This is a genomic window from Enterobacter ludwigii, from assembly GCF_001750725.1.
Lineage (GTDB): Bacteria > Pseudomonadota > Gammaproteobacteria > Enterobacterales > Enterobacteriaceae > Enterobacter > Enterobacter ludwigii.
The window spans coordinates 1,312,770-1,428,112 of the sequence record NZ_CP017279.1 but is presented as its reverse complement, the minus strand read 5'-3'; the positions used below and the strand labels follow the sequence as shown (position 1 = coordinate 1,428,112).

The window sequence follows — 115,343 nt, the reverse complement described above, 5'->3', positions numbered from 1 at the left end:
TAAGGTTGACGGCCACGTCGTGCGTCGCACTGTTGCTGTTACCCGCTTTATCGGTCAGGGTCGCGGTGATGGTGTGATCCCCGGCGGCCAGAGCATTGACGTCGGCCGCAGGCACTCCCACGCTCCAGTTGCCCGCAGCATCCAGCGTGGCGGTGTAAGATTTATTATTGATGGTGACGGTGACCACATCACCCGCTGCCGCGCCGGTGACAGACCCGGTGACAATCAGCGCCTGCGCGTGCTCAACGCTGTTGATGACGTCGTCATCCGAAACGGTGTGAATGGTCAACTGCGGCACCGTGGTATCCACCAGCACGTCACGATCCACCGAGGCCGGGTTACCCGCTTTGTCGGATACCGCCGCGGTGATGGTGTAGTTTCCGTCGGTAATGCCGCTCAGGTCGGTTGACGGTACGCTCAGGCTCCAGCTGCCATCCGCCTGCACGGCGGTGGTGTAATCCTTGCCGTTCAGCGTAACGGTCACGGTCTGACCCGCTTCCGCGTTTGTGATGCCGTTAACCACCAAATCCTGCTGCGCTTCAGACGCATTAATGATGTTGTTGTCGCTGACAATGTCGATAGTGACCGTCGGCGCGGTCGTATCCACGCTGTATTCACGGCCCGCTGACGCGCTGTTGCCGTTCACGTTGGTGACGCTAACCTGCACGCTGGCATCGCCCTCCTTCAGGCTGCCTAAATCAGCAGAAGGCACGGTAGCGGTCCAGTTACCGCTGGCATCCACGGTCGCGGTGTAAGACTTGCCGCCAAAGGTGATATACACGGTCTGGTTGGCTTCGACGTGGGTGGTGGTACCCGACAGGACCAGGTCCGTGCCTTTTTCCGCCGCGTTGATCACGTCGTCGGTGGCAATCGCGTTGACGCTGATCGCCACCGCGGCCAGATCGACCGTGACGTCATGCGCGATCGTCACCGGGTTTCCTGCGGTGCTCTGACCCTCAACGGTTACCGTCACCTTGCCTGCGCTCAGCGCGCTGACGTCGGCGGCCGGGATCGCTGCCGCCCAGGTTCCGTCGGCCAGAACCGTCGCCGCATAGGTTTTACCATTGACGGTCACCGTCAACGCAGAGCCGGTTTTCAGCCCATCACTGGAGCCGCTAATAATCAGGTTTTGACCATGCTCGATGCTGTTAATCACATCGTCGCCCGCCACGGTATCGACCCGCAGACCCGGCAGGTTGGCATCAATGGTGATGTCGCGGCTGCCGGAGCCGGTATTGCCGTGACCGTTAGTGACGCTTGCCGTCACGGTCAAATCGCCGTTGCCAATGGCCTTTAAGACTTCAGGCGGCACATTGACCGACCAGCTCAGATCATCCTGAACGGTGGCGGTCCAGGTGATGCCTCCCATTGAAATCGTGACAGTGTCACCGCTTGCGGCACCGCTGACGTTCCCGCTCAGGGTCTGTCCCGTAGTCACTTCCGCCGCATTGATGACATCATCAATGGCGACAGCGTTAATGGTCACCACCGGTAGCGCACTGTCGACAAGTGCCTGATGGCTGGTGCTCGCGCTGTTGCCTGCGGTATCGGTCACGCTCGCGGTAACGGTGTAGTTCGCTTCGCCCAGCGCCGAGACGTTTGCTGCCGGTACCGTCACGCTCCAGCTGCCGCTGGCGTCAGTCGTGGCCGTGTAGTTAATGCCATTCAGGGTCACGACGATCGTGGTGCCGTCCGGCTGGTTGCTGGTGCCGGAGAGTTGCAGATCTTCGCCTTTCTCGATGGCATTGATCACATCATCGCCCGCAACGGTATTGATAGCGATAACCGGTGCGGTCAGGGAAACCGCAATCTCATGCGTCTGCGTGGTGCTGTTGCCCGCTTTGTCGGTGAGGGTCGCAGACATCGTATGGTCGCCATTGCCCAGCGCGCCCGCGTCAGCCGCCGGAATACCCATACTCCAGTTGCCGGACGCGTCCAGCATTGCGCTGTAATTTTTACCGTTCAGCGTCACGGTGATCACGTCGCCTGCCTGTGCCCCGGTGACTGTGCCAGAAACGATCAGCGCCTGACCGTGTTCAGCAATATTCAGAATGTCATCACCGGCAACGGTGTTGAAGGTGATCTGCGGCACGGTAGTGTCCACCAGCACAGACGCATCCGTGCTGGCCGGGTTACCGGCTTTATCCGACACGGTCGCCGTAACGACGGCAGTGCCGTCGGTGATACCGGCCAGATCGGCTGCCGGCACGTCAAGCGTCCAGCTGCCGTCAGCCTGTACCTGTGCGGTGTATTGATTGCCATTAAAGGTCACCGTGACCGTCTGCCCCGCTTCGGCAGTCGAGGTGCCGCTCAGGGTGAGATCCTGTGCCGCCTCTGCCGCATTGAGCATGTTGTCGTGACTGACCGTATCGATGGTGACCGCCGGCGCAGTGGTATCGACGCTGAATTCGTGTGACGAAGAGGCCGGGTTGCCATTCACGTTGCTCACGCTCACCTGAACGCGGGCATCGCCCTCTTTCAGGCCGCTTACATCCGCAGCCGGAACGGTGTAAGCCCAGTTGCCATTCGCATCCACGGTGGTGGTGTAGCTTTTGCCGCCAAAGGTGACCGTCACCGTCTGACCGGCTTCGACCCCAGACGTGGTGCCGGAGAGCGCCAGATCGTGTCCCTTCTCCGCCGCATTCAGCACGTTATCAGGGGTCACGCTGTTAACGCTTATCGCGACCGGGGCGAGATCGACATCCACCACGGTCCCGATATTCACCGGGTTGGCGGAAGCATCCTGTGCGCGGGCTGTAATGTCGAGAGGACCGTCCGCCCACTGGCTGACATCCGCCGCAGGCACAGCCGCTTTCCAGGTTCCGTCGGCCAGGACCGTGGCGACGTACTCAATGTTGTTAATGGTCACGGTAACGGTGCTGCCCGCGGCCAGATCGGTGCTGGTACCGGAAACAATCAGATTCTGACCGTGCTCGATGATATTGATAACATCGTCGCCCGCCACGGTATCAATACGCAGACCAGGCAACTGGGCGTCGATGGTGAAGTCCAGCGCGGCAGAACCGGTGTTTCCGTGCGCATTCGTCACGCTGGCCGTAACCGTCAGCTCACCGTTACCGAGCGCGGTTAACTGGCTCTGGGTTAACGGCAGGCTCCAGGTAAGATCGTCCTGCACCGCAACGGTATACGTCTGGCCGCCCAGGGTAAGGGTGACAATGTCGCCTGCCGCCGCGTTGGCGACTTTCCCCGTCAGGGTCTGGCCTGCCGCCAGTTCCGCCGCGTTGATGATGTTATCGCCCGCCAGCGTGTTGAGCGTGACCACCGGCAGCGAGCTGTCTACCAGCACATCGTGCGTGGCCGACGCGCTGTTACCCACACTGTCCGTGACGCTCGCCGTCACCGTATAGTGCGCCTCGCCCAGCGCGCTTACTGCGGAGGCCGGTACGGTAACACTCCAGTTACCGCTGGCATCCGTAATGGCGGTGTAGTGAATGCCATTCAGGGCCACGGTGATCGGGGTGCCTTCTGGCTGGTTGCTGGTCCCGGAAAGCAGCAGGTTTTCGCCTTTTTCCGTGGCGTTAATCACGTCGTCCGCCGCCAGAGTGTGAATACCTATCTCCGGCGTCACGGTATTAACCACCACCTCCAGCGTGCTGCTGCCGGTGTTGCCAGATTGGTCGGTCACAGAGACCGTAATCGTCCAGGTTCCGTCCGCCAGGCCCTGTACCACAGACGCAGGCAGGCCGAGGCTCCAGTTGCCCGCCGCATCCACCACGGTGGTGTAATCCACGTTATTGATGGTCACCGTGACCCAATCACCCGCTGCCGCTCCGGTCACGGAGCCGCTGAGGACCTGCGCCTGGGTATGGGCAAGCTGGTTTATGGTATTGGTATCGGTGACAAAATCGTTAATGGTCACCTGCGGTACGGTGGCATCCACCAGCCCGACGCGATCCGTGCTGCTGCTGTTACCTGCCACATCGCTCACGGTTGCCGTTACCGTGACGGTGCCATCGGCCAGTGCGCCGACGTCCGCGGCAGGTACTGTCAGTTGCCAGCTACCGTCATGTTGAACGGTGGTCTGGTAGGTTTTACCGTTCAGCGCGACGGTAACCGTCTGGCCCGCTTCCGCCGTGCTGCTTCCGCTTAACACGATATCCTGCTGCGCTTCGGCGGCACTGATAATGTTGTCATCGGTCAGATTATTGATCGTGATGTCCGGAGGCAGCGTATCGACCGTCACCACGCGCGACGCATCGGCGCTGTTGCCGTTAACGTTCGTCACGCTGACGCTCACCTGCGCGCGGCCGTCAATCAACATTTCCATGGCGCTGGCCGGTACGGTCAGGCTCCAGGAGCCGTCCTGCTGCACCTGCGCGGTATAGGTCCGATCGGCGAATTTCACCACCACAGTCTGCCCGGCTTCCACGCCCTGCGTCTGGCCAGAGAGCGTGAGATCGCTGCCTTTTTCCGCCGCGTTCAGCCGGTCATCACCGGAGATGACATCAACAGTAACCGCCACGGCGTTCAGGTCGAGTTCGATCGGATGTTCAGCGGCAACGGCATTGCCCCACGCATCTTCTGCACTGACGTGCACCGCGATATGGCCCGGCGTCCAGGACTGGAGGTCGCTCGCCGGGACACCAATCTGCCAGCCACCGGTGGCGTTGACCACGGTGACATAGTCGACGTTATTGATGGTGACGGTGATCTGCGTGCCTGCGGCCAGATGGCTGCTGGAGCCGGTCACGGTAAGATCCTGATGCTGCTCAATGGCATTGATCACGTCATCACCGGAAAGGGTGTTAACGCGCAGACCCGGCAGCGCCGCGTTGATATTGATATCGCGCTCGCCGCTGCCCGTATTGCCGTGGCTGTTGGTGACTGACGCGGTAATGGTCAGGTCGCCGTCGCCGAATGCCTTGAGATCCGCAGACGGGATAGTGAGGTTCCAGGTCAGATCGCTACCCACGGTGGCGCTGTAATGCTTGCCGCCAACGGAAACAGACACCGTATCCCCTGCCGCTGCACCCGTGACACGACCGCTGATCGTTTGATCGGCGGCCACTTCGGCGTTATTTACCCGGTTGTCGCCGGCAAAGGTATTGATGACCACCTGTGGCAACACGGTATCAACCAGCAGTGTGGCCTCCGCTGAGCCGCTGTTGCCCACGCTGTCGGTACCGCTGACGCTGACGGTGTACAGCGTGTTCGCCAGTTGCAGGACGTCGGAAACCGGTACCTGAACTGACCAGCTCCCGTTCTCGACAACGGTTTGATAATTGACGTTGTTCAGCGTCACGGTGATGGCGCTGCCGTCTGGCAGCGTGCTGGTGCCGGTCAGGCTCAGCGGCTGCATAGCCTCCTGAGCATTGAGAACGTTATCCTGGCTGATGGCATGAACGGTAAATTCCGGTGGGTTACCGCTCAGCGTAATGCCGTGTGTGGCGCTGCCGGTATTGCCCGCGGCATCGGTAACGGAAACCGTAATGTTGTGGTTGCCTTCTCCCAGCAAGCCCACCACGGACGCAGGCACCCCCACGCTCCAGCTGCCGTCCGCCTGCACCACACCGGTGAAGGTCTGACCGCCAACGGTTACGCTCACGACATCCCCTGCTGCGGCGCCGCTCGCCGTACCGGAAATAATCTGCGCCTGGCCCTGCTCGCTGGTATTGAGGATATTGTCGTCAGCAACGGTGTTAATCGTCACGACCGGGGCGGCGGTATCCACGGTGAAATCGGCGGTCGTGGAAGATCCGTTCCCCGCTTTATCGCTGACGTTCACCGTTAGCGTATGGTCGCCATTCGCCAGCGATTGCACCTCGCTGGCGGGAAGCGTAACGGACCACGTGCCGTCGCTCCCTACCGTGGCGGTATGATTTTTCCCGTTGAGCGTTACCGTCACAATCTGGCCGGCTTCCGCATCGGTTTTACCGGTGAGCGTCAGCGCCTGGTTGTGCTCAGCCGCGTTGATGACGTTGTCCTGCGCAATCGTATCAACAGAAAGCGCTGGCGCGTTGGTATCCACACCTATCGTCTGGCTGCCGCTCACGGTATTGCCCGCGGCGTCTTTACCGCTGACGTTCACCGTCCAGGTGCCGTCACCCAGCGCCTGCGCATCCGCGGCAGGCACGTTCACGCTCCATGCGCCGCCGGCCCCCACTTCCGCCGTGTAGGTTTTGCCGTTCAGCGTGACGGTAAGCCCGATTCCCTGCGCCAGATTTTTGCTGGTGCCGGACAGCGTAAAGCCAGCGGAGTGTTCGCTGGCATTGATCACGTTGTCACCGGCCGTTGTCCCCAGCGTGATGCTGGCGTCAGCGGTAGAGATTGTGACGGTAATGCTGCCCGCCTGCGTCGTTTTGCTCCCGTCGATTTGCACGACAGACCAGGTATGTTCACCGTCAGCCTGAGTCGGGAGTTTTACGGTCCAGGTACCCTCTTTCCCGACCATGGTGCTGGCAATGGTGCTTCCGCTGCTGTCTTTAACCTGAATGGTCGCGCCCGGCTGCCCGGTACCGCTAAAGGTTGGGGTGTTGTCGTCCGTGATCGCTTTTCCACTCAGCACACCCTGCTTATCACCCGCGTTGTCCGTCAGCAAAAAGGTCGGCGTCGCGCTTTCAACATCTTTGGTGTTGTCGATGACTTTGGTTTTGGTTTCGCCGTCACCCCCGTGCGCCAGCAGTGCGCCAATGGCACCGCCGCCCAACGCAGCGCCTGCAATCCATCCCCATGGCGCGTCATTGAGAACGCTTCCCTGCTCGAGAAAAGGCTCAATGCTGGCAACCGGCGTAGCCTGCGCGGTTAACTCGGTAACAGCAACGCCAGACGCTTCCCCGGCATCGGCAAAAGAAATATGCGTCAGTTCCTGCTGATCGTTGAAGACCAGTTCTGATTGATTATGGGTCTGTGGATCTTCAACAAAATAGTTATTGCAGCGAATAACGCTGCCGTCTTTCATATAAATAAGCAGGTCTTTACCCTGGCGAACATAACGCACAACATCCTGAGCAGAACCCTGAATTTCAATCACACTTGGCGAAGAAATAGAAACCGACAAATTACCCTCACCGGTTAATTTCGTTTTCTCGGCCGTTTTGCGAATGATGACATCAACAATTTTTACGTTACTCATTTTCCTCTCCTTGCAGGTGTCCGGATTCCTGTGGATATGTCCACCAAATGGATGTAGCTATCCCTGGGAAAAAGCACCCATTATTTTCTTACTTATTTCGCACAAAAAGACGCGTGTTTTTTAACTCAAATCAGGTAATTTTGCGGCAGCGTTTTTCTCTATTCCGATCAGCGGCATCAAATTATCAACGGCAGATGCGTAATTAATCGCCGAACTCCAGCCATCATATTCAGCCATTATTTTGGCTGAGGTGGCTTGCCAGACATCCTGTTCAACGCTGAGCAAATCGTTAATGCTCCGCTTGCTCAGGGTATATTCATTTCTGTAAACATCCCGGGCGCGTAACGCGCTTTCCAGCTGCAGCTTCCCCGCCTGCATTCTCCCCTGCGCGCCGGTCCAGTCAGCCTGCGCGACAGAGGCTTTTTGCAGGACATCGAACCGCGCCTGGTCAACCTGAGACGATGCCATGGCCCTTGCCCCTTCGGCCTGGCGAACACGGGCTGAAACGGCACCCCCCTGGTATAGCGGTGCGTCAATATTGAGCTGAATCTGGTCATCCCAGTAAGAACGGTTATCGGACTCGTAGCGGGTGCGGCCTCCTTTCAGGCTTAACGTCGGCCAGTGCTGAGACTTTGCCGTTGCCACGCCATACTGAGCTGAACGCTCCATATTCTGCGCGGCCATGACCGCGGGAATGGACGAGTAATCAATGCGATTAAGCGAGTCTTGCTCAACGGCAAGCTTCGCCGGTACAGGTGAATAGCGCTCGGCCTCCATGCCAGTCAACACCGCAAGCCGTGCGCGGGCGCTGTTTAACGCCGCGTTATACTGCTCGACCGTGGCCTGCATACCGGCAATGCGCGTGCGCGTCTGAAGCTCGTCAGAGGTTGAGCTGACGCCTGCGTCGGCGCGGAGTTTGGCCAGTTGCTCAACGTTTTTGAGCGCCTGAACGTTCTCTTTGGCGGCCTGCAACAGGTCGGAATAGCGTTTGACTTCTACGTAGCTGAGCGCCGTTTTTTCCGCCACCGCAGATAAAGTGCTCATCAACTGGTAACGATAGCTATCGCGCTGCGCCGTGGACTGGTCGATGCTGTTGTTGGTCTTGCCAAAATCGTATACCAGCTGCGTCAGACTCAATCCCCAGGCCGCAGAATTGCGCAGCGAGCCGCTGGAATCGGTGGTCTGGCTATGGCCGGTGCTACCGTTTAACGATATTTGTGGCATCCAGCCGCTGCGTGCTTCATCTATTTGTGCCTGACCTATTCCCAGTTGCGCGGCCTGCTGGCTAATCGACGGATCGCGATCGATGGCAAAAAGAATACTCTCTTTTAATGTTGTCGCGGCAATCGGAGCAATCCCCACCTGGCGGCTATTCGCAGAGGCCGTATTAAAGGCCAACGAAATTAATGCCAGGGCGACTGGAAATCTCAGCAACATATTATTTCGCATGATAGTCATTTTTATCTCCCTGACTCTGAATGACGCTTAAATATTTACCCCTAAAGGGGTATAAATAATTCGACAAATATCTTACCTGGGTCCGAATAAATATTGGACAAACGCTCCCCAACCCCATTTCCATTGGAGATGAGAGCCGACCATATTCTTATGACAATAAGAATTTACTTATTTCTTTAACTGGTTTGCAGCATAACAAAATGCGCTATAGGCAACTACACCCACAATGTTAATGTGGTGTTACAGATAAGAAAAAAGATGGGGTTTCTGGACAAAACCTTAAAAAGGGGCTTTCAAATGAAACAAATAAAGTCTTTGTTATTTAAGTAAAATTTTAGAATCGCCGGATGCACATTTTTGCGTTAATTTCAGCATGCGTCAGACACAAAGATTTTCAAAGAAATGTCAGTTTAAGTAACCATAATGCCATATACAACATTAATATCTATGCATATAAATAAACACAGAATTTATTTCTATTTATTAATTTCATTAAAGCATTAATGGTTGCATATTGGTATCACAATGGTTATATCCGCCAGTGTGTTTAATAAAACACAACAATAACATTACTGTTAACATTTGGAATGAATCACTCACACTGTATTAATAACATTTTAATAATAACCAATGTGAACAATACCGGACATTGATACTCACTGTCGATCAACACCCTTCCCTCTGCGGCAAAATGCTGTAATATGCAACTTATTGCGATATTTTGCGGGATTCATCCATGCACAAAACGGCCAGACAAAAATATGTGCTTGATATCATTAGTGAGCACGGGCAGGCCAGCATTACGGAACTGGCGGACAAACTGCAGGTCTCAGCGGACACCATCCGCCGGGATCTGACCGATCTCGAGAAACAGGGGCTGGCGCAAAAGAACCACGGCGGGGCAATTGCCCTGAATCTGTCGGCCATGAATCGTCAGGGGCGCAATACACTGCTGCCGGAAACCAAACAACGTCTTGGTAAACAGGTGGCGCAGGCTGTTCCGCCAGGTTCGACGCTGTTTCTGGATGCGGGGAGCACGGTAATGGCTGTCGCCTCGTTCCTGAAGGGACCGCTGACAATCATCACCACCTCGCTGGATATCGCGTGGCACTTCAGCGACCGTGACGATATCGAACTGATCCTGCTCGGCGGAAAATGGGATCACAAGCAGCGACTGTTTGCCGGCAGCGCCACCCTCTCCCTGCTGTCACGCTACCGCGCGGATATCGCCATTCTGGGAGCCTGTGCTATCCATGCTGAACTCGGTCTGAGCGCCGGAAAAGAGGCCGATGCCGAGGTCAAACGGGCGATGCTCGCGGCCAGTCATGAGCGCTGGATTGTCGCCGACCATCTGAAACTAAACCGCTGTGAACCGTATCTGGTCAGCGGATTATCCAACATCCAGCACCTCTTTTTAGATCGTCCCTGGCCTGAGCTTGGGGACCCTGGCGCAATGCACATTACGGTTTGCGCGAAATAACGTGGAGAAGGTCATGAGTAAAGTGAAGACAATCAACATTGCGCTGATCGGGTATGGATTTGTAGGCAAGACCTTCCATGCCCCGCTGATCCAGTCCGTGGACGGCCTTAAGCTGGCGGTGGTTTCGTCTCGTGATGAAGAGAAGGTTAAACGCGATCTTCCTGATGTTCAGGTGGTGGCAACCCCGGAAGAGGCAATTCAGCATCCCGATGTCGATCTGGTGGTGATTGCCTCCCCTAACGCCACCCACGCGCCGCTGGCAACGCTTGCCCTGAATTCAGGCAAACATGTGGTCGTGGATAAACCGTTCACGCTCGACATGCAGGAAGCCCGCGACCTGATTGCCCTGGCGCAAGAGAAGCAACGGCTGCTCTCCGTCTTCCATAACCGCCGCTGGGACAGCGACTTCCTCGGCATTAAGCAGGTTATTGAGCAAGGAACCCTTGGCAAGGTCAAACACCTTGAGTCGCACATTGACCGTTTCCGCCCGGAAGTGCGCGTGCGCTGGAGAGAGCAAAACGTGCCCGGTAGCGGTCTGTGGTTTGATCTGGGGCCGCACCTGATTGACCAGACGCTGCAGCTCTTTGGACTGCCACAGTCGGTACAGGGCAATATCGCCACGCTGCGTGACGGCGCGGAAATTAACGACTGGGCACACGTGGTCTTAGATTATCCGCAACATAAAGTGATTTTGCACTGCAGCATGCTGGTGGCTGGCGGAACGGCACGTTTTACCGTTCACGGCGATAAAGGCAGCGTGGTGAAAGCCCGAATCGACCAACAGGAAGCGCAGCTGCTGGCGGGCGTGATCCCCGGCAGTGAGGCCTGGGGCGAGGACAGTGACAGCATGGTGTTCTTTGGTGCAAACGGTGAGCCGCAGACCGTTACCACGCCGAAAGGCGATCAGCGTCAGTACTACATCAACGTGCGTGATGCGCTACTCGGAAAAATCACCAATCCGGTTCATCCGGTCGAGGCGCTGGCGGTGATGGCGGTACTGGAAGCGGCCGTGAAATCCTCAGAGACGGGCACCACTCAGGCGCTGGAGTTAACCCCGGAAGAGCGCGCTCAACTGCAATAAAACGCTAAAAAAAAGCCCTGCAGACTGCTGCAGGGCTCGTTGTTATGGGTTACTGGCGTTTTTTTGGCATCATGCGCAGGAGGGTGTTGTCTTTCCAGAAATAGTGATGCATCAGCGCCGCCATCGCATGCAGACCAATCACAACGTACCCCACGTTGGCCAGCGTCTCGTGCCACTCTTTCAGAACGTCGACCAGATCAAAATTCGATTCTGCCGCGTGCGGCATCACCAGACCAAAGGCTAACCAGTCAGTGCCGCGGTTATACATCATGACAATACCAATCAGCGGCAACGCGATGAACAGCAGATACACCACCAGATGGCCAAGATGGGACAGTCCGGTCACCATCGGTTTTGGTTTCGGTTCAATCGGCGGTGCGCGGAATTTAAGGCGAACCACTAAACGCGTCACCATCAACACCAGTACAGAGATGCCGCACGAAACGTGGATCATGTTGATTACCGGCCGGGCGGTGCGTGGGAAGAAGCCTTTGAACTCCATCGCGCAGTAGGCGACGATGATTAACAAAAACACCAGCCAGTGGATAGCAATTTGCAGGCTTGTATATTTAGTACGCATGAGATTTCCTGATAAATAACCGATATCGCGCCAACATAATCCCCTTTCCTTAAAAATTCATTAATTTTTCTGTATGGTTTTTCAAATACTTCCCCTCGCATGAAGCTTCTTCAATTGCCGCCCTGTCCGTGATGGTCTAAGCCTGGATGAGTTCAAACTGTCGCAAAGACGCGTTCACAGGAGTACACCATGAGTAAAATTGGCATTAACGGATTTGGACGCATAGGACGCCTTGTCCTGCGTCGCCTTCTTGAAACCCAGGACAGCAACACCGTCGTCGCCATCAACGATCTTACTTCTCCCAAAGTACTGGCTTATCTGCTCAGGCATGATTCCAACTACGGTGGCTTCCCGTGGAGCGTAGATTTCACCGAAGACGCCCTGATTGTTGACGGAAAAACTATCGCCGTATACGCCGAAAAAGAGGCAAAACATATCCCGTGGAAAGCCGCGGGCGTCGATATCGTCGTGGAATGCACAGGCTTCTACACGTCGGCAGAAAAATCACAGGCACACCTCGAGGCCGGTGCCAAAAAAGTGCTGATCTCTGCCCCTGCCGGTGAGATGAAAACCATCGTGTATAACGTGAATGACGATACCATTGACGCCAGTGATACGATTATCTCCGTTGCTTCCTGTACCACCAACTGCCTCGCCCCACTGGCAAAAGCCCTGCACGATGCGTTTGAAATAAAAGTGGGCACCATGACAACCATTCACGCCTATACCGGCACGCAGGCGCTGGTGGATGGCCCGCGCGGGAAAGATCTTCGCGCCTCACGCGCCGCGGCGGAGAATATCATTCCGCACACCACCGGGGCGGCCAAAGCCATCGGTCTGGTGATTCCGGCCCTCAGCGGCAAGCTGAAAGGCCACGCCCAGCGCGTACCGGTGAAAACCGGTTCAGTGACCGAGCTGGTCTCGATTCTGGGTAAAAAGGTCACCGTTGAGGAGATCAACGCCGCGCTGAAAAAAGCGACACAGGGGAATAAATCTTTTGGTTATACCGATGAAGAGATTGTTTCGTCTGATGTGATCGGCTCCCACTTTGGATCTGTCTTTGACGCCACACAGACCGAAGTTTCAGAGGCTGGCGATCTGCAACTGGTGAAAACCGTCGCCTGGTATGACAACGAATACGGTTTCGTCACCCAGCTGGTGCGCACGCTGGACAAATTCGCCTCGCTGTAATGCCTGTCCCCTCTCCGCGGAGAGGGGAAAACCGCAAACGGCCTCTGCTCAGAGAAGCGACCGGTGATTCAGGGCATCCGTAAGCACAGGATCCTGCTTTAACCGTGCCCACGCTGCAGTCACCTCGTCGGGGAATTCAACGTGTGCAATAAAATCACGCCCGGCCGGGCCATAGCCGTTCATGTCATCACAGAGTCGCGGAAGCTCGCCTAAAATGAGCGAGAGATAACGCTCTACCGGCCAGAGGCCAGCGCTCTCCCCGCTGAACACCAGCCCGTTTTCGCCATTTTTCAGCACCGGTGTATAGCCCGGGTGGCTGACCCACTGCGGCGAAGCAGACTCGTCACGGCACACGCGGGCAAAGGTTGCCATCGTGCGGCGCTGCATGGTCGGATCCTGCACGACCAGCACGCGCCCGGACGTCTGATGATGCTGTTTGAGCATGTTCCAGCTAAAACGCGCGTTTTCTCCGCAGTTGGTTGATTGATCGTCAACCCACACGTGCGCATCAGGGATCTGCCAGAACTGGCGGGCAATATCGGCCAGAATGCTTGCTTCCGCTCGCTCCGTTACCGGGACAGTGTGATAACGCGGATGCTGAGCGATGGCCGCATACAAAAACGCGGTCGAATGGCCAATCCCTCCGCTAATCAGTAACGGAACGTCGTGTTCAGCGGCAATACGGCAGGCAGCGTCGATGGTCGGCATCACCGCGTTTCCGGCCAGAATAACCCTGTCAACCGCCGCCACGTCGCGGGTATCGCCCAAATCATCCTGTGCCAGCCACTGGCCGACCGTGTTGATTGCCGCCAGGGTTGACTCCGGCAGAAGGGGAAAATGCGTCTGAACCATGGTGATGTCCTCAGTTGCTCAGGTTCAGATTAACGACTTCAGATCGACAAAACAACGGCCTTCCGGGCCGCTCTTTTTCCTTAACCTGTTCTTCAACATTTGATTAACCTGCGAAAATCATATTCACTTGAATTATCATTTGCGGCAAACGTAGAATCGTTAGCCCACTCATTATTCAATTTTTTCTAAGGTAAAAGACGTTATGCGCCTGCCCGAACGCGACCCTTATGCTCCTCGCGAGTGGCAGCCTCATGAGAAACCCGCCCTCTTGGGTTCGCCCTCCACGCCAGAACACAGCACGCCAAAACGGATTGCCTACGGGGTTGTCGGTCTGCTGGTGTGCCTGACGGGGGCGCTGGGTAATGCGGTGGTCACCGCCAATCTGCAAAATCTGCAGGGGACCTTCGGGGCCTGGTCGACAGAAATCGCCTGGCTCCCGGCGGTGTATGTAATGACCAACATCTCCATCAACCTGCTGCTGGTGAAATTCCGCCAGCAGTATGGTTTGCGCGCCTTCACGGAAGGTTTTCTGGTGCTGTATGTGCTGGTCACCTTTTTCCACCTGTTTGTAAACGATCTCAGCTCCGCGCTGATGGTGCGTGCCGCACACGGGATGGTGGCCGCCGCGCTCAGCTCCCTCGGTATTTACTACCAGATACAGGCCTGGCCCGCGAAACACCGTCTGAAGGCACTGACCATCGGGATTACCGGGTCATCGCTCGCCATCCCCCTCGCCCGCCTCTTTTCGACCGAGCTGCTGCAGCTTGACGAGTGGCGCGGGCTTTACTTCTTTGAGCTCGGGCTGGCGCTCATTTCACTGGCCTGCGTGATAGCGTTGAAATTGCCTCCTGGCGACCGGCGCAAGGTCTTCGAGAAAAAAGACTTCATCACCTTCTTTTTACTGGCCCCGGGGATGGCGCTGCTCTGCGCTGTGCTCTCCTTAGGCCGTCTTTACTGGTGGTTTGAAGCGCCGTGGATCGGCTGGTCGCTGGCATTAGCGCTGGTATTAATCGTGTCTGCGATCGTGTTTGAACATAACCGTTCTAACCCGTTGCTGAATACCCGCTGGCTGTCGAGCGGCAGCATCGTGCGTCTCGGGCTCATTATGCTGCTGATCCGCATCGTGCTGGCGGAGCAAAACACCGGCGTTATCGGCTGGCTGCAGTATGTCGGCCTGCAGAATGAGCAGATGACCCACCTGGCGTGGTCTATTTTTGCCGGTATTGTCTGCGGGATTGTGACCAGCTGTTTGACCATCAAGCCCACAAAACTGGCGTGGCCGATCATTACCTCGCTGGCGCTCATGATTGTTGCCTCCCTGCTGGACAGCCAGTCGAACAACCTGACCCGCCCGGACCAGCTGATGCTCAGCCAGTTCCTGCTGGGCTTCGGCAGCGCCTTCTTCCTCGCGCCCGCCATGCTGGCTGCGATTGGCGGGGTTATCGCCGATCCGCGCAACCTGGTGAGCTTCTCGGTGATGTTTGGCATGAGCCAGAACCTCGGCGGCCTGCTCGGCTCTGCCATCCTGGGGACCTTCCAGACCTGGCGCGAGAAATACCACTCCAGCATGCTGGCCGATCAGCTCACAACCCTGAACCCGCTGGTGAATGACCGTATTCAGGCTTACACCGGGCTGTACCGGAGCCTGATTGGCGACAGCTCGCTGCTGGGCACCCAGGCCATCACCCAGCTGCAAACGGTTTCATCGCTTGAGGCAAATATTCTGGCTTATAACGATACTTATTTACTGACGGCGAGCATTGCCGCCGCCACCCTGGTCTGGATTTTATGGCGCTTGCTGCGCCTGCGCCTGACTGCCCGTATGGCCCTGAAGAAGGCAACAGGCAACAAGTAATGAATATGAAGATGATTTCTCTGGAGATGTTATGAGTCAGCAGGATGCCGCTAAAGAGCAGGCCAACACCCGTAAAAATGTTCGTATCGTTTCGGTTTTCACCGCGGCGGCAATCGGTATTGTCGGCGTACTGGTGATCCTCTACGCCTGGCAGCTACCCCCGTTCACCCGCCACTCGCAGTTTACTGATAATGCCTACGTGCGCGGACAGACGACCTTTATCAGCCCGCAGGTTAACGGCTATATCACTGAGGTGAAGGTGCAGGATTTCGACCGGGTCAAAAAGGGCGAGCTGCTGCTGCAGATTGATGACCGTATCTACCGCCAGCGGGTGCATCAGGCCGAAGCGCAGCTGGCGATGAAGATTGCCGCCCTGAACAACAACCTGCAACAGCGCAAAAGCGCCGAAGCGGTGATCGCCAAAAACGAAGCGGCTCTGAAAAATGCCCGCGCCCAGAGTCTGAAATCCCAGGCAGATTTGAAGCGCGTAAAGGACCTGACGGCGGATGGTTCACTGTCTATCCGTGAGCGCGACGCCGCGCTGGCAAGCGCAGCCCAGGGCAGCGCCGACATTGACCAGGCGAAAGCCACGCTGGAAATGTCGCGCCAGGATCTGCAAACGGTGATCGTCAATCGCGGCGCGCTGGAGGCGGATGTGGAAAACGCCAAAGCGGCGCTGGAGCTGGCGCAAATTGACCTGCAAAACACGCGCATTGTGGCGCCTCGCGACGGCCAGCTTGGTCAGATCGCCGTTCGTCTGGGCGCTTACGTTACCGCCGGAACCCACCTCACCACCCTCGTGCCGCCTCAGCACTGGGTGATCGCCAATATTAAAGAGACGCAGCTGGCGGAGCTTCGGGTGGGTCAGCCGGTGAAATTCACCGTCGATGCATTAAATGATAAGGCCTATCAGGGCTGCGTGGAGAGCATCTCTCCGGCAACCGGCGTTGAGTTCAGCGCCATCACGCCGGATAACGCCACGGGTAACTTTGTCAAAATTGCCCAGCGTATTCCGGTGCGAATTGAAGTATTGGGTGACCAGGAAGCCTATCAGCTTCTGCGTCCGGGCATGTCGGTGCAGGTGACCATTGATACGCGGGAGGCGAAGCAATGACCCTTCGCCCGATAGCCGTTCTGATGATCATGACCGTGCTGGCCGGTTGCCAGTCGGTCGACGTGAAACCGGCGCAGCCGTCGCTGCACATCCCCACACAATGGCGAGCAACAGCAGGCCCGGCAAGCCCTGCAGAACAGCTCTGGTGGCGTAATTTCCACGACAATAATCTGAACCGCTATGTGGACCTGGCGCTTAAGAACAACAGCGACGTGCTGATTGCCCGCGAACGGATTAACGAGTATCAGGCGCGGGTCTACGCGGCCGACGGCAGCCTGTTTCCGTCGCTGGATGCTGGCGTCACGGGCACCCGCGCGCGGACACAATCTGCTGCCACCGGTCTGCCGATCTACAGCAGCCTGTATAAAGGCAGCCTTACCGCCAGCTATGATGTCGATATCTGGGGCGTAAACCGCAGCACCGCGAATGCGGCTGAAGCCTCGCTGGACGCGCAGAAAGCCGCGGCGGCGGCAGCAGATCTTACCGTGGCGTCCTCGGTCGCCTCCGGCTATATCACCCTGCTGTCCCTCGATGAACAGCTTCGCGTCACCCGCTCCACGCTGAAGTCCCGGGAAGAGGCATTCACTCTCGCTAAACGCCAGTTTGAAACGGGCTACAGTTCACGCCTGGAACTGATGCAGTCCGACTCCGAACTGCGCTCCACGCGGGCGCAGGTTCCCCTGCTGCAGCATCAGATTGCACAGCAGGAGAACGCCCTGAGCCTGCTGCTGGGGAGCAACCCGGGCGAGGTCGCGCGCAGTGAAAGCTTCGCGGCCCTGACGCCCCTGACATTGCCCTCGCAACTGCCCTCCTCGCTGCTTAATCGCCGTCCGGATATTGTGCAGGCTGAAAAGCAACTGGTTGCGGCTGATGCCTCGCTGGCTGCCTCACGCGCCAGCCTGCTGCCGTCGATCAACCTGACTGCAACCGGATCGATACAGGAACGCACGCTTTCCGGCTTACTCGACAACCCGCTGCAGCTCTGGAGCGTCGGCGGCAGCATTCTTGCTCCGCTGCTCAACCGCCAGGCGCTGAACGCACAGGTGGATATTTCGCAGTCCCAGCGCAACCAGGCGCTTTACAGTTATGAAAAAACCGTCCGTAACGCCTTTGCCGAGGTCAATAACAGTCTTGATGCCATCACGCGCTATCAGGAACAACTGACGGAGCTGCTTGCCCAACAAGATGTGGCGCAAGAGACGCTGCGCATAGCGCAAAACCGCTATCGCAACGGCTATTCGTCGTACCTGGATGTGCTGGATGCCCAGCGCACGCTGTTCTCGGTACAAACCAGCGTCGTGCAGGTCAAAAATAACCTGCTGCTGGCGCAGGTTGATTTGTACAGAGCACTGGGCGGAGGCTGGAGCAACGCGTGACCTGATACCCCACAGGCCCTCTCCGGCATGGAGGGGGCGAAAACCGGATCGCAGCGCAACCCGGTGTTTGCCACTCAGGAGTCAATCTATGCAACAACAGTGGTCTGCAGTCGATAATTACATGATCTCTTCACTCATTCCCGAGGATGATACCCTCCAGCGGGTGCTGGAAAACAACCAGCGTGCCGGTTTACCCGAACACGATGTCGCGCCAAATCAAGGGCAGTTGCTGGCGCTTTTTGTCCGCATGACGCAGGCACGGCGGATCCTTGAAATCGGCACGCTGGGCGCCTACAGCACTATCTGGATGGCGCGTGCGCTGCCACCTGACGGGAAGTTGATCACCCTCGAAGCGGACCCCATCCATGCCCGTGTTGCACGTCAGAATATCCAGCTGGCGGGGCTCAGCGATCGGATTGAGCTCATTGAAGGCCCGGCCCTGCACTCTCTTGAACACATCGGTGATATTCCGCCGTTCGACCTGATCTTTATCGATGCCGATAAGCCAAACAATCCGGGGTATCTGGAGTGGGCACTGTACTACTCACGCCCGGGAACGCTGATCGTCGGGGATAATGTGGTCCGGGATGGCGAAGTGATTAACGCGCAAAGCGACGATGCCCGCGTACAGGGCGTCAGACGATTTATTGAGATGATCGGAGATAACCCGCGCCTGACGGCGACCGCGCTACAAACGGTGGGCAGTAAAGGTTGGGATGGCTTTACCCTGGCCGTGGTGAATCGCTAAACGCAGATGCCCTCACTCACAGAGAGAGGGCGAACACCCGACGTTACGCCGAAATCTGCTCCATTGCCTGCAAAATACGTTTATCCGAAATGGGATACGGCGTACCGAGCTGCTGGGCAAAGAAGCTGACGCGCAGCTCTTCGATCATCCAGCGGATCGCCTGCACGTCTTCATCGTCACGGCGCGCCGGCGGCAATTTGTTGAGCCACTGCTGCCATGCCTTCTGCACGCTTTCCACTTTCAGCATCTGCGCGCGGTCACGATGCGGATCGATAGCCATTTTCTCCAGACGTTTTTCGATCGCCTGCAGATAACGCAACGTATCGCCAAGGCGTTTAAAGCCGTTGCCGGTAACGAATCCACGGTACACTAACCCGGCCATCTGCGCTTTCACGTCCGACAGCCCCAGCGCCATGGTCATATCCACGCGCCCTTTCAGGCGTTTGTTGATATTGAACACGGTGGTGAGGATCTGCTCGACCTGTTTCGCAATGTCGACCACGGTGTCGTTCAGTTCTGCCCTGACTTTCTCATGCAGTACCGCAAACTCCGCTTCTGACCAGACCGGACCGCCCGCCTCGTGGATAAGCTTGTCCACGCCACAGGAGATGCAGTCGTCAATCAGATCCAGCACTTTACCGTACGGGTTAAAGTAGAGGCCAAGCTTGGCTTTGTTCGGTAACTTCTCGTGCAGATATTTAATCGGTGACGGAATATTAAGCAGCAGCAAACGACGCAGACCACGCCACATCATCTGCTGTTGTTCCTGTGGATTATCAAAGAGTTTGATGGCCACGCTGTCACGCTCATCCACCAGTGCAGGCCAGGCCTTCACCCTGTAGTTGCCGCGTTTTTGCTCATAGCTTTCCGGAAGCTCTCCAAAGCTCCAGATGTGCAATCCGCTCTGCTCGATACCGTCATCAGCCACCGCAGAAAGCGTCTCCTGGACTTTACCTTTCAGCGCCTCTTTCAGTTCGGTCAGCGATCGGCCTTCCTGCAGCTTTTTGTTTTTGTCGTCCACCACGCGGAAGCTGATTTTCAGGTGATCGGGCACCTGGTCCCAGTGCCAGTCGTCGCGGTCGACGGTTACGCCCGTCATGCGCCTGAGCTCACGCTCCAGCGAATCCAGCAGCGGCAACTCCAGCGGCGTTACGCGGCCTAAAAACGCTTCGGCATAGTTTGGCGCAGGCACAAAGTTACGACGCACCGGTTTTGGCAGCGATTTGATCAGCGCAATCACCAGCTCGCGACGCAGCCCCGGAATTTGCCACTCGAATCCGCTCTCTTCGACCTGGTTTAACAACGGCAGCGGAATGTGTACGGTGACGCCATCCGCATCCGCGCCCGGCTCAAACTGATAGGTCAGGCGCAGCTTGAGAGAGCCCTGATGCCAGAAGTTCGGGTAATCGAGTTTGCTGACCGACTCAGCCCCCTCTTTGATCAACATGCTCTTTTCAAAGTTGAGCAGGTCCGGCGTTTCTTTGCTGGCCTTCTTCCACCAGCTGTCGAAGTGGCGGGCAGAAATCACATCGTGGCTGATACGCTGGTCGTAAAACTCAAACAGCGCCTCGTCGTCGACCAGAATGTCGCGGCGACGGGATTTATGCTCAAGCTCTTCCACTTCGGCACGCAGTTTGAGGTTTTCACGGAAGAATGCATGACGCGTCTGCCAGTCGCCCTCCACCAGCGCGTGACGAATAAACAACTCGCGACACAACGCGGGATCTATCTGGCTGTAGTTAACCTTGCGCGCGCCAACCACCGGCAGACCGTAAACGGTCACTTTTTCGGTCGCCATCACCGCGCCCTGCGCGCGCTCCCAGTGCGGTTCACTGTATGAGCGCTTCAGCAGGTGCTGGGCAACAGGTTCAACCCATTCGGGATCAATGCGCGCCGCAATGCGGCCCCACAGGCGGCTGGTTTCCACCAGTTCGGCCACCATGGTCCATTTAGGCGGTTTCTTGAATAAACCGGACCCCGGGAAGATGGAGAAACGGGCGTTACGCGCCCCGGTATACTCCTGCTTGTCGGCATCCTTCATCCCGATATGGGAGAGCAGACCGGTCAGCAACGCAATGTGAATTTCGCGGTACTCCGCCGGTTCACTGTTAACCGGAATGCCCAGCTCTTTCACCACCTGACGCAGCTGCGTGTAGATATCCTGCCACTCGCGCACGCGCAGATAATTGAGGAAATCGACGCGGCACTGGCGGCGGAACTGGTTCGACGACAGCGCTTTCTGCTGCTCGCCGAGGTAGTTCCACAGGTTCACAAAGGCGAGGAAGTCGGACTCTTTATCGTGGAACCGACGGTGTTTTTCATCAGACGCCTGCTGCTTGTCCATCGGACGCTCGCGCGGATCCTGAATCGAGAGCGCGGAGGTAATGATCATTGCTTCACGCACACAGCCGTGTTTCTGTGCTTCCAGCACCATGCGCGCCAGACGCGGGTCAACCGGCAGCTGGCTGAGCTGACGGCCCAGCGGCGTCAGTTTGTAGGCGCTAGCCTGCTCGTCGGTGGTGATGGCACCCAGCTCTTCCAGCAGGCGCACGCCGTCCTGAATGTTGCGCTTGTCCGGCGCTTCGACAAACGGGAACGCGGCGATGTCGCCAAGCCCTAGCGCAGTCATCTGCAGGATGACCGACGCCAGGTTGGTGCGCAGAATTTCCGGGTCAGTAAACTCCGGTCGCGACAGGAAATCGTCCTCGGAATAGAGGCGAATACAGATCCCTTCCGACACACGGCCGCAGCGGCCTTTACGCTGATTAGCGGAAGCCTGAGAAACCGGCTCAATTGGCAGGCGCTGCACTTTGGTGCGGTAGCTGTAGCGGCTGATACGCGCCGTACCCGGGTCAATCACATATTTGATGCCCGGCACGGTAAGCGAGGTTTCCGCCACGTTGGTGGCCAGCACAATACGACGTCCGCTGTGCGGCTGGAACACGCGGTTTTGCTCGCTGTTTGACAGGCGCGCATACAGCGGCAGAATTTCGGTATGGCGAAGATCGCGCTTGCTGAGGGCGTCAGCGGTATCGCGAATTTCCCGTTCGCCGCTCAGGAAAATCAGAATGTCGCCCGCGCTTTCATTTCCCAGCTCGTCGACGGCATCAAAGATGGCCTGCAGCTGGTCGCGCTCGGTATCGTCCGCGTCTTCCACTATCGGGCGATAGCGCACCTCCACCGGATACGTTCGGCCAGAGACCTCGATAATCGGCGCATTGTTGAAATGCTTTGAGAAACGCTCCGGATCGATGGTGGCGGAAGTGATGATAATTTTCAGGTCCGGGCGACGCGGTAACAGTTCTTTCAGATACCCGAGCAGGAAGTCGATATTCAGGCTGCGTTCGTGCGCTTCATCGATAATGATCGTGTCGTACTGCATCAGCAGACGATCCTGCTGGATTTCCGCCAGCAGAATACCGTCAGTCATCAGTTTGACCATGGTGTTATCGCTAACGTGGTCGCTGAATCGCACCTTATACCCAATGCAGCCACCGGGCTGCGTTTGCAGCTCTTCGGCAATACGGTTCGCCACGGTACGCGCCGCCAGACGACGCGGCTGGGTGTGACCAATCAGCCCTTTCACTCCACGCCCCAGCTCCATACAAATTTTCGGCAGCTGAGTGGTTTTCCCTGAACCGGTTTCCCCTGCAACAATCACCACCTGGTGGTCGCGCACGGCGTCAAGAATGTCCTGTTTTTTCTGACTGACCGGCAGGTTTTCCGGGTAGGTAATCTCCGGACGTGCGGCTTCGCGCAGCACGACTTTCCCTGCCGCCTGTTCAATCTCTTTCGCCATCTCCTGATAAATGGCCTGTTGTGCATCAGGATTTTTAACCTTCTTCACCCCGTGCAGACGGCGGGCAAACCGCTGTTTATCACGCAGCATCAGTGAATCAAGCTGTTGCAGGAGCATCGGGAAGGTTAATTTTTGTTGTTCTGTCATAGCGTTAACGGGCAGTGCACTGCCGGGTAAAATCTCTTTTTAATGATTGCTATAGAGTATCACATTGGCGCTTTGAGTGCCTTATTCAAAAAATTCGAACATAGACTTCGATATATTGCGCTATCCCTGCGACAGGATTGTGAATAGAGTGTCAACAAGCAACGGGGCAACCCCCTTCAATCAAATGCAAAAACAGGAATCACCCATGAGCAAAGTATTAGTATTGAAATCCAGTATTCTGGCAGGGTACTCACAGTCTGGTCAGCTCTCTGACTACTTCGTTGAACAGTGGCGTGAACAGCATTCTGCTGATGAAATCACCGTGCGTGACCTGGCTGCAAACCCGATTCCTGTGCTGGATGGCGAACTGGTTGGCGCGCTGCGTCCAGGCGACGCTCCCCTGACGCCACGTCAGCAGGAAGCCCTGGCCCTCTCTGACGAGCTGATTGCTGAACTGCAGGCGCACGACGTTATCGTGATCAACGCGCCAATGTACAACTTCAACATCCCTACTCAGCTGAAGAACTACTTCGACCTGGTTGCCCGTGCCGGCGTAACCTTCCGTTACACTGAAAACGGTCCTGAAGGTCTGGTGAAAGGTAAGCGTGCGATTGTACTGACCAGCCGTGGTGGTATTCACAAAGACACCCCAACTGACCTGGTTGCACCGTACCTGACTCTGTTCCTGGGCTTCATCGGTATCACCGACGTGAATTTCGTGTTTGCTGAAGGTATTGCCTACGGCCCGGAAGTTGCGACCAAAGCGCAGACTGACGCGAAAGCCGCTATCGACAGCCTCGTAGCCGCTTAATCATCCCCCTCTCACCGCCTGGTGGGAGGGTTTCTTTCTGTCCCCGCCGCTAAAAATTCGCTATCATCCGCACCCACTCTTCTGTCGGGCCGTCTGATGTCTGCGATTATAGATTCTTTTATTGCCCCACCGTGTCACGACGAGATCGAGATCCTCTGGCAGGACGAACATCTGGTCCTGATTAATAAGCCTTCCGGTCTGCTCAGCCTTTCAGGCAAAAATCCGCAAAACCGCGATTCAGTGCATTATCGACTGGTACAGACGTTTCCCGGCTGCACGCTGGTGCATCGTCTGGATTTCGGTACATCCGGGCTGATGGTCATTGCGCGCAATAAAGCGATTAACGCCGCTCTCTGTCACCAGTTCAGCCAGCGCGCCGTGCGAAAGGTATACAGCGCCCTGCTTTGCGGGCATGTGGAAAACGACGAGGGCGTGATTGATGCCCCGATTGCTAAAGATCCGGCGCTGTTTCCGCTGATGTCGATTTGTGCGATTACCGGCAAGCCCGCACGCTCACGCTATCAGGTGATGGACCGGTTTTATGATGCGGCACTGCCGTTGACGCGGGTCAGACTGACCCCGGAGACCGGGCGAACCCACCAGCTGCGCATTCACTGCCAGCAGTTGGGCTACCCTATTTTAGGCTGCGATCTGTATGGCGGTCTTGCACTGCCGGGCACCGAACAGATACCGCGGCTGATGCTGCACGCCAGCGAGCTGGATTTTGTGCATCCGGTGAGCGCAGAGGCAATTAACGCCCGTCACGCCGCACCGTTTTAAGCGCTGCTTACCACATCAAATCGTCAGGAATTTTGAAATCTGCGTACGGATCGTCTTCATCCTGCTCTTCCTGACTCAGGGCGCTGTTTAACACGATACTCTCGGCATCGCGCTGGGCGATTTTATCGGCCACCACTGCCGGGATAATCGCATAGTCGCAGTCGCCATTGGCATTAATCACCAGACGCGCAATCGCCAGGCGGCCATTGATCAGCTGGGCCTGCGTCTGCTTGTCGACCTCGATTTTTTTGATGAGATTGCCGTCGGTAAAGTTAAAGGCGATGGTGCCTCTGGTCACGGTGATGCGGTTCATTTCGATCAGCTGCTTGACCTGCGCTTTAAACTCTTTCGCCAGCGTCGCCAGCTTCTGCTGCTCGCTCAGCTGCTTGTCACGCTCGAGCTGCGCTTTTTTATTCTCTTCTACTGCTTCCCTTGCTTCGCGGGCCTGAACGCGCGATTTCTTGGCCGTGCGCTGAACTTTAGCCATCTTTTTACTGCTGACTAAGCCTGCTTTCAGCATCTGCTCTTGTAGGGTGAGTTTTGTCATGATCGTTTCTAAACCGTGTTGAAATTTTGGGGATTATACCTGGAAAGGCGCTGTTCATGAAGATAGCTCATGTTGCAGTGAAATTAAGTCACTTCCCCTCCGTCACGGGCTCAGGCATAAATTATGCATTGGTAACTTCTTAGCAACAAGAACTTAGGATGTATAACGACGATGAGTAATGCTTTTACATTTAGCCTTAAGCGTAGTTGCTTTGATGAAAATTATAACCCTTCAGAAAATACGCGTACCACCACCAACTTCGCCAACCTGGCCCGTGGCGAAAAACGCCAGCAAAACCTGCGTAATACGCTGGTGATGATGAATAACCGTTTTAACGCGTTAGCGCGCTGGGACAACCCAAAAGCCGATCGCTATGCGCTCGAACTGGACATTATTTCTGTGGATTTGCATATCGGCGCTGAGAAGCCCTTCCCGGCTATCGAAATATTGCAGACAACGATCGTTGATAAAAAGACCCATGAGAGCATCGACGGTATCGTTGGAAATAATTTCTCGTCCTATGTCCGCGATTATGATTTCAGCGTCTTGCTGCCGGAGCACAATAAAAATCAGTCCCGCTTCTCGATCCCGGATAATTTTGGTGAGCTGCACGGCACTATTTTCCGGCATTTCGTTAACTCACCTGAATACAAAGAGAACTTCAAAAAGGCACCGGTGATCTGCCTGAGCGTCTCCAGCAAAGACACCTACCGCCGCACGGGCAACCAGCACCCGGTGCTGGGCATCGAGTATCGTCCGGACGGTACATCCTTAACCGAGCAGTACTTCGGGAAAATGGGTCTGCAGGTTCGTTACTTTATGCCTGAGAATAGCGCAGCGCCGTTTGCGTTTTATTTCACCGGCGATTTATTACGGGATTACACCAACCTGGAGTTGATTAGCACCATCAGCACCATGGAGACTTTCCAGAAAATTTATCGTCCTGAAATTTACAATGCGAACTCAACCGCCGGAGAATGCTACCAGCCCGATCTGAATCATGAGGATCATTCATTAACAAAAATTGTTTATGACCGTGAAGAACGCAACCGGCTGGCAATTGAACAGGGCAAATTTACGGAAGCGTATTTCATCAAGCCCTATAAACCTCTTCTTGAGCAGTGGTCAGGTCACAACACGCTTTAATTAATCGATAATAAAGGTCTTCTACTATGAAAACATTGCTCCCGACTTCAACGGCTGGCAGTTTGCCTAAGCCAACCTGGCTTGCGCAACCCGAAACGCTCTGGTCGCCATGGAAATTGCAGGATCAGGAATTACTTGCCGGTAAACAGGATGCGCTGCGTTTATCTCTGGATGAGCAGATCCGTGCGGGCATTGATATTGTCAGCGACGGGGAACAGACTCGTCAGCACTTCGTCACCACCTTTATTGAACATCTCAGCGGCGTTGATTTTGAGAACCGCCAGACCGTGCGAATTCGTAACCGCTATGACGCGAGCGTGCCGACCGTGGTGGATGCCGTCGCCCGTCAAAAACCGGTGTTCGTTGATGACGCAAAGTATTTGCGTCAGCTCACGGATAAACCGATCAAGTGGGCTCTGCCCGGCCCGATGACCATGATCGACACCCTCTATGACGCTCACTATAAAAGCCGCGAAAAGCTGGCCTGGGAATTTGCCAAAATTCTCAACCAGGAAGCGAGGGAGTTAGAAGCGGCAGGCGTTGATATCATCCAGTTTGATGAACCGGCCTTTAACGTGTTTTTTGATGAGGTGAACGACTGGGGTATTGCCGCGCTGGAACGCGCCATCGAAGGTTTGCGCTGCCAGACCGCGGTCCATATCTGCTACGGGTATGGCATCAAAGCCAATACCGACTGGAAAAAAACGCTCGGTTCAGAATGGCGGCAGTATGAAGAAGCCTTCCCTAAACTGCAGACGTCCAATATCGACATCATCTCGCTGGAGTGCCACAACTCCCGCGTACCGATGGACCTGCTGGAACTGATCCGCGGCAAAAAGGTGATGGTGGGTGCCATTGACGTGGCGACCAATACCATTGAGACGCCAGAGGAAGTGGCCGATACGCTGCGTAAAGCGCTGCAGTTTGTCGATGCCGACAAGCTGTGGCCATCAACAAACTGCGGGATGGCCCCGCTCTCACGTCAGGTTGCCAACGGAAAGCTCAACGCCCTGAGCGCCGGCGCCGACATTATCCGTAAAGAACTCGGCGCGTAATCGCTACGTCTGCCAGTAAGGCGGGGTGCCGAAAAGCGCCACGTAATGATCAATCACCGCCCTGACGTTCAGGGGCGGATGACGGGCGTGAGGATAGATCGCCGCAATGTTCAGCGGCTCGGTATTTATGGCGCACTCCCATTCCACGAGGAGTGCGACCAGTTCCCCCTTCTGCAGTCTGTCGCCAATCAACCAGTCCGGAAACAGCACGATCCCCATCCCGCCCAGCGCGGCAATGAGCAGCGACTCCGCATTATTGGAGGTCATCAGCGGCACCACGGGGTAATGCACCCAGGCTTCCCCCTGACCTCGCACCAGCCAGCGATTGGGACCTGACGACCCGCGGTAGACCAGGCACCGGTGACGACTGAGGTCATCCGGCCCGTCTGGCACACCGTGTTTTCGCAAATAGTCCGGCGACGCGGCCAGATGGTAACGCTGCTGGCCAAAAACCCGCGCGTGAAAGGTTGAATCCGTCAGCGTGCCGATGCGAAAGATAACGTCGGCGGCATCTTTGTGCGGGTCGATAAAGTCATCGGTCAGCGTCAGCTCTATATTCAGCCGGGGATACCGCGCCGCCAGTGCAGGCAGGCCAGGGGCAACGTGTCGCTGCCCAAAGTACACCGGGCCATTAATGCGCAGCGTGCCGGAAGGCTCCGTCGAACGCTCATCCAGTTCCCGACGCGCCTCCTCCAGGCTTTCCACCATCGCTCTGGCGTAGCGGATAAAAAGGTGGCCGCTTTCCGTTGGGATCACCGCCCGGGTATTACGATAGAAAAGTTGCTGGCCGAGCGCGTCCTCAAGCTGATAGATAACGCGTGAAACCTGCGAAGCAGACATCCCCTCCCGCCGGGCAACCACAGAAAAGTTTTGCGCTTCGTAAACCGCAATAAAAACCCGCAGCGAGCGGATATTCATATTTCCGGCATCAACCATTAGTGCATTTCCTGCAAAGGTGTTTCCTGCATTATGGCATTTTTCTCATCGATGTTCAGGGCTAGTCTGTTTCGCCTTCAGAACGTAGAGATAATGAATATGCAATGGATGTTAATTTTACTGGTTATTCTCGGCGGCATGGGCCTCTCCGTAGAGGCTGGCTTGCTGGGGCCACTGGGTGGGGAAGTCGGCGATTTATGGGCCACGTTCAGTATTTTCGGTACAGGTGCCGCGCTGACGTTTCTGCTGATGCTGTTTTTCAGCCCGCGTAACAGCCCGTCGTTTTTCACACAGCCCGCATGGCAACTGCTCGGCGGCGTAATCGGGCCCGTTTACGTCGTCATTTTGACCCTCGCCACGCCGGCCATCGGCATTGCCCTGACGATGATTGGCATTCTGGCAGGTCAGGTCTTTAAGAGTCTTATCATTGACCACTATGGGTTGCTGGGCACCACGCCCAGAAAGATTAACGGTAAACGCATCATCGCGCTGCTTTTCATCATTGCCGCGCTGGTTCTGGTTGCACAGGGGTAACAAAATGACACTGATTATGATTATGTTGGCAGTGTGTGGCGGCGCGACGCTGAGCATCCAGGCCGCCATCAACGGACAGCTGGGAAGCAGCGTGGGCGTCTTTAAAAGCGCGTTTCTGACGTTTTCCGTTGGTGCGCTGGTCACCGCCCTGCTGATCTTCTTCTTTGAACCCAAACAGGCCGTTACCCTGATGGACGTGCCCAAATGGCAGCTGCTCGGTGCCCTGTTCGGCGTGCCCTACATTGTGATAATGGTACTGGCGGTACAACGTATCGGTACCGCCGTTGCCACGGTCGCGGTGATCTTCGGCCAGCTCACCATGAGCATGTTGATTGACAGCTTTGGCTGGCTGGGTAACGCGGTCATTCCGTTTTCGCTGAGCCGTCTCGGGGCCATCGTCTGCCTGGCCATTGCGCTGATCTTCATCTACCTCAGCAGCAAAACCCCCGCCGAACCGGCGCCCGGGAGCGAGTAACGTCACGCCTTGCGGGTAAAGAACAGCGTCACCGTGGCGACGGTGACGCCCAGTTTCTTCAGCTCTGTTTTATTGAACAGATGGGTTTCATCCTGCAGGTACATCCAGTCGTCAAAGTGCAGCAGCCAGGTGCTACCATTGGCTTTCACCTGCATGCTGTAATGCCAGTTGAAGGCGTTTCCCGCCGCCTGCCCGGTCGCCACCCCTTCGATATCCCCTGCCGTGCCTTCGTAGCGATCGCCCCCCATCCGTCGGATATGCCATACCCGCTGCTGCTTTTCGCCGTCGTCATAGACGAAATGTTCATTGAGCGTCAGCGTATCGCCGATAACGTCCCCGGCAATCTCAACGTGAAACCGGCGCAAATGTTTACCGCTGCGATCCTGCACCATGCCCCACGCTTCGGTTTTCCCCTGAAAATAGCGGAAGATATCCAGCTTCGGCTGCTGCTGACGGTATTCCGTCACCTCTGTACTGCAGCCGGCCAGCAGCATCGTTACCGCCAGCGCGATGACCAGTATACGTTTCATTGTTGCCCTCCTGTCAGCTGCTGACGCAGCGCGGGATATTGCGTGCGGGGACTGAGCCAGATTGCCAGAAAGCGCGTGCTGAACGCGGCGGACTGACGTGGTCCCAGCGGAATAAAGTTTTTCTGCACCGCCGAAGCGCGGTACCAGAACTGCCCCTGCCTGTCGGTGACCACAAACGCCAGCTGGCTGCCCGGCCCAACATCGGGCCAGAGCGACTGGAGCATACGCAGCCAGGCTTCGCTTTGGGGTTCCTGCTCGAGGATCCCCTGTGCCTGCCACTGATCGCGCGTTGCCTCAACCAGGTCTTCACGGTCGATTTCACGCGCGTAAGTGATGATCAGCGCCCGATCTCCGTTCTCCCCGCTGTAACGCCCCTCCGGCGTGCGAAGCTGTGAGGTATAGACGGTGAACGGCCCCCAGGTCAGCGTGGCGTCACCGACCTTGCGCCAGGTCAGCCAGTCGGCAGCCTGAGCCACGGGGGACAGGATTATCAGTAAGAGAAGCAGTGCCGCAGCTCTCATTTTTGTCTACCCACCAGCAGATGGAAAAACAGCATCAATACCAGCCAGCCCGGTGCCATCCAACTGATGACAATAAAGGTCGGCTCCAGAAAAGTAATGGCGCCAAGCCGTTCGCCAATCAGATAGGCGACAGGCCCACCCACGGTTGCCAGCAGGGTCAGCAGCCAGCCGGGTAATGTTGTTGTGCGCGTCAGTTGAGTCCAGACGGTGGCGAACATCAGCCACAGTGCCACCATCCACAGCGGCATCAGTGACTCACCCGTAAACGCAATCAGGCCCGTCAACGCCCAGAGCGCATCCAGCAGGCTCCCTGCCGCGGCCAGCGCAATGGCGTAAAGTCGGTACGCGGACGGCAACAGCAGGCAGGCCACGACCGCCAGCACGATCCAGATAATCAGGCCCTGCTCGCGAAAGAGCACCACCAGCGCCCAGTAAAAATCGAACGCGATAGCCAGCAGAAAGACCTGCAAATAATGTTTCATACGCGCTCGGCGGTCAGCTGCACCACGCTGATGGTGCGGGCGTTAAACCCGGCTTCGCAGTAACCGAGGTAGTACAGCCACATCCGACGAAACCGCTCATCGAACCCAAGCTTTTCAATCTCTTGCCATGCATGCACGAAGCGCTGGCGCCAGAGAGCCAGCGTGCGGGCATAGTCGGGCCCCATATCAAAGAGATTGCGCATCACGAAATCGGTGTGGCGCGTCATAAGCTCATTCATGGCGGTGATGCTTGGTAAAAAACCGCCGGGAAAAATGTAGCGCTGGATAAAGTCGACGCTTTTGCTGTAGTCACGATAGCGCTGGTCCTGAATGGTGATGGCCTGTATTGCCATACGACCTCCCGGTCGCAGCCTGGCCTGACAGGTGCGGAAGAAGGTTGGCAGATAGCGCTGCCCCACGGCCTCAATCATCTCTATCGAGACCAGCTTGTCGTACTCTCCGGTGAGGTCGCGGTAATCGCACAGCAGTACCTCAACGCGATCCTGCAACCCGGCGCGGACAATCCGTTCTTTCGCCCAGAGATACTGCTCCTGCGACAGCGTCGTGGTGGTCACCCGACAGCCATAATGACGGGCGGCATATTCCGCCATCGCGCCCCAGCCTGTGCCAATTTCCAGCAGGTGATCATTGGCGTTCAGCGCCAGCTGATCGCACAGGCGAGCCATTTTGGCCTGTTGAGCCGCCGTGAGATCCTGCTCATCTGCGGTGAACAGCGCGCTGGAGTAGAGCAACTCGTTGTCCAGAAAATGGGCATAGAAGGTGTTACCCAGATCGTAATGCGCGGCAATATTTTCGCGGGCCTGGGCGCGTGAGTTTCGCCGCGTCCAGTGGCGAAGCCGTTCAAGTGGCCTGCTGAACAGACGAAATCCCTTTTCCAGCCGGCCAAGCACCTGCCCGTTAAGCGCCAGGATCTCAAGCAATGGTGTGAGCTGTGTGGTTTCCCATTCGCCATCCATCCAGGCCTCAGCGGCGGCGAGGCTGCCCCCCGTTAAGACACGCCAATACACGCCCGGGCTCAGGATCTGAACGTTGGCATGCAGCGCAGCGGATGTCTCGCCGAAATGGAACGTCTGCGCACCCTCACGCAGGGTTAGCGAGCCGCCGCGGATACCGCTTAAGAGACGAAACAGCAGCCAGCGCGCGATGCGGACGTTGCGCGGGATATCGGGTTCAAGCGCAAAGACGGGATCGGTCATGAGCGTTCACTCCTGCTGACGGGATGGTTATACAGCGGCACGCGCTTGAGCCACAGCCGCAGCGCCTGCCAGTAAATAGCGAAAACGGTTTTGAGGGTCATCAGTGGAATGCGCAGCAGCAGCGACCGCAGTGCCGCCCGGGTAAGCGGCTCCCGGCGTAGCGCCAGCGTGGCGTCAAACACCTTCGCTTCCTGATGGTTTTCAATGTGCATATGCAACGAGTCGTCAGGCGGGTTAAAGCGCCAGTGGTAAACCATGTCCATCGGGTTAAAAGGGGAAACATGAAACGCTTTTTCTGTGGGACGCGCATCCTGCCCATTCACCGCGTAGTAATGACGCTCATTCCACGGGGTATTGCGAACTTCCGCCAGCACCCAGCGCAGCGTCTCCGCCCGGTCATAGCAGTAGTAAAAGTTGACCGGATTAAAATGGAATCCGAAGTAGCGCAGCTGCGTCAGGAGCATAACCCGCCCCTGCGGCCGTTCTCCGGTCAGGCTTTCAAGCCTGGTGAGGACATTCTCTTTAAGCGGCGTGCCCAGCGGATAATCCGCATCATGGAACGAGGCGGCGGCAACACGATTGCGACGGACCCCGACCGCAGGCAACGTCTCCAGCTCATCGAGATCGAGCCAGGCCATAAAGACGCTGTAGCGGAACTGGTGCGCTTTCGGCCGGAAGCGACGATGGCGTAATACACCGTGATAGAGGCAGCTGTTCATTTCAGTTCCCCTCCCCGGCGGCTATCGCATTCACCACGTCCAGCGCACTGCGCACGCCATCTTCATGAAAGCCGTTGTACCAGTAAGCGCCGCAGAACCAGCTACGCTGGTGGCCGTTAATCTCACCGCGACGCGCCTGTGCACGCCAGCTTTTGGGGTTAAACAGCGGGTGTTCATAGACAAAGCGTTTCAGAACAAAGCGTTCATCCACGGGGATGTCCGGATTAAGGGTGACGCAGAACAGCGGGCTACCCGCAGGCAACCCCTGCAAAATATTCATGTTGTAGGTGACGCAGGCGCTGGCCTGATCCTGCTGGCTCAGACGGTAGTTCCAGCTCGCCCAGGCACGCTGACGTACCGGTAGCCAGCGCGGATCGCTGTGAAGCACCACCTCATTACGCTGCCAGCCGATATCGCCCAGTACGTCCTGCTCTGCCGCGCTCGGCGCGTCAAGCATCGCCAACGCCTGCCCGGAGTGACAGGCAAAAATCACCTGATCAACGCTGTGGCTCGCGTTGTCGAGCTGGATCGTTACCCCATTCTGCTGACGAATCACCCGCAGCACCGGGGCGTTGAGGTGCAGCGTCAGGCGGTCACCGAGTTTATCCAGCATGGCGCGGATGTATTCCCGCGAACCTCCGGGCACGACGTACCACTGCGGACGATGCGTCACATCCAGCAGGCCGTGATTGTCAAAGAAACGCAAAAAGAGCGGCAACGGAAAACGTTTCATCTCCTGCAACGACGATGACCAGATGGCCGCCCCCATTGGCAGAATGTAGTGACGCGCGAAAAACGGCGTAAAGCGGTGCCTGTCCAGAAACGTCTGCAGCGTCGCGTGCGGATCTGGCTCGCTCTCCAGCGCCTGTTTCGCCAGGCGATTAAAGCGGACAATCTCCCCGAGCAGCCGCCAGAACGACGGGTTCACCAGGTTTCGACGCTGGGCAAATAACGAGGTCAGGGTGTGTCCGTTGTACTCCAGCCCGGTTTGCGGGTTATGCACCGAAAAGCTCATCTGCGTCTTTTGCCCACTGATACCCAGCTCGCTCAGCAGGCCCATAAATCGTGGGTAGGTACGGTCGTTGTAGACGATAAAACCGGTATCGATGGCGAAAGTGCCCTGTGGCGTCGGCACGTCAACCGTCGCGGTATGACCGCCGGGAGTGGCCCCCGCTTCGAAGAGCGTCACCTCGTGATGACCAGCAAGACGCCAGGCACAGGTCAACCCGGCGATGCCGCTGCCGATAATGGCAATCTTCATGAACGCACCATCCTGCGCAGCAGTGCGCGCTGAAGAAATGCGGGAAGCCCTGAGAGCAACCGCAAGATAAGGCCAAACCCCACCGGAAACGCAATATGCATTTTCCCTTTCGCCAGCCCGGCCCGAATGGCCTGCACGGCCTCCTCAACGCTCACCCTGCCCGGCATGGCAAAGTCATTTTTTCGCGTCAGCGGCGTATCAACGAAGCCCGGGAATACCACCGTCACGGCGACCCCTTTCGGCTCCCAGTCGAGCCGCAGACTGTCGGCAAACCAGCTCAGCGCCGCTTTGGACGCGCCGTAAGCCTCTGCGCGCGGGAACGTCAGCCAGTGCGCCATGGAGCTGACCAGCACCACGCGGTTGCCTGAAACCAGCTGCGGCTGTAACGCGGCCAGACAGTTCACTGGCCCGAGGAAATTGGTTGTCATCACCCGCTCTACCAGCGCTGCATCCACCACGCCCTGCTCAAGGTATTCGCAGGTACCGGCGCAGAGAATAACCAGGTCGGCATAGCAGCCCGTCAGCGCCTGGCGACAGGCGTCCCTGTCTGTCATATCGAACAGGCGAACCGTGATAGTGGGGCTGTGCTGATGCAGGGCGTCCAGACGCGCCGGATCGCGCCCGCAGGCGATAACCGTGTGGCCGTCAGCAGCGAAGGATTTCGCCAGCCCGGCGCCGATGCCCGAGCTTGCTCCGGTAATCAGAACCGTGCTCATGCGTTCACCCTCCGCTTCACGCCGCGCACTGCCCAACCGAGCAGCGGAAGGTGTTCGTAGATCATCTCTCCGGCGTCGTAATAGTCACGCTGGCGAGTAATCAACCCATGTTCGGTCTCCACCACCGAACATCCCGGCAGGTCGAGCGGCTCGCCTCCGGCAATGCGCGGATGCGACCAGTGCATAATCCACGTGACAACGAAACGGCGGTCACCAAACAGCGGAGGATCAATGGTAAAACGGCAATTTTCAACATTGGCCAGCAGATGGGTGAAATAGCGCTGGAGCGCGAAAATCCCGTCATGCTCGCCGAACGGATCGATAAGCGTGGCATCCGAATGATAAAGCCCGACCAGCGCTGAGGGCGGCTGGCTATCCAGTGCGGTGTAGTACTCAACAAACCGACTCACGACAGAGGGCAAAGTGCTCATGGGTCACATCCTGGCGGTAAACAACGTGGCGTAATCGCATAATTAAAACTTACACAATTAACGTTATTTGTCCAAGTTTGTGTAAAACTATTTTTTATTTATATTATTTTTCAAAAAGTTACACCTGTGTTGCCGATATTTTTTTCAGAACCTTTTCTGACGCACCTGTTTCCCGTTTTGCTTTTCAGTTTTACCTTAAGGCGAATTTCCCCTTCTTCTTCCAGACTTATCCTTTTTAATCATAAGGATGAGGAAACCCCGAGATGAAACGTTTCTTTCTGTCACTTTTCTCCAGCCCGGAATCATTGCTCCAGGTGATGAGCCAGCAGGAAATTATCGAAGCCGTGGAGGATGGCGATCGCATCATCATCGACCAGGACGGGAACGCCTCGGTGAACTACAAGAGCAACGAGGTGCGACAGGATTTCCTGCGTCATGTTAACGCGCTGAAGAGGGCCTGATATGGGAACGGCTATCTTTATGGTGCTGATGGTCTGTGGGTACTGGTACACCAGCCGTGACCTGTCGACCCGTTTTAAAATCAAGCGATCTTTCGGCTGGGATGTCTATTTTCTCGTTGCCCTGTATGGCTGTATCTTCGTTCTGCAAGGGGTGATCGCCACGGGGCTGCTCTGGCTGTTGCTCTATGCACTTTCTGCCGCCGACAACACCTTCCACTTCACGGCGCAGACCTATGCCGACTGGCAAATAGATTTTATGAACTGGAGCTTTTTAGGTATTCAGGCACCGGTCGTCGTCATGCTGGCCTTCGCCATCCTGTTTTGTCTTTATCGTTCTAACTGGGCAGGCAGCGCCAGGCTGGACGGTGAAGGCAGGAAGAAGCTCTACAAACGTCTCGCGCAGTCGAGCGGTATCGAACAACTGCTGTATCAGTGTATGGAGCAAGGGGAGCTGGCGCAGGTGACGCTGCGCTCGAGACGGATTTATGTCGGCATGATCCACACCGCAACGCTCGAGTATGAAAAAACCGCCAATATCGTGCTGATCCCCATGCTAAGCGGCTATCGCGATGAAGAGACAATGCGGATTTGCATCGAAAATAATTACAGCAAATGGTATGCCCGCCACGACATTACTCTGGATTCAGAACCCGGAAGCGCAATGGACTTCAGAAAGGTGATCATGCTGAATCAGATCGAGAGTATTTCCCTGTTTGATCCGGCCAGTGCCAGCTCGCTGGCGCTGGCGGAACGGGCAGAAGATGATGACTAAAGGCAGGAGCCTGGCATTCACTGCCAGGCTCAGCGCCAGCCCTTCCATGCTAAGCGTATTTCGTCGACGGCCGATCGTGCCCCGGTTCAGGCGGCGTTTTCTGTTAGCCGTTCTACTCCCTTTTTCAATGAGCTTATGACCTCATCCGCTGCGATCCCCATTTGCGCATGAATAATCGCACCGTCGATCAGCATCATGATTTCATTAACGGTTTTCTCATCGGTTATGCCGGTCAGGGACGCTATTTTTGCCTTTGTTTCGGTTTTATGATTGCGGCAAATATCTTTTATTTCGCCTTCATTTTCTTCAGATTTTGCTTCTGCGCTGGCATTAATAAAGGCGCACCCATGGAATAACGCCGAAATAAACCATTCATACAGCGTGTCAGATAATGCACTGGCCGGGGTTTTACCCGCAGCAAGATGTCGACGCAGCGTGCTTTCAAACCAGTCAATCCATATTTCGTGTCGATAGTGGAGATAGGCAACAATCAGTAAACTTTTTCCCGGAAAATGGCGATAAAACGTCACTTTCGTGACTTTAGCCTGCTTGATAATGGTATCCACGCCCGTTGCTTTAAATCCGCTGGAATAAAACAGATCGTGCGCGGTCAGCAAGATTTTTTCCCTCACACTGATTGTTTTATCGTTATTCAAGTTGACTGTATTCACAGATCGACGGCCTCAATTGACAGGTTGACAGCGTTATTTTTCAGGCCTAGATTAACACCAGTAGACAGACCTGTCTACCTAATGCCAACCAGAGGTAGCCGAAATGAACACACGCCCCCCTTTACCGCCTTTTACGCGTGAAAGTGCCATCGAAAAAGTCAGACTGGCAGAAGATGGCTGGAACAGTCGCGACCCGGCCAAAATCGCACTTGCCTATTCGCTCGATACCCAGTGGCGAAACCGCGCGGAGTTTGCCACTAACCGTCAGGAAGCACAGGCATTCCTGGAGCGCAAATGGAAAAAAGAGCTGGATTATCGTCTGATCAAAGAGCTGTGGGCATTTACGGAAAACCGTATCGCCGTGCGCTATGCCTATGAATGGCATGATGATTCAGGCAACTGGTATCGCTCTTACGGTAATGAAAACTGGGAATTCGAGCCGGATGGTCTGATGAAGCGCCGCTTCGCCTGCATCAACGATATGCCGATAAAAGCGTCTGAGCGCCTGTTTCACTGGCCGCTGGGCAGACGTCCTGATGACCACCCTTCACTGAGCGACCTGGGGCTGTAGGTTTCGTCAGGATCATGCTTCGCCATTACGGGGGGTTATACGCTCCGGGTAACCTTTCGGTTACCCGGGCGGGCTTATCTTTTACACCATGAAAAAGAGGCAGACTATTATTTAAATCACACCCAACTGTTTCATCAGCGTCAGGTTATCTTCAATATGCCAGTTGGACACTATTTTACCGTCGCCGATCTCATAGATATCCGTCGCGATAAAATCCACGGTCTGACCCTGCCCTTTTATTTTGCCAAATGTCCCGCTGAAATGACCGTGGAAATGCAAATGGGACACGACACGATTACCCGTAACGATCATTTGTTCCACCTCGCAGCGTAAATCCGGCACCGCGGTGCGAAATGCCCTCGAGGCCATAATGGCGCCCTCTGGCCCCTGTTTACGGCCTTCCGGTGGGGTTTTATCCACAAAATTAACCGCCAGCGCTTCCCGCGCCAGAGACTCTTTCCCGGTATCCCAGAACGTGGCATACGTAACGGCCGCATGTTCGTTCGCCGTTAATTGCGTTTGCGACAGCGTGTTATCCACAATAAGAAGATTCGGTTTCACCCGGTCGCTCTGGGCCGAATAAGCCACGCCGGATACGCCAGCCAGAATTAACGCCAGCACAGCTGGACGTGTATATGTTGAATATTGCATAAACGCTTACAACCTGTGATTACGTTTTCCGCCAGCATGTTCACTGCCGGAATAAATTCGGATCAACGCGGGGTCAGTTAATTAATGCCCCGCCCTCAATATCAATCACCGAGCCCGTAACAAAGGCATTATCGATGGCAAAGAGATAGCCCTGAGCAACGTCTTCCGCTTGTCCCCACGCTTTAGCGGGCAACGTTTGTGCTGCAACAGTCAGCATTTTTTCCCGCGCAGCCGCATCCATCCCGGCGTGGGCTTCGGTATCGGTCAGACCCGGGCTGATGACGTTTACGCGACGCGGTGAAAGCTCTTTTGCCAGCACTTTTGTTGCCGCCTCGATGGCGGCGTTCATGGTGGTTTTGACTATGGCACCAGCTACCACGCGGCGTGCAACAAATCCGCTGGTCAGCGTCAGCGTACCGCGGGGCGAAATATTCCCGCTCAGATACCTGGCGACATGCATACTGCCCCAAAATTTGGTATCAAAAGCCAGTTTCGCCGCGCCAGGGTCGAGGCTGGAAATCGGCCCTCCCGGTGCCTGAGAGCCGGCCGTGACAATAATATTGTCGACCTCACCCAGCGTTTCGCTTAACGCGATCACCTCTGCTTCATTGCTAATATCGAGGACGAGGGTCTCAACAGAGGCGGGAGATGAACTGAGCCGCGCGCGGGCAGCGCTCAGTTTCTCTTTATTGCGTCCCGCGAGAATAATGTCGTCGCCGCGTGCTGCCAGGGCACGGGCTACAGCAAAACCAATACCGGACGCGCCGCCAATAATTAACGTTTTACGGGTCATCATTTTTCCTCACACAGGTTGTAAGTAGGGTAATCGGTATACCCCACCGCTGTACCACCAAAGAGCGTGGCGGGATCGCTGACGTCATTCAGCGGCCAGTGATGCGCCAGCCGATGTGGTAAATCGGGATTGGCAATAAACGGGCGTCCAAACGCAATCAAATCGGCATACCCTGCTGCGAGGATTTTTTCCGCCTTTTCGGGGGTATAATTTCCTGCCACGATCAGGGTGCTACGGAATGTTTCGCGCAGTTTTTTGCGGAAACTTTCCGGAACCTGTGGCGCATCATCCCAGTCGGCTTCCGCCAGGTGAATAAACGCAATGCCTCGTTGCTGGCACCAGGCCGCGAGGGCGAGAATGGCTTCGATGACCTGCGGATCGTTCATTCCCCGCTGTGTAATAAACGGCGAAAGCCGGATACCGGTACGCTCAGCGCCAATGGCCTGCGCAATGGCATCGAGCACCTCCTGCGCGAAGCGGATCCGGTTCACGAGACTGCCGCCATACTCATCCGTGCGGATGTTTGACGTGGATCTCAGGAACTGATCAATCAGATAGCCGTTTCCGCCGTGCACCTCCACGCCATCAAATCCGGCCTGAACGGCATTGAGCGCCGCCTGTCGGTACTGTTCGACGACGAGCGCGATCTCTTTTCGCGACAGCACGCGTGGCGTCGGGCAGTCAACCATTTGACCTTCGCCATGTTCATTCACCACCCATACTTTCGCATCGGGTGCCAGCGCGGAGGGCGCGACGGGCAGTCCGTCTTCGTGAAAACGGGCATGAGACATCCGCCCCACGTGCCAGAGCTGGGAAAAAATCACCCCTCCCGCCTGATGGACCGCGCCGGTAGTGCGTTGCCATCCCGCGACCTGCTCTGGCGTATGGATCCCCGGAGTCCATGAATAGCCCTGGCCCTGAGGCGAAATCTGCGTGGCTTCGGTGATGATTAAGCCCGCGCTGGCCCGCTGTCGGTAATATTCAGCCATCAGCGTCGAGGGAATATTTCCGGGCTGAAGAGCGCGGGCACGGGTCATTGGTGCCATGACGATGCGATTTTTCAGGTTGAGATCCCCTAACCTGTAGCGTTCAAAAAGTGAGGTCTGGTTCATCTGGACGTCCCTTGTGGTTACGATGAAATCACTTTACAGGTGGCATCTGATTTTGATAATTACACTAAAATCAGATGCACTTTTCGGAAAATATGAATAATGGGTAAACTCGAAGATATGGCGCTGCTGGTTGAAGTGGCCGAGGCTGGCGGGCTTTCCGCCGCTGGCCGCCGCCTGTCACTTTCCCCGGCCACCATGACCGCCCGCCTCAAAGCGATTGAAGAACGCTACCAGACGCGCCTGTTTCACCGTTCCACGCGGGCTATCTCCCTCACCCGGGCGGGCGAAGAGTTTTACCATGCTGCACTGCGCGTGCTGGAAGAGATGCATCATGCCGAGTCGTTACTGGCACAAAAAGAGGGCGTGCTCAGCGGCAACATTCGTCTTTCCGCCCCCTCTGACTTTGGCAGGCAGTATCTCAGCCCCGCCGTCATGGCATTTTCCCGCCTGCATCCGGAAATCAAATTTTTCGTTTACTTAAGAGAACACGTAGAGGATCTGGTCGCTAACCGGCTGGATATGAGCATTCGCTTCGGCAACCTGCCAGACAGCAGCCTGGTGGTCAGAAATATCCGTCCCAATCACCGGGTGCTGGTCGCGTCAGCAGCGTATCTTAACGACCTGGGTATCCCTGCCTCCTGTGACGCGCTGACGGACCACCGCTGTCTGGCGCTGGAGTCGCAAGGAGTGGTGATGAATGAATGGCGGTTTGAGGTTGAGGGGAAAGAGCGCGTCGTTCGCGTAGAGCCTGCCATGGTCTGTGATGACGGGGCGCTGCTTCGTCAGTGGGCCCTCGACGGGGCTGGCATTGCGGGCAAATCGTGGTGGGACGTGAAGGACGATGTCGAGAAAGGAAGGCTGAAAGTGTTGCTTGCCGGGAGCTTCACCGGCTTTAGCCGGTTTGATCGCAAAGATGTCGGGCTACAGTTTGTCTACCCGCAACGGAAACTCCAGCCGCTTCAGGTCACCGCATTTAGCCAGTTTTTTATCGACTGGCTTAAAAAGACTGAACGCGGTGAGCTGATGACGTCGTGAAGCCACCGGTTGCGTTAAACGGCCCGCGTCAGCCGTTTAAAATACATCAACACACGGCTGACCGACTTTATGAAGGGCATCGGTCAAGCGGGTCCGAAGTTCATTCAGCGCCACTTCTTTCTCGGCCAGTTGCGCCAGTTTGCGCCGCAAAGCGGCCTGTTTTTCCTCCGCGGTAAAGCGGTCATCAACCCAGACCGCCAGAACATCGGCGATTTCAGCCAGGGTAAACCCCAGCATTTTGGCATGCCCGATCAGCTTCAGCCGTTGTAAATCCACAGCCGAGTAGACTTTGTAGTTATTACTGCCGTTTGGCTGCGGAATTTTTTCCAGCAAGCCCGCCCTTTCATAATAACGCACCGTCTCTTTCGATAACCCAGTTCTGGCACACAGCTCGCCGATCCTCATCGCGTCGTTCTCACTTTGTAAAAATCACGCTTGACCGTGTACCTGAGTACACGGTTTATCCTGTGCCGCACAGACAGGGAAAACGGGATTTATGTTATGAATTCTTTTGATTATACAGGAAAAACAGCACTGGTTACCGGTGCATCCTCGGGCATAGGACGGGAGTTCGCCCGCCAGCTCGCGGCCCGTGGCGTGGGGTTGATCCTGGTTGCCCGCTCCGAGGCAACGCTGCAGGCGCTTGCGGCTGAGCTACACAAAACGCACGGCGTATCACTCACCGTTATCGTGCAGGACTTAACGCTGCCTGAGGCCATTACCCACATTGTGGAACGGCTGGAAGCGTTACGGTTTTATCCCGATATTTTGATTAATAGCGCGGGGTTTGCCACCTACGGGCGATTTGAAAAGCTATCTCTGGCGCGCCAGCGTGAAGAGATCAACGTCAACTGCGTTGCCCCCGTGGCGCTCGCACACGCCCTGCTGCCCGCGATGCTGCGTAAAGGTTCAGGCGTGATGATTAACGTGGCCTCGACCGCGGCCATGCAACCGGATCCGTATATGGCAATTTATGGGGCAACAAAGGCATTTTTACTCTCCTTTTCGAACGCGCTGTGGGGAGAATACCGCGCTCACGGCATCCGCGTGCTGGCGCTTTGCCCCGGCGCAACGGATACCGCCTTTTTTGAGGTGGTGAACGCCGAGGAAGCGTCAGTGGGCAAAAGAATGCCAGCGCAGAACGTAGTCGCGCTGGCGTTACGGGCCGTGGATACGCAACGCAATACGCTGATCCCCGGCTGCGGCAACTGGCTGCTGGGCCAGTTACACCGGTTTGTCACCCGCCGACGTCTGGCGATCATTGCTGAAAAAGTATTACGACCTAAGCCCGCCGGTCAGGGGACGCACTCAGACGCATAATCCCGTTCAGGTCAAAGCGTGACGTTTCAGTGCCGCGCAATTGCACTGAAACGCGCGCAACCTCTCGCAAAGACTGACAATATCCCGCGAAAAACAGTGATACACTTAGCCGACCTGGTTGATGATGCAGTCTTAACGGCTCAGGGCTAACGAGTATTATCCCTCGAGTTCCACAGACGACTGTGCATGTGCCATTTGCCCACTCAACCATGTAACCCAATTACCAAATGGTCACACGTTGTCAATCGGAGCCTGTCACGCTAAGCTGAAATAATGACTAAAGACATGAACACCCCATCCACACGTGGTCCACTCGATCACACGGTCCGAGAGCAAATCGTCGAAGCTGCGTATGAGCATTTCGGCCATTACGGCTATGAAAAAACCACCGTCGCCGAACTTGCCAAAGCCATCGGTTTTTCAAAAGCCTATATCTATAAATTTTTTGATTCCAAGCAGGCAATCGGCGAGGTCATCTGCGCGAACCGTCTTGATATGATCATGGCGGCGGTCAATGCAGCCATCGCTGATGCGCCATCCGCAAGCGAAAAGCTGCGTCGTCTGTTCAGGGCGCTCACCGAGGCGGGAAGTGAACTGTTTTTCCATGAGCGTAAACTCTACGACATTGCCGCCGTTGCCGCGCGGGACAAGTGGCCTTCAACCGAAAGGTATTCCGAACGTCTGCTGAAGCTGATTGAGAGCATTGTTGTCGAGGGCAGAAAAGCCGGTGAGTTCGAGAGAAAAACCCCTCTGGACGAAGCTACACTGGCGATCTATATGGTGATGTGCCCTTTCATTAACCCTGTTCAGCTGCAGTACAACCTTGAAGCCGCCCCGACCGCGGCGGTTGTCCTCTCCTCTCTGATTTTGCGAAGCCTGGCCCCCTGATTAGTGACCATTGACTTTATTGGTCACTAGAATGAGAATGCGGATACCGTCCTGTTAATGTAATAAGGGTTCCCATGCTCAGGCTTCATTCAGCCCGCCTTGCCGTATGCCTCCTGCCGTTTGCCCTGGTGGCATGCGGCGATAACCACGCCAGTGACGATCCGCGCACGCAGCCACCGCTTGTCAGGTTTGCGTCCGTGATCCCTGCGAACGAGACGTCACGCGCCTTTACCGGCGTGGTGGTGGCAAGAACGCAAAGTGATTTAGGCTTCAGGGTGCAGGGCAAAATTCTCGAACGTCTTGTCGATACGGGTCAAACCGTTAAGCAGGGCCAGCCTTTAATGCGTCTGGATCCTGTTGATCTGAAATTACAGGCGCAGGCCCAGCAGCGAGCGGTGGATGCTGCCCAGGCGCACGCACGTAAAGCGTCCAGCGATGAGGCGCGTTATCGCGGCCTTGTGGCATCCGGTGCAGTGTCGGCGTCAGAGTACGACCAGATTAAAGCCGCAGCCGACAGCGCCAGAGCGGAGCTCAGCGCTGCCCGGGCACAGGCAGGCGTGGCGCAAAACGCCACCGGTTATGCCGTGCTACTTGCCGATTCAGACGGCGTGGTGATGGAGACGCTTGCCGAGCCTGGACAGGTGGTCAGCGCCGGGCAGGCGGTGATCCGTCTGGCCCGCGCGGGGCAGCGCGAGGCGCTGGTCCAGTTGCCGGAAACCCTGCGCCCTGCCGTAGGAAGTACAGCCCTGGCAACGCTCTACGGTAACGAAAAACAGCCCTTTAGCGCGAAGCTGCGCCTGCTGTCTGATTCAGCCGATGCGACCACCCGTACCTTTGAGGCCCGATACGTGCTGGATGGCGCGCTGGCGAACGCGCCGCTGGGGGCGACCGTGACGCTGAGCATCGAACACGGCAAAGGCGACAGCCGGGTAATGCAGGTTCCTCTGGCGTCCCTCTTCGATGCGGGGAAAGGGCCTGGCGTCTGGCGTATTTCCGCTCAGCCGACAAAAGTCGTCTGGCAGCCTGTCAGGGTGCTTAGCGTAGGGGATGATATCGCCAGAGTGACCGGCGGCGTGCAGCCCGGAGAGAAGATTGTTGCGTTAGGCGTCCATCTTCTGCACGAAGGCGAAGCGGTCCGGCTGGCGGAACAGCGCGATGCCACTCAGGCGGGGATGACACCATGAGTGGAGGTCGTTTCAACCTGTCAGCGCTTGCGGTACGCGAGCGCTCGGTCACGCTGTTCTTGATTATTCTGGTTACCCTTGCCGGTATTTTCTCGTTTTTTGGCCTTGGCCGCGCGGAAGATCCACCCTTCACGGTTAAGCAAATGACGGTTATCACCGTCTGGCCCGGCGCAACCGCGCAGGAAATCCAGGATCAGGTCGCCGAGCCGCTGGAAAAACGTCTGCAGGAACTCAAATGGTATGACCGCACGGAAACGTATACCCGCCCCGGTATGGCGTTTATCACGTTGTCATTGCAGGACAAAACCCCGCCTTCTCAGGTTCAGGAGGAATTTTACCAGGCGCGAAAGAAACTGGGGGATGAAACCAAAAACCTTCCGGCAGGCGTCATGGGGCCGATGATCAATGACGAGTTTTCCGATGTCACCTTTGCCCTTTTTGCACTGAAAGCGAAAGGCGAACCACAGCGTCTGTTAGTGCGTGACGCCGAAGCCCTGCGCCAGCAGCTTTTGCACGTTCCGGGCGTAAAGAAAGTGAACATCATCGGGGAACAGGCCGAGCGGATTTACATCTCCTTCTCGCATGACCGTCTGGCAACACTGGGACTCTCGCCGCAGGATATTTTCACCACGCTCAACAGCCAGAACGCATTAACCGCGGCGGGCTCGATTGAAACGCGCGGGGCGCAAATCTTTATCCGCCTCGACGGCGCTTTCGATAAATTGCAGAAGATCCGCGATACGCCCCTTATCGCGCAGGGCAAAACGCTCCGGCTGTCCGACGTAGCAACGGTTGAACGGGGGTATGAAGATCCACCGACCCTGCAGATCCGTAACCAGCAAGAACCCACCCTCCTGCTCGGTATTGTCATGCGTGAAGGCTGGAACGGCCTGGCGCTGGGTAAAGCGCTGGATGCTGAAACGGCAAATATCAATGCGAATATGCCTCTGGGGATGACCCTGACGAAAGTCACCGATCAGTCGGTGAATATCCGCTCGTCGGTCGATGAGTTTATGATCAAGTTCTTCGTCGCCCTGCTGGTGGTGATGGTGGTGTGTTTTGTCAGTATGGGGTGGCGCGTGGGCATCGTTGTCGCAGCGGCAGTGCCGCTGACGCTGGCGGTCGTTTTTGTCGTGATGGAAGCCTCCGGTATAAACTTCGACCGCGTTACCCTGGGCTCCCTTATTCTTGCCCTCGGCTTACTGGTTGATGATGCCATTATCGCCATCGAAATGATGGTGGTAAAAATGGAGGAAGGCTACGACAGAATCAAAGCCTCCGCCTACGCCTGGAGCCATACCGCCGCGCCAATGCTGGCCGGAACCCTGGTGACAGCCATCGGGTTTATGCCGAATGGTTTTGCGCAGTCAACCGCCGGGGAGTACACCAGTAATATGTTCTGGGTAGTCGGCCTCGCCCTGATAGCTTCGTGGTTTGTGGCGGTGGTATTCACCCCTTATCTGGGCGTCAAAATCCTGCCGGACATCGCAAAAGTCGAAGGTGGTCATGCCGCCATCTATGACACCCCGCGCTATAACCGTTTTCGTCATACCCTGAGCCGCGTGATCGCCCGAAAATGGATCGTTGCCGCGTCCGTCGTGGCCATCTTCACCCTCGCAGTACTGGGGATGGGGCTGGTTAAGAAACAGTTTTTCCCGACATCCGACCGCCCCGAGGTGCTGGTGGAAGTGCAGATGCCGTATGGCACATCGATTGAGCAAACCAGCGCCGCCACCGCGAAAATCGAAGCGTGGCTGCGCAAACAGCCTGAAGCCAGCATCGTCACCGCCTACATTGGCCAGGGTTCGCCGCGCTTTTATCTGGCGATGGCCCCTGAGTTGCCCGATCCCTCTTTCGCGAAGGTTGTCGTCATGACGGACAGCGAGAAGTCACGCGAGGCGCTGAAGTTCCGCCTTCGCGAAGCGGTAGCCCGCGGGCTGGCTCCGGAGGCACGCGTGCGGGTCACGCAGCTGGTGTTCGGGCCTTATTCTCCCTTCCCGGTCGCCTGGCGTGTAATGGGTCCGGATGTCGATAAACTGCGTGACATTGCAGATAACGTTAAAGGTGTGCTGCAGGCCAGCCCGATGATGAGAACCGTCAATACCGACTGGGGTTCACGCGTACCGACCCTGCATTTCACCCTCAATCAGAACCGCCTGCAGGCTACCGGCTTAACGTCGAACGCCGTTGCCCAGCAGCTTCAGTTCCTGCTGTCGGGCGTTCCCATCACCTCCGTGCGGGAAGATATTCGTTCGGTACAGGTTACGGGCCGCGCCGCGGGTGATATCCGCCTTAATCCGGCGAAGATAGAGGGCTTTACCCTGGTGGGTAACGCCGGGCAACGCGTTCCGCTGTCACAAATCGGGGAGATTGAGATCCGAATGGAAGATCCGCTGTTGCGCCGTCGCGATCGTACGCCCACGATTACCGTGCGGGGAGACATTGCCGAAAACCTTCAGCCCCCGGATGTGTCAACCGCCATCATGAAACAGCTGCAACCCCTTGTTGATTCGCTTCCACCTGGCTATCGCATCGAAATGGCGGGATCGATTGAGGAATCCGGCAAAGCCACCCAGGCCATGGCCCCGCTGTTCCCCATCATGATTGCCCTGACGCTGCTGATAATCATTCTGCAGGTGCGTTCACTCTCGGCCATGGTCATGGTATTCCTGACCGCACCGCTGGGGCTTATTGGTGTGGTTCCTACGCTGCTGCTTTTCAATCAGCCGTTTGGCATCAATGCTCTTGTCGGCCTGATCGCGCTTTCGGGGATCCTGATGCGAAACACGCTGATACTCATTGGTCAAATCGATCACAACCAGAAGGACGGTCTCGATCCGTTCCACGCCGTGGTTGAGGCGACCGTACAGCGCGCGAGGCCGGTCTTACTGACGGCCATGGCCGCCGTGCTGGCGTTCATTCCCCTGACGCACTCCGTGTTCTGGGGAACGCTGGCCTACACGCTGATTGGCGGAACGCTAGGGGGAACCATTATTACCCTCGTCTTCCTGCCTGCGATGTATGCGATCTGGTTTCGGATCAAGCCCGCCGCCTGACGGTGCCGGGCTGGCGTTCGGGATAAGCCCGGCAATCCAGTCTGCAAAAGCACGCACTGCGGGAGAGAGAAAACGCTGATGGGGATAAAGCAACGTAACGGGCACCGAAGGCGGTTGCCAGTCAGCCAGAACCTCAACCAGCCTTCCCTCCCGCAGATGCGCTGAGACAATGCTCTCAGCCAGCTGCGCCAGCCCGAAACCTTCAAGGCACATGTTGATATAAAGCCCGGTGGCATTTACGGCCGCTTCGCCGCGGACAGGGATGGAGACGGTCTCTGTCCCGCGGACAAAGCGTAACGCATCCGCCCGTCGGGTCTGATCGGAAAAATAGTGTATCGCCCGATGCTGTGATAAGTCGTCTGGCGAGCGGGGAATACCGAACTTCCTGAGATAGTCCGGTGAGGCACAGGTCACCCAGCGAAACCGGCCCAGAGGACGGGCAACAAGAGTCGAGTTATTCAGATCCCCCGTTCGGATCACACAGTCCACCCCCTCCTGCACCAGATCAACCTGCCGATCGTTGACGCCCAACATCAGGTAGATATCCGGATAAAGCCGGTAAAAATCTTTCAGGTGAGGCATCACGATGAAATCCGCGATCCCGCCCGGCATATCCACCCGCAAGCGTCCCTGCGGGCGCCGGACTGACGCCGTCAGGCTCGTTTCGGCATGATCGATTAGCGCCAGTATTTCCTGGCATTGCGCCAGATACTGCACACCTTCAGCGGTGAGGCTCACCCGCCTTGTCGTTCTGTTAAGCAGGCGCACCTGGAGGTAATTCTCCAGATTTTTTATGCTGCTGGTGACCGTTGACGAAGGCAGAGAAAGCGTTTCGGCTGCGCGGACAAAGCTTCCGGCCTGCGCTACCCGCATGAAGATCTGCATTGCCTGAATACGATCCATTTTTTCTCCCCCGACCGTCGCTCACATTATTCTTCGTAGATTATGAATAATGAAAACACGTTAAGCATCTTTTTCGCCGTAATCGGGTGGCGTAATTTCTCACCCATGAAGAGACAAAGGACAAGAAGATGAGCGATTACCTGAGAAATATGATTAACAATCAAAGCATAACCCCACCCGCCACGTTGATTAAGGGCGCAACCCTGCTCAGCATGGATGACAGGGTGGGTAATCTTGAGCGCGGCGATATCCTTATCGAAGGCGCAAAGATCGTCGCCATTGGTGAAAATCTGGCAGCAGAAGGCGCCCGCCTAATAGATGCCACACATATGATTGCCATGCCGGGCCTGGTAGATACCCATCGCCATGCCTGGGAGGGACAACTGCGCCGCATTAACCCCGACGCCAAAACGCTTGAAGATTACTGCAACGCCACGCACTTCTCGTTTGCCAGGTATTATCGCCCTGCCGATATTTATATCGGCAACCTGCTCACCGCCCTGGGGTGTATTGATGCCGGTATCACTACGGTGATTGATAATTCCCATAACAGCCGCACCGCTGCGCATTCGGACGCGGCCGTTGAGGCCCTGCTGGATGCAGGGATCCGCGCCGTACACGCTTCCGGTGCACCGGTGTCCGGAGAATGGGACCGCCCGCACTGGCCCGGTAACTGGCAGCGCCTGCAAGAAAAGTATTTCCAGAATAACCCTGAGAGTCTTGTTTCGCTGGCGGTCATGGCCCAGCTGGAACCGGAGAGATGGCTGGAGGCCCGCAGGCTGGGGTTGCCAATCGTGACCGAATTCTTTGGGGGTGAAATGGCGTCGCAGCTTGAGGCGCTGCATCAGCAGGGGCTTCTGGGGCCGGACAATATTTTTAATCACTGCACCGCACTGCCGGACGACGGATGGAAAATCCTGCGGGACGCGGGTGTACGCGTGAACGTCTGCCCCCGCTCCGATGCGCACTACGGTATCGAAGACGGCATGTTTGCCCTTCAGTCCGCACTACGCCACGGCATCAGCCCCGGCCTCAGCGTTGACAATGAAACGTCGTACAGCGGCGACATGTTTATGGAAATGCGCGTGGCTTTTTACCTCCAGCGCGTCATGGGCATGCATCAGCAGCGCTGCTGTGGTTCAGCGCACACCGTAAATACGCTTCATACCCAACAGCTCCTGAAAGCAGCCACCGTCGATGGTGCGGCCTGTGCAGGGTTACAGGAGAGCATCGGCAGCCTGACGCCGGGTAAACAGGCCGACCTGGTGCTTATTAACGCCGGCGATCTCAACCTCTATCCGTCCGGCAATGCATTTGGCACGGTGGTCCATGCGGCAGAGCGCAGCAACATCCATACCGTCATGATTGCCGGACGAATCGTGAAGCAAGACGGCAACGTGCTGGGGGTAGACATCACCCGCCTTCGCGAGGCCATTGATGAATCACGTCATCATCTCTTTACCTCAGCCGGGTATGAGCCGGACATATTTGCTGACGCCTTCCTGCCGCTGGCGCAGGATTAAGCCCCTTCAACCACAACAAATGTCCCGGTTGCCGCCCCCGCGCGCAGCTTTCTGGCGGCCACGTACCCGGGACTGTTATAAAAACGTTTGGCCTCAGCATACGAATCAAACTCTAAAACGACATGGCGTTCATGCGCCTCCCCTTCGAGATTTTCATATTCCCCTGACCAGACGATGACCCGGGGGTTGAACCCCTGCAGCGCTTCCCCGGCAGCGTTCGCATATTCTGCATAGGCAGCAGGATCTGTGACGGTCACGTGGGCGATTAAATAACCTTTATTCATCTTCTTTATCCTTCCTGAGGACTGTTGCCGGTGGTGTAAAACGCATCAACCTGTTTGACAGCGTTACGCGGTACGAAGACACTCTATTAGTCATCAATAAGGGAATAAATCACCCAAAAAATAACGCACTGTTACCCGGAAGGTGAACAATGAAAAACCTGCATGCACTGACTATTTTTGCGCGCGTCGCAGAAATGCAGAGCTTTACTCAGGCGGCGGAGAGCCTGGGCATTAAGAAAGGCCGCGTTTCAACGGTCGTACGTGAGCTTGAACATGACCTCGGGACGACGCTGTTGCACCGGACTACCCGCGCGGTACAGCTGACCGAAGACGGTCGGGCTTTTTATTCCCGCGCCCGGGATTTGTTAGCAGATGCTGAAGATCTGCAGTCCATGTTTGCGCCTGGCGGCATGTCACTGCGGGGACGTTTACGCGTCGATATGCCAGCAGTGTTGGCCCAAAGCGTAGTGATTCCCGCCCTGCCACAACTGCTGGACGCGCATCCTGAACTTGAAATAGAACTTTCAAGCACAGACCGGCGAGTCGATCTGGTTCAGGAAGGCTTTGACTGCGTCATTCGTTTTGGGCCCATTGTTGATGAGACCCTCATTGCCCGACCGCTGGGTCAGTTACGGATGATTAACGCCGCCAGCCCACGCTATCTGGAGCGCGTCGGGGTGCCCGAGACGATCGACGACCTGCTTCGTCAGGGACACCGAATGGTGCATTACATGCGAAATTTTGGTGCGAGGCCAGATGGCTGGCAGTACCCGGACGGTGATGGCTACCGGTCCGTCATGTTACCCGGCGCCGCGCGGGTCAACAGCGTACCGGCCTATCATGAAGCCGGGCTGGCGGGTCTGGGCTTAATTCAGGGCGGGTATTCCGCGCTGGCGCCCCATATCCAGCGCGGCGCGCTGGTTGAAGTGCTTCCCCATTTGCCTCCTGAACCGCTTAATGCCGCTTTTGTGGTCGCCCATCGGCGTAATTTATCGCAGCGTGTCAGAGCTTTTATGCACTGGACGGAAGCCATTTTAAAACCGTACTTTGATTAATATCCTGCTAAAGATATTCACGCTAATTGTCCGAGGCCGGACGGCAATATTATCTCGCCCAGGGGCGTTTCTTGTGAAAGGAATATACAACGCAAATGCGAATAATGACTAAAACTGGCAGTTGATTGTTATTTGCATGGCTTTTAAAATTTAATTGCAAGGTATTTATTAAATTTTAATTAGGGACATAAAAATGACAAGAAATACGCTTTTACTGACGATGATGGCCGCCTTTTCAGGCGCAGTATACGCAGGGGAAACGCAATTTACGCCGAATTTCTCACCTGACAGCGTCACCGTTTCAGCCTCGGGCGGGATGCTCAGCGGGAAATCCCATGAAATGGTGTATGACGACGTCACAGGCAGAAAAATCAGCCAACTGGACTGGAAAATTAAAAATGTCGCCATCCTGAAAGGCGATATTTCCTGGGATGCGTACCCTTTCCTGACCCTGAACGCACGCGGCTGGACCTCGCTGGCATCCGGGTCGGGTCATATGGATGACTATGACTGGATGAACGAAAGACAATCCAGCTGGACAGATCATTCGACGCATCCGGCAACTAACGTCAATTATGCCAATGAATACGATCTCAATGTAAAAGGCTGGATATTGCAGGGCGAAAGTTATAAAGCGGGCGTGACTGCCGGTTATCAGGAAACCCGTTTTAGCTGGACGGCGACCGGTGGCTCTTATAATTATGATAACGGTACCAACACGGGGAATTTCCCGGCGGGCGAACGCGGTATTGGTTATAGCCAGCGCTTCTCAATGCCTTATATTGGGCTTGTGGGGCAGTATCGTATTAATAATTTCGAATTTAATGGCCTGTTTAAATTCAGTGACTGGGTGCGCGCTCATGATAACGACGAACACTATATGCGCGACCTGACCTTCCGCGAGAAAACCTCAGACTCTCGCTATTATGGTGCGTCAGTGGATGCAGGATATTACGTCACGCCACACGCCAAAGTCTTTGCCGAGTTCGCGTATAGCCGTTACAAAGAGGGCAAAGGCGGCACGCAGATTATTGATACTAACACGGGCGAATCCGGGTCAATTGGCGGTGATGCGGCGGGCATTTCCAACAAAAACTATACCGTTACCGCCGGTCTGCAATACCGGTTCTGATTTCGCGCAACGCATCAGGCCAGCGTAAACATTCACAGGCCCCTGACGGGGCCTTTTTCGATGCGCTGCTTTGACATCAGCAGGTGCGCGCCCCTTCATGACGCCGATTTTGGTCGCAGATCCTCGTCAAACTCCAGACGTTTTCGACCGGGCTCCACTTCGCGCAGGGGTTCGACCTGATGCAGGGTCAGCTTGCAGCGATCCACCAGCACCTGATACTCACGCGTGCCCTGCTTCTTCCAGGCAATTTCCTGCTCGCTCAGCACACGTATCGCTTTTGCCGGACTGCCAATGATCAAATGGTTGGCGGGCATCTCCGCTTTCGCTTTCACAAAGGCCGCCGCGCCGACAATGCTGTTTTCGCCAATCACCGCGCCGTCCATGATCACCGCGTTCATCCCTACCAGGGCGTTACGGCGGATAATACAGCCATGCAGAATCGCGCTGTGGCCGATATGTCCGTCCTCTTCCACCACCGTGTCCTGCTCCGGGAAACCGTGCATGACGCAGTTATCCTGAATGTTCGCGCCGTCTTTCACCACAATCCGGCCAAAATCGCCTCGCAGGCTGGCATTCGGGCCAACATACACGCCTTTGCCCAGGATCACGTCGCCGATGAGCACCGCCGTCGGGTGAACGTAGCTCTCATCAGGCACCACCGGCGTCAGACCGTCAATTTGATAAACGGGCATCTCCACTCCTTATACGATAGTAAGACCACCAAAGCGTTGATAGTAGAGCGTGCCGGGCACAGGCAGTTCGCCGACGGAGGTTTCACCTTTCTCGCTGACAAACGCCAGCGCCCCTGGTGCCACACGCTGATAAATATTAATGCACAGCTGTCGCGCACTTTGTCCGGCCCAGTGTGCAGGCAATAACTCTTCCGGCAACAGCGGGTCTTTCAGCACCACGCGACGGTAAAAATGGATCAGCAACAGCTGGATCTGGAAGCAGCGTTCCGGCGTTAATTCGTCCGGCGCGGCCTCTTTCAGCAGCGGCAGAAGAGGACGGAACGAGTGGATAAACGTCTCGTACATCGCGTTCTGTTCGGTCAACTGCCAGCACTCCTCGACCCGGGCACGCAGCGCCGCGCGGGACAGCGCCAGCGGCGAATGGGCCTCGAAGAAGATGACGTTTTCCGCCACGCCTGCCTCGTGTAAAAGCGACTGCACATCCGCCAGATGCTGCGACGGGGAGGCCATCAGGCTGGGAGCCAGGGTGCCAAAACCCTGCCAGATCAGCTGCTTTTTGACGTCAGCAAGGGTGGTTTTATCCAGGCCTTCCGAGAGCAGCAACAGCCACTTACCGTCCCATGCCGGGAGTTCTGCGCGGTAGATTTTACTCTCCGCGCGACGGGTCAAACGCAGCCCCTTGTCGCTCAGCCGGTAAAAGCTGCGTCGTCCGATGCGCGACACATCCAGCCAGCCCTCTTTGTTAAGTCGAAACAGCGCAGTGCGCACAAAGCGCTCGCCAAACCCCATCCCTTCCAGTAAGGCGGCGAGGCTGCCAAGCCAAATCTCGCCGCCGCGATGTGAAAGCGCGTCACCGTATAATGAGGAGATAAGCGACGTTCCGCTAACGGGAACCGAGCTAACCGCGTGCTGGATAAAGGCATCGAGTTTATTCATGTGATTCATTCTGTTGTTATTTTTGGTCTGGATGAATCATAGCATATTCCCCTCACCCCGGCCCTCCCCAAAGAGAGAGGGAGACAACGTCCCTTCCCCCCTCTGGGGAGAAGGTTAGGATGAGGGGTAAGGGAAACTTAACCGTTAGCCGCAACTTTACGCAAATCAAACACCCGACAGGCTTTGCCCTCTGAGCGCGGGATACTGCCGCAGTTGACAATCATCACGTCGGTGGAGATCCCGACCATCGATTTAATCCGATGGCGCAGCTGATGGCACACCTGGCAGCGCTGCTCGTGGGTCAGCGTTAAGCTGCTCTCTTTGAGCTCCACCTTCACGGAAAGTGAATCAAGATGGCCGCGGCGGTTGACCTCCAGCTGGTAGTGCGGGGAGAGGTGTTCGAACTTCACAATCTCCTCTTCCAGCTGGGACGGGAAGACGTTGACGCCGCGGATGATGAGCATATCGTCACTGCGACCGCTGATCCTGTCCATACGACGCATGGTGCGGGCGGTCCCAGGAAGCAGGCGCGTCAGGTCGCGGGTGCGATAACGAATCACCGGCAGCGCCTCCTTGGTCAGCGTGGTGAACAGCAGTTCGCCCTGCTCGCCATCATTAAGCGGCGTGCCGTCGTTCGGGTTAACGATCTCCGGATAGAAGTGATCTTCCCAGATGGTCGGACCGTCGGCGGTTTCGATACACTCCATCGCCACGCCTGGCCCCATGACCTCGGAAAGCCCATAGATATCCAGCGCGGTGATCCCCAGACGTTTCTCGATTTCGCGGCGCATGGCCTGCGTCCACGGCTCTGCGCCAAACACCCCCACACGCAGGGAGCAGGCGCTGGCATCGCCTCCCATCTGACGTTCCAGCTCTTCGATCAGATTAAGGCAGTAGGATGGCGTCACCATGATCATATCCGGCTGGAAATCGCGGATCAGCTGCGCCTGTTTCTCCGTCTGGCCGCCGGACATCGGGATAACGGTCGCCCCTAAACGCTCTGCGCCATAGTGCGCCCCCAGCCCACCGGTAAAAAGGCCATACCCATAGGCCACGTGAATTTTGTCTTTCGCACTGCCGCCCGCGGCGCGCAGAGAACGGGCCACCAGGTTGGCCCAGTTGTCGATGTCATGTTGGGTATAACCGACGACGGTCGGCTTTCCGGTGGTGCCGGAAGAGGCATGAATACGCACCACCTGCTCCATCGGTACGGCAAAGGTATCGAACGGATAGTTATCACGCAGGTCCTGCTTGGTGGTGCACGGGAACTTACGGATATCTTCCAGCGTTTTAAAATCGTCAGGGTGAACGCCCGCGGCGTCAAACTTGCGTTTGTACATCGGAACGTTGTTATAGGCGTGATGCAGCGTCCATTTCAGACGCTCGGTTTGCAGCGCCTGTAATTCGTCAATGGAGGCCGTTTCGATCGGATCAAGCTTTGTTGTATTTGTCATTGTAGGGTACTCACACTGTTATTCGCTCAAACACGCTCAAGGATCATGGCAATGCCCTGACCCACACCGATGCACATCGTACACAGCGCATAGCGCCCGTTGCGTCGATGCAATTCATTGCTCGCGGCCAGCGCCAGTCTGGCACCGCTCATGCCCAGCGGGTGGCCCAACGCAATGGCCCCTCCGTTCGGGTTGACGTGTTCAGCGTCATCCGGCAATCCCAACTGACGTAACACGCCCAGCGCCTGAGAAGCGAAAGCTTCGTTAAGCTCAATCACGTCCATATCGTTGATGCTGAGCCCGGCACGTTCCAGCACTTTGCGGGTGGCTGGCACCGGTCCTAAGCCCATCAGACGTGGCTCCACACCAGCGGTAGCCATCGCCACGATCCGCGTGCGCGGGACAAGCCCTTGCGCGTGCGCCATCGACTCGCTGGCGATAATCAGCGCCGCAGCGCCATCGTTTACACCGGAGGCGTTACCCGCCGTCACGACACCGTTCTTGCGAAACGGTGTTTTCAACGCGGCAAGTTGTTCAAGCGTGGTATCAGCACGGGGATGCTCATCTACCGAAACTTCCGTAACCGTTCCTTTTTTGCCGGGCACCTGCACCGGCACAATCTCCTGCGCCAGAATGCCGTTCTGCTGCGCCTGAGCAGTACGCTGCTGGCTACGCAGCGCGAAAGCATCCTGATCGGCCCGGCTGATATTTAACAATTCAGCTACATTCTCTGCCGTTTCCGGCATGCTGTCAGTTCCGAATTGCTGATGCATGAGCGGATTCACAAATCGCCAGCCGAGTGTGGTGTCGAAAATCTCCGCCTGACGCTGGAACGCCGCCGTGGCTTTACCCATCACAAACGGCGCCCGGGACATTGATTCGACGCCGCCTGCAAGCAGCATGTCGCCATCGCCCGCCCTGATTGCCCGTGCGGCAAAGCCAATCGCGTCCAGACCCGAACCGCACAGGCGGTTCAGCGTGGTGCCGGAGACCGTCTGAGGCAGTCCGGCCAGCAGCAGCGACATACGCGCCACGTTGCGGTTATCTTCCCCCGCCTGGTTGGCGCAGCCGAAGATCACATCATCAATCCGCTCGAGGTCGAGTTGCGGATAACGGGCCAGCAGCGCACGCAGCGGCACCGCGCCGAGATCGTCGGCGCGAACGCTGGCCAGCGCCCCGCCATAGCGCCCTACCGGGGTTCGAACGCCATCACAAATAAAAGCGTCACGCATCAGGCTTCTCCTGTCACACTGCCGCCGATGCGGTGAGATTTTCCGCGAAACAGGGCAACGGTTTTCTGTTGTTGGTTCTGAATTTCAATGTCATACACGCCGGTCAGTTTGCCCTGATGCTTAACCCGCGCGGTGGCGGTCAGCGTGTCGCCGGCAAACCCCGGGCGCAGAAAATCGATTGAACAGCCTGACGCCACTGCCGCCAGCCCCTGGCTGTTGCAGGCGTAGGCAAAGGCGGTATCGGCCAGTGAAAACAGCTGTCCTCCGTGACAGGTTTTGTGGCCGTTGAGCATCTGTGGGGTGATGGTCATCGTCACTACCGCGTAGCCATCGTCCATGTCGATGATGTCGATCCCCAGCGCCTGGGCGCAGGCGTCCTGTTCATACATGGTGCGGGCGTTATGCCAGGCGTTATGACTCATAGCTACTCTCCAGAAGCGCACGCTGGCGCAGCAGTGAACAAGGGCGATAGCGTTCTTCGCCGTAATGGCGTTGCAAATTCTCCAGCAGCGTTAACAGCCGTTGCCAGCCCAGACGCTCCCCCCAGGCAATGGGCCCGTTCGGGTAATTCACGCCAAGGCGCATGGCGGTGTCGATATCCTTCTCGCTGGCCACCCCTTTTTGCAGCGCATCCAGCGCTTCGTTGGCGATCATCGACACCGTCCGCCAGACCAGCAGGCCAGGGTAATCGGCAATGCGCAGTACCCGGTGTCCCTGCTGCTGCAGGTACCAGACGGCTTTTTGCGTGGCGGTATGCGGGTTATCCGATGCGGCTGCGATCACCGCCACGTCGCGTTCGATGCGGTCAATCACCACGACCGGACAGTGAAAACGCCGGGCCAGCGCCTGAGCGGTCTCCCCCTGGGTTTCAATCAACAGGAGCTCATCTATTTCCGTGACACCGTCACCTCTTCGCTGCACGCGCATGGGTGTAAAGCTGTCGTTTACTGCGTCAAGCCACGGCACAGACGGTTTCTCACCGTGCCAGTCGTAAACGCCCTTCCCGCTTTTTTTGCCCAGCCGCCCCGCCAGCACCAGTTCCTGCTGCACCAGCGACGGCAGGAAACGACGTTCCTGCCAGAAGGCATTGAATACGGAACAGGTCACCGCAAAGTTGACGTCCTGACCAATCATGTCGGTCAACTCCAGCGGTCCCATCGGGAAACCGCCGCCGTCGCGCAGGGCGGCATCAATCACTTCTGGCGAGGCGACCTGCTCTTCCAGGGCGCGCCAGGCTTCAGAATAGAACGGACGCGCAACGCGGTTGACGATGAACCCTGGCGTTGACTGACAGCGAACGGGCTGTTTCCCCCAGTTCAGCGCCAGCTCGCACAGCGCATCGGCCACTTCGGGCGATGTCGCCAGCCCGCTCACCACCTCGACCAGCTTCATGACCGGTGCGGGATTAAAGAAATGCAGCCCCGCGACGCGCTCCGGATGGTGAACATCCGCCGCAATCGCCGTAACAGAAATGGAGGAGGTATTGCTGGTCAGCAAGGTCTGCGGCGGGCAAATCTGAGCCAGTTGCGCAAACAGCGCTTTTTTGACGTCGATACGCTCAGACGCGGCTTCAATCACCAGATCTGCCGCGGCGAGCGCTTCGATATCCGTTACCGGCAACAGCCTGGCAAGAATCTGGCTGCCAGCATCGGCGGAAAGTTTTCCGCGAGTCACCCGGGAGGCGAGACGCTGGCGGATCCCGTCAATCGCGCGTGAAATCGCGTCTGAAGCAATGTCATACATCAGAACCTGATGCCCATGACTCGCCGCGACCTCCGCAATTCCCGCGCCCATCGTGCCGCTTCCAATGACGGCGACAGTACGAACCGTGATCGCCATCTTATTTCCCCGTGAATGTCGGTGCGCGTTTGGCAAGGAAGGCGCTGACCCCTTCCCGGTAGTCGTCGCTGCGACCGGCCAGACGTTGATAATCGCGCTCCAGGTCAAGCTGGGCGTCGAGGGTGTTGGTCTCTGCCGCGTTAATCGCCTGCTTAATCAGCCCCAGACCAAAGGTGGGCTGAGAAGCAAAGTGCAGCGCCATCTGCTGGGCCGTGGCGGAGAGGTGTTCGTCATCCACCACCTGCCAGATCATCCCCCAGGCGTGTGCCTGTTCGGCGCTGAGTTTGTCTCCGAGTAACGCCAGCCCCATTGCGCGGGCGCGCCCGGCGACGCGCGGCAGGAACCATGTTCCCCCGCAGTCCGGCACTAATCCGAGCTTGCTGAAGGCCATCACAAAGGTGGCAGAACGGGCGGCAATGACCATGTCACACCCCAGTGCCAGCGTGGCCCCGGCCCCGGCGGCCACGCCGTTGACCGCGCAAATCACCGGTTTCGGCAACGTCGCAAGACGGCGAACCAGCGGGTTGTAGAACGTCTCCACGGACATTCCCAGATCCGGCGCCGGACCGTTAGGGTCGACGTTGCGGTCATTAAGATCCTGACCCGCGCAGAAGCCGCGCCCCGCCCCGGTAATAAGCAGACAGCGGATGGTGTCATCGCGCTCGGCCTGCTTCAGGCACTCAGCGAGTTGCTGATGCATCACGTCGTTAAAGCTGTTCAGACGCTCCGGACGGTTCAGCGTCAGGGTCATCACGCCTTGTTCTACATGACTGAGAATAAATTCCACGATTAGCGTCCTTTAAAGTCGGGGGTACGTTTCTGTAAGAATGCGTCGATGCCTTCTCGCCGGTCTTCGGTCGCTGAAAGCAGCGTAAACAGCTGTCGCTCCTGGACCAGTCCGGCCTGCAGGGAAACCTCCTGAGACTGGCGCAGCGCCTGCTTTGCCGCCTGGAGCGCCAGCGGTGAGTGTCGAGCCATCAGCGCCGCCTGTTTCAGGGCATATTCCAGCGTCAATGAAGCCGGGAACACATCGCTGACCAGCCCGGCGCGCTGCGCCTGCTGCGCGGTAATGCTCTCCCCGGTCAGCACCATTTTGCTGGCCAGCGATTTGCCCACGCTACGAATCAGGCGCTGCGTACCGCCCGCCCCGGGCATGATCCCGAGCGTAATTTCCGGCAGACCAAAACGGGCGTTATCCCCGGCAATCACCACGTCGCACAGCAGCGCAAGCTCGCAGCCCGCGCCCAGCGCGAAGCCGTTGACGGCGGCAATCAGGGGTTTGTTGAAGGCGTTGATCCGGGCCCACAGCTGGGGACGGATATCGTTCAGGGTGGCAGGCAGGTCTTTCTCCGCCATTTCGTTGAGATCTGCGCCGGCAGCAAAGCAGCGTGCGTTGCCGTAAATCACGCAAACGGAGAGATCGCGATCGGCCGCAGCGGCGTCGAGCGCGTCAGCAATCTGCTCTAACAGGGCGTTATTCAGCGCGTTGCGTGCCGCCGGACGGTTAAGCGTCAGCTGCAGGACACGACCATGACGGGTGACCATCAGTTCGCTCATGCCATCCCCCTGGAGTCAAAATCGACGATCACGTCAGCGGTTAACGGCAGCGACTGACAGCTCAGCACATACCCGGCCGCCAGTTCGTCCGGCTCAAGGCTGTAGTTCGTCGCCATATCAACTTTGCCACGCAGCACTTTGCATTTGCAGGTCGCGCATACGCCGCCCTTGCAGGCATACGGCAGGTCGGCGCCCTGACGCAGGGCGGCATCAAGAATGCTTTCATCGTTTGCCGTGAGGGTAATTTCCCGGTCGCGACCGTCCTGACGCACGGTGACTTTCTGCCCTTCAGCCTGCACGCTGACCGTGCGTTTGACGGTCGAGCCTGGCGTATTAAAACGCTCAAGGTGGATCGATTTCTCTGGCATCCCCAGCGCTTTCAGCGCCGCTTCCGCGTCGTCCATCATGGCGGACGGGCCACAAATAAAGGCTTCGTCGTACTGGCGGAAGTTGATCAGGGTTTTCGCCAGCGCCTGCAGCTTCTCACTGTCGATACGTCCATGCAGCAGATCGCTGTCGAGCACCTCCTGGCTGAAGATGGCGACCAGCTGCAGACGCTGCGGGTATTTGTCTTTCAGATCGGCAAGCGCCTCGCGAAACATCATGCTCTGGCTGCTGCGGTTGCCGTAGATCAGGGTGAAATGACTGTTCGGCTCGGTGGCGAGCGTGGCGGACAAGATGGCCAGCATTGGGGTAATGCCTGAACCCGCGGCAATGGCCAGATAGTGCCCTTCCCGGTCGGCGCGCGGCTGGTAACCAAACTGGCCCTGCGGCACCATGACCTCCAGCGCCATGCCCTGTTTGATCTCATCCCGGGCATAGCGGGAAAAACGTCCGCCCTCGATGGCTTTCACCGCTACGCTGATCTCACCCGGCGCGGTACTGCGGCAGATAGAGTAGCAGCGACGCAGCTCATCCTCACCCAGCTTCGCTTTCAGGGTCAGGTGTTGTCCGGGACGAAAGCGATAGGCGTCCTGCAACGCCTGCGGTACCGCGAAAGTGATGGTCACCGCGTCGCGGGTTTCGGGTTCCACTTTTGCCACTGTTAATGAATGAAACGTTGTCATGGCAACCTCAAATACATTTGAAATAGTCGAAAGGCTCACGGCAGTCGTTGCAGCGATAAAGCGCTTTGCAGGCCGTCGAACCAAATTCACTGATAAGCGAGGTATGTGTGCTGGCACAGCGTGGGCAACTCACCTCGACCGGGGCATGCGCGTGGCAGCTGTGGCCCACCGGTGGGCTGATGCCATATGCGCGCAGGCGTTCACGCGCATCCGCCGTCATCCAGTCGGTGGTCCAGGCCGGTTCGAGCTGAAGCACAATATGCACTGGCGTAAAGCCGTGTGCGGTCATCGCCTCGCGAATCGCGCCAAGCAAATGTTCCGTCGCCGGGCAGCCTGAATAGGTTGGCGTAAAGCCAATGACCCAGCCTTCGCCCTGCGCCGATACGCTACGCACCATGCCTAAATCGGTGATGGTTAACACCGGCACTTCCGGGTCCGGGATCTGGCTTAACAGCGACCAGATTTGAGGGATCTCCGCGGGTGCAATCCCGGCAAAACGCTGCATCTTCACCTCCGTACTTACCACTGCTGACCCGGATGGGCACGCTGGAGATACTGCATTTCTGCGAGCATTGGGCCGAGATGTTCGGTATGCAGCCCGCGCTTGCCCCCCGTGCGATACGCCACTTCCGACGGCACGCTCAGGGTGGCCTCCTGCAAACCGGAAAACACTTCCTGCTCCCATGGCTGACGAAGCTCGCGCGGATCAACCGCGACGCCGGAGGCAATCAACGCCAGCTCGACGTCATCGGCTTCAAACAGCTCGGCCGTAAACCGCCACAGGGTGTCGACCGCCTGCTGCATACGCTGTGAAGATGTTTCCGTTCCGTCCCCCAGACGCACCAGCCAGCCACGACTGAAGCGCAGGTGGTAGCGCGCCTCTTTAATGGCTTTCGCGGCGATGGCGGCAAGCTGGCTGTCGCTGCTGTGAGTCAGGCGTTCATACAGCGCTACGTTCCAGGCATCCATAAAGTACTGGCGCGCGAGCGTGTCGGCGAAACTGCCGTTAGGCTGTTCCACCAGCAACACGTTGTGAAACTGGCGTTCATCACGCCCAAACGCCAGGGTGTCTTCATCGCCCTGACCTTCCAGCTCTGCGGCATAGGTCAGGAAATTGCGCGCCTGCCCCAGCAAGTCGAGGCCGATGTTGGCGAGCGCGAGATCGATTTCCAGCTCCGGCGCGTGACCACACCAGGCGCCCAGACGCTGGGAGAGCACCAGACCGTTGTCGCCCAGACGCAGGGCATATGCGGATAATGTTTTCATCCCTGACCTCACATGTGCTCGATGCCATCAGGGATGGTGTAAAACGTAGGATGGCGGTAAACCTTACTTTCCGCCGGGTCGAAGAACTCGCCGCTCTCTTCCGGCTGAGAGGCGACAATCTCGCTCGCCTTCACCACCCAGATAGAGCAGCCTTCACTGCGACGGGTATAGGCATCACGCGCATTTTCCAGCGCCATGCGATCGTCGGCGGCATGAAGACTTCCCACATGGCGGTGGGACAACCCTTGTTTGCTGCGTACGAACACTTCGTACAGCGGCCAGTAGACATTGCTCATCGTGTTTCCTCTTAAGCCACTTTGCGGGCGTGTTGTTTTTCCGCGTGCGCCAGTGCGGCTTCACGCACCCACGCCCCGTCTTCCCAGGCTTTACGTTTGGCAGCCAGACGTTCGTGGTTACAGATGCCGCGCCCGTTAATGACCTCATCAAACTCGTGCCAGTCGATCTCGCCAAAGCGGTAGTGACCGCTCTCTTCGTCAAAACGCAGGTCAGGATCCGGAACCGTCATACCCAGCATTTCTACCTGCGGAACCGTGTTGTCGACAAAGCGCTGGCGAAGTTCGTCATTGCCGAAGCGTTTGATTTTCCAGGCGAGGCTGCGGGCGCTGTTCGGCGAGTTGTCATCGTTTGGGCCGAACATCATCAGAGCGGGCCACCAGAAGCGGTTAATGGCGTCCTGCAGCATCTGGCGTTGGGCGTCACTCCCCTGCGCAAGCGCCATACAGGCTTCAAAGCCCTGACGCTGGTGGAAACTCTCTTCTTTACAGATTTTCACCATCGCGCGGGCATAGGGGCCATATGAGGTGCGGCACAGCGCCACCTGGTTGACAATCGCCGCACCGTCCACCAGCCAGCCGATCACCCCGATATCCGCCCAGCTCAGGGTCGGGTAGTTGAAGATGGAGGAGTATTTCATCTTGCCGTCGAGCATCTTCTGGTAGATGTCTTCCCGCGCGCAGCCCAGCGTCTCGGCCGCGCTGTAGAGGTACAAACCGTGCCCGGCTTCGTCCTGCACTTTCGCCAGCAGGATCGCTTTGCGGCGCAGCGTCGGCGCGCGGGTGATCCAGTTTCCTTCCGGCAACATGCCGACAATTTCGGAGTGCGCGTGCTGACCAATCTGGCGGATCAACGTCTTACGATAGGCATCAGGCATCCAGTCCTGAGGCTCAATCGCCGTCTCCTGCGCTATGCGCTGCTCAAAGCGTTGTTCTTGCGTCACGTCATCACCTTTATGATTCGATTATTTACCACTTAAAGTGAAATACTGAATCACTTCATTTCTTAAAAGTTACACAAAGGTTAAATATAACCCCAAGAAATGTTTCCCCATTTTGTGATGGTGCTCGCAAGGCTTTTTGCATAAGGCCTGCACAACAGGGCTTCCGGCCTTCCACTTCATTACGCTGGATCACAATGTTAACAATTCATTAAAACTCAGCTTGCTTTTTATGATTCATGATTAAACTATTGATAGTGAAATTACGTAACACTTGGAGATAAGCGATGCAGCAGTTAGCCAGCTTCTTGTCCGGCACCTGGCAGTCTGGCCGGGGCCGCGAACGTACTATCCATCACGCCATCAGTGGCGAAGCGCTGTGGTCCGTGACCAGCGAAGGGCTGGACATGGCGGATGCACGTCGCTATGCGATCGCGCGTGGCGGCGAAGCCCTGCGCGCCATGACCTTTATCGACCGTGCCGCCATGCTGAAGGCGGTGGCGAAACATCTGCTTAGTGAGAAAGAGACGTTCTATGCCCTGTCTGCCCAGACCGGGGCGACCCGAGCGGATAGCTGGGTGGATATTGAGGGTGGGATCGGGACGCTGTTCACCTATGCCAGCCTCGGGAGCCGCGAGCTGCCTGATGACACACTCTGGCCGGAAGATGAGCTGATCCCGTTGTCGAAGGAAGGCGGCTTTGCTGCGCGTCACGTACTGACGTCAAAATCGGGCGTGGCGGTCCATATCAACGCCTTTAATTTCCCGTGCTGGGGAATGCTGGAAAAACTGGCGCCCACCTGGCTTGCGGGGATGCCTGCCATTATCAAACCCGCCACCGCCACCGCGCAGGTCGCGCAGGCGATGGTGAAAGCGATTGTGGAGAGCGGTCTGGTGCCGGACGGTGCTATCAGCCTTGTCTGCGGCGGCGCGGGCGATCTGCTGAATCATCTCGACAGCCAGGATGTGGTGACCTTTACCGGCTCCGCCAGCACCGGCCAGAGCCTGCGCATTCACCCGAATATCGTGGCTAACTCCATTCCCTTTACCATGGAAGCCGACTCCCTCAACTGCTGCGTTCTGGGTGAGGATGTGACGCCGGAACAGCCAGAATTCGCGCTGTTTATTCGCGAAGTAGTACGCGAAATGACCGCCAAGGCAGGGCAAAAATGTACCGCCATCCGCCGCATAATTGTGCCTCAGGATCGGATGGATGCCGTCAGCCAGGCGCTGATCGCGCGGCTGCAAAACGTGGTCGTCGGCGACCCGGCAGAGGACGGGGTGAAGATGGGCGCGCTGGTGAACGGCGAGCAACGCGCGGACGTGCAGGAGAAAGTCGATCTGTTGATTGCGGCGGGTTGCCAGGTCAGACTCGGCGGAAAAGCCGATCTGCAGGCTGCGGGGGCATTCTTCCCGCCGACGCTGCTTTTCTGCCCACAGCCAGATGAAACCCCCGCCGTGCATTGCACCGAAGCCTTCGGGCCGGTCGCCACGCTGATGCCCTCCCGCAATTCAGACCACGCGATGCAGCTGGCCCGGGCGGGTGGCGGGAGTCTGGCCGGTACGCTGGTCACCGCCGACCCGGCTATCGCCCGCCAGTTTATTGCCGGCGCGGCGCGGGCGCACGGACGAATTCAGATCCTTAACGCCGAATCCGCCAGGGAGTCCACCGGACACGGCTCTCCGCTGCCGCAGCTGGTGCACGGCGGTCCTGGCCGCGCAGGTGGCGGTGAAGAGCTGGGAGGACTGCGTGCGGTGAAGCACTATCTGCAGCGCACCGCCATTCAGGGCAGCCCGACCATGCTTGCCGCCATCGGCAAACAGTGGGTACGGGGTGCTGCGGTTCATGAAGATCGCGTTCATCCGTTCCGGAAATACTTTGAAGAACTGCAGCCGGGCGACAGCCTGCTGACCCCGCGCCGCACCCTGACGGAAGCCGATATCGTTAACTTTGCCTGCCTGAGCGGCGATCACTTCTACGCCCATATGGACAAAATCGGCGCGGCAGAATCCATCTTTGGCGAACGGGTGGTACACGGTTACTTCCTGATCTCTGCCGCGGCGGGTCTGTTTGTTGATGCCGGCGTTGGGCCGGTGATTGCCAACTACGGCATGGAAAACCTGCGCTTTATCGAACCGGTTAAGCCGGGCGATACCATTCAGGTGCGCCTCACCTGTAAACGTAAAACGCTCAAGAAACAACGGACCGCCGATGAGAAGCCAACCGGCGTGGTCGAATGGGCCGTTGAGATCTTTAACCAGCACCAGCAGGCGGTCGCGCTCTACTCCATCCTGACGCTGGTGGCGCGCCAGCACGGCGACTTCTGACACGTTCCTCTCTCGCACGTTGACCGGGGTGTGATATCGCCCCGGTCTTTTTTTAACCTGGCAAGACTAACAAATAACCTGGCAGATGCAGGCAAACGCTTTTCTCGGGCGCCTGTCAGGATAAGGCTGTCACAACACAATAAACACAACAAGATGAGGTCTACGATGGGAAGCAATTCTTCTTTTTCTGCCCGTAGAACGGCACTGGCTATGGCCGTTGCGCTGTGTTGCGCCTGGCAATCACCTGTTTTCGCACACGGCAGTGAGGCGCATATGGTCCCGATGGACAAAACGCTGCAGGCGTTTGGCGCCGATGTGCAGTGGGATGATTACGCACAGATGTTCACCCTTGCGAAGGACGGGGCATATGTGAAGGTCAAGCCCGGCGCGAAAACCGCTATTGTGAACGGCAAAACCCTCACGCTGCAGGTGCCGGTGGTCATGAAAGGCAAAAAAGCGTTCATCTCCGAGACCTTCATCAACGACGTTTTCCAGTCGGGTCTCGACCAGACCTTCCAGGTTGAAAAACGCCCTCACCCGTTAAACGCGCTAACGGCTGACGAAATTAAGCAAGCCGTGGAGATTGTGAAAGGCTCTGCGGATTTTAAACCGAACACCCGCTTCACCCAGATAGCCCTGGCCGAACCCGAGAAAGCCAAAGTGTGGGACTTTGTGCTCAACGGCACGGCGGTGGACTCTCCCCGCCAGGCGAACATCACCATGCTGGACGGGAAACACGTTATTGAAAGTCTGGTGGACCTGAAGGATAAAAAGATCCTGCGCTGGGACGCCATTAAAGATGCCCACGGCATGGTGCTGCTGGATGATTTTGCGACCGTTCAGCAGATCATCAACGAGAGTGCAGAGTTTGCCGAGGTTCTGAAAAAGCGCGGCATTACCGATACGAAGAAAGTGATCACCACGCCACTGACCGTCGGCTATTTCGACGGCAAAGATGGCCTGAAACAGGAAGACCGGTTGCTGAAAGTGGTGAGCTATCTGGACGTGGGCGACGGCAACTACTGGGCGCACCCGATTGAGAACCTGGTGGCAGTGGTCGACCTTGAGCAGAAGAAGATTCAGAAGATTGAAGAAGGTGCCGTTGTGCCGGTGCCGATGACGCCGCGTCCGTATGATGGACGTGACCGCATCAACACGCCGAAAAAGCCGCTCGACATCATTGAGCCGGAAGGCAAAAACTACACCATCACCGGCGATATGATTCACTGGCAGAACTGGGATTTCCATCTGAGTCTGGATTCCCGCGTGGGCCCAATGATTTCTACCGTCACCTACAATGACAACGGCAAAAAACGCCAGATTATGTATCAGGGCTCCCTGGGCGGGATGATCGTCCCTTACGGTGACCCTGACGTGGGCTGGTACTTCAAAGCCTATCTGGATTCCGGCGATTACGGCATGGGCACCCTGACCTCTCCGCTGGTGCGCGGCAAAGACGTGCCGTCCAACGCCGTGATGCTCAATGAAACCATTGCCGATTATACCGGTGCGCCGATGGAGATCCCCCGCGCCATCGCCATTTTTGAACGCTACGCAGGACCGGAATATAAACACCAGGAGATGGGTCAGCCTAACGTCAGTACCGAGCGGCGCGAGCTGGTGGTTCGCTGGGTGAGCACCGTTGGCAACTACGACTACATTTTCGACTGGGTATTCCACGAAAATGGCACCATCGGGATTGATGCCGGTGCAACGGGGATTGAGGCGGTGAAAGGCGTACAGGCGAAAACGATGCATGACCCTACTGCCAAAGACGATACCCGATACGGCACATTAATTGATCACAACATCGTCGGGACCACCCACCAGCACATCTATAACTTCCGTCTCGATATGGATGTGGATGGCATCAACAACACGCTGGTGGCAATGGATCCACAGGTGAAACCGAACACCGCCGGCGGCCCGCGAACCAGCACCATGCAGATCAATCAGTACGCTATTGATACCGAGCAGCAGGCGGCGCAGAAATTTGACCCGGGCACCATTCGTCTGCTGAGCAACACCAGTAAAGAGAACCGCATGGGGAACCCAATTTCGTATCAGATAATCCCTTACGCCGGGGGGACGCACCCGGTGGCGACCGGCGCGAAGTTCGCCCCGGACGAGTGGATCTATCACCGCCTGAGCTTTATGGATAAACAGCTGTGGGTCACGCGTTACCATCCGGATGAGATGTACCCGGAGGGCAAATTCCCAAACCGCTCAACCCACGATACGGGGCTTGGCAAATACAGCAAAGATAACGAGTCGCTAAACGATCAGGATGACGTCGTCTGGATGACCACCGGCACAACCCACGTCGCGCGCGCCGAAGAGTGGCCAATCATGCCAACGGAATGGGTGCATACCCTGCTCAAACCGTGGAACTTCTTCGACGAAACGCCGACACTCGGCAGGAAAAAAGACGCGCAGAAATAAAAACAGACCGGGCGTAATGCCCGGTTTTTTATTCGTTTATTTGCTGAATATCTCATCCTGATTATAGTTATTTTACTCCACTCATTCCGATTGCATCTTTTGAAACATTTTCAGCCAGGACGCGAAGTTTTCACAAACGACGTAGTACTTTCTCTGAGAGGTTTTAAATGAAATTGAATCTGATTGTCAGAAGTTTCGTGCTGGCTGGAATGATCATGTCCAACAGTCCCTCTTATGCGGCGGAAGCACCAAAGGACGCGTCTGCCGCAACACAACAAGCCAACAATGCCCTTTTTAACCAGCTTCCTTTCTCCGATAACACTGATTTTACCAATGCCCATAAAGGATTTATCGCTCCACTTCCTCAGGACGTTATCAAAGGCGAACAAGGCAATGTCATCTGGGATCCCCAACAGTATTCATTTATTAAAGAAGGTGATAAATCGCCGGATTCGGTAAACCCCAGTTTATGGCGTCAATCCCAGCTGATTAATATCAGCGGTCTGTTTGAAGTTACTGAAGGGGTATATCAGATCCGCAATCTCGATCTGTCAAATATGACCATCATCGAAGGCAAAGAAGGGATTACCGTCGTTGACCCGCTGGTCTCGGCAGAAACCGCCAAAGTCGGCATGGATCTTTATTACAAAAATCGCGGCCAAAAACCGGTCGTGGCGGTGATTTATACCCACAGTCATGTTGACCACTATGGCGGTGTGCGGGGTGTGGTTGATGAAGCAGACGTGAAGGCTGGCAAGGTAAAAGTTTATGCCCCTTCCGGATTTATGGAGGCGGCGGTTGCGGAAAATATCATTGCGGGCAACGTTATGAGTCGTCGCGCCAGTTATATGTATGGCAACCTGCTGAAGCCTGATGCGAAAGGACAAGTGGGTGCGGGTCTGGGGACGACCACGTCCGCCGGTACCGTCACCCTTATCGCGCCGACCAACATCATTGAAAAAGACGGACAAAAAGAGGTCATTGACGGGCTGACCTACGATTTTATGCTGGCCCCCGGCTCTGAAGCACCTTCAGAGATGCTCTGGTTTATCGAAGAGAAAAAAATCATTGAATCCGCAGAGGATGTGACCCATACGCTGCATAACACCTACTCGCTGCGCGGCGCAAAAATCCGTGAACCGCTGCCCTGGTCAAAATATATTAATCAGGCGATTGTGCGCTGGGGCGATAAAGCCGACATCATCATGGCACAGCATCACTGGCCAACCTGGGGCAATGATAATGTCGTCGCACTGCTGAAGAGCCAGCGCGACCTCTACCGTTACATCAACGACCAGACGTTACGCATGGCGAATGAAGGCCTGACGCGTGATGAAATCGCCGCTAACTTCAAACTCCCGGATTCCCTCGCCCATACCTGGGCTAACCGCGGTTACTACGGTTCTGTCAGCCATGACGTTAAAGCCACCTATGTACTCTATCTGGGCTGGTTCGACGGTAATCCCGCCACGCTGGATGAACTGCCTCCTGAAGAGGCTGCGAAGAAATTCGTTGAGTATATGGGCGGCGCGGAGGCCATTCTCAACAAAGCGAAAACTGACTTTGATCAGGGCAACTATCGCTGGGTGGCGCAGGTCGTGAGTAAAGTGGTGTTTGCCGACCCGAACAATCAGGCCGCGCGTAATCTCGAAGCAGATGCGCTGGAACAGCTGGGTTATCAGGCGGAATCCGGCCCGTGGCGCAACTTCTACCTGACCGGCGCGCAAGAGCTGCGTAACGGCGTGGTGAAAGGCCCGACCCCGAACACCGCCAGCCCGGATACCGTGCGGGCGATGACGCCAGAGATGTTCTTCGACTACCTTGCCGTTCATATCAATGGCCAAAAAGCCGGCGATGCCAAATCGGTGTTTAACATCGATCTGGGCAGCGATGGCGGCAAATACAAACTTGAACTGGAAAACGGCGTGCTGAACCACACGGCAAATGCCGAAGCGAAAGACGCTGACGCTACGCTTACCCTGAACCGTGATACCCTGAATAAAATTATCCTGAAAGAAGTCACGCTGAAACAGGCGCAGGACAGTGGCGATATCAAGATCAGCGGTGACAGTGCCAAACTGGACGCCATGCTTGGCTATATGGATAAGTTCGATTTCTGGTTTAATATTGTGACACCGTAACGGTGCAAAACAGACGGGCGGTCCTTCCGCCCGTTCCTGCTTCACTTGCTCCCAGGAAAGGGTAAAGAGCATTTATGGAAAAAAGAAAAAAAACGACGCCAGAGCGGGCTGCCTGGCCGACGCGTCAGGCGATGGTCATGCACGGGCTGGCGATGAACCTGCCGTGGCTGGCATTCGTCAACATCAGCTTCGCGGTGATGATCCTGCTGCGCCACGTCTCGCTTAAGCCCGACGACCCCCTCTACCTCCGGTCGCTGCCTCTGCTGAAGTTTATCGATGCCTCGATGTTCGGCATTATTATTCTGTCAGCTGCGTTAATCATCATGGCCTGGCGACGTATTGCCGGCATCAGCGTGGTGCTCTTTTTCTGTAGCGTCATCTGGTCGATATCCTGTTTCTGGTTTATCACCGATCTGTTGCTGCCCCACGTCTGGCCCCTGTGCGCGATTCTGTTACTCGCCGGGTTGACGGCGCTCTACTTTTACCCCCGTGGGTTACTCGCCTTCGTGATCCCGCTCTGGGTCACGCTACCGGTCGCAAGCTGGGTACTCAATGATGGTGTCAACCTTCACTTTGCCGCCGTCTGGACCGTCTTTACGCTGATTTTGCTCTGCGGGCGTTTCATCCTGATAAGCTGGTTTGATGAAGCCTGGCGACGTAACCAGCAAAACCAGCTGTTGATTTCGCGGCTGGAAGCGCTGGCGCATCAGGATCCGTTAACCCAGACCGCCAACCGTCGCAAGATGGAAGTGGTGCTGGAGAATGCCGTTGAGCAGAAAAAAGCCTTCTCGCTGATTATGCTGGATATAGATTATTTCAAACTTTACAACGACACCTATGGTCATCAGGCCGGTGACGAATGTTTGACCCGCGTGGCGCAGGTGCTCCGGCAGTCGGTGCGAACACCTGACGATGTCGTGTCTCGCTACGGCGGTGAAGAGTTTGTGGTGATCCTCTTTGATTGCCCGGAAAACACAGCCGAAAAAGTTGCCATGCGTATTCAGGACGGCCTGCGCGCGGAAGCGATAGCGCACGATGCCTCAAAAGTCAGCGATCGCGTCACCGTAAGCATGGGCATTGCAGGAATGGCAGAGGGTCTGGCGGGGACGGAGATTATTGCCCGCGCCGATGAGGCGCTGTACCGGGCGAAAGCGGCCGGACGGGACCGCTGGTCACGATAGCCGTGTCGGGTGGCCGTTGCGCCAGCCCGACAGGCTTTGTTTTAATACCGTACACATACCGATTTGGTTTCACACCAGCCATCCAGCCAGTCCGGGCCGAAATCGCGCCCGGTGCCGGACTGCTTCATGCCGCCAAACGGCAGGTTGGCGTCGATCAGCGTATGGCTGTTCACCCAGACGGTCCCCGCCTGAAGCCGGTCGGTGTATTCCAGCGCCTTGCTGATATTTTGCGTCCAGACGCTGGCCGTCAGCCCGTATTCGGTGTCGTTGGCCAGCGCCAGCGCTTCTTCGCCATCCGCGACGCGCACCAGGTTGACCACCGGGCCGAACACTTCTTCGCGGGTGAGTCGCAGCGCGGCATCCGGGTTCACCACAAGCGTCGGCGACACGTAATAACCTTTGCCATCCGGCCCCCGGTTACCGGTGATCAACTCCGCATTGCGCGATTTTGCCTCGTCGAGGAAGGTCTGCACTTTATCGCAGTGCGCGCGCGAGACCAGCGGGTTGATGAACGCCTCCGGCGACATGCCCGGCCCGACGCTCAGGGATTTCACCGCCTGCTCAAACCCGCTAACCAGCGTGTCAAACAGCGGCGCTTCAATATAGATACGGGAGCTCGCAGCACAAACCTGCCCCTGGTTCAGGAAGCTGCCGGTCATCAGGCCTTCAATTACCCAGGCCGGGTCAGCATCTTTCAGCACGATAGCCGGGTTTTTACCCCCCAGCTCCAGCGTCACCCCCGTGAGCGTATCCGCCGCCGCGCGGGCAATTTGCTTGCCTGTCGCCGTTGAGCCAGTAAAGCTCACTTTGGCAATATGCGGATGTGAGGTCAGCGCGGCACCGCACACCGCACCGCTTCCCGTGACCACATTAAACACCCCGTCGGGGATGCCCGCTTCACTTGCCAGTTCCGCCACGCGCAGCATCGTGAGCGGCGTGGTTTCTGAAGGCTTAATGACAATGGAACACCCCGCCGCCAGCGCAGGCATGACTTTCCACATCCCGATCATCAGCGGGAAGTTCCACGGCACAATCCCGGCCACCACGCCAACCGGCTCTTTGCGCGTCCACGCCTGATAGCGGGCCCCCTGCGGTAAGGGGATGGAGAGGTCGAGGGTTTTACCGGCAATTTTCGTGGTAAGCCCTGCGGTATAGCGCATCCAGTTCAGGGTGCAGCCCACTTCAAAGGCGCGGGAGATATGAATGGATTTCCCCTGCTCCAGCGTCTCAAGCTGGGCCAGCTCTTCGCTGTGCTGCTCAACCAGATCGGCGAAATGCAGCAGGATACGCTCACGCTCTGCCGGTAATTTTCCGGCCCAGCTACGGGCAACAAACGCACGCCAGCCGGACATCACGGCGCGGTCGACATCATCAACGCTGGCATCGGCGGTGGAGGCGATGACGTCACCCGTTGCCGGATTATAGACATTGAGCCGCTTTTCACTGTCCGACGCGGCCTGACGCCCTTCAATCCACAGGCCATGATGTCGGTCTAAAAACTGCTGTACGGCAGGCTGAACGGCTACCTGAGATTCAGACATAGGGTACTCCTTCGTTTTTATTCGCAGGGTGTTAATGCAGTCTAAGAGGGGTTTTGGATTCTCGCTTTTGTCTCTGTGACATTCGCTTTGCCACCTGTGACAGGCTCCGCAAATCATGATAATTCCGTCTTATAACGCTGTTACCGGTGAGTGTTCTTTCCTATAGTCAGCCTCATAGCTCTGACAAAATGCAACACAAATGCAACAATGCAAAAACATTGACGGTGCAGCGAGATAAGCGATGGCGTGTGCAAGCGAAGAGGAACAGTATCAACAGTGGCTGGCACAAATTAACCAGGTCTGCGGGCGTTTTAATGCGCGTCCGCTGGAGGGGGAATTCGTCGGCGAGCTGGAAACCAGCTATGCCCGTAGCCTGAAGTTAAGCACCGTAACCGCAGGTGGCGTTAACCTGTTCCGCTCCCGCCATGAGATTAACGACAGTAACGATGCCTGGTTCTACACCGTATTTCAGCTGGAAGGCAGCGCGGAGATTGAACAGGACGACCGCCGCGCGGTGCTGAAGACCGGCGATATCACGCTGCTTGATGCTTCCCGCCCGTGCTCCATTGCCTGGCATGAAAAATCCCGCCAGATTTCGCTGCTGGTTCCGCGCCAGATTATTGAGCAACAGTGTCGTTTTCAGGAGGTAAGCTGCGCGCTCACCCTTTCGCGCACGCTGCCCACCGTTCAGTTAAGCCACCACCTGCTGATGGAAAGTATGGGGAATGCCGATCTGAGTGACCGGGAGAGTGAAGCGGCGCTGGAAGCGATGATCTGTCTGCTTCGCCCCGCGTTCCAGCAGCGCGACGTGGCTCAGCCGCGTAAAGAACGCCTGTTCCGCAATGTGCTGTCATTGATTGACGATCATATTCAGTCTGAATCACTGCGACCGGAATGGATTGCTGCACAGAGCGGGATGTCGGTGCGAAGCCTCTACCGCATGTTTGCTGATAAGGGGCTGGTGGTCGCCCAGTACATTAAAAACCGCCGTCTCGACCTGTGCGCACAAGTGTTGCGCTCCGCCAGCGATGATGAAAAGCTGGCGGGCATTGGCTACAGCTGGGGCTTTTCCGACCACAGCCATTTTTCAACCGCCTTTAAGCAGCGTTTTGGCGTCTCGCCTGGCGAATATCGTAAGCGCTTTCGCTAATTACTTCTTCAGCCATTTCCCGTTGATGCCTTTCACGTACTCGCCCGGCTGGGCGCGGGCAACCAGCTTTTGCCCTGCCATTTTCGCCACTTCATCCACCGGCAGATTGTTGCTGTCAGCAAGCTTCTGATAGCTTTCCGTGCGCGCGGCGTTAATGCGATTGACCAGCGCCAGGGTTTCCGCATCCTGTTTGATTGGCGCAAGATAACCGCTCAGGGTTTCCCCCACGCGCCCCTGCGTCCGGGCGTCATTTAAGGTCAGCGTTGCCGCCTGCACGTTCATGCCGAGCGCCAGTAACATCAGAGCTAATCGTTTCATGGCATCCTCAGAACAGATCGCTGCGTGATTTCAGCAGGGTTTCAACGTCTTTATCGACCTTAATGTGGATCTCATGTTCGATTTTGACATTCATATTGATGGTAATCGGCTCCTTCGGCGCGGCGACTTCAATGCGCGGCGTACAGCCGGTCAGTAGCGCGGCAACGGCAACGGTGAGCACACCAGCCATCTTTTTCATTGTTGTTCCTCACTTTCCTTGCCAGTCGAACTGCGGATACCAGGTATTGCCGCGTGTTGCTCAAACCAGGTTTGCAGGTTGTCTCCAAAACGCAGGCTGCGCCAGAGGGTAAAGACATTCTCTTCATGGGTATAGTTCAGATTAACGTAGCTGCTTTTACCCTCTACCCGGCTGGTTCCCTTAAGGGTCGCCTGCATGGTTAATTCACCCAGATTATCTAAATTGATTCTTGTCCACGAGCGAGAAATTTCCATATAGCGCAGCCAGTTAATTGCGGCGCCCGCCACCATATTATCTTTTACGATAGCGTCCGCCGTGTCTTTATCGATACGCAGCGTCATCGGACCGGGGTTGGTCAGCCAGCCATCTTTGATGATCCATTTTTCATTGTCCAGCCAGAACGGCAGCGCCCCGCTCACCGGGCCAGACATCGCAAACTGCTTCGGATTAACGGCACTGATCAGCTCGCTGGAGGAGATATTGTCTACCCGCAACAGCGCCGGATCGTGTTGCGGCATCCTCAACTGCTGCATGGTGATTTTTCCGCCGAGGGTTTCCACCTTCACATTGGTGAGCAGAAGCGGGTTCGCCTCACTCCAGGGGTAGTCACCCTGCAGGTCCGCCGTGATATTCCGTGCGGTCACCAGGTTTACCACCTCGCCAATCCGTAAGGTTACCGGGCCGCGCGTTCCCAGCGACCAGGTGCCCTCACTAAACCGGAACGGCAGGACAAAGTCGACGCCGTTGATCTGGTTGTCTGGCATCCAGGCGCTACCGGCTTTCAGCACGCCGTGACCGCCCGCCTCAAAGCCCTGACCCGCGGCGGCCGAGAAGGCCACCTGCGCATACAGTTCGCCGTCACGCAGCGTCATTTTCCAGTCTGGCGGGATCAACGGCTGGAACACGGTGAGCGATTGTTTCGGCCACCAGGCCTGCCCGCGAAGGCGTTCCCCGTCCCAGCGTCCGTTAACCTGTACCGGTCCGATAGCATCAGCATGCAGATCGCCCTTGAACTGGAACAGTGTCGGGTCTGTTCCGTCTACGCTGAAGGTCAGCACCGACGGCGGCAATACGCTGCCGCCGCTGAAACGGGTTTGCCCGGCATTCAGCGACAGCGCTCCGCTGAACGTCGGCTTGTCAGGATCGCGATACCAGCGCACCGGGTTATCCAGCACCAGACGGGGTTTACTGACCTCCATGGCACCGTACTTGAGCTGGTCGAAACCGGTTGAAAGCGCGGTCAGCTCAATAAGTTTGTCGCGCCATTCGCCTTTTCCGGCAACATCCCAGCGCGCATTCATTGGGGTGAAGCCCCCTTTGCCCCAGTAGCGCCACTGCCACAGGCCGTTGTCGGGTAAAAAGTCACTGGCCTGGCCATCCAGATGCAGTTCAAAATCACCCATCTCGTTCTCGTGCGCCCGCAAAATGGCCTGCAGGCGTCCATCGACACCCTTTTGGGTCAGCCTGACGCCCGCCAGCGGCCAGCGAATTTCATCAATATCCAGTGAATCGATAATGCGACCACGTGAGCGCAGCAGCGCGCCCGGCTCAAAGGAGAGCTGCGGTTCATACAGGCTTCCGGTCAGTTTTGCCGGCAGTCTGGCATAGAGCACCAGGTCGTTATGTTTCGCCTCGCCGCTCAGATGAAGCGGCATGTCGCTTTGTTCCATACTGAGCCTGCCCGGTCCGATATTCAGCACCGCGTTGCCCTTCCCCGCATCCCCTTGAGTGAGCACATTCAGACGCCCGGTCAGGGTCGCTTTCTCAAGCCCCGCCTGCCAGTTATCGACACGAAGGCCAACGCGCCCGCTCAGCGGCATGCCGGAAAGGTTCCAGTTCCAGCGTCCGTCACTGATATTCAGCTGTTCCGCGGTTATTTGCCACGGCAGATCGAGCAGCGGATCGGGGTTATCCCGCGCCATGACCACCAGTTGCCCCTGATTGGCTTCCCAGTCGAGATCGGCATCGACCAGCGAGGTTAACTGTGGCACGTTAAAGGTCGCAACCGCATGGCCTTTAACCGGCACGCCGTCCGGCACCAGCGGCAGGGTGAATTGTCCCACCAGTTTTATCGGCTGTGGCTGGTCGGGAAGTTGTACATCGAACTGGGTGACAGAGAGGGTCTGACCGCGGAGCATCCCTTTAATGCTAACCTGCTCACCTTTGTAGGCAATCTCCTGACGGGCGGGCGTCAGCGACGCCTGAAGTGCTCCCTGCCACTGCTGCCAGGGCGAGAGCGTCAGACGATGGACAGTAAGCCAGGTATTCGGTAACACCGCCTGCCACTGCGCCAGCGTTTTGGGCGCGACCGTGGACGGTGCGGACTGGGGAATTTTATTGAGGCAAACGGAGTTCAGTTCGAGCGCGCCGATATCCAGTTTCCAGCGGCTGGGGTGCGACAGGGTCGCGTTATCGACTCGGGCAATTTCGCAGTCATCCACAAGATAGCGAAGATCGGGGATGATCAGGGCATGACGCGTGAGTCTGGGACTTTGTTCAAAGGCGATGCGTGTCCCGACAGGAAGCCAGATCCCGGCAAGGGTTGGTACCCACTGGGCAAGGGTCATCAGCAGCGTCAGCGGCACCAGAATGAACAGCAGTAAGAGCGCGATTGCGGCTTTGTATGTACCCCTCATGGGCAGTTAATATCCTGATTTAGCGAAAGAATTAAGCCGACAGTACCGATCATTGTCGCATGTTTAGCCAGTCAGTTGAAGAGAATGCCAAATTTAAGGATAGATGCTCTAAAATAATTGATAGAACTTATTGAATTCAATAATATTTCAGAAATTGTAAGATAATTTTAATCATGCTAACGTGAATGCAAAATCACTGGAGAAAGTCTTATGAAACTCGCGGTATATAGCACAAAGCAGTACGACAAAAAGTATCTGCAACATGTTAACGAGGCTTACGGGTTTGAGCTTGAATTTTTCGACTTTCTGCTGTCCGAAAAAACCGCCAAAACGGCGCACGGCTGTGAAGGCGTTTGCATTTTTGTGAATGATGATGGCAGCCGTCCGGTGCTGGAAGAGTTGAAAAAACAGGGCGTGAAATATATCGCCCTGCGCTGCGCTGGCTTCAACAACGTGGATCTTGATGCCGCAAAAGAGCTGGGGCTGAAGGTGGTCCGCGTCCCGGCATATTCTCCGGAAGCGGTCGCGGAACATGCCATCGGTATGATGATGTCGCTGAACCGTCGTATTCACCGTGCTTATCAACGTACCCGTGACGCCAACTTCTCTCTGGAAGGGCTGACCGGCTTTACCATGTACGGTAAAACCGCGGGCGTTATCGGTACCGGTAAGATTGGCGTTGCCGCCCTGCGCATTCTGAAAGGGTTTGGTATGCGTCTGCTGGCGTTTGATCCGTACCCAAGCGCTGCCGCGCTGGATCTGGGCGTGGAATATGTCGACCTGCCGACGCTGTTTTCACAGTCTGACGTTATCTCCCTGCACTGCCCGCTGACGCCGGAAAACTACCACCTGCTCAACCAGGCGGCGTTTGACCAAATGAAAGATGGCGTGATGATCATCAACACCAGCCGCGGCGGGTTGATTGATTCCCAGGCCGCTATTGAAGCGCTGAAAACTCAGAAGATTGGCGCGCTGGGGATGGACGTGTATGAGAATGAGCGCGATCTGTTCTTTGAAGACAAATCTAATGACGTGATCCAGGACGACGTATTCCGCCGTCTGTCTGCCTGCCATAACGTCCTGTTCACCGGACACCAGGCGTTTCTGACTGCCGAAGCGCTGATCAGCATTTCAGAAACCACGCTGGGGAACTTGCAGCAGTTGGAAAAGGGTGAAGAGTGCCCTAACGCTATCGTGTAAACCTATGTGCCGGGTGCGGCTCTGCCCTGCCCGGCCAGCTACGCCCGGTCTGGTTTCCAGCGCCGGTGAGCAAAGCGCCACCAGAGCAGGACAGCCAGCAGCGCAATGGCGCTGAGCACACTAAAGGCCGTCGCAAAAGAGTAATGACCGGCAATTGTGCCGGTTAACGCCGGGCTCATTGCTGCCCCGACACCCTGCATCAGCATGACCACACTCTGCCCGGCATTCACGTGCCCACTCCCGCGCAACAGCACCACGATAAACGACGGCACGACAACGCCCAGAATCCCCGCGGCCAGACCATCAAGAATTTGTACCGGGATCATCATCAACGGGGCGTCTGTGGAGGCTGCCAGTGCCGCCCGAACGGGCATAATAAGCAGGGCCAGCATGATGAAACGCCAGTAACCGTAGCGCTCAATTCGGCCTGCCACCCCCATGGCGACGGGGATCATCACCGCCTGAGAAATGATGACGGTGGCCGCCGCAAATAATCCGGGATTGATGGTTGCCGGTGCCGCAGCAACCCTCATGCTCAGCATCGGCAGCAGTGCGGCATTGGCCAGATGGAACAGCAGCAGCGTCAGCCCGGTTATCAACAGCGCCCGGTTTTTAATCAGCACCGCGACGCCGGGGACCGGTTGACGGTCTGAAGAGGTCAGCCCCCGCGCCGCATCGTTGTCGATATCTGTATGACGAATGGCAAGCAGCGCGCACAACGTCAGAAGCGTCGTACAGGTCATCAGCAGGAAAATGCCCCCGACGCCCCAGAACCAGGCAATGCCGCCTGCAATCACCGCCGTCAGGAAATTGCCGGCGTGGTTGAACGCCTCGTTCTTCCCCATCTGCGCGCTAAACCCGCTCGGGCCCGTCAGACCCAGCGTAATACCCGCAATCAGTGGCCCCACAAACGCCGCGCAGATACCGGTGATAATTTGCGAGACGGCGACGACGCCGCTCTGCTGACTAAACCAGAGCAGCAGCGTACTCAGCGTAATGGCGATACAAAGCAGTGCCAGAACCGAACGCTTATTACGGGAGGTATCCGTAATAAATCCCGCCGGCAGCGTTGCCAGTAATCCCGCCAGCCCCCCGGCGGTCATCAGGATGCCGATATCATCCGGGGTCCAGTGACGTTCCGTCAGGAAGATGCCGAGAAAGGGCCCGAGGCCATCGCGAACATCAGCAATGAAAAAACTTGTCAGGCACAACGCCCGCAGTGAACGAAGAGACATACTTCCTGCCTTTTGCATATTGGCTGGCTCTGTTAGCGACGGCCTGTACGTTCGACGCCCTGTTAAAATCACGATGCAGTATACCGGAGCGTGTTGAAGCTAAAATGACCTCTCCACTCTTCTGCCGCGGCAAACTCTTTTTATAGAACTTCACGCTTTCCAGATACGCCCATTTATGGGAGTATTTAGGAATCGATTGTTTCCTAAATGATGAGCACAATGTCTGAGAAGCTACAGAACGCACGCGAGCGCGGACGTCCGCGGCAATTTGATCTCGATGCGGCCCTGGATCTGGCGATGCCGGTATTCAGAGAAAAGGGTTACCACAGCGCGTCGATAAGTGACCTGAGCGACGCGATGCAGCTCACTGCGGGCAGTATTTATAAAGCCTTTCACGATAAACGTGGCCTGTTCCTGCAGGTATTCGCGCGTTATACCTCCCTGCGCAATCAATCGTTGCGCGAGCGTCTGGCGCGACAACCTGATGGCCGGGCCAAAATAGCCGAGCTGCTGAACTTTTATCTTGAATCGGCCAGCGCTGTCGAAGGACGCCGCGGCTGCCTGGTGGTCGGCAGCACCCTTGAACTCAGCCAGTTTGACCGCGAAATTGCCGGGCTGGTGCAGAGCGCGCTTGCGCGAAATCAGCACGCGATCCTCCAGATGATCGAACAGGGTATGCAGGACGGTTCAGTTAATTCGCGACACGACGCGCAGGCGTTGAGCGGCGTTTTGCTGTGCCTGGTCCTGGGCATGCGTGTGGCGGGTAAAGCCGGAGAATTACCGGCACGCGAACGGCTGGCAGAGACGGTGATGGCGCTACTCGCCTAAAAAATTTACCCATAAAGGAAATGATAATTTCCTAAATAGCTGGAGGTAGTCATGTCTGAGAATTCAATCCCCCTTCCGTGGTCGCAGCCTGTCGCGGGCTTGCCCGGTTTTGCGCACTATTACTCAACGGTCGATGGGGTTCGCCTGCACTATGTCAGAGGCGGACAGACGCAAGGTGAAACAATCGTGCTGCTTGCAGGCTTCCCGCAAAGCGGGTTTGCCTGGCATAAGGTGATGGCTCTTTTAGCCGATCGTTACGATATCATCGCACTCGACCTCCCGGGCCAGGGCGACTCCGATAAGCCACAGTCTGGCTACGATACCCTCACGCTGGCCAGTTCGGTTTTTGGGCTGGTGCAGGCACTTGGGATCACAAGACATTACCTGGCCGCCCACGATGTAGGTGCATGGGTTGCCTGGCCGTATGCCCTGCGTTATGAACAGCAGGTAATCAAGCTGGCTCTGCTTGATGCCGGTATCCCGGGTATTACTTTGCCGGACGCCCTGCCCGCGACGCCAGAAAAAGCCTGGAAAACCTGGCACTTCGCGTTTCATCTTCTCCCCGACCTGCCGGAAGCCTTAATTAGCGGGCGTGAAGAGATTTACCTCGAATGGTTCCTGCGGCGAAAAACCGCCAGTCCGATGGCCTTTAGCGATGCGGATATCGCCCGGTATGTCCGCCTGATGCAGCAAAACGGCGCGCTGCGTGCCGGGCTGGCCCCTTACAGAGAAGCGGCAGTCTCCGCTGTTCAGAACCGGACGCTGGCTGAAACGCAAAAACTTCGAGTGCCGTTGCTGGCCGTCAGTGCCGATCAGGGTTCGATTGCCGATATGGCTGCCCCGCTTCGCCAGTTTGCAGAGACAGTGAGTGGCATTACGCTTGCTCATTGCGGTCATTTCATTCCGGATGAACAACCTCAGGCCCTGAGTGAGGCCCTGGCAGACTTCTTCCGTTAACAGGAAGCGCACGGTGTTGATCACTGCTGGCACCGTGCCCTGCTTCATCAACAAAGACAATTGCTGTCGCCATAAAATAAACCTCGCTCAAAATTTATTAAGGAGTTAATCTCGCAAAGAAAATAAGGGGGCATTATGAAAAACTTGATACTCAGTGTTATCGCAAAAATTTCCAAAATGGACGCTGAAGCTAAAGAGCTGGCGGCCAAAGTAGAAGCACAGTCTTTGTTGATAGGCGCGTTGTTACTGACCATTGGTAAAAATGGCGGTATGAACGAAATGCTCGAGAATGTCAGAAAAGCGATCAACGCGGCGCTTGAAGCAGCAGATACGCCGCTCAAATCCGACGCTGAAATGTTACTGAACGAATTCAATAACCTGATTTTATTAACCCAGCTACTCGAAACTAATGACTCAGAGATAAGTATCGAGTCGTTAAAGGAAGCCCCAGGCGAAACGGCCTCAGATTGAAACCCATTCCTAGAGGCTGGAGTTCAGTCTCCAGCTTCTCGTTAAACCCACGCCTTACGCGCAGCGCGCCATGACCGTGTGAGCGTGATTAGACTTTACCAAGCAGAATATTCAACATCCGTCGCAAGGGTTCCGCAGCGCCCCACAACAGCTGATCGCCGACCGTCAGAACCGAGTATATGGGGTCATTGTTAAGCGACATTTTCTTATAACGGCCAATACCCACCTGCAGCGAACCGCTAATGTTAGCGGGAGTCAATTTACTGACACTGTCATCCTTATTATTGGGCACATAGTTAACCCATGGATGGGAATGCGTCACAAGCTCTGCAAATTCTTCTTCGCTGACTTCACGCTTGAGCTTCAGGGTTATTGCAGCACTATGGCAACGGATCACACCGACCCGAATACACAAGCCATTTACTGCAATCGTACCCGGAGAGAGACCAAGAATTTTGTTCGTTTCTGCCTCACCCTTCCATTCTTCTCTGCTATTACCATCCCCTAAATCGCTGTCAATCCATGGAATAATACTGCCCATTAAAGGCGCGCCGAAATTCTGGATGGGCATGTTAGCACTGTTAATTAATTCACTCACTTTATTGACTAAAGGAAGCACTGAACCTGAGGATTCCAGCTCATCAGAAGATAAATGTTTACTGATATAAGCGCTTTGAGCAATTAATTCCCGGACATATTTAGCACCCGCTCCGGATGCAGACTGATAGGTCATCACACTCATCCACTCGATCAGGTCAGCTTTAATTAACCCTGACAGTCCCATAAGACTCAGCGTAATGGAACAGTTGCCCCCAACAAAAAGTTTAATTCCCTCTTTGATGGCACGATCGATATTTGTGCGGTTAACCGGGTCGAGAATAATGCAGGCTTTTTCATCCATCCGGAGCGCTGAGGCCGCGTCAATCCAGTAGCCTTGCCAGCCATGGCTAATCAACGCAGGATAAATTGCTTTGGTATAATCCCCGCCCTGACAGGTTATGATGATATCCATTTCGGCCAGGGCGCTAATAGAATTAGCATCTTTGAGTGTGTGGTTGACGCCACCAATGACTGGACCAGCGGCCCCTGCACTGGAAGTACTGTAAAAATGCGCGGAAATATTGTCGAAGTCGTTCTCTTCGACCATTCTTTGTAACAAAACAGAACCCACCATTCCTCGCCAACCAACAATACCAACCTGCTTCATTTGCTTAACCTTAATGACGTTATGAGAATGTTAATTTTTCAAAACATGTTATATCTCATCCCACATTAATGGTCATTACGAATTGCATCACATTCGGCCATTATTAAAATGTTTCATACGGCATCAGCAATTTTTATACCTTTTACACGGCATAATTAATAAAAATTGTGGGGAAGACATAATCAAACAAAAACCGGGCCTCACGCCCGGTTTTGTGGCTGACCTGAATCAGCGCTACGCACTCAACCCGCGATTCTCCAGCATCGGTTCAATCCTCGGATCGTGGCCGCGCCAGTTCCGGTAAAGTTTAGCTCAATCACTACTATTGCCGCGCGACAGAATCACCTCGCGGAATGTCTGTCCGTTTTCGCGGGTCAAACCACCCTGCTCGACAAGCCACTGATAGCCATCGTCTGCCAGCATTTGCGTCTATAGGTAATCCAGATTCAGTGTTTGATAATACAGATCAACCTTTTTTATCTGTGGTAAACCTTGCTATTACTTCTTTTTCATCTGCAATTTTACCAAGATTTTCTGGCGCTATTATTCTGCCAACGGGTGTGTATCCGTAGTTTGTCTGAAAGGTCTCATAAAAAAGTACCAGGGTACGATGGCCATATAACATGAGATCGCCCTGATTAATGGTTCCAGGTTTGACCTGGTGGGTCGGTAAGGGACGGGGCAGATCAGCAAATTTCTCGTTCCCGTTAAGTTCCTCCATCGTTAGAGTCAGGGGAAGCTGTTCAATAAATGCCTTTGCGGCTGGATTATTCTTAAGTTCAACGTAAAAAGTTTGCTGATTGATAGTCATTTTAATGGTCACAGCTTCTTCCTTGTCTGGCTGTAAAGAATTACTGGCACGAGCCGGGAATAAAAAGCTCGTGATGATAATAAATAACAGGAATAATATTTTTTTCATCCAGATTCTCTCCCGCAAATGTGCTGCATCTTTCAGGTGCAGCATCAATGATTATTTTAGATAAGCGTTTAAAAAGAAGTCAATTTATCAAATGGGTTCAGATCCGTATGCTTTTCTCCGGACTCCTCTCTTACTGGAAATTCTACACGATAGATGTATGCTGACTAGCTAATGATTGCTTAATGGGCTTATAAGCTATAGTTATGTTTTGTGAGTATTTCACTGATAAAACCTGAATGACCTCCTTTATTTCATTACCGTCACCCGCGAAGGGAGTTTAACCCGTGCGGAGGCTCAACCAGGGGGGCGCAACCGGCTCTCAGCCAGGCAATATCGGCGTGGGAATATCGGCTGCAGATCAGCCTGCTCATACGAACTACCCGTAACGTATCTCCAATTAATGAGCTGTACTCATAATCAATATAAGTTTATAGGCATTATCGAATTAATGCTCTACTGCTAAGATTATCCCTGTTCAGGAATGTGTCACTGAAGTCTGAAGAGATTGAACCTGATCTCAGTCTGATAGTGGTGACAACAGCCCATCTCCTATTAAGGAAGAGTAAAAATGACAGATAACATCATAGGCAAAGTAATTGTAATCACGGGCGCATCAAGCGGTATGGGTGAAGCGGCTGCACGTTATCTTGCTGAAAAAGGAGCAAAGGTTGTGATGGCTGCGCGGAGAATAGACCGCATAGAGGCCATTGCGAGTGAGCTCCAAAAGCAGAATAAAGAAGCCATCGCCGTCGCAACCGATGTGACGAAACTTGATGACGTAAACAACCTCATTGAGACTGCGGTCAACAAATTCGGTCGTGTAGATGTTCTTATCAATAATGCCGGCCTGATGCCTCTTTCCCGACTTGAGCAGGGAAATGTAGATGAATGGAATCAGATGATTGATGTCAATCTGCGCGGGGTTCTACACGGTATTGCTGCGGTGCTGCCTTATATGAAATCACAAAAAACAGGTCATATCATTAACACCGCATCTGTTGCTGCACACCTTGTCTTCCAGAGTTCTGCTGTCTATTCGGCGACAAAATTTGCTGTTCGAGCATTAACCGACGGTTTGCGCCAGGAAATGGCGGCACATAACATTCGCGTCACGTTAGTGTCCCCCGGTGCTGTTAAAACAGAACTGCTGGAGCATATAACGGATAAAGATGTTAAGGCTGCAAACCAGGATTACGTTGAAAATATTGGCGTGCCAGCAGAAACCTTTGCACGCATGGTAGCCTTCGCAATTAATGAACCAGAAGATGTTGGTGTGAGTGAAATTATTTTCAGACCAACGGCTCAGGAATTGTAATTAGTTTAGTGGCGGCAACTGGAGAAAAACTAACAGGATTTAGGCTTTCAGATTCGGCATACCCCTATGCCTTTTCCTAAGCCTAAAAACACGATTTTTCCTGCACCTAACAGCGAGAAATGTCCGCTTCTGGCACAAAGCGGACAAGATGGCTAGGCTGAAGGTCTGTTGTGAGCGAAAAGCGGAAGTTCGCATTTGTCGTAACAACCGGGAGCTGGGACTATCATTGGCATCTGATAATCAACAGGGAGAAGAGCAGGTCACGGTTTCTCAAAAAATATCTTCAGGCAGCGAGAATTGCAGAATGCTGACGAAGATGATTTTGGAAAAGTTCTGCATAATCTGGTGATACAGCGGCATTTACGCTTTCCCTTTTCGCAAGTGCAGTTTTCCATGCGGAAATCCGCGGAAGTCCCTCAAAAATCGCCTCAGATACTGATGCATCAATGATGGAGAAGTAACGGAAAACAGGAGCGTAGATCGCATCAACCATACTAAATTTGGAACCCGAGAAATAAGGCCCTGAATTCAATTCAGATTCAATATATTCAAGTTGCTCACGGAGCACAGCGCGTTTGCTGTCTGCCATGGCCTGATCAGTCGCATTTAAAAATTGCCAGGCATTTCCAAGCATTAATGTAGAGAACTCGATCCATGCTCGCTGTCTAGCCCTTTCTAATGCATCGTCAGCATACAGCGAATCACCATCTTGCGTTTCATTAAGATACTCGCAGATCACCATGCTCTCAAAAATAATGGCATCTTCGCCCTCTGCATGATGCACTTTAAGTAGCGGTACCTTGCCGGTGGGTGACAGAGCAAGAAACCAGTCAGGCTTCGCCGACAGATCTACATTTACACGGTCAAATGGCACATTTTTTTCGAGAAGAACGATCGCTGAACGCTGCACAAAGGGACACAATGGGTGGCTAATCAGTGTCAGGTCATGGGTAGACATCTCAACCTCCAGATAAAATAATAGCCCGCCGCCATAAAAGGTGGCGGGCTTGATGAATTGTAAATCTTATTTTGGTGGCTTAGATTGAAACGCCGCCGTCGATGATGATTTCTGAACCCACGGTCCAGGCAGACGCATCGGAGGCAAAGTAAAGCACCGCTTGCGCGACTTCCTGAGGCTTACCAAAACGACCGGCAGGGATGGTTGCAACGATATCTTTCATCACTTGATCATGATATTCCACGGGGATCCCCGCCTTATCGTAAAGCGGCGTGTCAACCGGGCCTGGGCTCACCGCGTTGATACGGATCCCGCGAGAAAGTAACTCGTTAGACAGTGTTTTCGACATGTTGAGTAATGCGGCTTTGGTGGAGCCATAAACTGAAGAGTTCACCGGGCCCGTGTGCGCATTTATAGATGTATTAAAGACCACTGATGCAGAGCTTGCGAACACTGGCAACAGCGCCTGCATCAGGAAATAAGGACCTTTAACGTTGATATCATAAATGCGGTCGAACATTTCTTCTGTCCATGCCTCAATTGGCATATACATTGATATACCCGCATTCAGGAAAGCAATATCCAGCTCACCAAAATGTTCCTGAACCGTCTGAGCCAGCGCTTTCTGTGCATTCACATCTGCAGAATCCGCGCTCACGACGACCACATCTTTACCCAGCTCGAGTTTCGCCTTTGCGACAGAATCAGGGTTAATACCAGTAACCATTACGCGTGCACCTTCTGCGACAAACAGCTTCGCGGTTGCAAGACCAATACCACTTGTTCCACCCGTGATGAGTGCGCGTTTACCTTGTAATCTGGACATGAACATATCTCCCGTGAGTTTTAACAGCTGATCGGCAAATGACCGATTTGATCGCCACTCTATACTCATGCTTTAAGGGTGATAAGATTGTATTTATGAATATGTTCCATGCGTTAAAAGCATAAATAGGTTTAGGATGGACAGATTACTTTTGATGACATGCTTTGTCCGCACTGCGGAGACAGGCAGCTTTTCTGCAGCAGGCAGGGATTTAGGCTTAGGGCAACCGAACGTGAGTCGTCATGTTGCAACCCTCGAAGAGCATTTGCAGACCAGATTACTCCACCGATCAACCCGCAAGCTTTCCCTGACTCCTGAAGGAGAACGTTATTATCTGGAAGCAAGGCGTATTCTGGAAGCGGTCGAAGAGTCAGAGTCTTCTTTCAGAGAAAATGTGACGCCCACAGGGTTACTGCGCGTTGCTTGTCCCACTGCACTGGCTCACACATTTTTGATTCCACGCATACCCGATTTTTTAGAACGCTACCCTGAGCTAACACTCGATCTACAGATTAATGACCGCTATATCAATCTCGTTGATGAAGGCGCTGAGCTGGCAATCCGCATTGGTCACCTTGAGGACAGTGCAATGCGTGCCCGCAGACTTGGCATGTATGAGCGAGTCTGTGTTGCCAGTCACAAGTACCTGGCTGAACATGGGATTCCTGACACCCCGGAGGATTTAAAAAAACATGATTGTTTGATCTATACCCTGTTATCAACGGGCGCTACCTGGAGATTTCGGGATATGGATGTGCCTGTTTCTGGCCGGCTCAGGGTCAATTCACCTGAAGCAGTGCAGAAATTTGTCAATGCTGGGGTTGGGATCGCACAGGGCCCAGAATGGTTGTTCGAGGAGGGACTGGCAAATGGCAACTTACAATTATTACTTGCGGATTACACTGCATCTCCCGTTCCCATTCAGGCTGTTTATGTTGCAAATCGACTTTTACCAAAACGCGCGATTGTGTTCATGGATTTTGTTGCTGAGATTTTTGAAAAAAATCCCGGCTTCAAAGTTTACAACCCATTGAAATGAAACTGAGATGACGAACTGACCGGCTGGCCGTAAATTGCATAGCAAGGTGTAAATAACTTCCGCTCTTGGCACAGAGCGGCCAAACTCACTGGATTGGACATTCAATGTATAAGGGAAAAAATTGCTGATTTTGCATTCAGGCCCTGTTAACTTGAATGACAATGAAAACACACTCTGTCCTATTCCATTCAATAATTATTATCACCTGTCTGACTCAGGTGGGATAACTTTCGCCATTTTCCCGCCGGTAAGGCGGGCCTTACCGGTAACAATCCAGTGAGGTAAATAATGGATATCGCTTCAGTAACAACGTCAGAAAAACCCACTTTGCACTTGTTATGTGGGAAAATTGCATCAGGCAAATCCACATTGTCAGCAAAGTTAGGTGCATTACCCGGCACCATAATTGTCAGTGAAGATTATTGGCTGGCTGCCCTCTTTGCCAATGAAATGCAATCCATAGCTAATTATGTGCAGTATTCCTCAAGACTCAGAAACGCTATGAAGCCTCACCTGGTGTCGCTACTCAAAGCGGGTTTATCCGTAGTTCTGGACTTTCCGGCAAACACACAAACCAATCGTGAATGGATGATGAGCATCATTAAGGAGTCAGGTGCCAGTAACAGGCTGCATTACCTGAAAGTTACTGATGAAGTATGTAAATCCCGCTTGCGCGCCCGTAATGCAGAAGGAATGCATAAATTTATAGCCTCAGATCAACAATTTGAAACCATAACGCACTTTTTCGCAGAGCCAACGGCTGATGAAGGGTTTGATATTATTGAATACAGCTGAATTTACCTTTCTGCACAAAGCGGACCGGCATAAGAGCCGCAAGGTCCGCTACGAGCGATGAGAGGACGTTGAGTTTCTAGTAAAACTGACATGAAAACGTCCAAAGCCCCTCTGGGGATTTGTGAAAGTAGCCGATACCATTGTCCGCCCACATCCAGTTTACTTTTTCTTCTGACCCCACTTGAAAGACAAAATCTTGAATCCCCACACCATGTTGTATCTCCATTGGATATCCTCCAACCTTGGTTCCCCTGTACCGGTTAAAACCATCATAGAATCTATCACTTGCATCCTCATCATCGTTTACGTGAGACAAGTCAATAATATCCCAAGCGTCCTCCCATCCTGGAGCATCATCATTGACACTCACCCACCGAACCGGAAATGCTCGATATGGAGTGTTAATTGCAGGCAATAACTCAAGCCCATCAAGGGTGGCGTATTCTCGTATTAACCACCCCTCGCCATGAGGTTTATCAAATGGATGGCTTTCCATATTATGATAAAGCACTAAGAGCGCGATCCCCTTCAGTTGTTCAGGAATCACGGGAAGCTCATCTACGCGAATCTGGAGAAGCGGAAACATCGGCTGCCCCTTCCAAACTGGCAACCCTTCACCTGGAAGAGCGACTCTTTTAAAAACCAGGATGTAATTGGGTCTGCTGTAGGGCGGAAACCACCGACTTGTGCCACAGATGCAGTACGTAATTTGGATCTGAGTTCTTCTAAAACTAACGCACTCTTGGATTTCATAATTGCATCCTTGCGTATGCCCATACTCTTGGATTCTGAAATAGAGAAGTTTTTATTATATATCGTAATTATTACACAACAGACCTAAATATTTCTGTGCTTCCTCTTCAGAATAGTAACGGAGGTCCGCTCCTGGCACATAACGGCCCTGGAAATTGGGAAAATCACCGGACCCTTAGCAGATCTGAATATCTGGTCGTATATCTCGGCGACAGCATTTCACGTTTCATCTGCCAATACTGCTGTATGCCCTGTCCTGCAAAGTAAAGCGTGCCTTTCCCTCTTTCGCATTCAGGTGATCGAGCACCTCAATCAACTTTTCGCTGCCAGCATACGGTGCGTTCTCATCGAAAAGGTTGAGCTGGGCCCCCCCTGGCTGAAGAAGTCACCCAACATGATTCCGGCTTTCTGGTAACGATGGCTATCCTTCCAGATTTTATCCAGGCACTTTATGCGGCGTTAATGATTTTGGGGAAGAAAAATCGGTCAAAAAAAACCGGGCATCGCGCCCGGTTCTGTTCCCATACTAAAAAAGCCCTTAAGCATTCAATCCACGATTCTTCAGCATCGGTTCAATCTTCGGATCGTGCCCACGCCACTGGCGGTAAAGTTCAGCTAAATCACTACTGTTCCCGCGCGACAAAATCGCTTCACGGAATTTTTGCCCGTTCTCGCGAGTTAAGCCGCCCTGCTCAACAAACCACTGATAGCCATCGTCTGCCAGCATCTGCGTCCACAGGTAGGCGTAATACCCTGCCGCATAGCCGCCGCCGAAGATATGGGCGAAGTAGCTGCTGCGATAGCGCGGTGGAACGGCGGGCAGATCCAGTCCCTCTTTGTGCAGTGCTGCGGCTTCAAAGGTGTCAACATCGTCCACGGGTTCGCTGATGCCGTGCCAGTTCATATCCAGCAGCGCAGCGCTAAGCAGCTCGGTCATGTCATAACCTTTATTAAACTGCGTCGCGTTAAGCATTTTATCGCGCAGCGCCTCGGGCATCGGCTCTCCTGTCTGATAGTGGCGGGCATAGTGGGCAAACACCTGCGGATGGCTCGCCCAGTGCTCGTTGATTTGCGATGGGAACTCGACAAAATCACGCGGCGTATTGGTGCCGGAGAGGGAGGCGTAGCGCTGGCTGGCAAACAGACCGTGCAGCGTATGACCAAACTCGTGGAACAGGGTAACCACATCGTCCCAGGAGATCAGCGCCGTCTGACCGTTAGCCGGTTTTTGATAGTTGCAGACATTGTAGATAACCGGGCGCGAGGCAAACTCATACGATTGCTCGACGAAATTCCCCATCCACGCCCCACCGGCTTTCGATTCGCGGGCAAAGAAATCACCGTAGAACAGCGCCATCCCTTCACCGGTGTGGTCGAAAATTTCCCACACACGGACATCAGGATGGTAAACCGGAATATCGAAACGCTCGACAAAGCGGAGGCCAAACAGCTGGCTTGCAGCCCAGAATACGCCATCCTGCAACACGGTGTTGAGCGCAAAGTACGGCTTGATTTGCGACTCGTCGAGAGCATATTTCGCCTGGCGCACACGCTCAGCATAAAAGGCCCAGTCCCACGCCTGCACGGTGAACCCGCCCTGCTCGTCATCAATCACGTTTTGGATATCGGCCTGCTCAAGCGTCGCTCGGGTGCGTGCGGCGGGCACAATTCCGCGCATAAAAGCCAACGCGGCGGCAGGTGTTTTCGCCATTTGATCGGCGATACTCCAGCTTGCGTAGTCCTCAAACCCCAACAATTTTGCCTGACGCGCACGCAACGCGGTGAGACGCAGGATCAGTGCCCGGGTATCGTTTTCATCCCCTTTCTGGGTACGCGTCCAGCCCGCGTTAAACAAATTTTCGCGCGTCTGACGGTCACGCAGCGCGGAAAGAGCGGGTTGTTGAGTGGTATTCAGCAGCGGAATCAACCAGCGATCGTTCAGCCCTTTCTCCGCGGCGGCATGGGCAGCCGTCGCAATCTCGTCAGGACTGAGTCCATCAAGCTGATGAGCATAATCCACGACCAGCCCACCGGCTTTGGTGGCGGCCAGCAGACGCTGATTAAACTGGCTGGTGAGGGTCGCCGCCTCGGTATTCAGCGCTTTCAGCTCCGCTTTTTCTGCATCATTCAGCCGCGCACCGGCCAGCACAAAGTGCTGGTACGTCTCTTCTGCCAGCCGACGGGATTCGGCGTCCAGCGCAGCACAATCCTGCCAGACGCTCTCCACGCGAGAGAACAGCGTGTCGTTAAGCCAGATATCGTTCGCCAGGGCAGCAAGCTCGGTAGAGATCTGCTCCTCAAGCGCCTGTAAGTCATCATTGGTGTGCGCAGAGGTCATGGCGAAGAAAACACTGCTGACACGCGAGAGCATGGCACCGCTTTTTTCGAGCGCCAGCACGGTATTGTTGAAATCGGGGGCGGCCGTTTGCGCGACAATCGCGTCAATTTCGGCTCGCTTCTGGCGTATCGCTTCATCGAATGCCGGGCGGTAGTGGCCGTCGTTGATTTCGTCGAATCGGGGTGCCTGATAAGGCAACAGGCTGCTTTCAAAAAAGGGATTAGTGGCCGACATCTTTCACTCCTGAGTACGGTTATCTTCCCAGAGTAGGCCAGGCCGCCACTGCCTGCAATGCCGTCATACAAATGTTGCCTTAACGCATCCTTCGCGGCCGTGCTATGTTAGTACAACACAAAAAGCGTTGAGGAACAGTGAGATGATTATTTTAGTTACCGGGGCAACGGCAGGTTTTGGTGAAAGCATCACGCGTCGCTTCGTCGCCAACGGGCATAAGGTGATTGCGACGGGTCGTCGTCAGGAGCGTCTGCAGGAGCTGAAAGATGAGCTGGGTGACAGCATCCTGACCGCGCAGCTTGATGTCCGTAACCGTGCCGCCATCGAAGAGATGATTGCTAACCTGCCGGCCGAATGGCGTGCCATTGACCTGCTGGTCAACAATGCCGGTCTGGCGCTCGGTATGGAGCCTGCCCACAAAGCCAGCGTCGAAGACTGGGAAAACATGATCGACACGAACAACAAAGGGCTGGTGTACATGACCCGCGCCGTGCTGCCAGGCATGGTTGAGCGCAATCGCGGCCACATTATTAACATCGGTTCGACCGCAGGAAGCTGGCCTTATGCGGGCGGTAATGTTTATGGCGCGACCAAAGCCTTCGTGCGTCAGTTCAGCCTTAACCTGCGTACCGATCTGCACGGCACCGCCATTCGCGTGACCGATATTGAGCCGGGCCTGGTAGGCGGAACCGAATTTTCTAACGTCCGGTTTAAAGGTGATGACGCGAAAGCAGACAAAACCTACGAGAATGCGAACGCCCTGACGCCGGAAGATGTCACCGAAGCGGTCTGGTGGGTGGCAACGCTGCCAAAACACGTCAACATTAACACGGTAGAAATGATGCCAGTCAGCCAGAGTTTTGGCGGACTTAGCGTCCATCGTGGCTAACATTGCCCTTCCCGGCCTGCGGGCCGGGTCTGTTTCAGGCCATAAAAGAATGGTAGTATGTTCAGGCTAACTCTCTGAGAAATGACAACTCATGGCCGCTGAATCGCAACTCAATCCTACCCAGCCCGTAAATCAGCAAATCTATCGCATTTTGCGACGTGATATTGTCCATTGCCTGATCCCACCCGGAACGCCGCTCTCTGAAAAAGAGGTGTCCGTGCGGTTTGACGTGTCCCGCCAGCCCGTGCGTGAGGCGTTTATCAAGCTTGCAGAAAACGGTCTGATTCAGATCCGCCCGCAGCGCGGCAGCTATGTGAACAAAATCTCGCTCTCCCAGGTGCGTAACGGCTGTTTTGTCCGTCAGGCCATTGAGTGCGCGGTGGCGCGCCGTGCCGCATCCTTGATTGATGACAACCAGTGCTACCTGCTGGAGCAAAACCTGCATCAGCAGCGTATTGCGATTGACCGCAAACAGCTCAACGACTTCTTCCAGCTTGATGACGAGTTTCACCAGAAGCTGGCGCAAATTGCGGACTGTCAACTGGCCTGGGACACGATTGAAAACATCAAAGCCACCATCGACCGCGTGCGCTATATGAGCCTCGACCACGTCTCACCACCGGAAATGTTGCTACGACAGCATCATGATATTTTCAGTGCGCTGGAAAAACGCGATCAGGACGGTGTAGAAAAAGCGATGACGCTGCACCTGCAGGAAATCAGCGAATCCGTACAGTTAATTCGTCAGGAAAACAGCGACTGGTTTAGCGAAGAGTAAAATACGCCGCCCCCGTTTCGGTTGCGGCGAAGAGATTAGCGAACCACCAGCACCGGAATACTCGCATAGCGCAGGATAGATTCCGCATTTGAACCGAGCAGATGGGTGCTGATGCGCGGGTTTTTCGACCCGATGACGATCACGTCATATTCCCCTTCTTTGCTCAGTTTGATAATTTCGTCACGCACGTTGCCAAAGCAGACCAGGCTGTGGATATTCTCCCCGGGGAGATCAAACAGCCTTTTTAGCTCGTTCATTTTCTTCCCGGATTCAGCGGTCATAAACGCTTCAAACTTTTTGATATCGGCGTTGAATCCGCGCAGCAACGAGCGGCTGCTGTTGGGGAGAATGTTCACCAGCGTAATCGACGCGCCTTCCGCCTTTGCAAGGTTAGCCGCGTGGCGAACCGCTTTGTCGCTCAATTCCATTTCAAATACATCAACAGGCATTAAAATCTTCTTATACATAAGCCTGACTCCTTATTCCTGTGAAGGGGTATTCCCTGCTTCAAGAATGACAGCCGCAATATAAACAAACCCTAAACGCTTGCCTGCAGAAACTATCAATAAAGGAAAATAAATGTGGGCTTTGTAAATTGCTGTCGTGAACCGTCAGCACCCACCAATATTGAGAAAAAAGTGTGAGTTTGATCAAAAACAAAAAAATGAGATGCAGACAGGCGTATTTATAGTGCCCCGTGAACGGTGAAACCTGAAATAGCGCCGTAACGGATAAGTGAGAGAGGAGAAAATACCATGATGACATACGACCGTAACCGTAACGCAATTACCACCGGCAGCCGTGTAATGATCAATGGCACAGGACACACCGGCGTGATTAAAGCGATCCACAGCGAAGGGCTGGATGCCGCGCAGGTGCGTCGCAGCAAAACGGTAGAAGTGGAAGGTTGCGAAGGTAAGTTCGAACCGATTGAACTGATTCGCCTGGGTATGCACTGATTCATGCGACATCATGCCGCCGCACGCGGCGGCATGTGATGACTTAGCCGTTCGCCGCGTACTCTGCGACCGTGGCTTTTGCACCTTTTTGCAGTAACGTCTGGTAAGCACGCATTACCGCATCCACAAAGACGGTTTCATGCGGGAGTTCTTTGCCAAAAATGGCCTCAATGCCCAGCAGCGCCTTCACCCGGTCTTCGCCCTCAGCACTTCCCTTCACCGCCGCCTGAATGACCGCCAGCTGCGGGTCGCTCACGTCGATAGCGTTGCCCTGCTCATCGACACCACCGACATACCGCATCCAGCCTGCAATGCCTAATGCCAACAGCGGGAAGCTTTTTTGATGCACCAGATGCCAGCGCACGGAATCGAGCATACGCTGCGGGAGCTTCTGGCTGCCGTCCATCGCGATTTGCCAGGTACGGTGACGTAACGCCGGGTTGCTGTAGCGGGCAATCAACAGGTCAGCATAGTGGCCTAAATCAACGCCTTTCACTTTTAAGGTCGGCGCCTGCTCGTTCAGCATCAGCGCATGGGCGGCAGTACGGTAGTGCGCGTCTTCCATGCAATCGTTGATATGCGGGTACCCCGCCAGATAACCAAGATACGCGAGGAAAGAGTGACTGCCGTTAAGCATGCGCAGCTTCATCTCTTCAAACGGAATGACGTCTGAAACCAGCTCCGCCCCGGCCTTTTCCCACTGCGGACGGCCTGCGACAAAGTTGTCCTCAATCACCCACTGACGGAACGGTTCGCACGCCACGCCTGCCGGGTCACGAACGCCGGTCAGCTGTTCAATTTTATCCAGCGTCTCCGGTGTAACCGCGGGAACAATGCGATCCACCATGGTGGACGGGAAAGTGACGCTGGATTCAATCCAGTCTGCCAGCTCGCCGTCAACCGCGCGGGCATAAGCGCAGGTCACATTACGCATGACGTGACCGTTCTCCGGCATATTGTCACAGGACATGACGCTAAACGCGGGCAGCCCGGCAGCTTTGCGTCGCGCGAGTGCTTCCACGACCACACCCGGCGCAGATTTCGGCTGATGCGGGTTTTGCAGGTCGGCGGCGATTAACGGGTGATCGAGCATCAGTTTCCCGGTCGCCGGCGAGTGGCAATATCCCTTTTCAGTAATAGTGAGCGAGACAATCGCCACCTGCGGCTCACACAGTGCGGTCAGCACGCGTTCCAGCCCGTCAACCTGTGCATGCAGTGCGTTCCTGACCACGCCCACCACCCGCGATGTCCACGCATCGGCAGACATTTCCGCCACGGTGTAGAGATGATCCTGTGCGTTCAGATCGGCAATCTGCTGTTCACCGCCAATCAGGTTTACCTCACAGTAACCCCAGTCGCTGTTGTGCTCCACGGCGAGAATGTCGGCGTACACCGCCTGATGCGCACGGTGAAATGCGCCAAACCCTAAATGAACAATGCGTGCCTTGAGGCGATCGCGATCGTACTGAGGAAGCGTCGCTTTCGCCTGTAATAACCGGTTTTCCATGATTAAGACTCGTTAAGTTATGTACGCTGGGATTCGCTGCCGCTCTATATGAGCAGCAGCGCCTGCTGACTACACCAACTAGAATGGCAGTCGGGGTAAAAAAGAACTGCCATTAACCATACTGATCCTGCAGTTTGAGATTTTGATTTATATTAACTTTTACGTATGTGGTGTGACATGAACATAAAGTTGTGTGACAGGTCACTAAAGATATAAACCATTACCGCCGCGATGAAACCGCCCCATAGCCGACGGAATCACGTGCCGGCCCCTCCGCCGCATCTTCCGCCACGCTCAAATCACGATCGCAGACCTCTGGCATGCAGATGGCGGCGATCAGCCCAATCACGGAGTAAGCGATCATCATGGAGACAATTGGCCACCAGGAACCGGTCATATTGCAGAAGATCCCGGCGAGCACTGGCCCAAAGCCTACCGCCACCAGCCCGCCCGCCTCTTTTGAGATAGCCATCCGGGTAAAGCGGTTACGCGAGCCAAACATCTCCGCCATCGTGATGTTTTCCAGGGCGAACAGTCCCAGTACGGCGAAATTATGGATAACGATGATGGAAAGCATGATCACGCCCGGCGCATAGCTCTTATCAACGATAATCGACAGCATCGGGTACGCCAGAATAATGGCGGAGATATTGAGCAGAATGTACGGCAGACGACGCCCTACTTTATCGGAGAGCCAGCCCAACAGCGGGATAGAGATAAACCCGAGGATTGAGCTTATCATCAGTGCATCGGTGGGGATCGCTTTATCGAACAGCAGCGTCTGAACCAGATACCCGGCAAGAAACGTCTGGATCAGACCCGAATTCCCCGCCTGACCAAAACGCAGCCCGGTTGCCAGCCAGAAGGACTTACTCTTCACCATCGCTGCAAATGATAAATCGTGTTTTGTCACCGGTGCGGTTGTCTCAGCCTCGTTCACTTTTTCAAATACCGGGCTCTCCTTGAGGTTCATTCGCAGCCAGATGGCGAAGATCATTACCACCACGCTTGCAAGAAACGGTACACGCCAGCCCCAGGCAACCAACTGTTCGCGGTCGAGGGCGAAGAACATAATTGCCCAGATAGCCGTTGCACTTAGCGTCCCGCAGTTGGTGCCCATCGCCACCAGCGAGGAGATAATGCCGCGTTTCCCTTTAGGGGCGTACTCCGCCAGCATGGTGCCGGCGCCGGAGATTTCAGCCCCTGCTCCCAGCCCCTGGATGATACGCAGCGTCACTAACAGGACGGGCGCGAAAATCCCAATCTGCGCGTAGGTCGGCAAGACCCCGATCAGGGTCGTGCAGATCCCCATCATAGTAATGGTGATAAACAGCACCTTTTTACGGCCAATGCTGTCGCCCATTCGCCCGAAGATAAAGGCGCCGACAATGCGCGCGATATAGCCTGCGCCGTACGTCCCCATCGCCAGAATCAGCGCCATTGCGGCCGATTGTTCCGGGAAGAAGATCTCATGGAATACCAGTGCGGCCCCCAGCGAATAGAGCTGGAAATCCATAAACTCCAGTGCGGTACCCAGCCAGCCGGAAACGGCGGCTTTCACCAGATCTGAAGTCGTTCTTTGTGGTTGTGTTTGCGTCATAATGGCTATCTCTGCAAGGTAAGATGCGTACCACTCAGAGCCTGTCTGCGCAGGCTCTTAACCGCGTGAATTATTATTGCCCGAACGTGAGTAAGACTTTGCAGCACTGCCGCTGATCTTTTTCAAACCGTTCGATGGCGTCTGTTACGTGGTGATAGTCAAAAGTGTGGGTGATCAGTTTGTCCGGGTCGATCAACCCCTTTTCCAGCCAGTCGATGACGACGGGGAATTTGTTGGCATTCAGCCGTGATGAGAATATCGCCAGCTCTTTTCCGGTGATCCCCTGCTGAACAATCTGGCTTGGGTCGCTGGAAAACCCCATCAGCACGATGCGTGCCGCCGGAGAGGCAATGGTGATGGCTTCCTGTAAAATTGTCGGATGACAGGCTGCGTCAATAATAAGCGTCGGTTTGATCCCTTTTTCTTCCAGCGCCGCCTGTAACGACAGCTCCGCGTTGTTGAACACCCAGTCCGCGCCGCTGCGTTGCGCCATCGCCAGCCGTTCATTGATCCGATCCACAACGATAACCTGCTTCACCTTATAGACACCTTTCAGCGCCTGGAGGGTGACAAGCCCCATGGGGCCTGCGCCGTAGATCAGGGCGATATCCTGCCCGGTGGGTTGTGCGTGGCCCGTCACGTTAGCGGCAATCGTGAACGGCTCGATCATTACCGCGTGTTTATCAGGAATAGCATCCGGAACAACCCAGGCATTTTTTGCCGGTACGACGGCATACTCACTAAAGCCTCCGTCGCGATGAACGCCCAGCACCACCAGAGAGGTACAGACATTGGGTTTGCCCACGGAGCACGGATAGCAGTGTCCGCAGCTGATCACCGGGTCAACCGAGATGCGCTCGCCCACGCGGGCCGGGTCAACACCCTCACCAACGGCATCAATCTCACCAAAAAATTCATGGCCAATCACGCGCGGGTATCGGGCAAACGGATTATGCCCGCGGTAAATATGGCTGTCTGAACCGCAAATACCGGCCAGTTTGACGTTGACGCGCACTTCACCTGCCGCGGGTTCCGGAAGTGGACGATCTTCAATCACCAGTGCATTGGGTTGTTGAATCACTACGCTTTTCATCGTTCGCTCCTCGTTTACCAGTTCCACAACGTGCCATCTTCGAGACGGGCAACCGGAAGATAGGCAGGATCGTACGGGTATTTCGCCGCCAGTTTTTCGTCAAATTCAATGCCCAGCCCGGGTTTGTCGCCCGGATGCATATAGCCATTATCAAAGCGCCAGCTGTGCGGGAAGACCTCCAGCATCTGTTCGGAGTAACCCATATATTCCTGTACACCAAAGTTTGGCACCCACAGGTCAAAATGCAGCGCGGCGGCGTGGCAAACAGGCGACAGATCCGACGGTCCATGTGAGCCGGTACGCACCTGATAAAGCGAGGCGAAGTCCGCGATGCGCCGCATGCCGGTGATGCCGCCCGCGTGGGTAATGGTGGTGCGGATATAGTCGATAAGCTGCTCTTCAATAAGCTGCTTGCAGTCCCAGATGCTGTTAAACACTTCTCCAACCGCAATCGGCGTGACCGTGTGCTGACGGATCAGACGGAAGCAGGCCTGGTTTTCCGCAGGCGTAGGATCTTCCATCCAGAACATACGGAATGCTTCAATGCTCTTACCGAATCGCGCCGCCTCAATCGGGGTCAAACGGTGGTGCATGTCGTGCAAAAGATGCTCATTAAAGCCAAATTTACTGCGCACCGCATCGAACAGCTTCGGTGTGAAATCGAGGTATTTTTCGGTGGACCAGAGCTGCTCTTCCGGCCAGTCACCTTTAGTGGCGGGCTCGTAGGCCAGCCCTTTACCTTTCGACATGCCATAGGTGGTTTTCATACCCGGCACGCCGCACTGGACGCGGATCGCCTTAAAGCCCATCTCTTTATGCCGGGCGTAATCTTCCAGCACGTCATCAATGGAGTGTCCGGTGGTATGACAATAGACCATCACCCCTTCCCGGGATGCGCCGCCCAGCAGCTGATAGAGCGGCATATTGGCCGCTTTGGCTTTGATATCCCACAGTGCCATATCCACGGCGGAAATGGCCGACATGGTGACCGGACCACGACGCCAGTAGGCGCCTTTATAGAAGAACTGCCAGATATCCTCAATGCGGTGCGCATCACGGCCGATCAACTGCGGGCAAAGGTGATCTTTCAGATAAGAGGCCACTGAAAGTTCACGTCCATTGAGGGTGGCATCACCCAGGCCGACGATGCCCTCGTCGGTGGTAATTTTAAGGGTGACAAAGTTACGCCCCGGGCAGGTAACAAAGACTTCAGCCCCGACAATCTTCATAATCCATTTCCTTACATCGCTCATTGTGATGCTGGAAACTTACTCTTCTGCACTACTACCATACAAGTATAATGATCATAAAATCAGCGAACGGTCACAAAAAAATCGGGCGCTCAGGCGCGCCCCCATCCGGCAACAATAATCAACATGCCGCACAGCGCAACCAGCGCCCCGGCCCAGTCATACGCGCTGAGCTTCACACCATCCACCACGCGTAACCACAGCAGCGCGGTACAGACATAAACCCCGCCATAAGCGGCGTAGACGCGCCCGCTGGCCGCCGGGTGCAGCGTCAACAGCCAGACAAACAGGGCCAGCGCAATGCCCGCCGGGATCAGCAGGAAGATGGTTGCCCCCTTCTTCAGCCAGAGCCACGGAAGGAAGCAGCCGATGATTTCACACAGCGCGGTGGCAAAAAAAAGCAGAGTGGTTTTGAGCATATTTACGGTTATGTGATGATTTATTTAGACATCATACCTGATGATATCGTTTACTTTTCCATACCCGTGCCGCGGGTATGCCGTTATTTCTCTTTGGTGTAGAATCTGAACGGGATAAATTAATTATCTGCGCCCATTTAAAAGGAAACGCTATGACTACATTAAGCAAACGCCTTTGTCTGACAGCCCTGCTGGCGCTGTCATCGTTCGCCTTTGCCGCCTCTGCCACCGCCGAAACCAGCAAACTCATTATTGAGTCTGGTGACAGCGCGCAAAGCCGTCAGAACGCCGCCATGGACAAAGAACAATGGAATGACACCCGTAGCCTTCGTCAGAAGGTGAACAAACGTGTTGAAAAAGAGTGGGACAAAGAAGATGTCGCTTTCGACGCGCGCGATAAGTGTCAGCAAAGTGCCAACGTTAACGCCTACTGGGAGCCAAATACCCTGCGCTGCCTGGATCGTCGTACTGGCCGCACGGTCGCGCCATAATGTCAGTGCAGTGTGACGTTAAGCTCCGCCCGCTGGAGCGTGAAGACCTGCGCTTCGTCCACCAACTCGACAATAACGCCAGCGTGATGCGCTACTGGTTCGAAGAGCCTTACGAGGCGTTTGTTGAGCTGTCGGATCTCTACGATAAGCACATTCACGATCAGAGCGAACGCCGTTTTGTCGTGGAGTGTGAAGGTGAAAAAGCCGGTCTGGTGGAACTGGTTGAGATCAACCACGTTCATCGTCGGGCAGAATTCCAGATTATCATTTCACCTGAGCATCAGGGGAAAGGTCTTGCCACGCGGGCGGCGAAGCTGGCGATGGATTACGGATTCAACGTCCTGAATCTCTACAAGCTTTATCTCATCGTGGATAAAGAGAACGAGAAAGCAATCCATATCTACCGCAAGCTGGGCTTTATGGTGGAAGGCGAACTGGTTCACGAGTTCTTTATCAACGGTGAATACCGCAACACCATTCGCATGTGCATCTTCCAGCATCAGCACCTGGCCGGACACAAACCGTCAGGCGCCAGCCTGCTGAAACCCACCGCGCAGTAACCTGCGCGGTTTTTTCTCAGTAGTATTCAATACTGTTCTTAATGGTGTACTTGTGCTCAACGGCGGGCTTCACGCTGTTGTCGGTGATCGTCAGATCGCAACTCACCGGATTATTGTGTCGATCGTAATCACAGCTCTGATTGACGTTGCCCAGCGGCTTGTCATTCAGCATGCTCACGGCGGAGTAATCCATTCTTTTGCGAAGATCTTTAGACGGCGTCGACTGGACGGATAAATGCTGGTCCCCGGAGACGGTGGTTTTCCCCAGCGGATAGCCATCCGCATCATAGCGGTACTTCACTTCCATCTCTTTGCCGTGCGCCGCCACCACAAACCCGTTATCGTCGGTATCCCACGTTACGCCCGCCGACGGTAATTCGGCCAGCTGGCATTTCCCCTGCAGTTTCACTTTTCGCTGCTGGGTTTCCGCATCAAGGTAGTAATTAGCATCCAGTACCAGCGCCACGCCGGTATTGGCCTCGAGGTCGTGCAGTTCGAGGGTATCGAAACACCCTTCCGTCGACATCGTACCGGTTACCCGTTTGGAGACTTCACCTTTGTCATTGAACAGTGTCTGGGTGAAGTCTTTTACCGGGCCGCGCAGAGGGTCAAAATCAAATTCATTGGAGAAGCTCGCCATCTCGGGCGTAAACGACAGCGGCGCGGAAGGGTTGTCGCACCCCACCAGTGTTGCTGCCAGTAGCGTTATCGCTGCGTAGTTCTTCACATCATTTACCGAATCAGGGAGAGTATTCCCGATCATATTAGCAAATACCGTTGTTCACACGATAGCAAAATGTCAGGCGAAAAGAGACGTACAATCAATGCATTAATCTCTCTTACCCTCTGCAAAACCTCGCCAGAACGCGAAGGCGCTGTGCCCGCCGTTGAACAGGAAACACACCTGCTTTGAGCGCATGACGGATATTCTGTGACATATTAACAACATGAAAACGCCGGCAGATTGCGCCATCTAACTTTATTCTTTGATATATTAAATGTTTACCATCCCCTTTCTTCCTCTATAAGGATGCGCTACCCTCACAAATGCGTTCGCGTCCAAAACCGCCTGGAATCTCTATGCTTTCTTTATTCATGAAAAAACGTAGGCAAAACGCTGATTTTTGATTGCTCATCAAAGGTTAAAAAATGAAAAAAACAATCCCTGAATATACGCCTGTTGACTTATCACGTTGGGCCAGAAAAGAACATTTCGAGGTATTTCAGTCCTTTGCTCAATCTACATTTAATCAAACTGTTCAAATAGACATCACCGCATTGCTCAAGGATATAAAAGAACTGGGCTGGAAATTTTATCCGACGATGATTTCCCTCCTTTCTAAAATCGTCAACAACCATTCGGAATTCCGTATGGCCATGAAGAACAATGAACTTGTCATATGGAATGAAATTCATCCAAGCTATACCATTTTCCATAATGAAACGGAGACCTTTTCTTCTTTATGGAGTCACTTCGATGGCAATATTGACCATTTCCAGAACGTTTATTCGGAAGATGTTGCTCGCTATGGTAATACCCTTTCTTATTGGCCGAAGGAAGAGTCGCGGGAAAATGTATTTTTCGTGTCGGCGATCCCCTGGTCAAGTTTTACCAGTTTTAATATCAACGTAGCCAATATGCAGAACTTTTTTGCCCCCATGTTCACTATGGGGAAATACGTCAACCAGGGTGGAAAAGTATTGTTGCCCCTCGCCGTGCAGGTCCATCATTCCGTGTGCGATGGTTTCCATGTGGCAAGATTGTTCAATGAGTTACAGGCGATGTGTGATGACTTACGGCATCACTCCGGCGAACGACAGGTGCAGAGCAAAACGCACCGCGCTTAGCGTCGCGATGCCGGGCGGGTATAACCGCCCGCAGGACGTGTTGATGGAAATTGGGGAAAATGAGCGCAGGAAGCCTGTATAAGATTGTTCAGAAAGTTATCCCCAATAACAAAAGCTTACACGAACCCTGCTAAGCTTAACCGACACACAGAGAAAAGGAGCTACAGATGAAACGGTTACCCTGGATTACCGCCCTGCTGTTAATGAGCGCTTCTACAGCGGCTCTGGCTGCCCCGGATTCCTGCGAGCGCGTAAAAAGCGATATTCAGCAGAAAATCATCAATAACGGCGTGCCCGAGTCCGGCTTTACGTTAAATATTGTGCCAAACGATCAGGCTGACCAGCCGGATGCACAGGTAGTCGGTCATTGTGCGAACGATACTTTTAAAATTCTCTATACCCGCACCGGTAGCGGTGCCGCATCAGGGATGCAGGATAATGGTCAGGGCGAACCTCAGTGATTTTAATCACTTTCTCGCGGCCAATTCCCTTTGACTTGATGAGGATTAATATTTAATACCTCCAAATAAGTAACATTCACCCCATCATTAGCCCGGTTGTAATCACGGGCGAAAATAATACGCAATTAAAATGATGGGGTGAGTTATGTCCGATGTCGAAAATCACGGCGGGATCAGCCGTCGAACGTTGGTTAAATCCACTGCAATAGGCTCTCTGGCACTTGCCGCCGGGGGGATTTCACTGCCTTTTGGCCTCAAAAGCGCCGCTGCCGCGGTACAAAACGCCGTAAAGCCCGCTGAAGACAAAGTGGTCTGGGGTGCCTGCTCGGTCAACTGCGGGAGCCGTTGTGCGCTGCGCCTTCACGTCCGTGATGAAGAAGTTTACTGGGTCGAAACGGATAACACCGGTGAGGATATTTATGGCAATCATCAGGTTCGCGCCTGCCTGCGCGGGCGTTCCATTCGCCGTCGGATCAATCACCCCGATCGTCTGAACTACCCCATGAAGCGCGTAGGGAAACGCGGTGAAGGCAAATTTGAGCGTATCTCATGGGATGAAGCCCTGGACACCCTTACCCGCAGCCTGAAAGATGTCGTCGAAAAATACGGCAACGAAGCGGTGTACATCAATTACTCCTCCGGCATTGTGGGCGGCAATATCACCCGCTCCTCCCCTTATGCTTCGCTGGTCGCGCGTCTGATGAACTGCTACGGCGGCTTTTTAAGCCACTATGGCACTTACAGCACCGCGCAAATAGCCTGTGCAATGCCCTACACCTACGGCAGCAACGACGGCAACAGCACCTCAGATATTGAAAACACGAAGCTGGTGGTGATGTTCGGCAATAACCCGGCAGAGACGCGAATGAGCGGCGGCGGGATAACCTATTATCTCGAGCAGGCCCGCGAGCGCTCTCACGCGCGCATGATCGTCATCGATCCGCGGTATACCGACACCGCCGCCGGGCGCGAAGACGAGTGGATCCCGATTCGTCCGGGGACGGACGCCGCGCTGGTCGCGGGTATCGCTTGGGTACTGATCGACGAAAACCTTGTCGATCAGCCGTTCCTCGACACGTACTGCGTCGGCTATGACGAAAAAACGCTGCCGGAAGGTGCGCCTGCTAACGGGCATTACAAAGCGTATATTCTCGGTCAGGGTGATGATGGCATCGCCAAAACGCCGGAATGGGCCTCGCGCATCACAGGCATACCGGCCGATCGCATCATCAAGCTTGCACGGGAAATTGGCAGTACCAAACCGGCCTACATCTGTCAGGGCTGGGGCCCCCAGCGCCAGGCCAACGGCGAGCTGACCTCCCGCGCCATTGCCATGTTGCCGATTTTGACCGGAAACGTCGGTATCAACGGCGGTAACAGCGGCGCACGTGAATCGACCTACACGATCACCATTGAGCGTATGCCACTGCCGGATAACCCGGTGAAAACGCAAATCTCATGCTTTAGCTGGACCGACGCCATCGCGCGCGGACCCGAAATGACCGCCCTGCGCGACGGCGTGCGGGGAAAAGAGAAGCTGGATGTGCCGATCAAATTCATCTGGAACTACGCCGGCAACACCATCATCAACCAGCATTCCGACATCAACAAAACCCACGATATTCTGCAGGACGAGAGTAAATGCGAAACCATCGTGGTGATCGACAACTTTATGACCTCGTCGGCGAAATATGCTGACATCCTGCTACCCGATTTAATGACCGTTGAGCAGGAAGACATTATTCCTAACGATTATGCAGGCAACATGGGCTACCTGATTTTCCTTCAGCCCGTGACCGCACCGAAGTTTGAGCGCAAACCGATCTACTGGATCATGAGTGAAGTGGCGAAACGCCTCGGCCCGGATATTCATCAGCGATTTACCGAAGGACGTACCCAGGCGCAGTGGCTGCAGTATCTGTATGCCAAAATGCTCGACAAAGATCCGCAGTTGCCGTCCTATGACGAACTGAAAGAGAGGGGTATTTATAAGCGTAAAGATCCGGCCGGGCACTTCGTGGCCTATAAAAAATTCCGCAATGATCCGCAGGCTCATCCGCTCAACACCCCCTCGGGCAAGATTGAAATTTACTCCAGCAAGCTGGCAGAGATTGCGGCTACCTGGGAGCTCGCCGACGACGAAACCATCAGCCCGCTGCCGGTCTACGCCTCGACCTTCGACGGCTGGGACGCCCCGGAACGCCATAAATTCCCGCTGCAGCTCTTCGGCTTCCACTTCAAAGCCCGCACCCACTCCAGCTACGGCAATGTCGACGTGCTGAAAGCCGCCTGCCGTCAGGAGGTCTGGCTTAACCCCGTGGACGCGGCGCAACGCGGCATCAAAAATGGCGATACGGTGCGCGTGTTTAACGATCGCGGCGAAGTACGCATCGAAGCGAAAGTCACACCGCGCATCATGCCCGGCGTGAGCGCGATGGGCCAGGGAGCCTGGCATGACGCCAATATGAACGGCGATCGTGTCGACCACGGTTCATGCATCAACACCCTGACCACGCACCGCCCGTCACCGCTGGCCAAAGGTAACCCGCAGCACACCAATCTGGTGCAGATCGAGAAGGCGTAAGGAGTAAGTGATGACAACCCAGTATGGATTTTTTATTGATTCCAGCCGCTGCACCGGGTGCAAAACCTGCGAGCTCGCCTGCAAGGATTACAAAGATTTAACCCCGGACGTCAGCTTCCGTCGTATTTACGAATACGCGGGCGGTGACTGGCAGGAAGACAACGGTGTCTGGCACCAGAACGTGTTTGCCTACTACCTGTCGATTGCCTGCAACCACTGCGAAGACCCGGCCTGCACCAAGGTCTGCCCGAGCGGGGCGATGCACAAGCGTGACGACGGGTTCGTGGTAGTGGATGAAGATGTCTGCATCGGCTGTCGCTACTGCCACATGGCCTGTCCGTACGGTGCCCCGCAGTACAATGCCGCCAAAGGCCATATGACCAAGTGTGACGGCTGCCACACCCGCGTGGCAGACGGCAAAAAGCCGATCTGCGTGGAGTCCTGCCCACTGCGCGCGCTGGATTTCGGTCCTATCGACGAGTTGCGTAAAAAACATGGTCAGCTGGCGGCCGTCGCGCCGCTGCCGTCCGCGCACTTCACGAAGCCAAGCATCGTGATTAAACCTAACGCCAACAGCCGCCCGACAGGGGATACCACCGGCTACCTGGCAAACCCGAAAGAGGTGTGAGATGGGAAGTGGATGGCATGAATGGCCGCTGGTGATCTTCACCGTCTTCGGACAGTGCGTCGCCGGGGCATTGATCGTTATGGGGCTCGTCTGGCTTACTGAAAAAGACGACGCGGTGAAAACACGCCTTGTCCGCAGTATGTTCTTTCTGTGGCTGGTGATGGGCATCGGATTTTTGGCGTCCGTGCTGCACCTTGGCTCCCCGCTACGGGCCTTTAACTCGCTCAACCGCGTGGGTGCTTCGGCGCTCAGTAACGAAATTGCCGCGGGATCCATTTTCTTTGCCGTTGGCGGTTTCTGGTGGCTGGTATCCGTTATCGGTAAAATGCCCCCGGCACTGGGTAAAATCTGGCTGGTCGTTAGCCAGATCCTGGGCGTTGTCTTTGTCTGGGCGATGACCCGGGTTTATCAAATTGATACCGTACCGACCTGGTATACGGGTTACACCACGCTGGCCTTTTTCCTGACGCTGGTATTGGGAGGGCCGCTGTTTGCAGCCCTGTTGCTGCGCGTGGCAAACACGACATATAAAAGCACATTCGCGGCCTCTGTCAGCGTGCTGGCACTCCTGGCCTGCGTGGCGGTCATCGTGCTGCAGAGTAATGACCTGGCGACAATCCACAGTTCCGTTCAACAGGCGAGTGCCCTGCTGCCTGACTATGGCGCACTGCAAATCTGGCGTATCGTACTGCTTGCCGCCGGACTCGGCTGCTGGTTGTGCCCGCTGATGCGTCGGCAGGAGCCTAAAGCCCTCGCTCTTTTTGCAGGCGTGATACTGGTCGTCGTGGGTGAACTGATTGGCCGTGGTCTTTTCTATGGTCTGCACATGACCGCAGGTATGGCGATTGCGGGTTAACACAGTCGCGCGGGCTACTCCGCGCGAGCAAGGAAGGTAGTCATGAAAGAAGTCTCACAGCGTGATTCGTTCGCGTTCAGCGCCCGGGTACTGGGCGCGCTGTTTTATTTTGCTCCGGATAGCGAGCAGACTGCGCCGCTGGTGCAGGCGCTCACCGAAGGCGACTGGATTCAGGACTGGCCGCTGGCGCCGGAAACGCTGCAGCCTGTTGCAGATGCGTTCAAAACGCCATCCGATGAAGCGTTGAAAGATGCCTGGCAACGTCTGTTTATTGGCCCTTACGCCCTGCCGTCACCGCCATGGGGTTCCGTCTGGCTGGATCGGGAATCCGTGCTCTTCGGCGACTCCACCCTCGCGCTGCGCCAGTGGATGCGTGAAAACAACATTGCCTTCGAGATGAAGCAGAACGAACCGGAAGATCACATCGGTACCCTGCTGTTACTGGCCGCGTGGCTGGCAGAAAATGGCCGCGACGCTGAACGCGACCAGCTTCTGGCGTGGCACCTGCTGCCGTGGAGTACCCGCTTCCTGTCCGTGTTTGTTGAAAACGCCGGGCATCCGTTCTACACCGCACTGGGCAAACTCGCACAGCTGACGCTCGCGGACTGGCAGGACACGTTAATTATTCCGGTCGCGGAAAAAACGCTCTACCGCTAACGCCAGCACCTGGCTTGCTCACCGTTTCCGGGCAAGCCAGGCTCTCCAGCCACCAAATTCCGTGATATCCCGTGCCCCCTCCAGGCCATACGCCTCGCAGATAAACCCGGTCAACCACCGTCCGTCCTGCAGCTCGATTTTTCCCAGTCCCAGAGGTGCGGGGATCCCGGCGAGAAACGACCCCACTTCGCTGTGCGGTAGCTCCCAGACTTCGACCGCAATCCCGGCCCCCTGGTCTGCCACCCGAACCATTCCGGGACGTTTACCGTCCGCCAGCGCATACAGACGGTAATAAGGTGCGCTGGTGGTCGCGTCTACAAGGCGTGCTCCGCGCTCTCGTAACTGAACATTGAGCGCCAGACCGTCCATATGCGCACCGCAGACCACTATCCGCAGGCGGTCATGGGTTGCGGTGCAGGTCGGCGCGTCGTCCAGCATGGCACGATTGCCCGGTAACGTTAATTTTGTGTGACGTTGTAACGCATCGGCCAGACTGAGCAGATACTGATCGGTAAACGCGCGGCCAAACAGCGTGACGCCGGATGGCAGCCCATTGTTCATTTCACCGACCGGGACCGCTACGGCGGCATAGTCGAGCAGGTTCATAAAGTTGGTATAGATGCCCAGCGCCGAGTTGCTTTTAACCGGTTCATCGGCCAGCTCAGCCAGACTCACCGGGCGGGGATACGTCGGAATTAATACGCAATCCAGGTCGGCCATCATGGCATCGCACTCGGCTTGATACCGCTGGAGTTTGTACTGCGCGTCAAACGTCGCCACCGCAGTGGTTGCAGGCGCGTTTTGCAGGACATCACGGATAACCGGCAACACCGCGTCCGGCTGGCGTTCAATCAGCGCACCCGCGAGGTGATAACGCTCGGCGACCCACGGGCCGTCATAGAGCAGTTTCGCGGCCGCCAGAAACGGTGCAAAGTCGAGAGTCACGGGCACGCCACCCAGCGCGATAAGCCCCGTCTTCGCGCGGTGATACAGCGCCTCGCTTTCTGCACAGCCGAGAAACTCCAGCGTCTCCGGCACGCCAAAGCGAAAGCCCGCAGCAGGGACACCAAAAGCCTGCGGGCCGTTCCACGCCGGGTTGGACCGGCTGTATTCGTCACGCGGATCCTGTCGCGCCGTGAGTGCCAGCAACTGGCTGGCCTCTGCTGCCGTCGCGGTGAAAAACGTGACGCAGTCCAGCGTGCGGCAGGCAGGCACAACCCCTGCCGTGGAGATGAGTCCTTTGGTTGCCTTGAGGCCGAGCAGATTATTCAGCGAGGCCGGTACGCGCCCGCTACCGGCCGTGTCCGTTCCCAGTGCGAAGCTCGCCAGACCCAGGGCGACCGCCAGCGACGACCCCGCGCTGGAGCCACCGGACGGGTAATCCGGATGAACGCTGTTACGACATGGGCCATACGGCGAGCGCGTACCGTTTAAGCCGGTTGCGAACTGATCGAGGTTAGTTTTCCCCAGAGGAATCGCCCCCAGCGCAATCAGCTGCGAAACTATCGTTGCATCCTGCTCTGCCCGATACGCAAATGCCGGACAGGCGGCGGTGGTGTCGATACCTGCCAGATCGATATTGTCTTTGATGGCAAAGGGCACGCCGAACAGCGGCAACGTGTCCGGCGCTACGCCATCCAGCGCGGCGAGGTACGGCTCCAGCTCTTCAGGGGTGAGCAGATAAATAAAAGCGTTAAATGACGGGTTCAGCGCCAGCGCGCGCTCGCGTAATGCCGTTATCACCTCACGCGGGGCGATCTGGCCTTCACGGTATGCCTCTGCCAGCACAGAGAGACGTAAATCATAAAGAGGCTTCATGCTGTTTTCTCCAGAACGACCACGCACTGGCCCGCCCGCACCGACGACCCCGGCTGGACACGGACCTGACTGACCACGCCGTCCTGAGTGGCAACTAACGGGATTTCCATTTTCATCGACTCCAGCACCACCAGCACATCGCCTTCGCGCACGGAGTTGCCGACCTCAACGTTCACCTGCCACAGGTTGCCGGCAACCGGGCTTTCAACACCGGATTCTCCCGACCGTAACGGCGCGTCGTCACCGTCATCCGTCGTTTCGTCGCTGCTGTCAAAATGCGCCTGCCCGCCCGCTATCCAGCGCTCACGCTCGGCGTTAAACGCCGCCTGCTGATGCGCACGGAATGCCTCAATCTCAGGTGCTTCGTCAGCCAGAAACTGCTGATACTCCGCCAGTTTCAGCGTGGTGTGTTCAATACGCAGCGGATAACGCCCCAGCGGGAAATCCCGGCGGATGGTTTGCAACTCCCCGGCTGAGACCGGATAAAAACGAATTTGATCGAAGAAACGCAGCAGCCAGGGCTTGCCGCCGAAATCCTCTACCGTGCGATAGCGATTCCACATCTGCAGGGTTCGCCCTACAAACTGATACCCGCCCGGCCCTTCCATACCGTAGATGCAGAGGTATGCCCCACCAATGCCCACCGAGTTCTCCGCCGTCCAGGTACGCGCCGGATTGTATTTGGTGGTCACCAGACGGTGTCGCGGGTCGAGCGGCGTGGCCACCGGCGCGCCGAGGTAGACATCCCCCAGCCCCATCACCAGATAACGGGCGTCGAACACCGTTTTATACACTTCATCAATGTTAGCCAGATCGTTTATGCGACGGATAAACTCCAGGTTGCTCGGGCACCACGGCGCATCGCGGCGCACGGTGGTCATGTATTTGTCGATGGCTTTCTGACACGCCGGATCGTCCCAGGAGAGCGGCAGCCAGACGATGCGCGACGGCACGTCCAGCGAGTCCTGGTCACAAACGCCCTGCCACAGCCCGGCGATCACCTCCAGCAGGCTATCCAGGCGCAGCGTTTCCGGCTGATAATGAATTTGCAGGGAGCGGATCCCCGGCGTGAGATCGATAACGCCTTTCAGCGCCCGGCCCTCCAGCGCCTGCATCAGCGCGTGGCCGCGAAAACGCAGCACCAGATCCAGCTCAGGCTCGCCAATCTCCAGCAGCAGATGGGTATCACCCGACACTCTCGCCACCAGACGTTTATCGTCCGTCCCCTGCGTCAGCACAATCGGTGAGTCCAGACCGGCAGGTTGCCACGTGACAGGTTGCGGGGTCAGGCTGGCGATTTGGCGCTCCTGCGCCTGCGCCAGCCGTCGCGCGGTGGCAATATCCACCGGCACAAAGCGAACGTAATCTCCCGCCTTCAGTTGTCCTACCGCGTGCAGATCGGCCTCGATGATGGTGACCGGACAGACAAACCCGCCCAGGCTTGGACCATCCGGGCCGAGGATCACCGGCATATCGCCGGTAAAATCCACCGCGCCGATGGCATACGGATTGTCATGAATGTTCGACGGATGCAGGCCCGCCTCGCCGCCGCTGTCGCGAACCCACTCCGGTTTCGGGCCAATCAGGCGTACCCCCGTCCGGCTGGAGTTGAAATGCACTTCCCATTCGGTGGCGAAAAACGTCGCGATGTAATTCGGCGTGAAATACTCCGGCGCACCGTGCGGGCCGTAAATCACCCGCAGTTCGCGCACCGCGTCCAGCCTCGTGTGCAGCGCCTGCGGCAGCGGCGCATCCGCAACCGGCTCGGTTAACGGCGCCAGATGCAAAATGTCACCTGTGCGGAGCGCCCGTCCGGCGTGCCCCCCGAACTGCCCCAGCGTGAAGGTGCTTTTACTGCCCAGATATTCCGGCACGTTAAACCCGCCGCGCAGGCAAAGATAGCTGCGCACGCCCGCACCGCGGATCTCTCCCATACGCAGCGTCATGCCCGCACGGACGCGAAAAACGTGATTATTGGCCAGCGGTTCACCGTCCAGCGTGAGCGCAATTTCAGCGCCCGTCACCACCAGCTGCGCATCGCAGTTGAATTTCAGCGTCGGGCCGCTGAGGGTGATCTCAAGCGCGGCGGCATCGTCTTTATTGCCCAGCAGACGGTTACCCAGACGCAGCGCCAGGCTGTCCATTGGCCCGGATGGCGGAACGCCAACCGCCCAGTAGCCTGTGCGTCCCGGGTAATCCTGCACCGTGGTCTGCGTACCGGCGCTGAGCACCTCCAGCGTGGACGCCTGGTACATCAGATGCTCAAGACAGCGGGTCCAGGGCTCACCTGCGGCAAACGGCGCGAAGGTCAGGATCTGCTGCAGATAACTGCGGTTGGTTTCAACGCCATAAAGACGGGTCTCCCCCAGCGCGGAATGCAGCACGCGGATGGCGGCTTCGCGTGTCGGCTGCCAGGCGATCATTTTGGCTAACATGGGGTCAAAAAACGGCGGGACTTCGCATCCGGCCTCAACCCAGCTGTCGATGCGCAGCGTAACGCGGTCATCGGGCGGGAAAGCCACGTCGGTGAGCAGTCCCGGTGAAGGCTGGAACTGGCGGCCCGGATTCTCGGCATAGATCCTGGCCTGAATGGCATGCCCCTTCGGTTTCAGGGTGTCACGCAGTTTCGCCAGTGGCGGCAACGTTCCGGCGGCAAGTTCGATCATCCAGCGCACCAGATCCACGCCCCACACCTGTTCGGTCACGCCGTGCTCCACCTGCAAACGGGTATTCACCTCAAGGAAGTAAAAGCGGGCGGCGTCGCTGTCATAGACGAATTCAACGGTGCCCGCGCTGCGGTAGTTGACCGCTTTACCGAGCGTTATCGCCGCCTCGCACAGTGCCTGCACCATGCCCGCCGGCAGGTTTGGCGCAGGCGTCTCCTCCAGCACTTTCTGGTTACGCCGCTGCACAGAGCAGTCGCGCACGCCGAGGGCAATCACCTCGCCCTTGCCGTCACCAAACAGCTGTACTTCCAGATGGCGCGCCCGCTCAATGTACTTTTCGATAAATACACCCGCGTCGCTGAAGTTATTTTTCCCCAGACGCACTACCGCATCGAACGCGTCACGCAGCTCTTCTGCGTCATAGCAGACGCGCATACCGATACCGCCGCCTCCCGCCGTGCTTTTCAGCATCACCGGATATCCCACTTCGGCGGCAGCGTTGACGGCCTGGTTAACATCGGCCAGCAGGTCGGTGCCCTCCAGCATCGGAACCCCGTGCGTTTTCGCCAGCGCGCGAGCGGTATGCTTTAGCCCAAACAGACGCAGCTGTTCCGGCGTGGGGCCCACAAAGGCAATCCCCGCGGCGTCACACGCTTCGGCGAACGCGGCGTTTTCCGAGAGAAAACCGTAGCCCGGATGAATGGCCTGTGCACCGCTGGCTTTCGCGGCGGCGATGATCTTCGTGCTATCCAGATAGGTATTCGCCGCCGGGCCATCGCCCAGACTCAGCGCTTCATCGGCCTCGCGAATATGCAGGCTGCTGATATCCGCCTCGGAATAGACTGCAACACCACGGATTTTCATGGTGCGCAGGGTGCGTAAAATGCGGCAGGCTATCGCCCCGCGGTTCGCAATCAGGAGTGTCGTCAACATAGGTCAGACTCAATCGTGGCGGGTCGTCCCGCCGAAAATCGGCTCACCCATGGTCGTCCATGGGGGAAAAAGCGGTTACGGCAGAATGCGTCCGGCACGAACTTCAAACAGGCGGTACAGCGCCTGGCGCAGTCGCTGCCAGCGGGTGGGCGTCAGTTCCATACCAGCACCTCAGCAGGCGTTGGGTTCCAGCCGTTGCAGGGGTTATTCAGCTGTGGACAGTTGGAGATCAAGACAATGACGTTGCACTCGGCGCGCAGGTCGACGTATTTCCCCGGCGCGGAGATGCCATCTTCAAACGTCAGCCCACCCTCTGGCGTCACCGGCACGTTCATAAAGAAATTGATGTTGGCCGTGATGTCGCGTTTTTGCAGACGGCCATCGTGCAGACAGGCGCAGAGGAAGTTATCGCGGCAGCTGTGCATATGGCGTTTATCGAGGGCGTATCGCACGGTGTTGCTCTCCTGGGCGCAGGCCCCGCCGAGGGTATCGTGACGCCCGCAGGTATCGTCGATAATGGTCAGCAGGGGGTTACCGAGGCTGGAGTACAGGACGCTGCCCCGCGTGAGATAGGCGTTGTTCTGACGGCGCAATGTGCGCTGCGCATCGTAACGTTCACGCGGGTTATCGGCATTGTAGAACAGCGTGTCGACCGCCTGGTTACCTTCCAGGTCGAGCAGGCGCAACGTCTGCCCTTGTTTCACCTCGAACAG

Annotated in this window: 103 protein-coding genes and 3 pseudogenes (2 of these 106 cut by a window edge); 48 read left to right on the top strand and 58 right to left on the bottom strand. The window is 55.8% G+C overall.

All coding sequences use genetic code 11. The annotated features are described in order from the left end of the window. Positions 1-7,093: the start of an Ig-like domain-containing protein gene (locus BH714_RS06810; protein ID WP_040017428.1), read on the bottom strand. The gene continues 10,913 nt to the left of window position 1, outside the view; 7,093 of the gene's 18,006 nt are visible here — the first part of the coding sequence; its start codon is at positions 7,091-7,093; its stop codon lies off the left edge, out of view. 120 nt (positions 7,094-7,213) lie between these two features. Next, on the bottom strand, positions 7,214-8,551 hold the full coding sequence (locus BH714_RS06805) for a TolC family outer membrane protein (protein ID WP_020884207.1): 1,338 nt from the start codon (positions 8,549-8,551) through the stop codon (positions 7,214-7,216). Between the two features lie 736 nt (positions 8,552-9,287). Between BH714_RS06805 and BH714_RS06800 the strand changes: the two genes are divergently transcribed. Continuing rightward, complete coding sequence (locus BH714_RS06800) at positions 9,288-10,031, top strand: DeoR/GlpR family DNA-binding transcription regulator (protein WP_020884208.1); 744 nt, start codon at positions 9,288-9,290, stop codon at positions 10,029-10,031. 13 nt (positions 10,032-10,044) lie between these two features. After that, positions 10,045-11,112, top strand: a complete 1,068-nt coding sequence (locus BH714_RS06795; RefSeq protein ID WP_040017427.1) for an oxidoreductase — start codon at positions 10,045-10,047, stop codon at positions 11,110-11,112. A 49-nt stretch (positions 11,113-11,161) separates the two neighbouring features. On the opposite strand, the gene cybB is transcribed toward BH714_RS06795, so the two are convergent. Further along, positions 11,162-11,692 carry a cytochrome b561 gene (gene cybB / locus BH714_RS06790; RefSeq protein WP_025204247.1) on the bottom strand — a complete coding sequence of 177 codons (531 nt, stop codon included), beginning with the start codon at positions 11,690-11,692 and terminating at the stop codon, positions 11,162-11,164. Between the two features lie 189 nt (positions 11,693-11,881). Here cybB and gap point away from each other — a divergent pair, with 189 nt between their 5' ends. Beyond that, on the top strand, positions 11,882-12,883 hold the full coding sequence (gene gap, locus BH714_RS06785; RefSeq protein ID WP_020884211.1) for a type I glyceraldehyde-3-phosphate dehydrogenase: 1,002 nt from the start codon (positions 11,882-11,884) through the stop codon (positions 12,881-12,883). Positions 12,884-12,931: 48 nt separating this feature from the next. On the opposite strand, the gene BH714_RS06780 is transcribed toward gap, so the two are convergent. After that, positions 12,932-13,735 (bottom strand): YdcF family protein, encoded by an 804-nt coding sequence (locus tag BH714_RS06780; RefSeq protein ID WP_040017426.1) that lies wholly within the window; start codon positions 13,733-13,735, stop codon positions 12,932-12,934. A 202-nt stretch (positions 13,736-13,937) separates the two neighbouring features. Between BH714_RS06780 and BH714_RS06775 the strand changes: the two genes are divergently transcribed. The 4 genes from BH714_RS06775 to BH714_RS06760 all read left to right on the top strand — a co-directional run bounded on the left by BH714_RS06775 (position 13,938) and on the right by BH714_RS06760 (position 18,828). Next, on the top strand, positions 13,938-15,590 hold the full coding sequence (locus BH714_RS06775) for an MFS transporter (protein ID WP_032681063.1): 1,653 nt from the start codon (positions 13,938-13,940) through the stop codon (positions 15,588-15,590). Between the two features lie 31 nt (positions 15,591-15,621). Continuing rightward, positions 15,622-16,704, top strand: a complete 1,083-nt coding sequence (locus BH714_RS06770; RefSeq protein WP_040017425.1) for an HlyD family secretion protein — start codon at positions 15,622-15,624, stop codon at positions 16,702-16,704. Beyond that, positions 16,701-18,080 (top strand): efflux transporter outer membrane subunit, encoded by a 1,380-nt coding sequence (locus tag BH714_RS06765; RefSeq protein ID WP_040017424.1) that lies wholly within the window; start codon positions 16,701-16,703, stop codon positions 18,078-18,080. Before BH714_RS06770 ends, BH714_RS06765 begins: the two co-directional genes overlap by 4 nt. Positions 18,081-18,168: 88 nt before the next feature. Further along, positions 18,169-18,828 (top strand): O-methyltransferase, encoded by a 660-nt coding sequence (locus BH714_RS06760; protein ID WP_040017423.1) that lies wholly within the window; start codon positions 18,169-18,171, stop codon positions 18,826-18,828. A gap of 43 nt (positions 18,829-18,871) precedes the next feature. Here the strand turns inward: BH714_RS06760 and hrpA are convergent, their stop codons facing one another. Beyond that, positions 18,872-22,774, bottom strand: coding sequence for an ATP-dependent RNA helicase HrpA (hrpA, locus tag BH714_RS06755; protein ID WP_014169971.1), 3,903 nt, complete (start codon positions 22,772-22,774; stop codon positions 18,872-18,874). A 205-nt stretch (positions 22,775-22,979) separates the two neighbouring features. Here hrpA and azoR point away from each other — a divergent pair, with 205 nt between their 5' ends. After that, positions 22,980-23,585 carry an FMN-dependent NADH-azoreductase gene (azoR, locus tag BH714_RS06750; RefSeq protein WP_025204253.1) on the top strand — a complete coding sequence of 202 codons (606 nt, stop codon included), beginning with the start codon at positions 22,980-22,982 and terminating at the stop codon, positions 23,583-23,585. A 96-nt stretch (positions 23,586-23,681) separates the two neighbouring features. Beyond that, the gene (locus tag BH714_RS06745) at positions 23,682-24,365 is read left to right on the top strand and encodes an RluA family pseudouridine synthase (protein WP_020884216.1); all 684 of its coding nucleotides are present in this window, start codon (positions 23,682-23,684) and stop codon (positions 24,363-24,365) included. A 7-nt stretch (positions 24,366-24,372) separates the two neighbouring features. On the opposite strand, the gene BH714_RS06740 is transcribed toward BH714_RS06745, so the two are convergent. Further along, the gene (locus tag BH714_RS06740; RefSeq protein WP_040017422.1) at positions 24,373-24,912 is read right to left on the bottom strand and encodes a DUF2058 domain-containing protein; all 540 of its coding nucleotides are present in this window, start codon (positions 24,910-24,912) and stop codon (positions 24,373-24,375) included. A 171-nt stretch (positions 24,913-25,083) separates the two neighbouring features. Here BH714_RS06740 and BH714_RS06735 point away from each other — a divergent pair, with 171 nt between their 5' ends. Both BH714_RS06735 and BH714_RS06730 read left to right on the top strand, forming a co-directional pair. After that, positions 25,084-26,058 carry a DUF1852 domain-containing protein gene (locus BH714_RS06735; RefSeq protein ID WP_040017421.1) on the top strand — a complete coding sequence of 325 codons (975 nt, stop codon included), beginning with the start codon at positions 25,084-25,086 and terminating at the stop codon, positions 26,056-26,058. 26 nt (positions 26,059-26,084) lie between these two features. Continuing rightward, positions 26,085-27,113: a methionine synthase gene (locus tag BH714_RS06730; protein ID WP_025204256.1), complete on the top strand. Its 1,029-nt coding sequence runs from the start codon at positions 26,085-26,087 to the stop codon at positions 27,111-27,113. 3 nt (positions 27,114-27,116) lie between these two features. On the opposite strand, the gene BH714_RS06725 is transcribed toward BH714_RS06730, so the two are convergent. Next, the gene (locus BH714_RS06725; RefSeq protein WP_040017420.1) at positions 27,117-28,049 is read right to left on the bottom strand and encodes a LysR family transcriptional regulator; all 933 of its coding nucleotides are present in this window, start codon (positions 28,047-28,049) and stop codon (positions 27,117-27,119) included. Between the two features lie 99 nt (positions 28,050-28,148). On the opposite strand from BH714_RS06725, the gene BH714_RS06720 reads away from it, so the two are divergent. Together BH714_RS06720 and BH714_RS06715 are read left to right on the top strand one after the other, a co-directional pair. Further along, entirely contained in the window at positions 28,149-28,583 is a 435-nt protein-coding gene (locus BH714_RS06720) for a DMT family transporter (protein WP_040019024.1), read from the top strand. Positions 28,584-28,587: 4 nt separating this feature from the next. Next, the gene (locus BH714_RS06715; protein WP_032681070.1) at positions 28,588-29,058 is read left to right on the top strand and encodes a DMT family transporter; all 471 of its coding nucleotides are present in this window, start codon (positions 28,588-28,590) and stop codon (positions 29,056-29,058) included. Between the two features lie 2 nt (positions 29,059-29,060). On the opposite strand, the gene BH714_RS06710 is transcribed toward BH714_RS06715, so the two are convergent. Genes BH714_RS06710 through BH714_RS06675 form a run of 8 tightly spaced genes read right to left on the bottom strand, consistent with a single transcriptional unit; the run spans position 29,061 to position 34,935 of the window. Further along, a complete protein-coding gene (locus BH714_RS06710) occupies positions 29,061-29,588 on the bottom strand; it encodes a DUF3833 domain-containing protein (protein ID WP_040017419.1) in 528 nt (175 codons plus the stop codon). Further along, positions 29,585-30,109, bottom strand: a complete 525-nt coding sequence (locus BH714_RS06705; RefSeq protein ID WP_040017418.1) for a hypothetical protein — start codon at positions 30,107-30,109, stop codon at positions 29,585-29,587. Before BH714_RS06705 ends, BH714_RS06710 begins: the two co-directional genes overlap by 4 nt. Continuing rightward, positions 30,106-30,591, bottom strand: a complete 486-nt coding sequence (locus BH714_RS06700) for a DUF2878 domain-containing protein (RefSeq protein WP_040017417.1) — start codon at positions 30,589-30,591, stop codon at positions 30,106-30,108. The genes BH714_RS06705 and BH714_RS06700 overlap by 4 nt, the downstream gene beginning before the upstream one ends. Then, entirely contained in the window at positions 30,588-31,808 is a 1,221-nt protein-coding gene (locus BH714_RS06695) for an SAM-dependent methyltransferase (RefSeq protein WP_040017415.1), read from the bottom strand. Before BH714_RS06695 ends, BH714_RS06700 begins: the two co-directional genes overlap by 4 nt. After that, positions 31,805-32,527 carry a DUF1365 domain-containing protein gene (locus BH714_RS06690; protein WP_014169958.1) on the bottom strand — a complete coding sequence of 241 codons (723 nt, stop codon included), beginning with the start codon at positions 32,525-32,527 and terminating at the stop codon, positions 31,805-31,807. The genes BH714_RS06695 and BH714_RS06690 overlap by 4 nt, the downstream gene beginning before the upstream one ends. A gap of 1 nt (position 32,528) precedes the next feature. Then, complete coding sequence (locus BH714_RS06685; RefSeq protein WP_040017414.1) at positions 32,529-33,788, bottom strand: NAD(P)/FAD-dependent oxidoreductase; 1,260 nt, start codon at positions 33,786-33,788, stop codon at positions 32,529-32,531. Continuing rightward, positions 33,785-34,504, bottom strand: coding sequence for an SDR family NAD(P)-dependent oxidoreductase (locus BH714_RS06680; RefSeq protein ID WP_040017413.1), 720 nt, complete (start codon positions 34,502-34,504; stop codon positions 33,785-33,787). The genes BH714_RS06685 and BH714_RS06680 overlap by 4 nt, the downstream gene beginning before the upstream one ends. Further along, positions 34,501-34,935 (bottom strand): nuclear transport factor 2 family protein, encoded by a 435-nt coding sequence (locus BH714_RS06675; protein WP_014169955.1) that lies wholly within the window; start codon positions 34,933-34,935, stop codon positions 34,501-34,503. The genes BH714_RS06680 and BH714_RS06675 overlap by 4 nt, the downstream gene beginning before the upstream one ends. A 263-nt stretch (positions 34,936-35,198) precedes the next feature. Between BH714_RS06675 and BH714_RS06670 the strand changes: the two genes are divergently transcribed. Further along, entirely contained in the window at positions 35,199-35,396 is a 198-nt protein-coding gene (locus BH714_RS06670) for a hypothetical protein (protein ID WP_008502331.1), read from the top strand. Between the two features lies 1 nt (position 35,397). After that, positions 35,398-36,168, top strand: coding sequence for a hypothetical protein (locus BH714_RS06665; RefSeq protein ID WP_040017411.1), 771 nt, complete (start codon positions 35,398-35,400; stop codon positions 36,166-36,168). An 86-nt stretch (positions 36,169-36,254) separates the two neighbouring features. Here the strand turns inward: BH714_RS06665 and BH714_RS06660 are convergent, their stop codons facing one another. Continuing rightward, positions 36,255-36,839, bottom strand: a complete 585-nt coding sequence (locus tag BH714_RS06660) for a TetR/AcrR family transcriptional regulator (RefSeq protein ID WP_040017409.1) — start codon at positions 36,837-36,839, stop codon at positions 36,255-36,257. A gap of 103 nt (positions 36,840-36,942) precedes the next feature. On the opposite strand from BH714_RS06660, the gene BH714_RS06655 reads away from it, so the two are divergent. Next, complete coding sequence (locus tag BH714_RS06655) at positions 36,943-37,410, top strand: nuclear transport factor 2 family protein (RefSeq protein WP_014169951.1); 468 nt, start codon at positions 36,943-36,945, stop codon at positions 37,408-37,410. Between the two features lie 111 nt (positions 37,411-37,521). On the opposite strand, the gene BH714_RS06650 is transcribed toward BH714_RS06655, so the two are convergent. The 3 genes from BH714_RS06650 to BH714_RS06640 form a co-directional block, all read right to left on the bottom strand. Beyond that, complete coding sequence (locus BH714_RS06650) at positions 37,522-38,061, bottom strand: ester cyclase (protein ID WP_040017407.1); 540 nt, start codon at positions 38,059-38,061, stop codon at positions 37,522-37,524. Positions 38,062-38,134: 73 nt separating this feature from the next. Continuing rightward, on the bottom strand, positions 38,135-38,857 hold the full coding sequence (locus BH714_RS06645) for an SDR family oxidoreductase (RefSeq protein WP_176399546.1): 723 nt from the start codon (positions 38,855-38,857) through the stop codon (positions 38,135-38,137). Beyond that, the gene (locus BH714_RS06640) at positions 38,854-39,966 is read right to left on the bottom strand and encodes an alkene reductase (protein ID WP_040017405.1); all 1,113 of its coding nucleotides are present in this window, start codon (positions 39,964-39,966) and stop codon (positions 38,854-38,856) included. Before BH714_RS06640 ends, BH714_RS06645 begins: the two co-directional genes overlap by 4 nt. 99 nt (positions 39,967-40,065) lie before the next feature. On the opposite strand from BH714_RS06640, the gene BH714_RS06635 reads away from it, so the two are divergent. Further along, positions 40,066-41,001: a LysR family transcriptional regulator gene (locus tag BH714_RS06635; RefSeq protein WP_040017403.1), complete on the top strand. Its 936-nt coding sequence runs from the start codon at positions 40,066-40,068 to the stop codon at positions 40,999-41,001. Positions 41,002-41,037: 36 nt separating this feature from the next. Here the strand turns inward: BH714_RS06635 and BH714_RS06630 are convergent, their stop codons facing one another. After that, entirely contained in the window at positions 41,038-41,406 is a 369-nt protein-coding gene (locus tag BH714_RS06630) for a MerR family transcriptional regulator (RefSeq protein ID WP_040017402.1), read from the bottom strand. Between the two features lie 96 nt (positions 41,407-41,502). Here BH714_RS06630 and BH714_RS06625 point away from each other — a divergent pair, with 96 nt between their 5' ends. From BH714_RS06625 to BH714_RS06610, 4 genes are all read left to right on the top strand, one after another. Beyond that, positions 41,503-42,321 carry an SDR family NAD(P)-dependent oxidoreductase gene (locus BH714_RS06625; protein ID WP_040017401.1) on the top strand — a complete coding sequence of 273 codons (819 nt, stop codon included), beginning with the start codon at positions 41,503-41,505 and terminating at the stop codon, positions 42,319-42,321. Between the two features lie 273 nt (positions 42,322-42,594). Beyond that, positions 42,595-43,209: a TetR/AcrR family transcriptional regulator gene (locus BH714_RS06620; RefSeq protein WP_014169944.1), complete on the top strand. Its 615-nt coding sequence runs from the start codon at positions 42,595-42,597 to the stop codon at positions 43,207-43,209. Between the two features lie 74 nt (positions 43,210-43,283). Then, on the top strand, positions 43,284-44,393 hold the full coding sequence (locus BH714_RS06615) for an efflux RND transporter periplasmic adaptor subunit (RefSeq protein WP_040017400.1): 1,110 nt from the start codon (positions 43,284-43,286) through the stop codon (positions 44,391-44,393). Next, a complete protein-coding gene (locus BH714_RS06610) occupies positions 44,390-47,449 on the top strand; it encodes an efflux RND transporter permease subunit (protein ID WP_040017398.1) in 3,060 nt (1,019 codons plus the stop codon). The genes BH714_RS06615 and BH714_RS06610 overlap by 4 nt, the downstream gene beginning before the upstream one ends. On the opposite strand, the gene BH714_RS06605 is transcribed toward BH714_RS06610, so the two are convergent. Continuing rightward, positions 47,372-48,352, bottom strand: a complete 981-nt coding sequence (locus BH714_RS06605; RefSeq protein WP_040017397.1) for a LysR family transcriptional regulator — start codon at positions 48,350-48,352, stop codon at positions 47,372-47,374. The genes BH714_RS06610 and BH714_RS06605 overlap by 78 nt on opposite strands. Before the next feature lie 128 nt (positions 48,353-48,480). On the opposite strand from BH714_RS06605, the gene BH714_RS06600 reads away from it, so the two are divergent. Then, the gene (locus tag BH714_RS06600) at positions 48,481-49,875 is read left to right on the top strand and encodes an amidohydrolase family protein (protein WP_040017396.1); all 1,395 of its coding nucleotides are present in this window, start codon (positions 48,481-48,483) and stop codon (positions 49,873-49,875) included. On the opposite strand, the gene BH714_RS06595 is transcribed toward BH714_RS06600, so the two are convergent. Continuing rightward, entirely contained in the window at positions 49,872-50,159 is a 288-nt protein-coding gene (locus BH714_RS06595) for a DUF1330 domain-containing protein (RefSeq protein WP_014169939.1), read from the bottom strand. The two genes, BH714_RS06600 and BH714_RS06595, sit on opposite strands and share 4 nt — an antisense overlap. 149 nt (positions 50,160-50,308) lie before the next feature. On the opposite strand from BH714_RS06595, the gene BH714_RS06590 reads away from it, so the two are divergent. Both BH714_RS06590 and BH714_RS06585 read left to right on the top strand, forming a co-directional pair. Next, positions 50,309-51,214, top strand: a complete 906-nt coding sequence (locus tag BH714_RS06590) for a LysR family transcriptional regulator (RefSeq protein WP_040017395.1) — start codon at positions 50,309-50,311, stop codon at positions 51,212-51,214. 193 nt (positions 51,215-51,407) lie between these two features. Continuing rightward, positions 51,408-52,346, top strand: a complete 939-nt coding sequence (locus BH714_RS06585) for an omptin family outer membrane protease (RefSeq protein ID WP_025204278.1) — start codon at positions 51,408-51,410, stop codon at positions 52,344-52,346. A 95-nt stretch (positions 52,347-52,441) separates the two neighbouring features. Here BH714_RS06585 and paaY read toward each other — a convergent pair whose 3' ends face one another. The 13 genes from paaY to paaA form a co-directional block, all read right to left on the bottom strand. After that, on the bottom strand, positions 52,442-53,038 hold the full coding sequence (gene paaY / locus BH714_RS06580) for a phenylacetic acid degradation protein PaaY (RefSeq protein WP_032678091.1): 597 nt from the start codon (positions 53,036-53,038) through the stop codon (positions 52,442-52,444). 9 nt (positions 53,039-53,047) lie between these two features. Next, a complete protein-coding gene (gene paaX, locus BH714_RS06575; protein WP_040017394.1) occupies positions 53,048-53,983 on the bottom strand; it encodes a phenylacetic acid degradation operon negative regulatory protein PaaX in 936 nt (311 codons plus the stop codon). A gap of 128 nt (positions 53,984-54,111) precedes the next feature. Continuing rightward, positions 54,112-55,428, bottom strand: coding sequence for a phenylacetate--CoA ligase PaaK (gene paaK, locus BH714_RS06570; protein ID WP_014169934.1), 1,317 nt, complete (start codon positions 55,426-55,428; stop codon positions 54,112-54,114). A gap of 26 nt (positions 55,429-55,454) precedes the next feature. Next, complete coding sequence (gene pcaF, locus BH714_RS06565) at positions 55,455-56,660, bottom strand: 3-oxoadipyl-CoA thiolase (protein WP_040017391.1); 1,206 nt, start codon at positions 56,658-56,660, stop codon at positions 55,455-55,457. Next, on the bottom strand, positions 56,660-57,082 hold the full coding sequence (gene paaI / locus BH714_RS06560) for a hydroxyphenylacetyl-CoA thioesterase PaaI (protein ID WP_020884240.1): 423 nt from the start codon (positions 57,080-57,082) through the stop codon (positions 56,660-56,662). Before paaI ends, pcaF begins: the two co-directional genes overlap by 1 nt. Next, positions 57,072-58,499 (bottom strand): 3-hydroxyacyl-CoA dehydrogenase PaaH, encoded by a 1,428-nt coding sequence (gene paaH / locus BH714_RS06555; protein WP_040017390.1) that lies wholly within the window; start codon positions 58,497-58,499, stop codon positions 57,072-57,074. Before paaH ends, paaI begins: the two co-directional genes overlap by 11 nt. A 1-nt stretch (position 58,500) precedes the next feature. Beyond that, positions 58,501-59,289 carry a 2-(1,2-epoxy-1,2-dihydrophenyl)acetyl-CoA isomerase PaaG gene (paaG, locus tag BH714_RS06550; RefSeq protein ID WP_025204280.1) on the bottom strand — a complete coding sequence of 263 codons (789 nt, stop codon included), beginning with the start codon at positions 59,287-59,289 and terminating at the stop codon, positions 58,501-58,503. Beyond that, positions 59,289-60,056, bottom strand: coding sequence for a 2,3-dehydroadipyl-CoA hydratase PaaF (gene paaF, locus BH714_RS06545; protein ID WP_014169929.1), 768 nt, complete (start codon positions 60,054-60,056; stop codon positions 59,289-59,291). The genes paaG and paaF overlap by 1 nt, the downstream gene beginning before the upstream one ends. Continuing rightward, positions 60,053-61,123 (bottom strand): 1,2-phenylacetyl-CoA epoxidase subunit PaaE, encoded by a 1,071-nt coding sequence (gene paaE / locus BH714_RS06540; protein ID WP_040017388.1) that lies wholly within the window; start codon positions 61,121-61,123, stop codon positions 60,053-60,055. Before paaE ends, paaF begins: the two co-directional genes overlap by 4 nt. A gap of 7 nt (positions 61,124-61,130) precedes the next feature. After that, on the bottom strand, positions 61,131-61,628 hold the full coding sequence (gene paaD / locus BH714_RS06535) for a 1,2-phenylacetyl-CoA epoxidase subunit PaaD (RefSeq protein ID WP_040017387.1): 498 nt from the start codon (positions 61,626-61,628) through the stop codon (positions 61,131-61,133). 14 nt (positions 61,629-61,642) lie between these two features. Beyond that, positions 61,643-62,389 carry a 1,2-phenylacetyl-CoA epoxidase subunit PaaC gene (gene paaC, locus BH714_RS06530; RefSeq protein WP_025204284.1) on the bottom strand — a complete coding sequence of 249 codons (747 nt, stop codon included), beginning with the start codon at positions 62,387-62,389 and terminating at the stop codon, positions 61,643-61,645. An 8-nt stretch (positions 62,390-62,397) separates the two neighbouring features. Then, on the bottom strand, positions 62,398-62,685 hold the full coding sequence (gene paaB, locus BH714_RS06525) for a 1,2-phenylacetyl-CoA epoxidase subunit PaaB (protein ID WP_003857353.1): 288 nt from the start codon (positions 62,683-62,685) through the stop codon (positions 62,398-62,400). Positions 62,686-62,696: 11 nt separating this feature from the next. Then, positions 62,697-63,626, bottom strand: a complete 930-nt coding sequence (paaA, locus tag BH714_RS06520; protein ID WP_014169925.1) for a 1,2-phenylacetyl-CoA epoxidase subunit PaaA — start codon at positions 63,624-63,626, stop codon at positions 62,697-62,699. Between the two features lie 284 nt (positions 63,627-63,910). Here paaA and paaZ point away from each other — a divergent pair, with 284 nt between their 5' ends. From paaZ to BH714_RS06500, 4 genes are all read left to right on the top strand, one after another. Next, positions 63,911-65,950, top strand: a complete 2,040-nt coding sequence (gene paaZ / locus BH714_RS06515) for a phenylacetic acid degradation bifunctional protein PaaZ (RefSeq protein ID WP_040017386.1) — start codon at positions 63,911-63,913, stop codon at positions 65,948-65,950. 165 nt (positions 65,951-66,115) lie between these two features. After that, positions 66,116-68,392, top strand: a complete 2,277-nt coding sequence (gene tynA, locus BH714_RS06510) for a primary-amine oxidase (RefSeq protein WP_040017385.1) — start codon at positions 66,116-66,118, stop codon at positions 68,390-68,392. Positions 68,393-68,559: 167 nt separating this feature from the next. Further along, entirely contained in the window at positions 68,560-70,533 is a 1,974-nt protein-coding gene (locus BH714_RS06505) for an alkyl/aryl-sulfatase (RefSeq protein WP_040017384.1), read from the top strand. A gap of 74 nt (positions 70,534-70,607) precedes the next feature. Further along, complete coding sequence (locus BH714_RS06500) at positions 70,608-71,714, top strand: GGDEF domain-containing protein (protein ID WP_020884248.1); 1,107 nt, start codon at positions 70,608-70,610, stop codon at positions 71,712-71,714. 41 nt (positions 71,715-71,755) lie between these two features. Here BH714_RS06500 and BH714_RS06495 read toward each other — a convergent pair whose 3' ends face one another. Next, positions 71,756-73,255 (bottom strand): aldehyde dehydrogenase family protein, encoded by a 1,500-nt coding sequence (locus BH714_RS06495; protein ID WP_014169921.1) that lies wholly within the window; start codon positions 73,253-73,255, stop codon positions 71,756-71,758. A 241-nt stretch (positions 73,256-73,496) separates the two neighbouring features. Between BH714_RS06495 and feaR the strand changes: the two genes are divergently transcribed. Beyond that, positions 73,497-74,405, top strand: a complete 909-nt coding sequence (gene feaR, locus BH714_RS06490) for a transcriptional regulator FeaR (protein WP_014169920.1) — start codon at positions 73,497-73,499, stop codon at positions 74,403-74,405. Here feaR and BH714_RS06485 read toward each other — a convergent pair whose 3' ends face one another. The 3 genes from BH714_RS06485 to BH714_RS06475 are packed head-to-tail and all read right to left on the bottom strand — an operon-like array spanning position 74,406 to position 77,558. Beyond that, positions 74,406-74,723 carry a YdbL family probable chaperone protein gene (locus BH714_RS06485; RefSeq protein WP_014169919.1) on the bottom strand — a complete coding sequence of 106 codons (318 nt, stop codon included), beginning with the start codon at positions 74,721-74,723 and terminating at the stop codon, positions 74,406-74,408. Positions 74,724-74,730: 7 nt separating this feature from the next. After that, the gene (locus tag BH714_RS06480; protein ID WP_014169918.1) at positions 74,731-74,922 is read right to left on the bottom strand and encodes a YnbE family lipoprotein; all 192 of its coding nucleotides are present in this window, start codon (positions 74,920-74,922) and stop codon (positions 74,731-74,733) included. Further along, positions 74,919-77,558, bottom strand: coding sequence for a YdbH family protein (locus BH714_RS06475; RefSeq protein ID WP_040017382.1), 2,640 nt, complete (start codon positions 77,556-77,558; stop codon positions 74,919-74,921). The genes BH714_RS06480 and BH714_RS06475 overlap by 4 nt, the downstream gene beginning before the upstream one ends. A gap of 210 nt (positions 77,559-77,768) precedes the next feature. Between BH714_RS06475 and BH714_RS06470 the strand changes: the two genes are divergently transcribed. Then, positions 77,769-78,758: a 2-hydroxyacid dehydrogenase gene (locus BH714_RS06470; RefSeq protein WP_014169916.1), complete on the top strand. Its 990-nt coding sequence runs from the start codon at positions 77,769-77,771 to the stop codon at positions 78,756-78,758. A 38-nt stretch (positions 78,759-78,796) separates the two neighbouring features. On the opposite strand, the gene BH714_RS06465 is transcribed toward BH714_RS06470, so the two are convergent. Then, positions 78,797-79,993 carry an MFS transporter gene (locus BH714_RS06465; protein WP_040017381.1) on the bottom strand — a complete coding sequence of 399 codons (1,197 nt, stop codon included), beginning with the start codon at positions 79,991-79,993 and terminating at the stop codon, positions 78,797-78,799. A 219-nt stretch (positions 79,994-80,212) separates the two neighbouring features. Between BH714_RS06465 and BH714_RS06460 the strand changes: the two genes are divergently transcribed. From BH714_RS06460 to iraP, 3 genes are all read left to right on the top strand, one after another. After that, entirely contained in the window at positions 80,213-80,821 is a 609-nt protein-coding gene (locus BH714_RS06460) for a TetR/AcrR family transcriptional regulator (protein WP_236918389.1), read from the top strand. A gap of 51 nt (positions 80,822-80,872) precedes the next feature. Beyond that, entirely contained in the window at positions 80,873-81,778 is a 906-nt protein-coding gene (locus BH714_RS06455) for an alpha/beta fold hydrolase (protein WP_014169913.1), read from the top strand. Positions 81,779-81,913: 135 nt separating this feature from the next. Continuing rightward, positions 81,914-82,249, top strand: a complete 336-nt coding sequence (gene iraP, locus BH714_RS06450; RefSeq protein WP_014169912.1) for an anti-adapter protein IraP — start codon at positions 81,914-81,916, stop codon at positions 82,247-82,249. An 88-nt stretch (positions 82,250-82,337) separates the two neighbouring features. Here the strand turns inward: iraP and asd are convergent, their stop codons facing one another. From asd to BH714_RS06440, 3 genes and pseudogenes are all read right to left on the bottom strand, one after another. Next, positions 82,338-83,456, bottom strand: coding sequence for an aspartate-semialdehyde dehydrogenase (gene asd / locus BH714_RS06445; RefSeq protein ID WP_040017380.1), 1,119 nt, complete (start codon positions 83,454-83,456; stop codon positions 82,338-82,340). Between the two features lie 234 nt (positions 83,457-83,690). Beyond that, positions 83,691-83,885, bottom strand: a pseudogene (locus BH714_RS23510) (M3 family metallopeptidase); the annotation flags it as partial. 37 nt (positions 83,886-83,922) lie between these two features. After that, entirely contained in the window at positions 83,923-84,375 is a 453-nt protein-coding gene (locus BH714_RS06440; RefSeq protein WP_040019022.1) for a cyclophilin-like fold protein, read from the bottom strand. A gap of 232 nt (positions 84,376-84,607) precedes the next feature. Here BH714_RS06440 and BH714_RS24270 point away from each other — a divergent pair. Beyond that, a pseudogene (locus BH714_RS24270) lies at positions 84,608-84,771 on the top strand (helix-turn-helix domain-containing protein); the annotation flags it as partial. Between the two features lie 172 nt (positions 84,772-84,943). Further along, the gene (locus BH714_RS06435) at positions 84,944-85,690 is read left to right on the top strand and encodes an SDR family oxidoreductase (RefSeq protein WP_040017379.1); all 747 of its coding nucleotides are present in this window, start codon (positions 84,944-84,946) and stop codon (positions 85,688-85,690) included. Positions 85,691-85,973: 283 nt separating this feature from the next. On the opposite strand, the gene BH714_RS06430 is transcribed toward BH714_RS06435, so the two are convergent. Continuing rightward, complete coding sequence (locus BH714_RS06430; protein ID WP_032681106.1) at positions 85,974-86,648, bottom strand: glutathione S-transferase family protein; 675 nt, start codon at positions 86,646-86,648, stop codon at positions 85,974-85,976. Positions 86,649-86,727: 79 nt separating this feature from the next. After that, positions 86,728-87,474, bottom strand: coding sequence for an SDR family oxidoreductase (locus BH714_RS06425; protein WP_040017378.1), 747 nt, complete (start codon positions 87,472-87,474; stop codon positions 86,728-86,730). A gap of 136 nt (positions 87,475-87,610) precedes the next feature. Between BH714_RS06425 and BH714_RS06420 the strand changes: the two genes are divergently transcribed. Continuing rightward, positions 87,611-88,513 carry a LysR family transcriptional regulator gene (locus tag BH714_RS06420; RefSeq protein ID WP_040017377.1) on the top strand — a complete coding sequence of 301 codons (903 nt, stop codon included), beginning with the start codon at positions 87,611-87,613 and terminating at the stop codon, positions 88,511-88,513. A gap of 288 nt (positions 88,514-88,801) precedes the next feature. Beyond that, on the top strand, positions 88,802-89,308 hold the full coding sequence (locus BH714_RS06415; protein ID WP_040017376.1) for a P-loop nucleotide/nucleoside kinase family protein: 507 nt from the start codon (positions 88,802-88,804) through the stop codon (positions 89,306-89,308). A gap of 76 nt (positions 89,309-89,384) precedes the next feature. Here the strand turns inward: BH714_RS06415 and BH714_RS06410 are convergent, their stop codons facing one another. From BH714_RS06410 to dcp, 3 genes and pseudogenes are all read right to left on the bottom strand, one after another. Further along, positions 89,385-89,894: a DUF1963 domain-containing protein gene (locus tag BH714_RS06410; protein WP_236918388.1), complete on the bottom strand. Its 510-nt coding sequence runs from the start codon at positions 89,892-89,894 to the stop codon at positions 89,385-89,387. 331 nt (positions 89,895-90,225) lie between these two features. After that, positions 90,226-90,514, bottom strand: a pseudogene (locus BH714_RS24185) (DUF4113 domain-containing protein); the annotation flags it as partial. Positions 90,515-90,599: 85 nt separating this feature from the next. Next, complete coding sequence (gene dcp / locus BH714_RS06405; RefSeq protein WP_040017375.1) at positions 90,600-92,633, bottom strand: peptidyl-dipeptidase Dcp; 2,034 nt, start codon at positions 92,631-92,633, stop codon at positions 90,600-90,602. 142 nt (positions 92,634-92,775) lie between these two features. On the opposite strand from dcp, the gene ydfG reads away from it, so the two are divergent. Next, positions 92,776-93,522 (top strand): bifunctional NADP-dependent 3-hydroxy acid dehydrogenase/3-hydroxypropionate dehydrogenase YdfG, encoded by a 747-nt coding sequence (gene ydfG / locus BH714_RS06400; RefSeq protein ID WP_020884259.1) that lies wholly within the window; start codon positions 92,776-92,778, stop codon positions 93,520-93,522. A gap of 91 nt (positions 93,523-93,613) precedes the next feature. Then, the gene (locus tag BH714_RS06395) at positions 93,614-94,300 is read left to right on the top strand and encodes a GntR family transcriptional regulator (RefSeq protein ID WP_014169893.1); all 687 of its coding nucleotides are present in this window, start codon (positions 93,614-93,616) and stop codon (positions 94,298-94,300) included. 35 nt (positions 94,301-94,335) lie between these two features. On the opposite strand, the gene BH714_RS06390 is transcribed toward BH714_RS06395, so the two are convergent. Next, positions 94,336-94,767 (bottom strand): universal stress protein, encoded by a 432-nt coding sequence (locus BH714_RS06390; RefSeq protein WP_040017374.1) that lies wholly within the window; start codon positions 94,765-94,767, stop codon positions 94,336-94,338. 288 nt (positions 94,768-95,055) lie between these two features. On the opposite strand from BH714_RS06390, the gene ydfZ reads away from it, so the two are divergent. Further along, the gene (gene ydfZ / locus BH714_RS06385) at positions 95,056-95,259 is read left to right on the top strand and encodes a putative selenium delivery protein YdfZ (protein ID WP_013096785.1); all 204 of its coding nucleotides are present in this window, start codon (positions 95,056-95,058) and stop codon (positions 95,257-95,259) included. Positions 95,260-95,302: 43 nt separating this feature from the next. Here ydfZ and BH714_RS06380 read toward each other — a convergent pair whose 3' ends face one another. The 5 genes from BH714_RS06380 to BH714_RS06360 all read right to left on the bottom strand — a co-directional run bounded on the left by BH714_RS06380 (position 95,303) and on the right by BH714_RS06360 (position 101,128). Beyond that, the gene (locus BH714_RS06380; RefSeq protein WP_040017373.1) at positions 95,303-96,766 is read right to left on the bottom strand and encodes a mannitol dehydrogenase family protein; all 1,464 of its coding nucleotides are present in this window, start codon (positions 96,764-96,766) and stop codon (positions 95,303-95,305) included. A 220-nt stretch (positions 96,767-96,986) separates the two neighbouring features. Beyond that, entirely contained in the window at positions 96,987-98,366 is a 1,380-nt protein-coding gene (locus tag BH714_RS06375) for an MFS transporter (RefSeq protein ID WP_040017370.1), read from the bottom strand. 73 nt (positions 98,367-98,439) lie between these two features. Beyond that, complete coding sequence (locus tag BH714_RS06370) at positions 98,440-99,459, bottom strand: Zn-dependent oxidoreductase (protein ID WP_040017367.1); 1,020 nt, start codon at positions 99,457-99,459, stop codon at positions 98,440-98,442. A 14-nt stretch (positions 99,460-99,473) separates the two neighbouring features. Continuing rightward, positions 99,474-100,688: a starvation-sensing protein RspA gene (gene rspA / locus BH714_RS06365; RefSeq protein ID WP_020884262.1), complete on the bottom strand. Its 1,215-nt coding sequence runs from the start codon at positions 100,686-100,688 to the stop codon at positions 99,474-99,476. A gap of 113 nt (positions 100,689-100,801) precedes the next feature. Further along, a complete protein-coding gene (locus BH714_RS06360) occupies positions 100,802-101,128 on the bottom strand; it encodes a YnfA family protein (protein WP_040017363.1) in 327 nt (108 codons plus the stop codon). Between the two features lie 152 nt (positions 101,129-101,280). Here BH714_RS06360 and BH714_RS06355 point away from each other — a divergent pair, with 152 nt between their 5' ends. Beyond that, the gene (locus BH714_RS06355) at positions 101,281-101,619 is read left to right on the top strand and encodes a DUF1283 family protein (protein ID WP_020884264.1); all 339 of its coding nucleotides are present in this window, start codon (positions 101,281-101,283) and stop codon (positions 101,617-101,619) included. Beyond that, complete coding sequence (gene speG, locus BH714_RS06350; RefSeq protein WP_020884265.1) at positions 101,619-102,179, top strand: spermidine N1-acetyltransferase; 561 nt, start codon at positions 101,619-101,621, stop codon at positions 102,177-102,179. The genes BH714_RS06355 and speG overlap by 1 nt, the downstream gene beginning before the upstream one ends. Before the next feature lie 16 nt (positions 102,180-102,195). On the opposite strand, the gene BH714_RS06345 is transcribed toward speG, so the two are convergent. After that, positions 102,196-102,942, bottom strand: coding sequence for a YnfC family lipoprotein (locus BH714_RS06345; RefSeq protein WP_040017360.1), 747 nt, complete (start codon positions 102,940-102,942; stop codon positions 102,196-102,198). A 386-nt stretch (positions 102,943-103,328) separates the two neighbouring features. Here BH714_RS06345 and catA point away from each other — a divergent pair, with 386 nt between their 5' ends. The 6 genes from catA (at position 103,329) to dmsD (ending at position 109,213) form a co-directional block, all read left to right on the top strand. Further along, positions 103,329-104,027: a type A chloramphenicol O-acetyltransferase gene (gene catA, locus BH714_RS06340; RefSeq protein ID WP_014169882.1), complete on the top strand. Its 699-nt coding sequence runs from the start codon at positions 103,329-103,331 to the stop codon at positions 104,025-104,027. A 167-nt stretch (positions 104,028-104,194) separates the two neighbouring features. Then, positions 104,195-104,488 (top strand): DUF1161 domain-containing protein, encoded by a 294-nt coding sequence (locus tag BH714_RS06335; RefSeq protein WP_014169881.1) that lies wholly within the window; start codon positions 104,195-104,197, stop codon positions 104,486-104,488. A gap of 145 nt (positions 104,489-104,633) precedes the next feature. Further along, positions 104,634-107,072, top strand: a complete 2,439-nt coding sequence (ynfE, locus tag BH714_RS06330) for a selenate/tellurate reductase subunit YnfE (RefSeq protein WP_040017359.1) — start codon at positions 104,634-104,636, stop codon at positions 107,070-107,072. Positions 107,073-107,082: 10 nt separating this feature from the next. Continuing rightward, positions 107,083-107,700, top strand: a complete 618-nt coding sequence (locus BH714_RS06325; RefSeq protein ID WP_014169373.1) for a DMSO/selenate family reductase complex B subunit — start codon at positions 107,083-107,085, stop codon at positions 107,698-107,700. A gap of 1 nt (position 107,701) precedes the next feature. Beyond that, a complete protein-coding gene (locus BH714_RS06320) occupies positions 107,702-108,556 on the top strand; it encodes a dimethyl sulfoxide reductase anchor subunit family protein (protein ID WP_020884269.1) in 855 nt (284 codons plus the stop codon). 42 nt (positions 108,557-108,598) lie between these two features. Then, positions 108,599-109,213, top strand: coding sequence for a Tat proofreading chaperone DmsD (gene dmsD / locus BH714_RS06315; RefSeq protein ID WP_040017358.1), 615 nt, complete (start codon positions 108,599-108,601; stop codon positions 109,211-109,213). Positions 109,214-109,231: 18 nt separating this feature from the next. Here dmsD and atzF read toward each other — a convergent pair whose 3' ends face one another. The 3 genes from atzF to BH714_RS06300 all read right to left on the bottom strand — a co-directional run. After that, positions 109,232-111,031 carry an allophanate hydrolase gene (gene atzF / locus BH714_RS06310; protein ID WP_040017357.1) on the bottom strand — a complete coding sequence of 600 codons (1,800 nt, stop codon included), beginning with the start codon at positions 111,029-111,031 and terminating at the stop codon, positions 109,232-109,234. Then, entirely contained in the window at positions 111,028-114,630 is a 3,603-nt protein-coding gene (gene uca, locus BH714_RS06305) for an urea carboxylase (protein WP_040017356.1), read from the bottom strand. The genes atzF and uca overlap by 4 nt, the downstream gene beginning before the upstream one ends. 152 nt (positions 114,631-114,782) lie before the next feature. Further along, positions 114,783-115,343, bottom strand: the 3' portion of a protein-coding gene (locus BH714_RS06300; RefSeq protein WP_025204312.1) for an urea amidolyase associated protein UAAP2. Its footprint extends 72 nt past the window's final position; 561 of the gene's 633 nt are visible here — the last part of the coding sequence; its start codon lies off the right edge, out of view; the stop codon is at positions 114,783-114,785.

Excerpts from the sequence above, each read along its gene's own strand:
- BH714_RS06470 (WP_014169916.1), top strand. The coding sequence starts at position 77,769 with ATGAAACTCGCGGTATATAGCACAAAGCAGTACGACAAAAAGTATCTG.
- BH714_RS06695 (WP_040017415.1), bottom strand. The coding sequence starts at position 31,808 with ATGACCGATCCCGTCTTTGCGCTTGAACCCGATATCCCGCGCAACGTC.
- dcp (WP_040017375.1), bottom strand. The coding sequence starts at position 92,633 with ATGTCGGCCACTAATCCCTTTTTTGAAAGCAGCCTGTTGCCTTATCAG.
- BH714_RS06760 (WP_040017423.1), top strand. The coding sequence starts at position 18,169 with ATGCAACAACAGTGGTCTGCAGTCGATAATTACATGATCTCTTCACTC.
- BH714_RS06640 (WP_040017405.1), bottom strand. The coding sequence starts at position 39,966 with ATGAACCAGACCTCACTTTTTGAACGCTACAGGTTAGGGGATCTCAAC.
- BH714_RS06415 (WP_040017376.1), top strand. The coding sequence starts at position 88,802 with ATGGATATCGCTTCAGTAACAACGTCAGAAAAACCCACTTTGCACTTG.
- BH714_RS06680 (WP_040017413.1), bottom strand. The coding sequence starts at position 34,504 with ATGAGCACGGTTCTGATTACCGGAGCAAGCTCGGGCATCGGCGCCGGG.
- BH714_RS06430 (WP_032681106.1), bottom strand. The coding sequence starts at position 86,648 with ATGTCTACCCATGACCTGACACTGATTAGCCACCCATTGTGTCCCTTT.
- BH714_RS06320 (WP_020884269.1), top strand. The coding sequence starts at position 107,702 with ATGGGAAGTGGATGGCATGAATGGCCGCTGGTGATCTTCACCGTCTTC.
- BH714_RS06765 (WP_040017424.1), top strand. The coding sequence starts at position 16,701 with ATGACCCTTCGCCCGATAGCCGTTCTGATGATCATGACCGTGCTGGCC.
- BH714_RS06475 (WP_040017382.1), bottom strand. The coding sequence starts at position 77,558 with ATGAGGGGTACATACAAAGCCGCAATCGCGCTCTTACTGCTGTTCATT.
- paaH (WP_040017390.1), bottom strand. The coding sequence starts at position 58,499 with ATGGCGATCACGGTTCGTACTGTCGCCGTCATTGGAAGCGGCACGATG.
- BH714_RS06800 (WP_020884208.1), top strand. The coding sequence starts at position 9,288 with ATGCACAAAACGGCCAGACAAAAATATGTGCTTGATATCATTAGTGAG.
- BH714_RS06730 (WP_025204256.1), top strand. The coding sequence starts at position 26,085 with ATGAAAACATTGCTCCCGACTTCAACGGCTGGCAGTTTGCCTAAGCCA.
- dmsD (WP_040017358.1), top strand. The coding sequence starts at position 108,599 with ATGAAAGAAGTCTCACAGCGTGATTCGTTCGCGTTCAGCGCCCGGGTA.
- iraP (WP_014169912.1), top strand. The coding sequence starts at position 81,914 with ATGAAAAACTTGATACTCAGTGTTATCGCAAAAATTTCCAAAATGGAC.
- BH714_RS06390 (WP_040017374.1), bottom strand. The coding sequence starts at position 94,767 with ATGTATAAGAAGATTTTAATGCCTGTTGATGTATTTGAAATGGAATTG.
- paaC (WP_025204284.1), bottom strand. The coding sequence starts at position 62,389 with ATGAAAACATTATCCGCATATGCCCTGCGTCTGGGCGACAACGGTCTG.
- BH714_RS06700 (WP_040017417.1), bottom strand. The coding sequence starts at position 30,591 with ATGAAACATTATTTGCAGGTCTTTCTGCTGGCTATCGCGTTCGATTTT.
- BH714_RS06805 (WP_020884207.1), bottom strand. The coding sequence starts at position 8,551 with ATGACTATCATGCGAAATAATATGTTGCTGAGATTTCCAGTCGCCCTG.
- BH714_RS06395 (WP_014169893.1), top strand. The coding sequence starts at position 93,614 with ATGGCCGCTGAATCGCAACTCAATCCTACCCAGCCCGTAAATCAGCAA.
- BH714_RS06780 (WP_040017426.1), bottom strand. The coding sequence starts at position 13,735 with ATGGTTCAGACGCATTTTCCCCTTCTGCCGGAGTCAACCCTGGCGGCA.
- BH714_RS06725 (WP_040017420.1), bottom strand. The coding sequence starts at position 28,049 with ATGGTTGATGCCGGAAATATGAATATCCGCTCGCTGCGGGTTTTTATT.
- ydfG (WP_020884259.1), top strand. The coding sequence starts at position 92,776 with ATGATTATTTTAGTTACCGGGGCAACGGCAGGTTTTGGTGAAAGCATC.
- gap (WP_020884211.1), top strand. The coding sequence starts at position 11,882 with ATGAGTAAAATTGGCATTAACGGATTTGGACGCATAGGACGCCTTGTC.
- BH714_RS06435 (WP_040017379.1), top strand. The coding sequence starts at position 84,944 with ATGACAGATAACATCATAGGCAAAGTAATTGTAATCACGGGCGCATCA.
- BH714_RS06605 (WP_040017397.1), bottom strand. The coding sequence starts at position 48,352 with ATGGATCGTATTCAGGCAATGCAGATCTTCATGCGGGTAGCGCAGGCC.
- BH714_RS06485 (WP_014169919.1), bottom strand. The coding sequence starts at position 74,723 with ATGAAACGATTAGCTCTGATGTTACTGGCGCTCGGCATGAACGTGCAG.
- BH714_RS06595 (WP_014169939.1), bottom strand. The coding sequence starts at position 50,159 with ATGAATAAAGGTTATTTAATCGCCCACGTGACCGTCACAGATCCTGCT.
- BH714_RS06795 (WP_040017427.1), top strand. The coding sequence starts at position 10,045 with ATGAGTAAAGTGAAGACAATCAACATTGCGCTGATCGGGTATGGATTT.
- feaR (WP_014169920.1), top strand. The coding sequence starts at position 73,497 with ATGGCGTGTGCAAGCGAAGAGGAACAGTATCAACAGTGGCTGGCACAA.
- BH714_RS06585 (WP_025204278.1), top strand. The coding sequence starts at position 51,408 with ATGACAAGAAATACGCTTTTACTGACGATGATGGCCGCCTTTTCAGGC.
- BH714_RS06375 (WP_040017370.1), bottom strand. The coding sequence starts at position 98,366 with ATGACGCAAACACAACCACAAAGAACGACTTCAGATCTGGTGAAAGCC.
- BH714_RS06345 (WP_040017360.1), bottom strand. The coding sequence starts at position 102,942 with ATGATCGGGAATACTCTCCCTGATTCGGTAAATGATGTGAAGAACTAC.
- BH714_RS06360 (WP_040017363.1), bottom strand. The coding sequence starts at position 101,128 with ATGCTCAAAACCACTCTGCTTTTTTTTGCCACCGCGCTGTGTGAAATC.
- ydfZ (WP_013096785.1), top strand. The coding sequence starts at position 95,056 with ATGATGACATACGACCGTAACCGTAACGCAATTACCACCGGCAGCCGT.
- BH714_RS06745 (WP_020884216.1), top strand. The coding sequence starts at position 23,682 with ATGTCTGCGATTATAGATTCTTTTATTGCCCCACCGTGTCACGACGAG.
- BH714_RS06420 (WP_040017377.1), top strand. The coding sequence starts at position 87,611 with ATGGACAGATTACTTTTGATGACATGCTTTGTCCGCACTGCGGAGACA.
- BH714_RS06630 (WP_040017402.1), bottom strand. The coding sequence starts at position 41,406 with ATGAGGATCGGCGAGCTGTGTGCCAGAACTGGGTTATCGAAAGAGACG.
- paaE (WP_040017388.1), bottom strand. The coding sequence starts at position 61,123 with ATGACAACGTTTCATTCATTAACAGTGGCAAAAGTGGAACCCGAAACC.
- rspA (WP_020884262.1), bottom strand. The coding sequence starts at position 100,688 with ATGAAGATTGTCGGGGCTGAAGTCTTTGTTACCTGCCCGGGGCGTAAC.
- BH714_RS06425 (WP_040017378.1), bottom strand. The coding sequence starts at position 87,474 with ATGTCCAGATTACAAGGTAAACGCGCACTCATCACGGGTGGAACAAGT.
- paaB (WP_003857353.1), bottom strand. The coding sequence starts at position 62,685 with ATGAGCAATGTCTACTGGCCGCTGTACGAAGTGTTCGTACGCAGCAAA.
- BH714_RS06610 (WP_040017398.1), top strand. The coding sequence starts at position 44,390 with ATGAGTGGAGGTCGTTTCAACCTGTCAGCGCTTGCGGTACGCGAGCGC.
- hrpA (WP_014169971.1), bottom strand. The coding sequence starts at position 22,774 with ATGACAGAACAACAAAAATTAACCTTCCCGATGCTCCTGCAACAGCTT.
- BH714_RS06635 (WP_040017403.1), top strand. The coding sequence starts at position 40,066 with ATGGGTAAACTCGAAGATATGGCGCTGCTGGTTGAAGTGGCCGAGGCT.
- BH714_RS06775 (WP_032681063.1), top strand. The coding sequence starts at position 13,938 with ATGCGCCTGCCCGAACGCGACCCTTATGCTCCTCGCGAGTGGCAGCCT.
- BH714_RS06675 (WP_014169955.1), bottom strand. The coding sequence starts at position 34,935 with ATGAGCACTTTGCCCTCTGTCGTGAGTCGGTTTGTTGAGTACTACACC.
- cybB (WP_025204247.1), bottom strand. The coding sequence starts at position 11,692 with ATGCGTACTAAATATACAAGCCTGCAAATTGCTATCCACTGGCTGGTG.
- BH714_RS06715 (WP_032681070.1), top strand. The coding sequence starts at position 28,588 with ATGACACTGATTATGATTATGTTGGCAGTGTGTGGCGGCGCGACGCTG.
- pcaF (WP_040017391.1), bottom strand. The coding sequence starts at position 56,660 with ATGCGTGACGCTTTTATTTGTGATGGCGTTCGAACCCCGGTAGGGCGC.
- BH714_RS06655 (WP_014169951.1), top strand. The coding sequence starts at position 36,943 with ATGAACACACGCCCCCCTTTACCGCCTTTTACGCGTGAAAGTGCCATC.
- BH714_RS06625 (WP_040017401.1), top strand. The coding sequence starts at position 41,503 with ATGAATTCTTTTGATTATACAGGAAAAACAGCACTGGTTACCGGTGCA.
- paaZ (WP_040017386.1), top strand. The coding sequence starts at position 63,911 with ATGCAGCAGTTAGCCAGCTTCTTGTCCGGCACCTGGCAGTCTGGCCGG.
- uca (WP_040017356.1), bottom strand. The coding sequence starts at position 114,630 with ATGTTGACGACACTCCTGATTGCGAACCGCGGGGCGATAGCCTGCCGC.
- BH714_RS06465 (WP_040017381.1), bottom strand. The coding sequence starts at position 79,993 with ATGTCTCTTCGTTCACTGCGGGCGTTGTGCCTGACAAGTTTTTTCATT.
- BH714_RS06650 (WP_040017407.1), bottom strand. The coding sequence starts at position 38,061 with ATGCAATATTCAACATATACACGTCCAGCTGTGCTGGCGTTAATTCTG.
- BH714_RS06665 (WP_040017411.1), top strand. The coding sequence starts at position 35,398 with ATGGGAACGGCTATCTTTATGGTGCTGATGGTCTGTGGGTACTGGTAC.
- BH714_RS06600 (WP_040017396.1), top strand. The coding sequence starts at position 48,481 with ATGAGCGATTACCTGAGAAATATGATTAACAATCAAAGCATAACCCCA.
- BH714_RS06710 (WP_040017419.1), bottom strand. The coding sequence starts at position 29,588 with ATGAAACGTATACTGGTCATCGCGCTGGCGGTAACGATGCTGCTGGCC.
- BH714_RS06460 (WP_236918389.1), top strand. The coding sequence starts at position 80,213 with ATGTCTGAGAAGCTACAGAACGCACGCGAGCGCGGACGTCCGCGGCAA.
- BH714_RS06690 (WP_014169958.1), bottom strand. The coding sequence starts at position 32,527 with ATGAACAGCTGCCTCTATCACGGTGTATTACGCCATCGTCGCTTCCGG.
- BH714_RS06495 (WP_014169921.1), bottom strand. The coding sequence starts at position 73,255 with ATGTCTGAATCTCAGGTAGCCGTTCAGCCTGCCGTACAGCAGTTTTTA.
- BH714_RS06720 (WP_040019024.1), top strand. The coding sequence starts at position 28,149 with ATGCAATGGATGTTAATTTTACTGGTTATTCTCGGCGGCATGGGCCTC.
- BH714_RS06380 (WP_040017373.1), bottom strand. The coding sequence starts at position 96,766 with ATGGAAAACCGGTTATTACAGGCGAAAGCGACGCTTCCTCAGTACGAT.
- paaD (WP_040017387.1), bottom strand. The coding sequence starts at position 61,628 with ATGCAGCGTTTTGCCGGGATTGCACCCGCGGAGATCCCTCAAATCTGG.
- BH714_RS06355 (WP_020884264.1), top strand. The coding sequence starts at position 101,281 with ATGACTACATTAAGCAAACGCCTTTGTCTGACAGCCCTGCTGGCGCTG.
- BH714_RS06685 (WP_040017414.1), bottom strand. The coding sequence starts at position 33,788 with ATGAAGATTGCCATTATCGGCAGCGGCATCGCCGGGTTGACCTGTGCC.
- BH714_RS06410 (WP_236918388.1), bottom strand. The coding sequence starts at position 89,894 with ATGTTTCCGCTTCTCCAGATTCGCGTAGATGAGCTTCCCGTGATTCCT.
- speG (WP_020884265.1), top strand. The coding sequence starts at position 101,619 with ATGTCAGTGCAGTGTGACGTTAAGCTCCGCCCGCTGGAGCGTGAAGAC.
- asd (WP_040017380.1), bottom strand. The coding sequence starts at position 83,456 with ATGAAGCAGGTTGGTATTGTTGGTTGGCGAGGAATGGTGGGTTCTGTT.
- ynfE (WP_040017359.1), top strand. The coding sequence starts at position 104,634 with ATGTCCGATGTCGAAAATCACGGCGGGATCAGCCGTCGAACGTTGGTT.
- tynA (WP_040017385.1), top strand. The coding sequence starts at position 66,116 with ATGGGAAGCAATTCTTCTTTTTCTGCCCGTAGAACGGCACTGGCTATG.
- BH714_RS06500 (WP_020884248.1), top strand. The coding sequence starts at position 70,608 with ATGGAAAAAAGAAAAAAAACGACGCCAGAGCGGGCTGCCTGGCCGACG.
- paaX (WP_040017394.1), bottom strand. The coding sequence starts at position 53,983 with ATGAATCACATGAATAAACTCGATGCCTTTATCCAGCACGCGGTTAGC.
- paaY (WP_032678091.1), bottom strand. The coding sequence starts at position 53,038 with ATGCCCGTTTATCAAATTGACGGTCTGACGCCGGTGGTGCCTGATGAG.
- BH714_RS06590 (WP_040017395.1), top strand. The coding sequence starts at position 50,309 with ATGAAAAACCTGCATGCACTGACTATTTTTGCGCGCGTCGCAGAAATG.
- BH714_RS06735 (WP_040017421.1), top strand. The coding sequence starts at position 25,084 with ATGAGTAATGCTTTTACATTTAGCCTTAAGCGTAGTTGCTTTGATGAA.
- BH714_RS06335 (WP_014169881.1), top strand. The coding sequence starts at position 104,195 with ATGAAACGGTTACCCTGGATTACCGCCCTGCTGTTAATGAGCGCTTCT.
- BH714_RS06505 (WP_040017384.1), top strand. The coding sequence starts at position 68,560 with ATGAAATTGAATCTGATTGTCAGAAGTTTCGTGCTGGCTGGAATGATC.
- BH714_RS06620 (WP_014169944.1), top strand. The coding sequence starts at position 42,595 with ATGACTAAAGACATGAACACCCCATCCACACGTGGTCCACTCGATCAC.
- atzF (WP_040017357.1), bottom strand. The coding sequence starts at position 111,031 with ATGAAGCCTCTTTATGATTTACGTCTCTCTGTGCTGGCAGAGGCATAC.
- BH714_RS06440 (WP_040019022.1), bottom strand. The coding sequence starts at position 84,375 with ATGAAAAAAATATTATTCCTGTTATTTATTATCATCACGAGCTTTTTA.
- BH714_RS06770 (WP_040017425.1), top strand. The coding sequence starts at position 15,622 with ATGAGTCAGCAGGATGCCGCTAAAGAGCAGGCCAACACCCGTAAAAAT.
- BH714_RS06705 (WP_040017418.1), bottom strand. The coding sequence starts at position 30,109 with ATGAGAGCTGCGGCACTGCTTCTCTTACTGATAATCCTGTCCCCCGTG.
- BH714_RS06480 (WP_014169918.1), bottom strand. The coding sequence starts at position 74,922 with ATGAAAAAGATGGCTGGTGTGCTCACCGTTGCCGTTGCCGCGCTACTG.
- azoR (WP_025204253.1), top strand. The coding sequence starts at position 22,980 with ATGAGCAAAGTATTAGTATTGAAATCCAGTATTCTGGCAGGGTACTCA.
- paaK (WP_014169934.1), bottom strand. The coding sequence starts at position 55,428 with ATGACAAATACAACAAAGCTTGATCCGATCGAAACGGCCTCCATTGAC.
- BH714_RS06645 (WP_176399546.1), bottom strand. The coding sequence starts at position 38,857 with ATGATGACCCGTAAAACGTTAATTATTGGCGGCGCGTCCGGTATTGGT.
- BH714_RS06455 (WP_014169913.1), top strand. The coding sequence starts at position 80,873 with ATGTCTGAGAATTCAATCCCCCTTCCGTGGTCGCAGCCTGTCGCGGGC.
- paaI (WP_020884240.1), bottom strand. The coding sequence starts at position 57,082 with ATGAGTCATAACGCCTGGCATAACGCCCGCACCATGTATGAACAGGAC.
- catA (WP_014169882.1), top strand. The coding sequence starts at position 103,329 with ATGAAAAAAACAATCCCTGAATATACGCCTGTTGACTTATCACGTTGG.
- paaF (WP_014169929.1), bottom strand. The coding sequence starts at position 60,056 with ATGAGCGAACTGATGGTCACCCGTCATGGTCGTGTCCTGCAGCTGACG.
- BH714_RS06615 (WP_040017400.1), top strand. The coding sequence starts at position 43,284 with ATGCTCAGGCTTCATTCAGCCCGCCTTGCCGTATGCCTCCTGCCGTTT.
- BH714_RS06325 (WP_014169373.1), top strand. The coding sequence starts at position 107,083 with ATGACAACCCAGTATGGATTTTTTATTGATTCCAGCCGCTGCACCGGG.
- BH714_RS06670 (WP_008502331.1), top strand. The coding sequence starts at position 35,199 with ATGAAACGTTTCTTTCTGTCACTTTTCTCCAGCCCGGAATCATTGCTC.
- BH714_RS06370 (WP_040017367.1), bottom strand. The coding sequence starts at position 99,459 with ATGAAAAGCGTAGTGATTCAACAACCCAATGCACTGGTGATTGAAGAT.
- BH714_RS06740 (WP_040017422.1), bottom strand. The coding sequence starts at position 24,912 with ATGACAAAACTCACCCTACAAGAGCAGATGCTGAAAGCAGGCTTAGTC.